Source organism: Flavitalea plasmicola (genome assembly GCF_030546645.1).
GTDB lineage: Bacteria > Bacteroidota > Bacteroidia > Chitinophagales > Chitinophagaceae > Puia.
Genome location: NZ_JAUOTO010000003.1, coordinates 230,686 through 346,028 on the forward strand (window position 1 = coordinate 230,686; position 115,343 = coordinate 346,028).

Annotated in this window: 90 protein-coding genes and 1 tRNA gene (2 of these 91 only partly in view); 44 read left to right on the top strand and 47 right to left on the bottom strand. The window is 50.4% G+C overall.

What is annotated here, in order from left to right:
- Nucleotides 1–671, top strand: partial view of an MBL fold metallo-hydrolase gene (locus Q4E93_RS10965; protein WP_303585118.1) — the 3' portion only. It extends 121 nt beyond the left edge of the window; only the last 671 of its 792 coding nucleotides appear in the window; its start codon lies off the left edge, out of view; it ends in the stop codon at nucleotides 669–671.
- 244 nt (nucleotides 672–915) lie between these two features.
- On the opposite strand, the gene Q4E93_RS10970 is transcribed toward Q4E93_RS10965, so the two are convergent.
- The 4 genes from Q4E93_RS10970 to Q4E93_RS10985 all read right to left on the bottom strand — a co-directional run bounded on the left by Q4E93_RS10970 (nucleotide 916) and on the right by Q4E93_RS10985 (nucleotide 7,052).
- Nucleotides 916–1,692 carry a murein L,D-transpeptidase catalytic domain family protein gene (locus tag Q4E93_RS10970; RefSeq protein WP_303585120.1) on the bottom strand — a complete coding sequence of 259 codons (777 nt, stop codon included), beginning with the start codon at nucleotides 1,690–1,692 and terminating at the stop codon, nucleotides 916–918.
- A 127-nt stretch (nucleotides 1,693–1,819) separates the two neighbouring features.
- A complete protein-coding gene (locus tag Q4E93_RS10975; RefSeq protein WP_303585122.1) occupies nucleotides 1,820–2,311 on the bottom strand; it encodes a DUF6496 domain-containing protein in 492 nt (163 codons plus the stop codon).
- A 164-nt stretch (nucleotides 2,312–2,475) separates the two neighbouring features.
- Complete coding sequence (locus Q4E93_RS10980) at nucleotides 2,476–5,703, bottom strand: AsmA family protein (RefSeq protein WP_303585124.1); 3,228 nt, start codon at nucleotides 5,701–5,703, stop codon at nucleotides 2,476–2,478.
- 266 nt (nucleotides 5,704–5,969) lie between these two features.
- A complete protein-coding gene (locus tag Q4E93_RS10985) occupies nucleotides 5,970–7,052 on the bottom strand; it encodes a DUF2652 domain-containing protein (protein ID WP_303585126.1) in 1,083 nt (360 codons plus the stop codon).
- A 63-nt stretch (nucleotides 7,053–7,115) separates the two neighbouring features.
- On the opposite strand from Q4E93_RS10985, the gene Q4E93_RS10990 reads away from it, so the two are divergent.
- The 3 genes from Q4E93_RS10990 to Q4E93_RS11000 all read left to right on the top strand — a co-directional run bounded on the left by Q4E93_RS10990 (nucleotide 7,116) and on the right by Q4E93_RS11000 (nucleotide 10,203).
- Nucleotides 7,116–8,228 (top strand): glycerate kinase family protein, encoded by a 1,113-nt coding sequence (locus Q4E93_RS10990; RefSeq protein ID WP_303585128.1) that lies wholly within the window; start codon nucleotides 7,116–7,118, stop codon nucleotides 8,226–8,228.
- 111 nt (nucleotides 8,229–8,339) lie between these two features.
- Nucleotides 8,340–8,822, top strand: coding sequence for a VOC family protein (locus tag Q4E93_RS10995; protein WP_303585129.1), 483 nt, complete (start codon nucleotides 8,340–8,342; stop codon nucleotides 8,820–8,822).
- Nucleotides 8,823–8,880: 58 nt separating this feature from the next.
- On the top strand, nucleotides 8,881–10,203 hold the full coding sequence (locus Q4E93_RS11000) for an alpha/beta hydrolase family protein (RefSeq protein WP_303585130.1): 1,323 nt from the start codon (nucleotides 8,881–8,883) through the stop codon (nucleotides 10,201–10,203).
- Here Q4E93_RS11000 and Q4E93_RS11005 read toward each other — a convergent pair.
- A complete protein-coding gene (locus Q4E93_RS11005) occupies nucleotides 10,169–10,963 on the bottom strand; it encodes a 3-keto-disaccharide hydrolase (RefSeq protein WP_303585131.1) in 795 nt (264 codons plus the stop codon). The two genes, Q4E93_RS11000 and Q4E93_RS11005, sit on opposite strands and share 35 nt — an antisense overlap.
- A 10-nt stretch (nucleotides 10,964–10,973) precedes the next feature.
- On the bottom strand, nucleotides 10,974–11,858 hold the full coding sequence (locus Q4E93_RS11010; protein WP_303585133.1) for a YwqG family protein: 885 nt from the start codon (nucleotides 11,856–11,858) through the stop codon (nucleotides 10,974–10,976).
- 63 nt (nucleotides 11,859–11,921) lie between these two features.
- Here Q4E93_RS11010 and Q4E93_RS11015 point away from each other — a divergent pair, with 63 nt between their 5' ends.
- Both Q4E93_RS11015 and Q4E93_RS11020 read left to right on the top strand, forming a co-directional pair.
- Nucleotides 11,922–12,164, top strand: a complete 243-nt coding sequence (locus tag Q4E93_RS11015) for a hypothetical protein (protein ID WP_303585135.1) — start codon at nucleotides 11,922–11,924, stop codon at nucleotides 12,162–12,164.
- Between the two features lie 30 nt (nucleotides 12,165–12,194).
- Nucleotides 12,195–13,280: an SGNH/GDSL hydrolase family protein gene (locus Q4E93_RS11020; protein ID WP_303585137.1), complete on the top strand. Its 1,086-nt coding sequence runs from the start codon at nucleotides 12,195–12,197 to the stop codon at nucleotides 13,278–13,280.
- Between the two features lie 11 nt (nucleotides 13,281–13,291).
- On the opposite strand, the gene Q4E93_RS11025 is transcribed toward Q4E93_RS11020, so the two are convergent.
- Nucleotides 13,292–14,008: a 3-keto-disaccharide hydrolase gene (locus tag Q4E93_RS11025; RefSeq protein ID WP_303585138.1), complete on the bottom strand. Its 717-nt coding sequence runs from the start codon at nucleotides 14,006–14,008 to the stop codon at nucleotides 13,292–13,294.
- Nucleotides 14,009–14,076: 68 nt separating this feature from the next.
- Here Q4E93_RS11025 and Q4E93_RS11030 point away from each other — a divergent pair, with 68 nt between their 5' ends.
- Both Q4E93_RS11030 and Q4E93_RS11035 read left to right on the top strand, forming a co-directional pair.
- Nucleotides 14,077–14,889, top strand: a complete 813-nt coding sequence (locus Q4E93_RS11030) for a carbon-nitrogen hydrolase family protein (RefSeq protein ID WP_303585140.1) — start codon at nucleotides 14,077–14,079, stop codon at nucleotides 14,887–14,889.
- A gap of 77 nt (nucleotides 14,890–14,966) precedes the next feature.
- On the top strand, nucleotides 14,967–17,408 hold the full coding sequence (locus Q4E93_RS11035; RefSeq protein WP_303585141.1) for an ABC transporter permease: 2,442 nt from the start codon (nucleotides 14,967–14,969) through the stop codon (nucleotides 17,406–17,408).
- 14 nt (nucleotides 17,409–17,422) lie between these two features.
- Here Q4E93_RS11035 and Q4E93_RS11040 read toward each other — a convergent pair whose 3' ends face one another.
- Both Q4E93_RS11040 and Q4E93_RS11045 read right to left on the bottom strand, forming a co-directional pair.
- Nucleotides 17,423–18,967: a PAS domain-containing sensor histidine kinase gene (locus tag Q4E93_RS11040; protein WP_303585143.1), complete on the bottom strand. Its 1,545-nt coding sequence runs from the start codon at nucleotides 18,965–18,967 to the stop codon at nucleotides 17,423–17,425.
- Between the two features lie 11 nt (nucleotides 18,968–18,978).
- Nucleotides 18,979–19,602, bottom strand: a complete 624-nt coding sequence (locus tag Q4E93_RS11045) for a response regulator transcription factor (RefSeq protein ID WP_303585144.1) — start codon at nucleotides 19,600–19,602, stop codon at nucleotides 18,979–18,981.
- 216 nt (nucleotides 19,603–19,818) lie between these two features.
- On the opposite strand from Q4E93_RS11045, the gene Q4E93_RS11050 reads away from it, so the two are divergent.
- The 7 genes from Q4E93_RS11050 (at nucleotide 19,819) to Q4E93_RS11080 (ending at nucleotide 31,498) form a co-directional block, all read left to right on the top strand.
- Nucleotides 19,819–20,415 (top strand): RNA polymerase sigma-70 factor, encoded by a 597-nt coding sequence (locus tag Q4E93_RS11050; protein ID WP_303585145.1) that lies wholly within the window; start codon nucleotides 19,819–19,821, stop codon nucleotides 20,413–20,415.
- A 36-nt stretch (nucleotides 20,416–20,451) separates the two neighbouring features.
- A complete protein-coding gene (locus Q4E93_RS11055; protein WP_303585146.1) occupies nucleotides 20,452–21,495 on the top strand; it encodes a FecR family protein in 1,044 nt (347 codons plus the stop codon).
- A 238-nt stretch (nucleotides 21,496–21,733) separates the two neighbouring features.
- Complete coding sequence (locus Q4E93_RS11060; protein ID WP_303585147.1) at nucleotides 21,734–25,189, top strand: TonB-dependent receptor; 3,456 nt, start codon at nucleotides 21,734–21,736, stop codon at nucleotides 25,187–25,189.
- Nucleotides 25,190–25,206: 17 nt separating this feature from the next.
- A complete protein-coding gene (locus Q4E93_RS11065) occupies nucleotides 25,207–26,889 on the top strand; it encodes a RagB/SusD family nutrient uptake outer membrane protein (protein ID WP_303585148.1) in 1,683 nt (560 codons plus the stop codon).
- 2 nt (nucleotides 26,890–26,891) lie between these two features.
- A complete protein-coding gene (locus Q4E93_RS11070; protein ID WP_303585149.1) occupies nucleotides 26,892–28,226 on the top strand; it encodes a DUF3863 domain-containing protein in 1,335 nt (444 codons plus the stop codon).
- Nucleotides 28,223–29,644, top strand: a complete 1,422-nt coding sequence (locus Q4E93_RS11075) for a DUF3863 domain-containing protein (protein ID WP_303585151.1) — start codon at nucleotides 28,223–28,225, stop codon at nucleotides 29,642–29,644. The genes Q4E93_RS11070 and Q4E93_RS11075 overlap by 4 nt, the downstream gene beginning before the upstream one ends.
- Nucleotides 29,645–29,683: 39 nt before the next feature.
- A complete protein-coding gene (locus tag Q4E93_RS11080; RefSeq protein ID WP_303585153.1) occupies nucleotides 29,684–31,498 on the top strand; it encodes a glycoside hydrolase family 2 protein in 1,815 nt (604 codons plus the stop codon).
- 8 nt (nucleotides 31,499–31,506) lie between these two features.
- Here the strand turns inward: Q4E93_RS11080 and Q4E93_RS11085 are convergent, their stop codons facing one another.
- Nucleotides 31,507–33,381, bottom strand: coding sequence for a sigma 54-interacting response regulator (locus Q4E93_RS11085; protein WP_303585155.1), 1,875 nt, complete (start codon nucleotides 33,379–33,381; stop codon nucleotides 31,507–31,509).
- A gap of 36 nt (nucleotides 33,382–33,417) precedes the next feature.
- Entirely contained in the window at nucleotides 33,418–35,661 is a 2,244-nt protein-coding gene (locus tag Q4E93_RS11090; protein WP_303585157.1) for a tetratricopeptide repeat-containing sensor histidine kinase, read from the bottom strand.
- Nucleotides 35,662–35,913: 252 nt separating this feature from the next.
- Between Q4E93_RS11090 and Q4E93_RS11095 the strand changes: the two genes are divergently transcribed.
- From Q4E93_RS11095 to Q4E93_RS11105, 3 genes are all read left to right on the top strand, one after another.
- Complete coding sequence (locus tag Q4E93_RS11095) at nucleotides 35,914–36,699, top strand: alpha/beta hydrolase (protein ID WP_303585159.1); 786 nt, start codon at nucleotides 35,914–35,916, stop codon at nucleotides 36,697–36,699.
- Nucleotides 36,700–36,766: 67 nt separating this feature from the next.
- Complete coding sequence (locus Q4E93_RS11100; RefSeq protein ID WP_303585162.1) at nucleotides 36,767–37,750, top strand: alpha/beta fold hydrolase; 984 nt, start codon at nucleotides 36,767–36,769, stop codon at nucleotides 37,748–37,750.
- Nucleotides 37,751–37,774: 24 nt separating this feature from the next.
- The gene (locus Q4E93_RS11105; RefSeq protein WP_303585164.1) at nucleotides 37,775–38,542 is read left to right on the top strand and encodes an alpha/beta hydrolase; all 768 of its coding nucleotides are present in this window, start codon (nucleotides 37,775–37,777) and stop codon (nucleotides 38,540–38,542) included.
- A 9-nt stretch (nucleotides 38,543–38,551) separates the two neighbouring features.
- Here Q4E93_RS11105 and Q4E93_RS11110 read toward each other — a convergent pair whose 3' ends face one another.
- The 4 genes from Q4E93_RS11110 to Q4E93_RS11125 form a co-directional block, all read right to left on the bottom strand.
- The gene (locus tag Q4E93_RS11110) at nucleotides 38,552–39,238 is read right to left on the bottom strand and encodes a LysE family transporter (protein ID WP_303585166.1); all 687 of its coding nucleotides are present in this window, start codon (nucleotides 39,236–39,238) and stop codon (nucleotides 38,552–38,554) included.
- Nucleotides 39,235–41,001, bottom strand: coding sequence for an NRDE family protein (locus Q4E93_RS11115; RefSeq protein WP_303585168.1), 1,767 nt, complete (start codon nucleotides 40,999–41,001; stop codon nucleotides 39,235–39,237). Before Q4E93_RS11115 ends, Q4E93_RS11110 begins: the two co-directional genes overlap by 4 nt.
- Nucleotides 40,989–41,489: a hypothetical protein gene (locus Q4E93_RS11120; RefSeq protein WP_303585169.1), complete on the bottom strand. Its 501-nt coding sequence runs from the start codon at nucleotides 41,487–41,489 to the stop codon at nucleotides 40,989–40,991. The genes Q4E93_RS11115 and Q4E93_RS11120 overlap by 13 nt, the downstream gene beginning before the upstream one ends.
- Nucleotides 41,490–41,668: 179 nt before the next feature.
- Nucleotides 41,669–42,367, bottom strand: coding sequence for an alpha/beta fold hydrolase (locus Q4E93_RS11125; protein WP_303585171.1), 699 nt, complete (start codon nucleotides 42,365–42,367; stop codon nucleotides 41,669–41,671).
- 173 nt (nucleotides 42,368–42,540) lie between these two features.
- On the opposite strand from Q4E93_RS11125, the gene Q4E93_RS11130 reads away from it, so the two are divergent.
- Complete coding sequence (locus Q4E93_RS11130) at nucleotides 42,541–42,777, top strand: peroxiredoxin family protein (protein ID WP_303585173.1); 237 nt, start codon at nucleotides 42,541–42,543, stop codon at nucleotides 42,775–42,777.
- Between the two features lie 130 nt (nucleotides 42,778–42,907).
- Nucleotides 42,908–45,760, top strand: a complete 2,853-nt coding sequence (gene galA / locus Q4E93_RS11135; RefSeq protein WP_303585175.1) for a beta-galactosidase GalA — start codon at nucleotides 42,908–42,910, stop codon at nucleotides 45,758–45,760.
- Between the two features lie 438 nt (nucleotides 45,761–46,198).
- On the opposite strand, the gene Q4E93_RS11140 is transcribed toward galA, so the two are convergent.
- The 4 genes from Q4E93_RS11140 to Q4E93_RS11155 all read right to left on the bottom strand — a co-directional run bounded on the left by Q4E93_RS11140 (nucleotide 46,199) and on the right by Q4E93_RS11155 (nucleotide 49,904).
- Nucleotides 46,199–47,368 carry a TIGR03118 family protein gene (locus tag Q4E93_RS11140; protein WP_303585176.1) on the bottom strand — a complete coding sequence of 390 codons (1,170 nt, stop codon included), beginning with the start codon at nucleotides 47,366–47,368 and terminating at the stop codon, nucleotides 46,199–46,201.
- Nucleotides 47,369–47,598: 230 nt separating this feature from the next.
- The gene (locus Q4E93_RS11145) at nucleotides 47,599–47,877 is read right to left on the bottom strand and encodes a hypothetical protein (protein ID WP_303585177.1); all 279 of its coding nucleotides are present in this window, start codon (nucleotides 47,875–47,877) and stop codon (nucleotides 47,599–47,601) included.
- Nucleotides 47,878–47,923: 46 nt separating this feature from the next.
- The gene (locus tag Q4E93_RS11150; protein ID WP_303585179.1) at nucleotides 47,924–48,355 is read right to left on the bottom strand and encodes a cupin domain-containing protein; all 432 of its coding nucleotides are present in this window, start codon (nucleotides 48,353–48,355) and stop codon (nucleotides 47,924–47,926) included.
- Nucleotides 48,356–48,446: 91 nt separating this feature from the next.
- The gene (locus Q4E93_RS11155; protein ID WP_303585181.1) at nucleotides 48,447–49,904 is read right to left on the bottom strand and encodes a hypothetical protein; all 1,458 of its coding nucleotides are present in this window, start codon (nucleotides 49,902–49,904) and stop codon (nucleotides 48,447–48,449) included.
- A 388-nt stretch (nucleotides 49,905–50,292) separates the two neighbouring features.
- Here Q4E93_RS11155 and Q4E93_RS11160 point away from each other — a divergent pair, with 388 nt between their 5' ends.
- A complete protein-coding gene (locus Q4E93_RS11160; protein ID WP_303585183.1) occupies nucleotides 50,293–51,081 on the top strand; it encodes an alpha/beta hydrolase in 789 nt (262 codons plus the stop codon).
- Between the two features lie 124 nt (nucleotides 51,082–51,205).
- On the opposite strand, the gene Q4E93_RS11165 is transcribed toward Q4E93_RS11160, so the two are convergent.
- Nucleotides 51,206–51,976 (bottom strand): SDR family oxidoreductase, encoded by a 771-nt coding sequence (locus Q4E93_RS11165; protein ID WP_303585184.1) that lies wholly within the window; start codon nucleotides 51,974–51,976, stop codon nucleotides 51,206–51,208.
- Nucleotides 51,977–52,321: 345 nt separating this feature from the next.
- Here Q4E93_RS11165 and Q4E93_RS11170 point away from each other — a divergent pair, with 345 nt between their 5' ends.
- The 5 genes from Q4E93_RS11170 to Q4E93_RS11190 all read left to right on the top strand — a co-directional run bounded on the left by Q4E93_RS11170 (nucleotide 52,322) and on the right by Q4E93_RS11190 (nucleotide 59,975).
- Nucleotides 52,322–53,281, top strand: coding sequence for an MBL fold metallo-hydrolase (locus Q4E93_RS11170; protein WP_303585186.1), 960 nt, complete (start codon nucleotides 52,322–52,324; stop codon nucleotides 53,279–53,281).
- 167 nt (nucleotides 53,282–53,448) lie between these two features.
- Complete coding sequence (locus tag Q4E93_RS11175) at nucleotides 53,449–56,217, top strand: sigma 54-interacting transcriptional regulator (RefSeq protein ID WP_303585188.1); 2,769 nt, start codon at nucleotides 53,449–53,451, stop codon at nucleotides 56,215–56,217.
- A 98-nt stretch (nucleotides 56,218–56,315) separates the two neighbouring features.
- Nucleotides 56,316–57,698, top strand: coding sequence for a sigma-54-dependent transcriptional regulator (locus Q4E93_RS11180; protein ID WP_303585190.1), 1,383 nt, complete (start codon nucleotides 56,316–56,318; stop codon nucleotides 57,696–57,698).
- Nucleotides 57,699–57,868: 170 nt separating this feature from the next.
- Nucleotides 57,869–58,891, top strand: coding sequence for an alpha/beta hydrolase (locus Q4E93_RS11185; protein WP_303585192.1), 1,023 nt, complete (start codon nucleotides 57,869–57,871; stop codon nucleotides 58,889–58,891).
- A 49-nt stretch (nucleotides 58,892–58,940) separates the two neighbouring features.
- Nucleotides 58,941–59,975 (top strand): alpha/beta hydrolase, encoded by a 1,035-nt coding sequence (locus tag Q4E93_RS11190; RefSeq protein WP_303585194.1) that lies wholly within the window; start codon nucleotides 58,941–58,943, stop codon nucleotides 59,973–59,975.
- A gap of 89 nt (nucleotides 59,976–60,064) precedes the next feature.
- Here Q4E93_RS11190 and Q4E93_RS11195 read toward each other — a convergent pair whose 3' ends face one another.
- Together Q4E93_RS11195 and Q4E93_RS11200 are read right to left on the bottom strand one after the other, a co-directional pair.
- Nucleotides 60,065–62,359: a sensor histidine kinase gene (locus Q4E93_RS11195; protein ID WP_303585195.1), complete on the bottom strand. Its 2,295-nt coding sequence runs from the start codon at nucleotides 62,357–62,359 to the stop codon at nucleotides 60,065–60,067.
- 10 nt (nucleotides 62,360–62,369) lie between these two features.
- Nucleotides 62,370–62,930 (bottom strand): hypothetical protein, encoded by a 561-nt coding sequence (locus tag Q4E93_RS11200; protein ID WP_303585197.1) that lies wholly within the window; start codon nucleotides 62,928–62,930, stop codon nucleotides 62,370–62,372.
- Between the two features lie 304 nt (nucleotides 62,931–63,234).
- On the opposite strand from Q4E93_RS11200, the gene Q4E93_RS11205 reads away from it, so the two are divergent.
- Nucleotides 63,235–64,146 (top strand): helix-turn-helix domain-containing protein, encoded by a 912-nt coding sequence (locus Q4E93_RS11205; protein WP_303585199.1) that lies wholly within the window; start codon nucleotides 63,235–63,237, stop codon nucleotides 64,144–64,146.
- 643 nt (nucleotides 64,147–64,789) lie between these two features.
- Here the strand turns inward: Q4E93_RS11205 and Q4E93_RS11210 are convergent.
- The 3 genes from Q4E93_RS11210 to Q4E93_RS11220 all read right to left on the bottom strand — a co-directional run bounded on the left by Q4E93_RS11210 (nucleotide 64,790) and on the right by Q4E93_RS11220 (nucleotide 66,640).
- A tRNA-Arg gene (locus Q4E93_RS11210) sits at nucleotides 64,790–64,863 on the bottom strand.
- Between the two features lie 109 nt (nucleotides 64,864–64,972).
- The gene (locus tag Q4E93_RS11215) at nucleotides 64,973–65,746 is read right to left on the bottom strand and encodes an SDR family NAD(P)-dependent oxidoreductase (protein ID WP_303585200.1); all 774 of its coding nucleotides are present in this window, start codon (nucleotides 65,744–65,746) and stop codon (nucleotides 64,973–64,975) included.
- Between the two features lie 78 nt (nucleotides 65,747–65,824).
- Complete coding sequence (locus Q4E93_RS11220; protein WP_303585202.1) at nucleotides 65,825–66,640, bottom strand: phytanoyl-CoA dioxygenase family protein; 816 nt, start codon at nucleotides 66,638–66,640, stop codon at nucleotides 65,825–65,827.
- A 293-nt stretch (nucleotides 66,641–66,933) separates the two neighbouring features.
- Between Q4E93_RS11220 and Q4E93_RS11225 the strand changes: the two genes are divergently transcribed.
- Nucleotides 66,934–68,049: a BamA/TamA family outer membrane protein gene (locus Q4E93_RS11225; RefSeq protein WP_303585204.1), complete on the top strand. Its 1,116-nt coding sequence runs from the start codon at nucleotides 66,934–66,936 to the stop codon at nucleotides 68,047–68,049.
- A gap of 13 nt (nucleotides 68,050–68,062) precedes the next feature.
- Here the strand turns inward: Q4E93_RS11225 and Q4E93_RS11230 are convergent, their stop codons facing one another.
- The 3 genes from Q4E93_RS11230 to Q4E93_RS11240 form a co-directional block, all read right to left on the bottom strand.
- On the bottom strand, nucleotides 68,063–68,713 hold the full coding sequence (locus Q4E93_RS11230) for a phosphatase PAP2-related protein (RefSeq protein ID WP_303585206.1): 651 nt from the start codon (nucleotides 68,711–68,713) through the stop codon (nucleotides 68,063–68,065).
- Nucleotides 68,714–68,777: 64 nt separating this feature from the next.
- Nucleotides 68,778–70,685: a glucosamine-6-phosphate deaminase gene (gene nagB / locus Q4E93_RS11235; RefSeq protein ID WP_303585208.1), complete on the bottom strand. Its 1,908-nt coding sequence runs from the start codon at nucleotides 70,683–70,685 to the stop codon at nucleotides 68,778–68,780.
- Nucleotides 70,686–70,850: 165 nt separating this feature from the next.
- Entirely contained in the window at nucleotides 70,851–71,489 is a 639-nt protein-coding gene (locus Q4E93_RS11240; protein ID WP_303585210.1) for an RNA polymerase sigma factor, read from the bottom strand.
- A gap of 140 nt (nucleotides 71,490–71,629) precedes the next feature.
- Between Q4E93_RS11240 and Q4E93_RS11245 the strand changes: the two genes are divergently transcribed.
- The 4 genes from Q4E93_RS11245 to Q4E93_RS11260 all read left to right on the top strand — a co-directional run bounded on the left by Q4E93_RS11245 (nucleotide 71,630) and on the right by Q4E93_RS11260 (nucleotide 78,867).
- Entirely contained in the window at nucleotides 71,630–72,661 is a 1,032-nt protein-coding gene (locus Q4E93_RS11245) for a FecR family protein (RefSeq protein ID WP_303585212.1), read from the top strand.
- 42 nt (nucleotides 72,662–72,703) lie between these two features.
- On the top strand, nucleotides 72,704–76,231 hold the full coding sequence (locus tag Q4E93_RS11250; protein ID WP_303585214.1) for a SusC/RagA family TonB-linked outer membrane protein: 3,528 nt from the start codon (nucleotides 72,704–72,706) through the stop codon (nucleotides 76,229–76,231).
- Between the two features lies 1 nt (nucleotide 76,232).
- Complete coding sequence (locus tag Q4E93_RS11255; RefSeq protein WP_303585216.1) at nucleotides 76,233–77,801, top strand: SusD/RagB family nutrient-binding outer membrane lipoprotein; 1,569 nt, start codon at nucleotides 76,233–76,235, stop codon at nucleotides 77,799–77,801.
- An 82-nt stretch (nucleotides 77,802–77,883) separates the two neighbouring features.
- Nucleotides 77,884–78,867 (top strand): FecR family protein, encoded by a 984-nt coding sequence (locus tag Q4E93_RS11260; protein ID WP_303585218.1) that lies wholly within the window; start codon nucleotides 77,884–77,886, stop codon nucleotides 78,865–78,867.
- 74 nt (nucleotides 78,868–78,941) lie between these two features.
- On the opposite strand, the gene Q4E93_RS11265 is transcribed toward Q4E93_RS11260, so the two are convergent.
- The 4 genes from Q4E93_RS11265 to Q4E93_RS11280 form a co-directional block, all read right to left on the bottom strand.
- Nucleotides 78,942–81,917, bottom strand: coding sequence for a family 20 glycosylhydrolase (locus tag Q4E93_RS11265; RefSeq protein ID WP_303585220.1), 2,976 nt, complete (start codon nucleotides 81,915–81,917; stop codon nucleotides 78,942–78,944).
- 120 nt (nucleotides 81,918–82,037) lie between these two features.
- Nucleotides 82,038–82,424: a hypothetical protein gene (locus Q4E93_RS11270; protein WP_303585222.1), complete on the bottom strand. Its 387-nt coding sequence runs from the start codon at nucleotides 82,422–82,424 to the stop codon at nucleotides 82,038–82,040.
- Between the two features lie 185 nt (nucleotides 82,425–82,609).
- A complete protein-coding gene (locus Q4E93_RS11275) occupies nucleotides 82,610–84,418 on the bottom strand; it encodes a CocE/NonD family hydrolase (RefSeq protein WP_303585224.1) in 1,809 nt (602 codons plus the stop codon).
- Between the two features lie 5 nt (nucleotides 84,419–84,423).
- A complete protein-coding gene (locus Q4E93_RS11280) occupies nucleotides 84,424–86,313 on the bottom strand; it encodes a CocE/NonD family hydrolase (protein WP_303585226.1) in 1,890 nt (629 codons plus the stop codon).
- A 36-nt stretch (nucleotides 86,314–86,349) separates the two neighbouring features.
- Between Q4E93_RS11280 and Q4E93_RS11285 the strand changes: the two genes are divergently transcribed.
- The 3 genes from Q4E93_RS11285 to Q4E93_RS11295 are packed head-to-tail and all read left to right on the top strand — an operon-like array spanning nucleotide 86,350 to nucleotide 88,655.
- A complete protein-coding gene (locus Q4E93_RS11285) occupies nucleotides 86,350–86,847 on the top strand; it encodes a nuclear transport factor 2 family protein (RefSeq protein WP_303585227.1) in 498 nt (165 codons plus the stop codon).
- Nucleotides 86,848–86,859: 12 nt separating this feature from the next.
- Nucleotides 86,860–87,897: an isoaspartyl peptidase/L-asparaginase family protein gene (locus Q4E93_RS11290; RefSeq protein ID WP_303585228.1), complete on the top strand. Its 1,038-nt coding sequence runs from the start codon at nucleotides 86,860–86,862 to the stop codon at nucleotides 87,895–87,897.
- A gap of 14 nt (nucleotides 87,898–87,911) precedes the next feature.
- Nucleotides 87,912–88,655, top strand: coding sequence for a copper homeostasis protein CutC (locus tag Q4E93_RS11295; RefSeq protein WP_303585229.1), 744 nt, complete (start codon nucleotides 87,912–87,914; stop codon nucleotides 88,653–88,655).
- Between the two features lie 5 nt (nucleotides 88,656–88,660).
- On the opposite strand, the gene pyk is transcribed toward Q4E93_RS11295, so the two are convergent.
- Nucleotides 88,661–90,154: a pyruvate kinase gene (pyk, locus tag Q4E93_RS11300; RefSeq protein WP_303585231.1), complete on the bottom strand. Its 1,494-nt coding sequence runs from the start codon at nucleotides 90,152–90,154 to the stop codon at nucleotides 88,661–88,663.
- Nucleotides 90,155–90,177: 23 nt separating this feature from the next.
- A complete protein-coding gene (pfkA, locus tag Q4E93_RS11305) occupies nucleotides 90,178–91,161 on the bottom strand; it encodes a 6-phosphofructokinase (protein ID WP_303585232.1) in 984 nt (327 codons plus the stop codon).
- A 167-nt stretch (nucleotides 91,162–91,328) separates the two neighbouring features.
- On the opposite strand from pfkA, the gene Q4E93_RS11310 reads away from it, so the two are divergent.
- The gene (locus Q4E93_RS11310) at nucleotides 91,329–92,246 is read left to right on the top strand and encodes a DUF72 domain-containing protein (RefSeq protein WP_303585233.1); all 918 of its coding nucleotides are present in this window, start codon (nucleotides 91,329–91,331) and stop codon (nucleotides 92,244–92,246) included.
- A 1-nt stretch (nucleotide 92,247) separates the two neighbouring features.
- On the opposite strand, the gene ctlX is transcribed toward Q4E93_RS11310, so the two are convergent.
- Together ctlX and Q4E93_RS11320 are read right to left on the bottom strand one after the other, a co-directional pair.
- Nucleotides 92,248–93,165 carry a citrulline utilization hydrolase CtlX gene (gene ctlX, locus Q4E93_RS11315; RefSeq protein ID WP_303585235.1) on the bottom strand — a complete coding sequence of 306 codons (918 nt, stop codon included), beginning with the start codon at nucleotides 93,163–93,165 and terminating at the stop codon, nucleotides 92,248–92,250.
- Nucleotides 93,166–93,188: 23 nt separating this feature from the next.
- Complete coding sequence (locus Q4E93_RS11320; RefSeq protein ID WP_303585237.1) at nucleotides 93,189–94,643, bottom strand: arginine deiminase family protein; 1,455 nt, start codon at nucleotides 94,641–94,643, stop codon at nucleotides 93,189–93,191.
- A 153-nt stretch (nucleotides 94,644–94,796) separates the two neighbouring features.
- On the opposite strand from Q4E93_RS11320, the gene Q4E93_RS11325 reads away from it, so the two are divergent.
- The 4 genes from Q4E93_RS11325 (at nucleotide 94,797) to Q4E93_RS11340 (ending at nucleotide 99,004) form a co-directional block, all read left to right on the top strand.
- On the top strand, nucleotides 94,797–95,321 hold the full coding sequence (locus Q4E93_RS11325; protein WP_303585239.1) for a hypothetical protein: 525 nt from the start codon (nucleotides 94,797–94,799) through the stop codon (nucleotides 95,319–95,321).
- Between the two features lie 113 nt (nucleotides 95,322–95,434).
- Nucleotides 95,435–96,589, top strand: a complete 1,155-nt coding sequence (locus tag Q4E93_RS11330; protein ID WP_303585240.1) for an acyl-CoA dehydrogenase — start codon at nucleotides 95,435–95,437, stop codon at nucleotides 96,587–96,589.
- Between the two features lie 26 nt (nucleotides 96,590–96,615).
- The gene (locus Q4E93_RS11335) at nucleotides 96,616–97,290 is read left to right on the top strand and encodes a YggS family pyridoxal phosphate-dependent enzyme (RefSeq protein WP_303585241.1); all 675 of its coding nucleotides are present in this window, start codon (nucleotides 96,616–96,618) and stop codon (nucleotides 97,288–97,290) included.
- 37 nt (nucleotides 97,291–97,327) lie between these two features.
- The gene (locus Q4E93_RS11340) at nucleotides 97,328–99,004 is read left to right on the top strand and encodes a glutamine--tRNA ligase/YqeY domain fusion protein (protein WP_303585242.1); all 1,677 of its coding nucleotides are present in this window, start codon (nucleotides 97,328–97,330) and stop codon (nucleotides 99,002–99,004) included.
- Between the two features lie 32 nt (nucleotides 99,005–99,036).
- Here the strand turns inward: Q4E93_RS11340 and Q4E93_RS11345 are convergent, their stop codons facing one another.
- Complete coding sequence (locus tag Q4E93_RS11345) at nucleotides 99,037–99,408, bottom strand: hypothetical protein (protein ID WP_303585243.1); 372 nt, start codon at nucleotides 99,406–99,408, stop codon at nucleotides 99,037–99,039.
- A 279-nt stretch (nucleotides 99,409–99,687) separates the two neighbouring features.
- On the opposite strand from Q4E93_RS11345, the gene Q4E93_RS11350 reads away from it, so the two are divergent.
- Nucleotides 99,688–100,212, top strand: coding sequence for a hypothetical protein (locus tag Q4E93_RS11350; RefSeq protein WP_303585244.1), 525 nt, complete (start codon nucleotides 99,688–99,690; stop codon nucleotides 100,210–100,212).
- Nucleotide 100,213: 1 nt separating this feature from the next.
- Here Q4E93_RS11350 and Q4E93_RS11355 read toward each other — a convergent pair whose 3' ends face one another.
- Nucleotides 100,214–101,038, bottom strand: a complete 825-nt coding sequence (locus Q4E93_RS11355; RefSeq protein WP_303585246.1) for an energy transducer TonB — start codon at nucleotides 101,036–101,038, stop codon at nucleotides 100,214–100,216.
- A 238-nt stretch (nucleotides 101,039–101,276) separates the two neighbouring features.
- On the opposite strand from Q4E93_RS11355, the gene Q4E93_RS11360 reads away from it, so the two are divergent.
- Nucleotides 101,277–102,371: a hypothetical protein gene (locus Q4E93_RS11360; protein WP_303585248.1), complete on the top strand. Its 1,095-nt coding sequence runs from the start codon at nucleotides 101,277–101,279 to the stop codon at nucleotides 102,369–102,371.
- A 14-nt stretch (nucleotides 102,372–102,385) separates the two neighbouring features.
- Here Q4E93_RS11360 and Q4E93_RS11365 read toward each other — a convergent pair whose 3' ends face one another.
- From Q4E93_RS11365 to Q4E93_RS11400, 8 genes are all read right to left on the bottom strand, one after another.
- Complete coding sequence (locus tag Q4E93_RS11365; protein ID WP_303585250.1) at nucleotides 102,386–103,951, bottom strand: acyl-CoA mutase large subunit family protein; 1,566 nt, start codon at nucleotides 103,949–103,951, stop codon at nucleotides 102,386–102,388.
- Between the two features lie 37 nt (nucleotides 103,952–103,988).
- A complete protein-coding gene (locus Q4E93_RS11370) occupies nucleotides 103,989–104,513 on the bottom strand; it encodes a DUF7935 family protein (RefSeq protein WP_303585252.1) in 525 nt (174 codons plus the stop codon).
- 73 nt (nucleotides 104,514–104,586) lie between these two features.
- Nucleotides 104,587–105,504 (bottom strand): DUF2279 domain-containing protein, encoded by a 918-nt coding sequence (locus Q4E93_RS11375; RefSeq protein WP_303585254.1) that lies wholly within the window; start codon nucleotides 105,502–105,504, stop codon nucleotides 104,587–104,589.
- Nucleotides 105,505–105,554: 50 nt separating this feature from the next.
- Complete coding sequence (locus Q4E93_RS11380; protein WP_303585257.1) at nucleotides 105,555–108,707, bottom strand: efflux RND transporter permease subunit; 3,153 nt, start codon at nucleotides 108,705–108,707, stop codon at nucleotides 105,555–105,557.
- A 24-nt stretch (nucleotides 108,708–108,731) separates the two neighbouring features.
- Nucleotides 108,732–109,844 carry an efflux RND transporter periplasmic adaptor subunit gene (locus Q4E93_RS11385; protein ID WP_303585259.1) on the bottom strand — a complete coding sequence of 371 codons (1,113 nt, stop codon included), beginning with the start codon at nucleotides 109,842–109,844 and terminating at the stop codon, nucleotides 108,732–108,734.
- A gap of 24 nt (nucleotides 109,845–109,868) precedes the next feature.
- Nucleotides 109,869–111,143, bottom strand: a complete 1,275-nt coding sequence (locus tag Q4E93_RS11390) for a TolC family protein (protein WP_303585260.1) — start codon at nucleotides 111,141–111,143, stop codon at nucleotides 109,869–109,871.
- A gap of 132 nt (nucleotides 111,144–111,275) precedes the next feature.
- Nucleotides 111,276–111,977 carry a response regulator transcription factor gene (locus Q4E93_RS11395; RefSeq protein WP_303585262.1) on the bottom strand — a complete coding sequence of 234 codons (702 nt, stop codon included), beginning with the start codon at nucleotides 111,975–111,977 and terminating at the stop codon, nucleotides 111,276–111,278.
- A gap of 6 nt (nucleotides 111,978–111,983) precedes the next feature.
- Nucleotides 111,984–113,255 carry a sensor histidine kinase gene (locus Q4E93_RS11400; RefSeq protein WP_303585264.1) on the bottom strand — a complete coding sequence of 424 codons (1,272 nt, stop codon included), beginning with the start codon at nucleotides 113,253–113,255 and terminating at the stop codon, nucleotides 111,984–111,986.
- 228 nt (nucleotides 113,256–113,483) lie between these two features.
- On the opposite strand from Q4E93_RS11400, the gene Q4E93_RS11405 reads away from it, so the two are divergent.
- Both Q4E93_RS11405 and Q4E93_RS11410 read left to right on the top strand, forming a co-directional pair.
- Entirely contained in the window at nucleotides 113,484–113,774 is a 291-nt protein-coding gene (locus tag Q4E93_RS11405; RefSeq protein WP_303585266.1) for a hypothetical protein, read from the top strand.
- Nucleotides 113,775–113,805: 31 nt separating this feature from the next.
- Nucleotides 113,806–113,946: a hypothetical protein gene (locus Q4E93_RS11410; protein ID WP_303585268.1), complete on the top strand. Its 141-nt coding sequence runs from the start codon at nucleotides 113,806–113,808 to the stop codon at nucleotides 113,944–113,946.
- Nucleotides 113,947–114,002: 56 nt separating this feature from the next.
- On the opposite strand, the gene secDF is transcribed toward Q4E93_RS11410, so the two are convergent.
- Nucleotides 114,003–115,343, bottom strand: the 3' end of a protein-coding gene (gene secDF / locus Q4E93_RS11415; RefSeq protein WP_303585269.1) for a protein translocase subunit SecDF. It continues 1,737 nt past the right edge of the window; only the last 1,341 of its 3,078 coding nucleotides appear in the window; its start codon lies beyond the right edge, outside the window — the gene reads right to left on this strand; the stop codon is at nucleotides 114,003–114,005.

The window sequence follows — 115,343 nt, forward strand, 5'->3', positions numbered from 1 at the left end:
CCACACCGGAAGAATTGACGTCGAGATACAGCGTCCGAACCAACCAGCTGCGGCAAAACGTCTATGAGCTGGAGATCGCCCCCTCTTTTGCCATCGCACAGCGGGCATTCCTTATCCTTTCCCCTCAAGGAAATGTTCTTTGGGATTGCATCCCGCTGCTCAATGAGCCTATCGTCGAATTTATAAAAGCGCGTGGCGGCTTGCGTGCCATTGCCTTCTCGCACCCCCATTATTACAGCAATATGCATGATTGGGCCGCAACATTTGACTGCCCTGTCTACATTCATCGCAGCGATGAGCAATGGATCTTTGGCAAGGGCGACCGCGTGGAGCTTTGGGATGGGACCGAAAATCCTCTATGGGATGGGATGCGGCTCATCAATGTCGGCGGCCATTTCCCGGGCAGCAGCATTTTGCACGTTCCTTCTCTCTCTGAAGAAGGGGCCGTGTTTTGCGGAGATACACTGGTGATTTCCCCCAATAAGAAGCATATAGCTGTTATGTACAGCTACCCCAACAGGATGCCGCTGCCGCACGGAGAAGTACAACGGATCAAAAAGCAGGTGGAGGCCATCCCTTTCGATATGCTGTTTAGCTTTATGCGGGATTTGAATCTCACGGAAGATGTCAAAGAAATTTTCGATAGGTCAATGGAGAGGTACCTGCAATAAGCCGGACTATATATTAACAAATACTTTAGAAGCGGGAGAGTACTTTAGGGAAAAATAAAAATGGGATATTTCTGGGCCTTTTTCACTGGCAGTTTTGGTAATAGTGCTTATTTCAATATGGACCTTCCTTGTACGCAAGAGCCTGATTGATTTGCTATGCCTTTTGTACGGAGAGAGTGCCCCGGACCAGAGGAACAGCCAGCGATCACAAACAGCGTAACAAGGGAGATATAAAGAAATGACCTCATGAAGCCAGCCGTGATCTATGCAGATACCTGATATCCGGGCTATAGATAAAGAGACAGCTTCCCCCACGGATAATATCGATAAGGGATTTGTCCAGGTCTTCAGGGATAGCAGGGCACCCTTCGCTCCGGCCCAGGTAACCCCACTGGCGAATGTGGTCTTCACTTACATAATCTGCCGGGTGCATAATGATGCTCCGGTGAAGGGCATTGTCATTCCATCCTTTTTCCTTCCCTTCCAGCCTGAGAGAATACCCATGCTGCCCGATGAAAGGTTCCCCCGTGAGATAAAATCCCAGGCTGCTCATATAACTGTTTGGGCGATTGGAAAAACGGGTAGCGAGTAATTTACCGGAGTTGCGACCATGCGCGACGAGGGAATTGAATATCAGCGTCTCATTGTACATGTCCAATACAAAAAGCCGCTTTTGGGTGGACGGCTTCGAGAAATCGATGATGGAAAGAACCCCCGGATTGCGAACCTCGCCCGACAGGACCAGGCTCAAAAAGCCTGCAATCCCTTTATGAAAAGCTTCCATGCTCAGTCCAAGGCTGTCTAGCTGCAGGCTGTTATAAAGTATGTTCAGCCGGGATGAATCGGCGTACGAAAAATTTGGAATAGCAGCCTTGGCAGTCTTGCTGTGAACACTGGATATTTCAGGAGTGGGAGACGGGGCAGGAGCAAGGGGTAAAAAACTGAGGAAAAAGAAAGCGGCCAGGGACAGGCACAACACATTCACAAACTTCACGGTCCGGCGCGACGGGCTTTTCACCATTGGATAAATTTTAGATTCCCCAATTTACCCCCAATTAAGAAAAAAATAGGGTGATGGCCCAACGCCTTAAAGAAATTTTAACATTTGTAAGCGTCCCATAAGCCGCCTTGTAGCCGAAATGACCTATTTACCGGCTGGCCCTTGTCCTCGCAGCCTTTTTTGCTGCTGACGAACGCCCGCCCGGTCCCTTGGTCGCCGCGGCCTTTTTGGCAGATGCGCTCCTGTCAGCGGCGCTGCGCTTGCTGGCGGCGGATCTTGCCTGCCGGGACAACGCCCTGGGGGATGCCGCCTCCGTCCCTTCTTTTTGCAAGGCTTTTACTCTGGCCTGGCTGCGCGACTTTGAAACGGGCGCATGGCTCTTCCCTTTTTCTGTATCCCTTTTGGCATTTGCGCGGGTCTTCTCCGAAACAGTGCCTTTCTTAGGCTGCTTCAGGTCGACGCCTGCACGGCGTGCTTCGGACAGACCGATGGCAATCGCCTGTTTGGTATTGCGGGCTCCATGTTTTCCTTCGCGGATATTATCGATCTCCTTGCGTACAAATTCACCTGCCTGGGTGCTGGCGGACTTGCCTTGCTGCTTGTCGCGTTTAGCGCGATCCATGGTTGCTTTGTCTGGCATAAAATAATGATTTTACAGACACAATGCAATTGATATGCCATGCATGGTTGGCAGTGTCTCCTGCCAGGAAACTATGGCTTTTGCTCATCCCTGAAAGTATGCAAGCAGCAGGTTGCAAGCGTATGCCGTCCGATGCGTTATGTTACTATTAAGAATTAAATGGGTTAAGCCTTTTTCGCCTTGCCCAGCCCCACCTTGTAATCATCCGGCGTACCGGATATCTTCAGGTTCATAAACCGTACCCGCTTGTCCTTATCGCGATATTCTATGGCATCCACCTGGTCAGGGTCCACCTCTTCCCGCTTCCTGCCGAAGAGCATGCGAAAGCCGACCTGTGTCACCATTTTCAGGGGGATGCGAACATAATACTCCATATGGGTATCCAGCGACTGGGTGCCGGAGATCTCCATAAAGCCAAGAGAGGAATTGATATTCATGGAAGGGATGGTAAGTGCGCCATCCTTGAAAGTGAGCTTGTCGCGTAAGGTATCAAAGCGCACCATGTTCAGATTTTTATCCGAAAAATAGCTTGACATGGCCTTGATGGGTGTAAAATTGACCAGCATACCGTCGGTAATAGCGACGTCCATCTCCGCCTGACAATGGTCCATCAGGGGCGTCAGGTCGGGATGCACTTGTATATAAGTTTTGATGTCCCCGCTGAGATGGCCCTTTATGTTCTTGTTGATCACATAATCCTGTCCAAGATAATCCAGCTTCAGCATCATCTTTTCTATGTTCACGTCCTGCACCTTGATCTTGCTCCGCAAATAGATCTTATCCGCGTTGCTGCCATTGAAATGGGCGCGGGCATTGATCTTGCCTTCCGCGATGTCCATGCCTAAGGTGTCGAGATACAACTGCTGATTGGTCTGCATCCGGATATTGGTAAAGAAGTTCTTTATCCAGAGACGGCGATATTTTATCTTTCCGATGTTCGCCGATGCATTGAAGTTGATAAAGGGTATCTGGAATACATTGAAGGCGCTGGCATGCACGGACGTCTTTGCCACTACATTGGCCGCCGGCATCTCCGAAAGATCAGGCGCCGGCTCTTCAGCCGTCAGACGATAGCTCATCAGCTGGTCCACGTCCAGCATACGCGCGGAGAATTGCAGGTAATTCTCTTTTTTCATCCTCATGGTGTCCTTACCGGTGTACAATCGCATGCTGATGTCGAAATCGCTGTTACCGACCTTGCCCTTCAACGTATCGATCTTTATAAAGTTGTCGGTGCCGATCTTCACATTGCCGTTGACGCTGTCCAGCCGGAATGCGTGATTTTTCAGCTCTCCTGAAATATTGGCGATCCTGATATTGGCAAATCGAAAAACAGAATCATATTTCAGGTCTATTTTGCTTCGAAGCCAGAGGTTGGAAGCTACTTCGTCATGGTAGTCCTTGGGTACGTATTGCCGGCTCTTGCGTCCCAGCAGATCATGCATGGCCAGGTGCTGGGATTTCAGGTCGAATGCCACCTGCGTTCTTCCCTTCATCACTTTGTTGAACCACAAAGCATAATTGTTTACGCGACCGCTGAAACGAATGTCGCTGCTGTCTATCTTGCCGGCGAAATTCTTGAGACGCAGGGTCGTATCTTCGATGGTCAGCTCCGCGCCGAAATCATGAAAGACATGGGGGTATCGTTTGAAGGCAGCGTTCAGGTTCTGGACACTGAATTTACCTCTTGGAAGAGGTTTTGGATGCAATAGCTCGTTTACCGAAGTTTCCAGCGCCAGGCTGATGTTGAAACCGTAGATCTCTTCTCTTGCTTTTTTGTTCTGATTAGTATCGGCATTCAGCAGCTCCCGCAGGATGATCTTATTGCTATGGGCATTGAAAGCCACCTGCACCGGCTTTTGCTGGCGATGGAAGATAGCCGGCAGATCGCTGATCCATCCGTCCATATGGAAGTCAGAATTGCCGACCTTGAAGATCAGGGAATCCAGGTTTAAAAAGCCGTCTTTCATGGCAGCATGCGCATTCACATGCTCGATATTAAAAGGATAGGAGGGGACCCGGAATGTAAGGTTACGCACTGTCAGCTCGCTCTGTATACCCTGCGTCAGCTTATCCACGGATTGCTCTGGCAGGCTGAGGTCCACCAGCTCTTTAAAATCCATCTTCAGGCTGATATGCCCCGTTAATCGCTGCAGATCCTTTATCCCTAAGAACGCTCCGATAAATCCAAGCTCCAGTTCCGCGTTCACCCGCATGGAGATCTTGGGGTCGGAGAAATCGCGTAGGACAAAATTGCCTTTAAAGATCCCTTCACCGGGCCGGGCCGTCATATCCAGCAGCCGCAACTCTGAGGTTTTCAGGCTCCTGCCGGCTCCATTGGTATAGTACCCTTTAAAGCCGAGGGAGTCCAGTTTTTTGTTGGCGTGCGTATTGTTCAGCCACGCATTGCGGCAGGAGAAGGAAAGTTCGATCAATGGTTGCTGACCGCCTTTCAACTTGCCTTTAATTTTTCCGTCGAACGCCAGGTGCCCGTCATAACGGAAATGCTTCAGCTCTTTAACCACTTCCGGCGGGGCGAAAGAGAATAATTGCGCAAAATCGGGCTTGTCTCCCGTCACGCGGATATCCACCAGGTTGTCGTGTAAAAAGTCCGCCGACCCGGTGATATTGAAAAGGGCATCTTCCAGTTTCAGATTGCAGACTCCCAGCCTTAGTACTTGCCCCGGTTTTTCATAGGTCAGCTGCACATTCGTCTCCAGATGGTTGTGCCGGAACAAGGCAGTGTCCCCGGGACGGGTATAATCCACCATCATGCCCCCCTGAAGCTCAGCGATCACCTTCATACTATCATCCTGTAAGGAAGAGCGTATTTTATCTATATGCGTGGCGATCTGCTGCCCACTCCTCTTGTCCAGATAGGAGATGATGATGTTCTTCAGGACTATTTTTTTTATGGCAAGATCCAGTGCCGCGGGAGCGGAAGTATTGGCGACTCTCGTCGTATCCTTCGTCATCCGGCTGGCCTCTACGATATTCAGCTTGCCGGCTGTGTCCTGCACCAGGTCCAGATGACCATTCTTCAATGCAATCACCTTCACATGATACTGCTGTTTGAGGATATCTGAGAGACTAAAGCCAGCAAACATGCGCTCTGCCTCGTAAATAGGCTTATCCGACGCAAGTTTGCCGGGATAGAATTTAACGTTCTTCAGCCCGATGGAGATATAAGGAAAATTCTGGAAAGCGGTGATCTCGCTGCCGTCCACCACCAATCTTCCCGGCAGCTGTTTGTTCAGCTCTTTCACAGCTATTCCCACCAGACGCTGTTGCTGGGAATAGAGGATCGCAACGGCAGTGATCACCAGTACGAGGAGAATGACAATCGGCAAAAGAATAAACCGAAGCAGGACCCGTCGGATTTTAACGCTCATAGGAACCTTTTTTTTCGACCTGTTTGCCGGCATCATTTCGCCTGGTAAGGCCTGGTTTTAAAACGGGTTTATCGATTAATATAGTGTGGACGCCATGGGTTAATTTTATTTAAAATACCAGCTATACGTACGGTATTAAGTATGAGGTACGTATGCAGCAACGGGCCCGGGTCAATATAGGCACCGAAAAACAGCGATGCACCGGTGATATTGAAAATGCTTGACAACACCGGCAGGACCCTGGACAGACTAAGAAGGGAATATTTTCATTCTTCAACATCGTAGGCGTAGCTGGGGATCTCCGCCACTACTTTGTCAAGGTTTAGCAGCGATCGTTCATACGCCGCTTCCATTTTCTTCTCTTTTGTCAGGCGGAACAGGAAGTTGGCCACCGGATCTTTCTTCACGTGGTAGCTCAGCGTAAGCCGGGTCTTGTCATCGCTTATCCTTTCCATAAGGAAGTAAGTGGTGGCGGTCTTCTTCTCATTCGTCTCGCTAAACTCGATCCTGTCTTTCTGATAGGCATAGCTGCTGGTGAAGATCAGTGCCAGTCCGCTGTCTAATAAAAAGCGTGAACGCATGCCCACCCGGGGAAGGAAGTGGTTGATCTCTTCCACTTTTTTCACTCCTTCCTGCCAACGGGCGCGATAGTGGTAGTCCCCCACCGCATGGAACAGGGTAATGATATCCGTAGAATACTCCCTGGAAAATGACAACATCTTCACTTTATCCTGGATGCATAGCTGAGGGGAGGGGTCAGGCTGGATCTCATTTTTCAGCTGACTTAGCTGGGTATAATAAAATGGGATCTCGCCATTTTCCGTTTGCTTGGCGCTGCTGCCCCATTGCATCCATTGTTTAAAGCCGACGGGTGGCTGCTGCGCCGCGCTATTGGTCAGTAGCCAGTATTCATGCTGCTCGATATCGTTCTTCAACAGCTGGTGGGCGACGATAATGTCCTTGCCAATGAGCTTGTTGAAGTTTTTTACATTGTAGCCCGTGAATTCGCCATAATGGGTGATGACCTTTAAAGTCAGGTCGATAGCGGATATGCAGGCTTTGCACTGACAGAACCTTGTCTGGTCATAAGCCATCAGCTGCTTATGAAATTCACAGAACATACGTTCTACCTGTTTATACAAAACTTCCAGGTCAGGAATGTCCCCGAATTTGTAGAAAAGGATGGCATCTCCCTCGATCTCGGAGATCTCAAGCCCTATCTGATTGGTATTGATCAATGTTTCCAGCAATTCCTGGATGATCATCCGGCTGTGTTCGATCTCCGTTGAATGGACAAAGCGTGTGAAGCCGCTGATGTCAGGTATAAAAAGCAGCCCTTGGTTGGCCATTTTTCTTTTAAAGTTAAGACTTTCTCCTGGAAGAAGTATCTTGCTTCCCTGTTGCGATCAATTATGAAAGTCATCATCGCCCCGGATAAATTTAAAGGAAGCCTTACCAGCTTTGAGGCCTGTGAAGCCATTGTCGCCGGCATAGCAGCCTTCGATAAGACCATTAGCTGCCTATCCTTTCCGATGGCCGACGGAGGGGACGGCTTTGCCGCGGTGATGAAACATTATCTCCAGACGGATACGATGCACTCTTATACTGAAGATCCCCTGGGGAGACCGGTCGCCGCCTCCTATGAGCTGAAGAATGGGGTCGCCATCATCGAAATGGCTGCCGCCAGCGGGCTTGTGTTGTTGAAGGAAAAAGAAAGGAATGCTTTGAAGACCTCCACCAAAGGGACCGGGCTCATGATAAATGATGCCATACACGCCGGCGCAAAAAAGATCATCCTCGGCCTGGGGGGCAGCGCTACCAATGACGCAGGAACGGGTATACTGGAGGCATTGGGCTTTCTGTTCCTGGATAAAGGCGGTCACGCGGTGAATACCTGCGGTGAAAACCTCGTTCACATCGACAAGATCATTCCTCCGACGCGATTGCCAACGGTACAATTCGAGATTGCCTGTGATGTGCAGAACACCCTTTACGGTGAGCAGGGCGCCGCCTTCGTATATGCTCCCCAGAAAGGCGCTTTGCCCGAAGAGGTCCGGCGACTGGACGATGGTCTCCGTCATTTTTCCGGCCTGCTGCAAAAAGACATCGCTTCCGTCCCTGGAACCGGCGCCGCCGGCGGCATCGCGGCAGGACTGATGGGGTTCTTCGATGTCCGGCTGCAAAAAGGCGTCGAGCTGGTGATGGATACTTCAGGGATCAGAGACGCCATTGGGGAAGGCAACCTCGTCATCACGGGCGAAGGAAAGATCGATAAACAATCATCGTATGGGAAAGTCGTGGGAGAAATAGCCTTGCTGGCCGGAGATCATCATATCCCTGCCATTGCTTTTTGCGGCATCACGGAAGTTGACGACGCGGGTCTCCTGAAATTGCAGGCAGTCCGGGCCATCACTCCGGCTGATATGAGTCCGGCAATGGCAATGGCGAATGCGGCGATCCTACTCCAAAAAGAAGTAAAGGCGTATTTCGTTAAGGAAAGCGAGCCCCTGGACCCAAGTTTGTAAGCGGATATATCTGTCACAATCTCCCCCTGACAATGTCGTGTTCCACGCCCTTCGGAATGTCGTAGGGGCTGTAATTTGCATGATATAACTAATAACCTAAAAAACATTGTTATGGCAACCGTTCAGAGGATCACACCCAGCTTCTGGTTTGACTGGCAGGCAGAAGCAGCAGCAAAATTTTATACATCCATTTTTCCCAATTCCAGCATCGGCAGGACCAGCCGTTATGGAAAAGAAGGTTTTGAGGTCCATCAAATGCCGGAGGGCACCGTGCTGACGATAGACTTTACGCTGGACGGACAGAAATTCTCCGCGCTTAATGGAGGCCCCCTGTTCAACTTCAATGAATCTATTTCATTTATCGTGAGCTGCAAGGACCAGGAAGAATTGGACTATTACTGGGATAAGCTAAAGGAAGGAGGGGATGAAAAATCGCAGCAATGCGGCTGGTTAAAAGATAAGTTCGGCGTATCCTGGCAGATCGTACCGTCCATTTTGGCTCAGCTGATGGATGATCCTGCAAGATCAGGCCGTGTGATGACGGCGCTATTGAAAATGAAGAAACTGGATATTAAAGCGTTGCAGGAGGCGTAAACAATTATATTCCGGCTTACATTTGGGAATGATAAAAAGCTGGCTCATATTACTGGTCTTGACAACCCGTATCTGCGCATATGCCAACGGCCCATTCCCTCCCGGCAAGCTCATAGAAAAAGTCGTCTGCAAAAACGACTCATCCCAATCCTATGCCCTCTATGTGCCAGTAAAAGCCGGCAATGGCCCATCGCCCATTATCTACTTCTTCGACCCTCATGGAGACGGAACCCTGCCCCTGAAAAAATACAGATCTCTCGCTGATGCCTACGGTTACATTCTTGCCGGGAGCAACAACTCGAAAAATGGCAACGACTGGGCAAGCACGGAGAACATATGGCGCCATCTTTCAGACGACTCGAAGAGCAGGCTGAAGATCAACGAAGCCCGTATATATACCTGTGGTTTCTCAGGCGGGGCCAAAGTGGCCAGTTTTATCGCGCTGCAACATCCGGGAGTAAAAGGAGTGATCGCCGGTGGCGCAGGGCTTCCCGACGGTACACCTCCTGGCGATTATAATTTCAGCTTTACGGCGATAGCGGGGGAAGGAGATATGAACCTGACGGATCTTGTAGCCATCGATGGCAGCCTGGCCGGAACACGCACGCGGCATCGTATCATTATTTTCGACGGTATACATGAATGGGCGCCCGGGAACATCATGAACCTGGCCTTCGCGGGCCTGCAATTCGATGCTATAAGACAAGGGGCCATTCCGAAGGACAATGCATTGATCACCAGCTATGTGGCAGACAGTAAGAAACGGCTGACCGTATACGTCCAGTCTCATCGCTTCATAAAGGCGATGCAGGAGTGTCAGCTTTCTATCAGCCTGCTGGACGGGCTCAGTCCTGAAACCAACTGGTTCCAGACACGGGCAGCGTCCCTTGCGAATGATCCGCAGTATCAACAGCAGTTACGGTCCCGGCAATCTCAGTTTGCCCGGGAACAGAACATCAAGGAGGAATACATGCAGCATTTTCAACAGCAGGACATGCCTTACTGGACCACCGCCATACACGACCTGCAAATAAAGGCCGCCGCAAAAACGCCTGAAAGAGGAATGTATCAGCGGCTGCAGGCTTATCTTTCTTTGGCATTCTATTCCCTCAGCAATCGCCTGATCGGCAACAATGAAAATGATGGAGCCCGGTATTTTACAGAACTGTATAAAACCGCGGATCCAACCAATAGTGAAGCCTGGTATTTTTCTGCTGTTCTGCATATCCGGGAGAAGAACGCGCAGGCGGCCGAACATGATCTCCAAATGGCGGTCCAATGCGGGTTCAATGATAAAAGCCGCCTGGTCCGGCAGCCGGAATTTAAGACGCTCGACCTGTCCAGGGTCACTGCAGCAATTCAACAGGCAGCTGCCCGATAGACTGTATTCTTATTCCTTTGTAAAAAATCTCGGCGCCTTCCGACTGTAGCTGTATCTTACCTTCCGTGAGGGGGAGCACCTCGCCCTTTTCCACCTGGCCATTGTGGTACAGGATCATCATCACCTTGCCATTGACCACATGTATGCTGGTGTCGCCATGACAATATAGGTCCAGCGTGTTCCATTCTCCCGAAGGCCTTTCCGCATCGCCGCCTTTGACGCAATGCCGACCTATATTGTTATCATTCCTGAAAGCGTATAGTTGCCCAGCAGGGTTGTATACATATTGGCTGTCCGATCTTTTCAGCGCAGGGATCCCTGCCGTACCCCCGGCGCATCCCCAATAATCGCCGCAATTCCCTTCCTCCACCTGGAATTCCTGGCTGCGCATCCAGGCGCCTGCATCCGCGCCATAGGGACCGACGGAATGATATAACAAGCCGCTGTCCTTTTTCTTATTTTTTTTCTTACCCCAGGTGAGCGTTCCCCATTTGAACATCAGCTGTAAATGATAGTTCCCGAATTCCTTTTGGGTGGAAATGGCCCCTGTCATTTCGCCGGAGACACGGATAACATTTTCATTTCCATCGCGGACAATAGTGAAGACCTTTTTAGGATCATGATTTAGTCCTCCCTTGCCACTGCTGTCCGGCCTGAGATAAGAATCCCATCCCCTGAGGTCTTTACCGTTGTATAACGGGGCCCATTTGTCCTGCCGGGTAAAAAAGCCGGCGAGCAGCAGCAGAAAGAAATATTTCATAATTGAATGTTTAGCCGCAATCCCAATTGTACAGCACGCGGGAGAAATCTTTTTTCGCCAGGTCTTCCGGAGCGATGAAGAAGTTTCCTACGCCTGCATCCCCCCACATGATCTCCGCATCGGTGTCCATCTGGAATAATAATATATAATCCTTCACCGGCCCTTCGTCATCACGGGGGTCCCACTGGGTGAAATAAGCATATCCACCTATCTTATGGCCGCTGCCCTGAAAGGCCTTCCACATTTCTTCCTCCAGCTCATCGGCGATGGCAGAATGCTCCTCCTTGATCGTCATAAAAAAAGCCTCATGCCGTCCGAAACGTATATCCGCCACGCCCACATAATCATCCAGCTGCTGGAAGGACAGCGTATGGGGCGTATATAACGGAACATTATAGCTGTCGGTGTCTCCGAGCGCCAGGAAATCAAAATTCGTTTCGTGTTCATGCACTTCCTCTTCTTCGAAGAACAGCACTCTGAAATTTTTCTGGGACTGCCCGTCATTAAAATCCAGCCCGTATGCGTCTCCGCCGGATATATAGAACTGCAGATAGCCGCTGGCGGGGAAGCCCGCCAAGGGAGGCAGGTCGGAACAGCGGATCTGGGCCAGTGGGTAGAGAAACTTCCCTTCCGCATCTGTAGGATAGGGAAATCCCTTTGGAAGGGCAGGGTAGTAGCCAAAAGAACTCTGCAGCAGGGAAAGACTGGTTGCAGGCGTTGCCTCAATTTTAATATAGGGCAGCCTGGTCCTTTCGATGTCCATCCAATGTGCCGCCAATGCCCTCGAAAGCTGGAGTCCCGGCATCACTTCTATTTTTTCCAACAACCTGTGATCCTCATCTGAAGGTTTTTTATTATACTCATTATCGCCAAAAAGATTGCGCACTACACCCATGAGATGGAAATTTATTTTATCTAAGATACGGCTTGTTTGATAATAGCCTATTTTCACAGGACAATGGAAGATATATTTCTCATCCCGGTGAATTACAATAACGCCGAAAGGCAGTTTGAGGCCACGCTGCAGGTCCTCGGTTACATCCACCGTTTTCACGTCGATGTAGATGGAATGGATGTCATCTTCGAGCGGGATGAAGAAGGCAATTACCGGGCGATCATACCACCGGAAACGCCAGGCAAACTTCCTTCAACGGAGCTGTTGCAGCGTATAGCGGAAGCGATCGCGCAAATTTTGGCCTAGTTTGACAGCGCCTGCCTTATATTTGTCCTCATGCAAAACAGACAATGCTGCCTGCTTCTCCTGCTGGTTATAACTATCGCTTGCCGAAGCCATGCGCAGGACTCTACTGTCCGCTTTAATGACCCGCGTATCCACTACATGGGAAGAGTAGCCATGACGGATAGCGCAGCACAGCTTTCCTGGACGGCTACATCCGCCTCCATTCAATTCAACGGTACAGGAATAAAGGCGCTGCTAAAGGACGAACGGGGCGATAATTATTACACTATTGTGGTGGATGGCAAGCCGGCAGGCGTCTTGCACCCTGACAGCCTGAAAGCAGCGTATACGCTGGTGTCAGGAATGCAGCCGGGCACTCATACCCTGGAGCTATTCAAGCGTACTGAATGGGCGATGGGAAAGACCTGGCTCTATGCGCTGCTGCCGGATGAGCAAACGACCCTGCTATCCGCCCCTCCTGCAAAAAAACGAAAGATAGAATTCTTTGGCAACTCCATTACCTGTGGGTATGCGGTGGAAGATACCACCGGAAAGGATAGAGGGACGGCACCGTATGAGAACGCCTATATCAGCTATGCGGCCATCACCGCCAGGCATTTTGGCGCTGAATTCAACTGCACCGCCAAGAGCGGCATTGGGATCACCATCAGCTGGTTTCCTTTGATCATGCCTGAAATGTATGACCGGTTGGACCCCGCAGATTCCACCAGCAAATGGGACTTTTCCCGATTCAGGCCCGATGTTGTCGTGATCAACCTGTTCCAGAATGATTCCTGGCTGGTTAATATGCCGGACCACGAGCAGTTTAAGGCAAAATTTGGAACAACAGCTCCCGGTGCGGACTTTATCGTCGCGTCCTATCAGAAATTTGTGCAGCAGGTGAGGAGTAAGTATCCCAGGGCATATATCATCTGCATGCTGGGAAATATGGATGCCACTAAAGAAGGCGCTCCCTGGCCAGGTTATATACAGAAAGCAGTCAGCCTTTTAAAGGATAAAAAAATGTTTACGCTCTTTATTCCCTATAAAGGCACATCCGGACATCCCAGCGCCAAAGAGCAGGAAATGCTGGCCGATGGCCTGATCCGGTTTATCGACGGGCATATCCGGTGGTAAATAATTTCGGTTTACAGTGATCGGATCTTGATATTCCGCCACTCGCTTGAGCCAGGATGCTGCTGTAAGGCGATCTTGCCCCTGGCGACCTTTGCAAAGTCGCTGAACATCGCATTCCTGAATTTACTACCCGCGACCATTTTGTTCCATTCTTCGCTGCCTATCTGGCCTTCATATGTTTTTATTCCATTAAGCCAGAAGGTAAGATGGCCCTTGTCCTGTAAGATCTTCACCTGGTTCCATTCCCCAACAGGATTGGGCCTGGATACTGTAGAGTCTCCTGCCATATCGTAAAGGCAGCCCGCCAGGTGATTTTGCTTTTTATTGTCAGAGGCATCCTTGTTGTCCAACACCTGCATTTCCGGGCCCGTTAAATAAGTTGCGCTGTATTTAGGATCTTCCTGTATATCGAAAATGATACCGCTGTTGCTGCCCTTCGCCACTTTCCATTGCAGCTGCAGCTCAAAGTTCTCGAATGTCTCATTCGTTACAATATCTCCACCCCCGCTGTTGGGCTGGGAAGGATCGAATACCAGCGCTTCGTCCTTCACCTGCCATTTTGCTCCTACCGTATCTCTTAGATAGGTATGCCAACCTTTGGTCGTTTTGCCGTCAAACAATAATTTCCAGCCTTCTTTTTTTTCTTTCTTTGTAAGCGTATTCGGTTTTTGAGCAATTGCGACACAGGCTGACAGAAGAAATGCGGCGAAGATCAATGTCTTTTTCATTCATGTTGGTTTGCGGTGCCTAAGGTAATGAAATATGTTTTTAGCATAAAACATTCTTAACTTGAGGCATGAAGATAGCTGTAGCCTCCCCTCCATTTCCGGGGTCTGTGAATGACGGCCTTTACTGGCTGGAGAAGCTGGTGAAAGAAGCTTCAGCGCAACAGGCCGATATCATTTGCTTTCCCGAGTCCTACCTGCCGGGCTACCCGGGCATGGGATATACGCCGGAAGACCGAACGGAAGAAAACTTACGGTCGGCGCTGGACAAAGTATGCCGGATCGCGGCTGAAAATTCCATAGCGATCATTATCCCCATGGACTGGCATCATGCTGACGGATTGTTAAATGTAGCCCACGTTGTATCGGGGACGGGAGAGATATTAGGTTACCAAACCAAAAATCAGCTTGACCCTACTGAAGATCATTTTTGGACGGCGGGTACAACGCGTCATATTTTCGAGGTGAAAGGCGTGAAGTTCGGCATCACCATTTGCCACGAAGGGTTCCGCTATCCCGAATCCGTAAGATGGGCAGCTCAACATGATGCCAGGATCGTTTTTCATCCGCATTTTGTCGGCAGCAATACCGAAGGACTATCGTTGACGGAGTGGGGTAGTAAGGAAAATCCTTATTATGAGAAAGCAATGATGATGAGAGCTTTGGAAAATACCATTTTCTTTGCCAGCTCAAATTATGCTTCACGTTATCCCGATTCGGCCAGCTCGATCATTGCACCGGATGGAACCTGCATTGCCCATGTAGCGTATGGAGAACCAGGGATCGCTGTCGCAGACATCGATATTGCGCTTGCCACCGGCCTGTTGGCAAAGCGGTTTAAAAATGAGCTGTACGGAGTTCCCAGTAAATCCTCTATTTCTTAAGACAGGTGTAACCTCTCCGGCGTCCGCCTCGTCTGAATGCTTTCTGGCTGGAAAACCTTTCCTAACCTCAAACTATTATGATGATCTTCAATTACCTGAAAGTAGGGCTTCGGAATATCCTGAAATACAAAGGATTCTCATTCATCAACGTATTTGGGTTGGCCGCGGCGATGTCAGTATGCATGCTGATCATGTTGATGCTGGCCGACCAGCGCAGCTACGACCAGTTCCATATAAACAAAAAAAATATTTATCGCATCCTTTGTGACGCCCCGGAATTTAGACATCCCTATGCTACGAGCCCATTCCCCCTGGCCCGCAAGCTAAAAAATGAAAGCCCTGCTGTCAGGGAAGCCACCAGCCTGGTGATGGGAGTAGGGGGGGATGCGCTGTATAATGGACGAACCGTGGAAATGCGCGGGTATTTTGCCGACACTTCTTTCTTCGATGTGTTTAGCTTCGAGCTTGGTAAGGGCAGCCTGGACGCCGCGCTTCGTGCCCCCAATTCCATGGTACTGTCCGCAGAGGCGGCCCATCGCCTGTTCAATGATGAGGATCCTATCGGCCGGACGGTGGAATTCTCCGACCGGGGACTGTCTGTTTTTTCCGGCGGAGGCGAATCGTCCGTCCCAGTGAAATGGGGCATCTATACCATTACGGGTGTCCTCGCAGACAAAGCATACAAGTCTCATTTGAAATTTGATGTCCTTGTTTCCTTATCCTCCATGCCTGCTTTGATCAACAGCAAGAAGATGGAAGACCTTGGCGCCAACTGGAAAAACTTCTTTCGATGCTATACTTATGCGCTGCTCGCACCCGGGAAGACGGAGTCCGATCTGAACGTTTCTCTTCACCGGATCGTCTCGACTACTTACGCCGGTTTCCCGGACCTTAAACAGTTCAGCATGACGGGACAAAGGCTCACCAGCATCTCGCCCGGCATTTTGCTGGGTAATGAACCTAATATCGTTTTACCGAGGATCGTGTATTATTTTCTCTCGGTCCTTGCTTTTGTGATCATGCTGTCGGCCTGTCTGAACTATACAAACCTGTCGATCGCCAGGGCGCTGACCCGGGCAAAGGAGATCGGCGTACGCAAGGTCAATGGGGCTACCAGGAAGAATATCGTCTTACAGTTCCTCAGCGAATCGATCCTCATGGCGCTGTCCGCCCTGATCATGGCTGTTCTCTTTCTTTTGCTCATCAGGGCGGCTTTTTTAAACCTTTGGGTCAACCAGTCCCTGCATTTCAGCCTGGACGGCGGGTTTTGGGTCTATCTTGGCTTTGCAGGATTTGCCCTGCTGATCGGACTGGTGTCAGGCATCTATCCCGCTTTTTATCTCTCCGGTTTTCAGCCATTGAAGGCGCTCAGGAATTTTGCAAGCCTGCGCCCCGGAAAATTGGGCATGCGAAAAATATTAAGTATCGTCCAGTTCTCCGTCTCGCTGATCTTTATCATCAGCTCCATCCTCATTTTTAACCAATCCATGCATTTTTTGAAATTCGACTATGAATTCAATTCCAAGAACATTGTGAACATCGATCTGCAGGGAAATGAGTACCATGTTGTGTCCGGAGAGCTGGCTGCCGTGGCCGGCGTCGAAAAGATCTCTGCCTGTGATTATGTCCCTGTGACCGGAAGATCCGAAGGCACAAGTGTTAAGCAGGCGGAGAGCAGGGATGACTTTAAAAAAGTCACCGTCCTTCAAACGGATGAAAATTTCGTAGACAACCTTCAGCTGCGGCTCATAGCCGGCAGAAACCTTCCCGCCGGGGGACCCGCCGGCAGATACGTACTGGTCAACGAAGCTGCCACCCGTGCACTCGGATATAAATACCCAGGTGAGATCATCGGCCACGTGTTGGTATCGAAATGGAATGATACGATCCCGCTTGTGGTCACGGGCGTGCTGAAGGATTTTCATATGAATCTGGATCACGACCAGATCGAGCCCCTGCTGATCCAGAATCAAACTGCCCTCTTTAAATATGCCAACGTCCGCATTGCCTCCCGGGACCTGCGAGGCACCCTGGCAGCGCTGGAAAGAAAATGGAAGTTGATCGATCCCATACATCCGTTGCGGTATCAATTCTTCGACGATCAGCTGGCCGCCACCTCGCAAGGTTTCTTCGACGTCGTGTCCATTCTGGGCTTTCTGGCTTTTCTTGCGGTCACTATCGCCTGCCTTGGATTGTTGGGAATGGCTACCTATACGACAGAACGTCGTCTCAAAGAGGTCGGCGTTCGTAAAGTGCTGGGAGCCTCCCACCGGGGCATCGTGCTGCTGCTCTCCGCCTCATTCATCCGGGTCCTGATCTGGTCAGTCCTGATCGCGGCGCCTCTCAGCTATATGCTCAACACGCTTTGGTTGAGGAAGTTTCCCAACCGGGTTGAATTCGGTATAGGTACCATTGGGCTTGGGACGCTGGTATTGCTGGCGCTGGGGCTGCTCACCATCGGGTCCCAAACGCTTCGCGCGGCGAAACAGGATCCTGCGAAAGTGCTGAGAACGGAGTGAGCTTCGGTCTTCATTTATATCGGCGTGATCGGAAAAGTAAGGATCAGTTTGCAACCATTACCTGGTGCTGTAATGAAGCTGGCCTTCCCCCTAAAAAGCTCGGCCCGGCTGATAATGTTGCTTATGCCTATGCCAGCGTTCTTCTTTTTTTTCGTGATGTCAAATCCTATCCCATTATCTAAGATGGAAAGAACGAAGCCTGCCTTCGTTTCTGACATAGTGATCTGTATTTCAGATGCGCCGGCATGCTTCAATATATTATTCAGTTGCTCCTGGACTATTCTATAGGTGTTCAATTTGAATTTGCTGCTCATTGTCTTTTCCATAGAGGGTTTCAATATACAGCGTATCCTCACCGGATAGATCTTCATTGTGTCGCGGGCGATATGTTCGATTTCCGCGCAAAGCCTGAAATCCTTGTCCGTCATCAATCCTTTTGTCAATTTCCTGATCTCCTCTATAGCCGTGAACATGTACTCGGAAGAATGTATTAAATAGATCTCCCCGTTCTTTATATCCTTCCTTGCCATATCGAGATATAACATGGATGCTGCCAATATCTGATTAACATTATCATGGAGCTCCTTCCCGATGTCAGATCTTTCCGTTTCCCTGGCTTCTACTACGGCTTCTGTTAATTCGTTCTTCTTTACCCTGAGCTCCCATTCCAGAATTTCCTCCAGTTTTTGCGTCTTACTTATATCATGTATCACCCCGATCATCCTTATGGCATTTCCATCGCTGTTCCTTATGATAATGCTCCGGATAATGACATTGGATATTCTACCATCCGGGCACATGAATTGAAAGCTGTCTTCCCAGGTCTTTTTTTCGGATTCGAAGACCTTACGAATCTTTTTTTGCATCATTTCCCTTTCTTCCTTTTGAAAGAAGGCCATCCATTCTTCGAAACTGACTTTCGCCTCGGGCAATTTATGGCCGAAAACGTTCTCATAGCTTCTTCCGAAGGAGATCTGCCTGGCGGCGATATCCCAATCCCAGGTTACGTCGTATGTTGTTTTACCTATCGATCTTATCCAGTCATTATTTTCTGCCTGGGTGGTATCGGATTTTGATTGGGCGATGACTATATTACTTGCTATCGATCGCTCATTTGCAACATCGATCTTTTTTTGTATCGATAGTCTTCCCCTCCGATCGACGATGCTGGTGATGGAATTCCTGATGCCTTTGGCATCTTTAAATACCACGGAGGTGATCTCACAGGGCCACAATTTGCCGCCCTTTCTTATTATCGACAGGTCGGCTTTGGCACTCCCTTCCTGTGTTCTTTGGCGGAGCATCAGTTTATAGCTCTCTTCCGAGAACTGGAAAATGTCCTTCCTTTTCCTGGTTAGTAATTCCTTTTTGGAATAGCCCAGCAATCTACAGGCAGCTCTATTCGCCCTGATGATCCTGCCGTCTGCCACGAGTGAAATGATATTTGCCTGCAACGAATTTTCAAACGCCTTCTGCAGAAGGGGATCCGGGATAAAGGTAGTTTCCCGGTTGGTTAGAGCGGACTTTTTTTTCTTTGCTGTTTCCCGAGATGCGCGCATGATAAATAAGTTTAATGCCAGAGCTCAACCGCGTGCGAGTTGACATATTGGATCAGGGAGATTGTCGTTTTTTGCTTCATCTTTTTGAGTATATCATGCCGGTGGACTTCAACTGTTCTTGTAGATATTCCTAATTCAGCAGCGATCTCTTTAGATGACCTTCCCGCACTTAACAGACCCAGGACCTGCAATTGCCTTTCGGAAAGAGAATTTAAGCCAGACTCCTTGTCTTGGGCCATTTGCTCTGAAAGGTTTTTTTTTGCTTCCTGGCAAATATATATGGTCCCTTTATTCACTTCTTTGATCGCATCCAGCATTTCCAGGCGAGGGGAGGTCTTGGTCACATAGCCTTTTGCTCCCAATCGAAGTAGCTTCTTTACGTAAGCGGGTTCGGAATGCATAGATACAATTATGATCTTAGATGCAGGGGATAGCTTGCGGATCATTTTCAATACATCCATTCCATTCATTGGCGCCATATTGATATCCAGTAAGACGATGTTGGGGCGTGTATTTTTCGCCAATTCAATGGCAAGCTGTCCGTCTCCGCATTCTGCTACTATTTCAAGATTTCCCTCTGTTGCCAGCAAAGAATGCCAGGTTTCGCGGATCAGGATGTGATCATCGATGATCATGATCGAAATGTTTTTCATCGGCTTAGTTTAGATATGAAATGAATATGACTGTCAGAGCGACGGGTGGAAGGCGGGTTCCTATTGGCGAAAGAGTAAGCCAATAGTTCCTTAAGGTAGGTTTTTTTTCTTGATTTTCCTTGTTTAGTTGCGATTGCATCAACGAACGCTTGTCCGGTTGGCGGTAATAGCCCGTCGGCTTTCGCTCCAAAAAAATAAATGACTGTAGAAAAATGTTATTATTTTGCGATTTCAAAGACAAAGACCTGCGTGATGCGAAATGACGATTGCCCTGGCAGCTCAAAGGATATGTTGGAACAGCTTTTCAATGAGCTGTTCCGTGAATATGAGCATCCGCTTTATCTTTTTGCCTTCAGGATGCTGAAATCCGATATGGCGGCCAAGGACGTCATCCAGGATGTTTTTCTGAAACTATGGATGATACGGGACAGGATCTCGGAAATAAAAAGCATCTCTTCCTTTCTATACAGGCTCACCGAAAATAAGGTCATCGATCATCTGCGCGCAGCCGCCGCTGACCAGAAGAGAAAACAGGCTTTGTGGCAGCGCATGCATCAAAGTAGTGAACCTCATGCAGGGGTCGGTGTTGAAGATGCTGAATATCATACTATTATACATCAAGCCATCGAGCAGCTCCCTCCTCAGCGAAGGGCCGTCTATCTCCTGAGCCATGCAGCGGACAAGCCCCGTAAAGAAATAGCCTCCCTGTTGCATATCTCCCCCAATACGGTGAAGAACCACCTGGCGAAAGCAGTAGAGAATATTGTAGCCTATCTGAAAAATAATACCGACTAGAGTAGTACATTTTTTCCCGGCATACGTCATAGGAGCATGTTGCGCATTTACGACCTGCTGGAAAAGTTTGCTTCCGGAGCCTGTTCTGAGGAGGAATTCGAAGAGCTGATGCGGCTCATGCAGGCCAACGAGAACGATGAAGCCATCCGCGAGTCGATGCGGAAGTATTTCAGCACATTGGATTCAGAAGTTATTTCAGAAGTCCATGTCGACGAACAAGGCGATATGCTTCAAGGAGGCGAACCTTTTCCCGAACGCGCCAGGAGGCCTGTGTTGTTCAAAAGAATGCTTGTTGCCGCCTGCATCCTATTGCTGGTCTGCGGAGCCTGGTTTTTTTATAGTCCCAAGCCTATACAGCGTGTGGCAGAAGCAAAGACCGTCAGCAGGATCTACACTCCGGCGGGGTCCAAGACAAGCATTGTGCTCCCTGACGGCACCGAGGTATGGCTGAATTCTTTCTCCACCCTTACTTATACTAACGCTGAATTCAACAGCGGCAAACGCGAAGTATCCCTGGTGGGGGAGGCCATGTTCAAGGTAAAGCACGATTCCCTTCATCCTTTCCTGGTTCATACAAAGAATTTCGATGTGACAGACCTGGGGACGGTGTTCAATGTCCAGGCATACCCGGAAGATAAGCATGGGCAGGCTTCCCTGATCAGCGGCTCAATCGAGGTGATCACAAAGGGCAGTCATTCTAAGAAGATCTTATTGGTCCCTAATCAACGGATCATCATTCAGAATGACAGCAGAGGCGGCGTAGCGGTAGCTAAACCCGGCAAGGTGGTGGTGGATGAGCCGACCATTAAACGTATCGTTTTCAATCCCCAGATGAGCATGGCGCCTGATACCGCATGGGTCGTGAATAAACTGCTGTTCACGGACGAATCTTTTTATGATCTGGCGTTGCAGATGCAACGGCGCTATAATGTCTCCATATCCTTTGGGAACGAAAAAGCTAAATCCTACAAGTTCACCGGCAGATTCGAAGAAGAGAATATCGATGATGCGTTGAGGGAGCTACAAGCCATTGCACCTTTTACCTATAAGAGATCCAATAGCGCAATCCACATCGAGTAATCCTGATCACGCCAAAACCAAAACTAATGACATAACGCAATCAAAATCACTCCGAAATTTTAAGGAAAAGACGGGAAATGCTGCACATTCCCCGTCACCATTCAATTGTAAGAACCTTCACTCAGATGATAGGGAGGGAAGGGCTTTTTATAACAATTAAACTTCATGTAAATGTATGGAAAAAAAACTATTTCCACTTTACGCTAGCCGTATTATGCCCCAAAAAATGCTTCTTGTTATGAAACTAACCATAGTTTTATTATTGGCTGGTTGCCTTCAGGTATCGGCTAAAGCATATTCCCAGGACGATGTAAAGCTTAGCCTGGATCTCACCAACATAAAGCTCAGAAGGGCTTTTGAGATCATTGAAAAAAAATCTTCATACAGGTTCCTGTATAACTCGAACACGATCAGCGATCATATCCGTATCGACCTCCATGAGAAGAACACCCTGCTTTCGGAGATACTGGATAAGATCATCCGCGGCAATGGCCTGATCTATAAGATCATCAATAATAAGGTGATCGCTGTTACCTCGGCAAATGAGATGATGCAGGCCATCCATGTAAAAGGCGATGTCACAGACAGTACGGGCCATCCGATGCAGGGTGTCACCATTACTGTAAAAGGCCTCAAACGCGCCACACAAACAGACGCGCAGGGTCATTTCGAGATCGACGTCCAGGACAATGCGGTCCTGGAGATCAGCAGCATCGGCTATCAACCCCAGGAAGTGCATGTGCCGGGCGGCGAGCCAATCCATATTGTTCTCAGGGAGGCCTCCAGCGGTCTGAACCAGGTGGTAGTCGTAGGGTATGGCACCCGGCTAAAAGAGGCGGACCTGACAGGCGCCGTCTCCCGGATCGGAGGGGACAAACTGGAGTCGCGCCCCGTCACGGGAACATTGGATGCCTTACAGGGCATGGTCCCTGGTATGGGGATCACCCGTCAGAGCGGTCAGCCGGGCCAGCAGGGCTTTGCACTTTCCATCCGGGGATCGTCCTCCATCAACGGGAACGTCCCGCTGGTGCTGATCGACGGTATCCCCAGTGATCTGAACCTCATCAATCCGCAGGATATCCAGGATATCACCGTGCTGAAAGATGCTACCGCTGCGATATACGGAGCGCGTGCGGCCGACGGCGTCATTCTTGTAACCACTAAAAGGGGCAAGCGTAACAGCAAGCCGAATATCACCTATGGCTTCAACCTGGCCGTGAAGAAAATGGGCCTGCGGAAGAAAGCCACCACGACGGATCATTTCGTCAGGATGTTCAACGAGGCCAATAAAAATGATGGCGAGCCGCAAACGTTCTCGGACTCCACGCTGTTGAAGATTGCCGCTAATGATCCCGGCGTAGGGCCTGGCGAGAACCGGAGCGTGGAATCCTATCCCATGTTCTATCAAAACCATGATTGGTATGGCCGGCTCTTCAAGACGGCGCTGCGCCCGACGCACAACCTGAGCATTTCCGGCGGCAGCGAGAACTCCTCCTACCTGATCTCTTTCGGCGACACAAGGGATAATGGGAACATCTCGGAGGGAACCAACGGTTCCGTTCGGGACAACCTCCGTATTGCCCTGCAAAGTAACATCGCGAAGAACCTGAGGTTGGAGCTGAACACGGCGTATGACTATTTAAATACCAAGCAGCCTTCCCAGTTGAGCGATGCCATCAGCAATGGCCTGAAGATGTTCTCCTATCTGCCTGAGAAGAACCCCGCAGGCAACTATTATGGTTACCAGGGATATGAGAACCCGGTCCAGGAGCTGAAAATGGGCGGGAACGAGACGATCACACAATCCAGATGGAGCAATAACGTGAAACTGGACTTTGAACCCATCAAGGGCCTGATATGGACGGGACAGGTAGGTATCAACCTGGAGCGGTTCGATGATGACGCCTACTTCGCCACCAATACAGAGCACAATTGGGATAACACACCCAATTCGCTCGTCCGTAACAATCCGAACAAGGCGAAATTCAGAAACTATAGCTCCGTCTACAAGAATTTCAGCACCTATATCAACTATAGCAAGACATTCGGTGAGCATGAGATCAAGGCAATGGTCGGCGCTTCCCGGGAGAAATTCACCCGGAATGCAAAATACATCCAGGGCGCCGATTTTTTCAGCAATGTGATCTTCTCGCCGCCCCTGTCTGACCCCTCGAATTTGCGCGCAGTGAGTGATCCTGCCGATCCCAGCGATTGGAACAACGACCCCTGGGCGCTGCTGTCCTATTTTGGTCGCGCCAGCTATTCCTTTGCCGGGAAATACTATATCGAGGGTACTTTGCGTAAAGATGGCAGCTCGAAGTTCTCTCCCGAGAAACGCTGGAGCGAGGCTTATCCCAGCGTCTCTGCGGCATGGAAGATCTCCGAAGAGCCTTTCTTCAAGAACGTCGTCAGCGACAATCTCGTCAATCTTTTCAAGGTCAGGGCTTCTTGGGGCAAGACGGGTAACCAGGACCTTCCCACACTGGGGCTATTCGACTATATCCAGCTGATCAATATTGGCGGTCAGTATCCCATCGACGGATCATCCCCCTCGAGACAGGCTTCTCTCAATGGGATCGCCTCTCCCGAGCGTACCTGGGAGACCATCGAGACAAAGAACCTCGGAATTGACCTCTCCCTGCTGAAATCCAGGCTAGCGCTCTCTTTCGATATCTACAGGAAGACCAATAATAACATGCTGGTCAGCATTACCTATCCCTCCACGCTGGGAGCGGCTGCTCCAACGTCGAATGCAGGAACCCTGAAGGGCAAGGGATGGGAATTCAATGGCTCGTGGAATGATAAGATCGGGAATGTACGCTATAATGTGGGCGTTATCCTGAACTACAACAGCAATATCGTCACAGATCTGAAAGGGCAGGACAACTATAATCTTGGTCTGACACAGGCCAGGCAAGGCTTCCCACTGAACTCCTATTTTGGGTTCAAGGGTTCTGTCATCAGGAACCAGGCTGATCTGACCAAATACGCTTTGCTGTATGGTGGTAAAGGCATCGTACCTTCCGCACAGCCGAATGGCTATGGCGGTCTGGGCATCGGCGATGTGATGTACCAGGACATCGACGGCGACGGGCAGATCACCACCTATGGTGATAAATCGAAAGGACTCAGCGGTGATGCTGTGTATCTCGGTTCACAGATCCCCAAGTTCACCTATAGCATGACAGGCGGACTGAAGTGGAAGGGTTTTGACTTCGGCTTTATCCTGCAGGGTACAGGCAACAAATATGTCTGGAGAGGCAATGGCAATTTCGGCGTACCGTTCTCGCATTTCTGGTTCCAGCCGCTGGATTATTTCTACGGCAAGGAGTATACGGCAGAAAATCAGAGCGCCCGGTACCCAAGGCTGTCCAATAACGGAACGGTCAAGGGCAATAACTATCAGTTCTCTTCCTTGTGGCTGGAAAATACGCGCTACCTCCGGATGAAAAATATCACCGTCGGATATACATTCAACGACCTCCGGATCAGCAACCTGAAGCTCCGTGGCGTCAGGGTCTACCTGAGTGGACAGGATCTGTTCGAATTCGCGAAAGGAACCTGGAACGGCATGTATGACCCCGAGGAGACGCGTGTGCCGAAAATAACGGACGATGCCACGAACACCGACTTTTACGAGAACAATTATCCCATGTATCGTACTTTTTCTTTTGGTGTGAATGTTAACTTCTAAATCTGGTAGTGATGAAAATGATTAAAATAACAAGCATAATAATAGCAGTAGCCATCCTGGCTCCGGGTTGTAAAAAATTTCTCGATCTTCAACCGCAATCCGAGATCACGGACCCTACTTTCTGGCAGACGGCCAATGATTTCCGGCTGGCGGCCAACTGGTTCTATGAGAATACGCTGGATGACCCCCATTATGACGGTACGAATAACAATGACAATATGTCGGACATTGCGATCGGTACCGAGATCAATACAGTGAGCTCAGGGACCTATGTGGCCCCGGAACAGGATGGCTACTGGGACGACAGCTATAAAGCGATCCGGAACGCGAACAAGCTGATCCAGGAAGGGGCGGGGTCGTCTATCGGCAACGATATCAAGCCGTTTTTGGGCGAAGGCTATTTCTATCGCGCCTACAATTATTTCAGGCTTTTCAGGATGTTCGGCGGTGTACCCATCATCAACGACGTATTGCAGCCGACAGATGCCGCGGTTTATAGCGGGAGGGCTGCCCGTGAGGTGGTGCTGGATTCTATCCTCAACGATCTGAACAATGCCATCGCTAACCTGCCTGTGAAGAGCAGTGCGGAGAAAGGCCGTATCTGTAAAGAGGCGGCGCAGGCTTTCAAGGCCCGGGTATGCCTGTTCGAAGGTACATGGAGAAAGTTCCATGCGACGGGCAGTAGCGATGCCTTGCTGGATATGGCCATTACGGAGTCGAACAACGTCATTACGAGCCCGGCGTATTCATTGTATAAAGGTAAGGGGGATGCAAGCTACCGTTACCTGTTCATCGACCAGACGAGCCAGGACAATCCCGAGTCGATCATAGCAAAAAAATACCGTACCAATATCAATGTAAATGGATGGGCGTACGGTGTTTCCTGGGGCAACCTGAACCCTACGAAGGCGGCGGCTGACATGTATCTCTGCAATGATGGATTGCCGATCGACAAGTCTCCTCTGTTCAAAGGTTATGACTCCTGCAGGAGCGAGTTTCGCAACCGTGATCCCCGGATGACGCAGTCCCTGATCCTGCCTGCCATCAAGATCATCAGGCCGCAGTACGACGCGTACAGGCCTCAGTGGCCTGGGGTGGATAACAACCGCAATGTGAATTCCGGTTATATGCTGTACAAGTTCATCTCCGAGATGCCTACGCCCGGTGACGGCGGCGGCGCATTTGACTGGAACGTGCTGCGATATGCGGAAGTGCTGCTGATCTATGCCGAGGCGCGATATGAACGGAATGGTTCTATTTCCGACGGTGATCTGGATGTTTCGATCAACGTACTGAGAGACCGGGTAAATATGCCGCATCTGACGAATGCCCTGGTCGCCGGCAATGGGCTCGATATGAGAAATGAGATCCGTCGGGAAAGGTCTGTCGAGCTTGCCTTCGAAGGGTTCCGTTGGGATGATCTCCGCCGATGGGCGACGGCGGAAACCTTGCTGCCGAAGTCCGTATTGAGCATCAAGGTCACGGGCACGGAATGGGCGAAACAGGTCATTACCCTGGACGGGGCCAGCTATAACAGCTATTTTTACAATGCACCCGCCAGCCAGCTGGAGAACGGGTACAAGCTGCTGCAGCCGGGTGCGCAGAGAACATTCGATGTCAATAAGAACTATCTGCTGCCCATACCCACCAAGCAGGTGGCGCTCAATCCTGATAAACTTAAACAAAACCCGGGCTGGTGATTATGAAAACTTCTTTTCTGACTTGCTGTTTTACCTTGTTTTTTTTCGCGGGATATCTTACCGCGCAGACGCGGGCTGGTGAAGGACTCCCGCTGATGGGAAATCGATTTTTAACCCTGAATACGGTGATCCGTGTAAACCAGATCGAAGTATCGCGAGACAGGAATGTCGGGGAAGATGAACGTAACAACCATACGCCTCAACGGGTGATCAATTTCAGAAAAGCTATTGCCAAAGGGCTCCCGGGTGCGAAGATCACCTGGGCCCTTAGCTGGCTGGCCCTGCACGATACTTCTGCCAATTACACTCAGATCAGGAAGATTGTGGCGGGTTATCATTATCAATATGGCGACGAGGTTACTTTTATCCCTGGCGCCTATTTTGCCAACGCTTATAATTCCACGGAACAGGTGAACAAAGATCTGCATGAGGGTCTGGCCAGGGTGTCGGAGATGGTGGGTAACCATTATCGTCCCTTGAGCGTCCTTGCCGGGTTCCTGTCATCGAAGAATATGGAATACCTGGCAAAAGAGGAGGGGATACATGTCTGCCAGGCGAATATATGGAGTCAGTATTCCATCGACAACCAGGACGGCGATGGTTCCGTGTGCTATCCGTTCTATCCGTCAACGGAACATTTTTGCAAGCCAGCCCAGGGAAAGGAAGATTTCATAGATTGTGTGAACCTGGACGGATGGACAGTGGATTTCCTCGCCGGGAGACGTGCCGGTTTTGCGGAAGGATTCAATAGCCGGATGGGCGTTGGCCCCATCGAAACGTTGGGAAAATACGGGCTGCAGGTCGGCCTGGAGGAAATGATGCATTCCACTGCTATACACTTTGATAATGGATACAGGCTGAACGGCTTTGCCTGGGTCACTAATTGCTGGGAGCTGACTTTGCCTTACGACGTCAATGATATGACGCTGTGGTTGCAGGCGATCAAAAAACGCTGGCCCGGTGTTCGGTGCATCACGCAGGGAGAATTCGGACGGATCTGGCGCAGGCATTATAAGCAGAATAACTTCAATTATCGGTTTGACGAAGTCGGCTCCGGTATTGGGGGGTCGGACAAGGATAAGCGGCTGCGGTGGTATATGAATAAGGATTTCCGGCTGGCTGTTTTAAGTGGGGTAGATGGGGCGAATGAAAAGGTCATCGACTTTACCCGCTATGACCTGCCTGCCAAAGAGCCGGTGTCGGGCAGCACCCGGAACTGGAGCTTAATGGGTGAGATCAATCAAAAGGGCGTCCGGCCGCAGGACAAGCCTGTTCCAGTGAAGGAACTGCCGGCTGAAGGTCAGGCGCTCATCAGGAAACACAAGATCAATTTATGAGACGACGTTCTTTTATAAAGAATACCGCATTGTCGGGCGCGGGATTGTTAGCCGGCGACGGGTTGCTGAATGCAATGCCTGCAGCTTTTCTGACGCCGGGACCTGCACCGTTGTCCCTGATCGGGGGACGATTTGTTACATTATGCATCATGATCCGGACCACACCCTGGGAGGTGTCGCGGGATGTGAAATTGCATCCGCGCGATGAGGCCAACTGGCATACATTGCAAGGCGTGCGCGCCATGCGGGAGGCATTTGCTACAAACAATCCCGACGGACGGCTGACCTGGGGCTTTACTTTGAATGCGCTGGAAGACAAGCGGAAAAACTTCGCCGAAATAAGGGATTATGCGGCCGCCTGCCAGGCAAAATATGGAGACGAGGTGACAGTGTTCCCCGGTTATTTCCCCGCCATGTATCTTCCACGGGAAAGGATCAATAAAGAGCTGTCGGAAGCGATCCGGATCATTTCCGGGTTTGTCGGTAAAGGCTATCGTCCTCAATCCATCATTGGCGGATTCCTGCCCGCGGAGAGCCTGCAATACCTGGCGGAGAAAGAAGATATTCATGTGGCGCAGGCTGTCATCTGGAGCCAGCATAACATCGATGGGGGAGGAGCGGACGGCTCGCCTTCCTATCCTTATTATCCATCGACTGAGCATTTTTGCAAGCCCGGCCAGGGTAAAAAAGACCTCATAGATTGTGTAAATCTCGATGGCTGGACCCTGGATTTCATCTGTGCGCGACAAAGCGGCTCCAACGAGCACGAGATCACGGGATATAACAGCCGGCGTGGCGTAGGGCCCATCGAAACGTATAAAGGATGGGGCCTTGAACTGGGTAATATGGAAGTGATGCATACCCAGTCGATCCATTTTGACAAGGGATTCGAGCTGAATAAATTCGGTTGGGTCACCAATATATGGGAAGCGCAGCTGGTGTATGAGTTTGGGATGGATTTTATCTGCAACGCGCTGAGGATGTGGGTCACGGACACGATGAAACGATGGCCCGATACCCATTTCGTTAGCTTTGGCGAGTTCGGGAATATCTGGCGCGCGCATTATAAGACCAATGACGAGTGGAATTACCGGTTTGTGGAAAGGGGATGCGGGCTGGGCGATTCGTACAACAATCTGGAGATAAGGTGGTTCCAGAACAAGGAGTTCAGACTTGCCCTATTGCGTGATTGGCATAAGGATACGCCTGAGAAGGTGATAGATTTTACGAGGTACGATCTCTCTGCGCATGAGCCGGCGGGAGCGAGCCCCCAAAAGCCGATCAAGGACTGGAGCTTGATCAATCGGATCAATCAAAAAGGATTACGGCCGCAGGACAAGCCCGTTCTGCTACGGGAATTGCAGGATGATGAGCGACAGCTGATATTCAAATATTATCCTGAGCTGAATAAATCCTGATTATTTCAGTAAGTTTAGGCTCCTTTTCAATTGGTAATCATGAATGAACGTCAACGTAAAACGGTACTATCCCTACTATTCCTCACGATCAATTGTTCTTGTTTGCTGGCCCAGGAGGCTGTCCTTCCTACCCCGTGGACGAAATCGGCGCTGGCTGCCAACGTCCCTTTACCCGAATATCCAAGGCCTCAGTTACAACGCAGCGACTGGATGTGCCTGAATGGCAAATGGGATTATCAGGGAGGAAAAGAAGTTGCGGGCGCGCTCGATCCGGTAAATCCGATTGCTTTTAAAAGCGGCGCTGAACAAATACTTGTTCCATATTGTCCGGAATCAGTGTTATCCGGCATCCGCCGTACACAGGAGATCAATATGTGGTACCGCCGACGTTTTATAATCCCTGCCGGCTGGAAAAACAAGCAGGTCATTATTCACTTTGAAGCCGTGGCTCATCACGCCACTTTATTTGTGAACGGACATAAAGCAGGTGCCCATGCCGGGAGCTATGATGCATTCAGCTTTGACATCACCCAGTACTTAATAAATGGGGAGAATACATTGGTAGTGGCAGCTCGAGATCTGAACGATGGCCGCGTACCTTCAGGAAAGAGCGGCCCCCGGGGTGACTATACCTATTGTTCCGGCATATGGCAAACTGTGTGGCTGGAGCCTGTTAACAAAAATCATATCGAGAATATCCGTTTGCTGCCTGATCTGGCAAACAGCCGATTGAGAATACTGGTAACATCGCCGGGGCCAGGAAAGGTCAATGCGAATGCTTTTGATGGAGACAAGGTAGTTTCGGGAGCGGAATCATCCAGCGGCACTTACTTTTACCTCCCCATTAAAACGCCGAAACCCTGGTCGCCGGATGATCCCTTTTTATATGATCTGACGATCAGATTGCAAGATGCCAATGGAAGTGTCACCGATGAAGTAAAAAGCTATTTCGGCATGCGCGATATTAAATTAGGCAGGGTTAACGGAGTTACCAGGCCTTTGATCAATGGCAAATTCATCCTGCAGCTTGGTCTGCTAGACCAGGGTTATTGGCCGGACGGGATCCTGACGGCCCCGACAGAGGAGGCGCTGAAATTTGATCTGCAATTTACCAAGAACGCCGGGTACAATCTCATCAGGAAGCATATGAAAACAGAGCCTCAGCGGTTTTATTATTGGGCTGATAAATTGGGATTATTAGTTTGGCAGGATATGCCGGCCATATGGTATCAGGATGAGGATACCGCCAGAACAAGGACGGAATACAGGAAAGAGCTAAAAGAACTGATCGACGGACATTATAACGCGCCATCCATTATCACCTGGGTGCCTTTTAATGAAAATTGGGGTGCTTTTGATGTTAAAAATATCACAGACTGGGTCAAGCAATACGATCCGTCGAGACTTGTTAACGGCAATTCAGGGTTTAATAACAATCCTCCCTACCAAAAAGCATACGGTGACCCTGGAAACGGGGACTATGTGGACACACATATTTATGTGGGACCGGTTGGTGCTTCCGTGCCGGAAGAGCGCCGTGCGGCATCATTAGGCGAATTTGGCGGCGTGGGCCTGTTTGTGCGGGATCATATGTGGCCCATAGAAAACAACGCCTATGACTATGAGCCAACCAAAGCAAGGCTAACAGACAGGTACGTTTTTTTACTGGACCAGGTGGAACAGCTGATGAGATACAAGGGGCTGAGCGTGGCCATTTATACCCAAACAACCGACGTGGAGCATGAAATAAATGGAGTGCTCACCTATGACAGAGTTATTGAAAAAATGGAAATGGAAAGGGTTAGAGCTGTCAATGAAGCCGTCATTAAGGCAAGTTATAACCTGATGCCTTAATTGCGATATTATTGAATATATTCCTTTTTTATTCCAAGTTTTTTCATTTTTGATTTCAAAGTTGAAGGATTGATATTCAGTATTTCGGCAGCGGCGCCCGGCCCCCATATTCTTCCATTACATTTCTTCAATACCGAGATGATATGATCCCTCTCATTTTCTGCGATAGATTTCATGGAAGTGCCTTCAAGGACAGAAACTCCATCTTTTTTTTCAACTGTTGGCAGCAGTATTTCTTCGATAACCATCCCTTTGGTAAGCAACACACTTCTTTCAATTAAATGTTCGAGTTCACGAATGTTGCCGGGCCAGTTGTAAGCCATCATTTTCGTGAGAACACTTTCTGATATTCCACTAATCTTCTTTCCGGCTTTATGGTTGTAGTGATCCATAAAATGATAGGCCAGGGCAGGAATATCCTCCTTGCGGTCACGTAAGGCTGGCAGGGTTATCGGAAAAACATTCAAACGGTAGTACAGGTCCAGCCGAAAACGTCCGTCAGCAACTTCTTTTTCCAGGTTTTTATTAGTAGCCGCGATGATGCGGACATCAAGTTTTATGGTATTTCTTCCACCTATTCTTTCTATTTCTTTCTCCTGTAGCACCCTTAATAATTTCACTTGCAATTCAACTGGCATTTCTCCAACCTCATCCAAAAAGAGTGTTCCCGTGTCGGCTCTTTCAAATTTGCCAATTCTTTTATCCTGCGCTCCGGTGAAAGCGCCCTTTTCGTGGCCGAATAGTTCGGATTCAATCAATGTAGCAGGCAATGCTGCACAGTTCACTTTAATAAATGGTTTTCCTTTTCGGGATGACAGGTTATGTATGCAGTCAGCGATCTTTTCTTTGCCGGTGCCACTTTCTCCCAGTATAAGAACAGAAGTGTCTGAAGACGCCACCTGGGAGATATGATCAAATACATTTAACAAAAGATGGCTCTTACCAATGATCCCTTCAAATCCCTCTTCGGCAGTTGCGTGTTCAGCTGGTTTAGTTTCAGGATGGGAAGATCTGTTATTTGCACTCATTTCTCCCTGCAATATACTATCCATGCTGCGAATCAATGAAAATTGCAGTCGTTCGAATAAGTCAACTTGTTCTGCAGTATACGCTTCCGGCCTTCTGCTATATAAACCGAAACTAAAAGATCTGTCATTCAAAATGCTCGTTGGTATTTTAAAATATGATTTTAGCTGGAAAGTGTTGGTGAATAATGCTATTAAAGAGGGGGATTGCAGCGCAGTAAGCTCTTCTATTGACTTTCCTGTAATGATGGAGAGCTCATGCAGTCCGATCATTTGATATTCATCAAACCCGGTTCTCAAAAGACTTATGCCTTTAAAAAATCCAGGCCCTAAGTTGTCAAGCCCGGTGTCGAGGAAATCGAATGGAATCAATGTCTGAAGGGCTGAAGCTATTCTTAATAATTTTTGCGCCTGTGTTCCGGTGTCGCTTGTGATGTTTTTTAAGAGTTCATGAAAGTCAGCTTCTCTGCGGTACCTGCTTTCGACGCTATGTGCGTGTCGATATTTGGCAATTTCAAGTGCCACGAGCAAATCCTTCTCCCTGAAAGGTTTTACAAGAAAACCATAGGGTTGTGTTTGCTTTGCAGCATTCAAAACATCTTCATTTGAATTGGCTGACAGGTACACGAACGGAATATTATCAGCAACCAGCAGCCTTGCCAGGTCAATTCCCGTTTGTTTCCCCTTTAAGAAAATATCTACAAGAACAAAATCCGGCCTTTCGTTCTTTATCATGTCCTGGGCCTGGGGAACCGACCGTGCAATACCTGTGATACTGTATCCCGCCTGCTCAAGCAGCAGTCGCAAATAATCTGCTTCAACATACTGGTCCTCTACTATGAGAATTTGTTCTTTCATAATGTGTTGTTTGGTTGCGATGTGGTTAAGGCCTTGTTAACAAGTTCCACTATCACATATAAAATCAACCATGATTTCGGTGCCATCATGACTTTTTATTTGAAATTTCGCATCAATGTCGCCACTAAGCCCATGCATCAGCTTCATTCCCATAGAAGGCTGTTTTTTACTGTCGAATGCTGGGGGCAGGCCAACCCCATTGTCTTTGATAGAAAGCAGGAAATGATTTGGCAAGGTCCTTTTTAATGAAATATCAATGGCTCCTTCTTTTTTATCGGGAAAAGCGTGCTTAAGAGAGTTGGTAATGGCTTCATTCAATATTAGTCCAAGCGGAACGCAATGCGAAACATCTAATTTTACCGGATCAACCTGTAAATTGAATTGAATCTTATGACCAGTGTGAAAACTATCTTTCAGGCAATCTACCAATTCATGAATGTAGTCTGTCATATTGATGGCAGATAGATTGTCTGATTGATATAGTCGCTGATGAACCAAAGACATTGCCTGTATGCGTTGCTGGCTTTCAGTAACTGCCTGTATTGCCTCTTCACCTTGCAGGTATTCTGATTGTGTGCGCAGCAATGCCATTACTGTATGGAAATTATTTTTTACCCGGTGGTGGATTTCCCTGACTAGCCATTCTTTCTCCTCTACCAAATGTTGCAGTGAATTATTTTTCTTCTCAATTTGCTTTTGCTGAACATGCAGCTTTCTATTTGTTCGCTGTTTTAAAAGTGAATAATTGATAAGCAAACCAACTATAATAATAAGCAGAATGGCGACACCAAGGATCCAGCTCCTGGTGTTTTGCACTTGTGTTAACTCGGTTTGTTGAAGACGCCTCTCTTTCTCCAGTAGCCTGATGCTTTGCTCTTTTTTTTCTGTTTCATATTGTATGGTCAATTCTTCAATCTGCCTGCTTTTTCTCTCGTTAAAAATCGAATCATTTAGAAACTGATATTGTTGCAGGTCTTTGATAGCGGCGGATGAATTCCCCAACGCGGAGTCGGCAGTGAACAGCATTTGAAATAAATCTCTTTGATTTAACAAACGGCCGTATGAAATATATGCTAGCGCGGTATCCAGATAGATATGTGCTTTCTTAAATTGCCGGTGCTGCAAATAAAACCTTCCAATATCCATGTGGGTGATAGAGATGATCTCGTTTTCAGGGGGGGCATCCTTGTAATATGCGGCCACGGCCAAAAAATATTTTTCGGCTTCCGGGTACTGGTTCAGTCCATCAAAACAATATGCATAGTTTTGCGCAACGATTGCCTTTTCAAATGGCTCTTGAGGTGGATAGGCCGCAACCAGGCTATCAACCAAAGCAAGGGCGCTTCCACACTTCCGTAGTTTTATCAATTGGCGGATGAGAAAACCTGCAGTTCTGAGGATGAATACCCGGTTTACTCTTTGTTCCATCCTTTTTTCAAGAGTTTTTCGATACCATTGACTGCTTTCTTCGGCGCGCCCCAGTTCGTCGTAAACCAGGGCAAGCTCCCCATAATACGTATCGGTACGTACAATGTCTTTGTTGCGCTCCACATTTTCAACGCATTTTACTGCGTATAAAAGTGATTTTTCATAGGACCCGCGGTACCTGTTGATAGCAGAAAGAAGAAAATAGGCGTTGAAAAGCCTGGTACTCCCTTTCTGGTGAAGTAAGTCCAATGCCTGTAGCAATTCTTTTTCCGCCAAATTGGATCTCCCTGATTTAAATAGATAGTCAGCCAGATGTGTTCGGGCCTCTGCTTCTTTCTCGATGTTTCGGGCCTGTTTGTATAATGTAATCGCCTTATTAAAAAAAGTATCAATGCCGGCAAAGGAATTTAGTTGCTTATTCATTCTCTGGGCTAACCGCAGCCATGTGCCGGCTTCCTCCTGAACGTCGCCCATTGTATGATAAAGGGATGCTACCTCAGAAAATATTTTTTTGCCTTCAGCCGTATCACCTCTGGCAAGATAGGCTTCCCCCACAAGCGACATGCTTTCATACCTGAATTGTTTTAATTGAAGGGTATCGCTTAGCCTGATGGCATGATTAAAAATGTCAATGGCGGTGTCCCTCAAATACATCTTTTTATCGCCGAACATCATCTGTTTAAGGTAAGTCCTGCCCAATTCGTCCAGAATTGAGATGCGGTTGCTATCCTGCTTGCTTTCCTGCAGCAGCAGCAGCAATTGACCCCGAGGCCTGGGGGATAACTGTTGCCCCGAACCTGGCACAACAGTTATTATCAAAAAGAATAAATATGTAATGGACTTTAGCATCATATACTGGTAAGGAATACATAAAACCAAACCACTTTTCAGAGGGGTTCGCTTGATGCGTAAATTAGTTTCTTTACAACAGAAAAAAATGGATTCTTTAAAGTTAAAAATAATAAACCGTGATATTTCACGGTTTCGTTAATCCCATTGCGAAATATCACGGCCCGGTCGGGTATTTATTTAATAATGTATTGATATTTAGATGCTTATAAAAATGGCGTATTAATTGACACATGATTGCCATAAGCGGAACTTATGGGAAAAAGTCAGTCAAAGACAGTTGTGTTTATCACCGGCGCGTTTGTTCATCATAGTTGCTGGGATGAATGGAAGACCTATTTTGAAAGTAAGGGTTACCAAACAGTGGCGCCTCCGTGGCCGCATAAAAACGCTTCGGCCGAGACATTGCGTAATAGCCATCCCAACAACGAAATTGCATCCAACCGGCTGCCGGCATTAACTGATTACTATGATAATATTGTGAGGCAACTTCCTGAAAAGCCGATATTGATTGGGCATTCTATCGGCGGGCTGATCGTTCAACTCTTATTGCAAAGAGGATTGGGCTTTTCAGGGGTTGCCATTCACCCGGTACCGCCGCAGGGAATAATTACTTTCAAATTTTCTTTTTTGAAAGCAGGCTGGGGACCTCTTGGTTTTTTTACTTCGGTAAGAAAATCATTCCTTATGTCTTTCAGCCAATGGAAATATGCCTTTACAAATGGGATGGATTGCGATGCTCAAAAAGAAGCGTATTACAAATTTGCCATACCCGAGTCAAAGCTAATTGTAAGGGATACAATAACCAGCGCTGCTAAAGTACACTTCGAAAATCCTCATGCCCCGTTGCTATTGACTTCCGGCAGTGATGATCATACGATACCCCCCTCGTTGAATTACGCAAATTATAAAAAATATAAGAAAAGCAATTCGGTTACCGATTATAAAGAATTCAAAGGCAGGAATCATTTTGTCTTAGGCCAGCAAACCTGGAAAGAAGACGCCGATTATATATTGGACTGGATTCGCAACCTGCCGTAATGGTACCGCGGCTGTATTCTGGTCATTAACATTAAACTTCACCATAAATTTCAAAACAATTCTGATCATGAAAAAACTGATACTGGGACTTTTTGTTGCAAGCTTTTTACTGGCAGCCTGCAACAATGAACCAAAAGACGCAAGTCCGGCGGCAGAGACCAAGGCGGACTCAGCCCACAACGTTTCGACCACTCAGCCGGCATCCCCCCCGCCAAATTTTAAACATGCCAGTGCGAAAATAAACGGTATAGATGTTCACTATGTGATCGGCGGATCGGGCGAACCGCTTGTCTTATTGCATGGCTTTGGTCAGAACTGGTATATGTGGAACCGCCTGCTGCCTGAGTTCTCCAAACATTTTACGGTGATAGCCCCTGACCTTCCGGGTCTTGGAGAGTCAGGCAAGCCGGATAGCGGCTATGATAAAAAGACGCTGGCTGCCTACATACATGGGCTTGTAAAACAACTGGGATACGACCACATAAATCTGGCTGGCCATGATATTGGCCTGATGGTCGCCTATGCCTATGCAGCTCAATTTTCAGCCGAGGTAAAAAAACTGGCGTTGATGGATGCATTGCTTCCGGGCATTGAGCCGGTGTGGAGCCAGGTTAAATCCTCTGCCTGGTGGTTTGGTTTCTTTTCCTTTCCGGCATCCGGAGAATTGGTAGCCGGGAGAGAGCGTTTATTTCTTACCAACTTCTGGCCGGTGGTTGGCCGCGTAAAAGACCCGTTCACACCCGAAGAGGTCAATGAGTTCGTAAGGGCTTATTCAGTAAAAGGGGCCACAGCAGGTACTTTTCACTGGTTTGGCGCTTTTGAGCAGGATGCAAAGGATAACAAAACGTTTATGAAAAACAAATTGAAAATGCCTTTGCTGGCAATGGGAGGTGAGTATTTCGGCGCCGGTTTTTTGGTGGATCACTGCAAATTGGTTGCAGAGAATGTGAAAGGCTCCAATATCAAAGGTTCAGGACATTGGGTCGTACAAGAGAATACATCACAGGTGCAAAAAGATCTACTCGATTTTTTCCTGGACAAAAAAAATTAACATATACCTAATAAAATGAAGTTTATGAAAAAGCTTATTTATTCTTCTTTAATATTTTTTTCACTCTTAAATATTTCGGTTATGTCATACGCACAAACTGTGACGGGCATCAAAAATATCGTGATTGTTCACGGGGCTTTTGCCGACGGATCCGGCTGGCAAGGCGTATATGAAATACTTACAAAAAGAGGTTACCAGGTCACTATTGTCCAAAATCCTTTAACCTCCTTAAATGATGACGTTGCTGCTACCAACAGAATACTTGATAAACAGGATGGTCCAGTGGTGTTGGTTGGGCACTCCTGGGGCGGATCGGTAATAACGCAAGCGGGCGTTCATTCCAAAGTGGCAGCGCTGGTGTATGTAGCTGCTTTTGTCCCGGACGTAAACGAAACCACATTTGATCTTATCAAGACTGCCCCGCCTGCCCCGGAGAACGGTATTCTTCCGCCAGATGAAAAGGGATTTGTGTATTATGACAAACAAAAGTTTCATGCGGGTTTTGCTGCTGACCTTCCTAAAGAAAAAGCAGATTTTATGTTTGCTTCCCAGGGGCCTATTGCCGCTCAATCGTTTGTTACCCCATTGACCCAGGCAGCCTGGAAAACCAGGCCGTCTTATGCTATTGTCTCAGCTGAGGATAAAAGCATTAATCCTGATATTTTGCGATTCATGTACAAAAGAGCGGGTGCAAAAATTACGGAGTTGCATGGTAGTCATGCTATTTTTATTTCGAAGGCTAAAGAGGTGGCCGACATAATTGAAATTGCCGCAAAAGGCACAAAATCCTGAGACTTTCTTTCACCGCACCTTTTCATCACGCCGGCATGCCTTTAGCGCTTTTTGCATTTGAAAGAGCCCGGTTCCAAGAAGGGCGATCCCCACCAGCCAGTTAAAAATATTTTGATTCGCACGCAGGGAATAGATCAGCAAATGTCCTGCGGTCCCATAGACCATGAAGGCAAAGGAAGTACCGGCGCCAATGGCGATCACATAAGCATTGTAATCCCCCCTCGTGTCGGAGAGCAGTCCCTTTGCTTTCAGTACCGCCGTCCATCCCATCCAGAAGGGAAGGTGTAATGGATTGAGCAAGCTCAACACCAGGCCCGACACAAAAGGTGCGTGTCCTGCAAAGGGAACGACCATCGCCGCCTTTCGCATATGCCAGGCAGCTTCCAGGCTAATGAATGCAACCAGCAGTATGACGATTCCGGCCAGTACGCGGAACCATTTTACGAGATGGGTCATGCCCGCCAGGCGTTTTACAGTGACCAACGCTATACGGACCATGCTTACTTCTATGAGGATGGCTCCCAGGCCAAAAAGGATAGCTCCCCCGACATCGCCATTGATCACCAGATCGGTGACGCCCACATTAAGGGTGCCTACCGGTAAAGAACCGGTAAAGCTGATTAAAAAGGCATATGCAGACAGCCTGAAAGGCTTTCCGGCCGGTGGGGCGGCGGATAGATATGGGACATCGTTCATGTGATGAGCTTTTCGTAGCGGTTGTAATCTCTCAACATCTTCAGCCCTTCGAATGTACTCATCTGAGCAAGCCCCTTCTTCCGGGCGTTGGCCCGGCTGATGTCATATAACAATCGCCAGTGCCGGAAGATCTCTTTCCAGGCGAAGAATAGGGAATGCCGGGGATCATACATATGCGTTGGCTCACTGCCCGCACCATTTAGCTCGATGACGGAGAACTTTCGGCCTTCGCATAGTTCTTCCCAGCTTTCGAATTTAACATCCAGCCTGCCAAAGTAAAATCCCGGGATCTGGCGGCAAAGCTCGTCGATCCGCTCTTCCAGGGCAGGGGTGATCCTGTCACTCCAGTCCAGGAATTTTGCCCCCCGGCTGTGGTTCCCATAGGGCACCAGCAGGCGCTCCTCTCCAGGCGAAGGTATCTGCTGAAGAAAGTCGCCATAGACGGCCCGCAACGCCGGCAACTGCAACACATGACGGTCATTTTTTCGCAGCAGCGCCTCCACCGTCGATACCCCGTCACCTGTTATGGTCAGCATCTCTTTGCCTACGATGCCGGAAATACGCCCTTTAGGCTCTCCGGGATATCGATAATAGAAGATCCCGGCTTCCTGGGGATAATCGATATATTCCTGCAGCAGGAAATCCACTTTGCTCCGGGCGCTGTATACGTACAGGTCACATTCATCCCGGAGCAGGCTCACCTGCATGCCCCGCTGCCCGATGTCCGGCTTGGCGATGAGCGGAAAATCCAATCCCTGTTCCGCCAGGGTTCGGCGGATCCCGATCACGGGCCGGCGCTTGGGACAATAGACAGTTTTGGGATAGGAGCCTTCCGGCATCAGGTCGTAGATCTGTTGCTTGGACTCCATCAGGAACCCGGCGTTGGTGATAGAAGGGTTCGCCGTACTAAAGAAAAAGAAGCTTCTGGCCTTGCAGCTCAGCCAGGCCCAATAAAGAAACGCCGGCGCGTAAATGACGGCAAATGGCCAGTATTCCCAGGATGTCAGCCGGATGCGGGTCCGCCGCAGGAAACCCGCACGGCTTACTTTATTATTGGCGACGCTTATTCCCGCCTCATATCGCCTGTCGGTCTGCAGGTCTACATAATGGATGCTGCCCGCCCCAGCTCCGATGCGAATGGAAGTAATGCTGACGGTGGAGATCCTTCCCTGCGGGTCGATAACGAGTCCCGCCCCTGGCGCGCTCACCGCGACAGACCGGTGGAAGTCCAGGATGCTCTCCGTGTCGATGCGGGAAGCTGTTTCGTGCCATTGTCTGAACAGCTGCTGCCGGCATTTTGCGGCTTCCTCATCATATAAGGTGGCGGAAGACCAGATATGCGGGACATTATGACCTTGAAGGACAATATGCTTTCTCCGTCCGTCCCAACGGCATTCGAACAACTGTCCCCTTGTGAAAAGCACCAGTGTAAAGGGTTCGATCCCTTCCAATGCTTCGGCTCTGAAGGCTTGCACCGGGTCGGTTGCGCGGACGATCTCCAGGAAAACAATACCCCGGCTCCGCCGGTAGGCCATTGCCCGGTGATGTTTGACAAAAGCCCCATTCAGCAACACGCCAACATCCCCGCTGTTCTTCAGGGTAATCCAGCTGCCACCCGCCTCGCCATCTTTGGGAAAAAGCAGTTGGCTCCCGTCTGCATCAGCCTGGCAGGGGAAAACGGCGGGGGCACGTCCAGACCGTTCGTCCCGGTTGGAAGTCAGATAAATGCCGCCGGTGGTGGGTATAAAGGTTACTGTGCACATGTCTGTCGGAATTGTATGGTGGAAGCAGCAACGCCGAACTGCGCAGGCAATGTGATCTCGGCCACAGCGGCGATGCCGATCCGCAGCAGGGCCATGTGGTGCACCATGTGTTCGATGTTATAAAGCAATTCCCGGGAATAATTGGTGCGGATGGCAAAGGGCTCGGGATCCCCGGGCGTAAGATGAGCTATCAGTATCAGATCTTTGTCCGGCCGGTCCACCGCAAGTGCTGTCGCCGACAGCTGGCGGATGGCGTGCGACAGGCTTATTTCCAGCAGATGGCTCCGGCTGCGCCGGTCATAATTGACGGTGCCGCTGTCATATCCTTTATCCAGTTCCTGAAAGAATTCAAGGATGTGCCGGACATGCTGTCCGATGGTCGCCGTTGATAGCAGGTCGATAGGAGCAGTGTATTGATGGTCCGTGAGGGGCTCCAGTGCTTCCTGCAATTGCCGGAGTAGCTGCTGGATGGGGTATTTTAAATGCATAACAAGGTTTTTTGTTTATTTTTTTGCGTTTTCTAATTTTGCCACCTCCGGTAAAGACATTAATACGGCTTTGATCTCAGCGAAATGCGCCCAGGGGATAAAATGATTGGCGCCCCGAAGAATGGTGGCCGTAATTTTCCGGGCGTGAATGAGCTTGTTTTTCAAGAAATCGACATTACTCACCGGCACCAACGGATCCTTATCGCCATGCACGATCCAGACGGGACACGTGATCTTCTCCAATTCGGGCTCCATCTTTTTTGGTCGGATTTTAAATACCAGAGTTCTTCATTGGCGGGGCGCATGGCGCCGGGAACCCAGTAATTGAGGGGCGTTCTAAAGAGCAGGGGCCGCCATTTTTCCGGATCTTCCAGGTAGGGCGAAACCGAAGCTGCCAGCAACACCAGTCCCGAGAATACGCCCGGATAATCCATAGCCAGCCTGATCACCAGGGGACCTCCCATGGAATGTCCTACGGCATAAATGGGCTTCCCATTTTTTATTTGCTGTAAAGCCGGACCTATCAATCCGGATTGTCCTTCCAGATCCCTGGCCTTCCCAAAACTGCTGAAACCGAAGCCCGGTCGGTCTATGGATACCATCCGGAATTTCTCCAGCAGGTCTTTATCCTGCATGTACTGTTCAAATGCGTTCCAGCTGCCCGGCGAGCCGTGCACAAAAAGAAGGGTAGGACACGTGTCCTTCCCTGTTTGGACATAATGCATGGCATACCCTTCCACCCGGTAAGTATGGATGAATAGTGACACGCCCTTCTGCCCAAAGCTTCGCTGTGCAGCAGGATCCTCCGTCCTGAATTTCAGGGCAAACTGCGCGAAAACCAGCCAAGCTACCGGAATAATTAACAGCAGTGTTAACATCGTCCTACCTTTTGATTTTCGCTTGTTCATGATATCCTGCAAAATAAGTAACTCCCTTACACTCTATTTGTCGGGTACTTTACTTAACCCTTACAAATGATTGTCTTTTTTGAGCAATAAATTACGCGGCGGGAATGCCAGTATCTCTGAAGGATTTCAGAAGGAAATAGGTTTTGGTTGACTTCTGGGCCAGTTGGTGTGGTCCCTGCCGTGCTGGAAACCCGAACGTTGTGGCGATGTACATTAAGTACAAGGATAGGAATTTTACAGTTCTGAGTGTGTCGCTCGATCAGCCCGGAGGTAAAAAAGCCTGGCTGGATGAAGATCCACAAGATCACTTGGCTTGGACCCATGTCTCCGATCTTCAGTTCTGGAACAATGCGGTGGCGAAACTCTACGGGGCTAATTGATACTATTTTAGCAAAATGTAAACGGATAATTTCACACCTGATGTTTTTTTAGAAAGCTGGGTTTATAACATTTATTTTTAGCGGCATATTATAAACCCGGTTCCCAAAATTAGTACTTATTAAATTCTATATGAAAACATCAGGCTTTTTGCTGCTGATATTTATTTGTCCGTTAATTGTAGTCGCACAAACGACTGGCAGCAGGCAATACTCAAGAGCGCATATTTGTATAGACACCGGCTGGCGATTCGCCTATGGCCATCCGTTTGATGCCGCTAAAGATTTTAACAACGGCACGGGCTATTTCTCCTATTTTGCCAAAGCGGGCTATGGTGATGGTGCCGCCGCCGCTGATTTTGATGACAGGCCCTGGCGTAAGCTCGATTTACCCCATGACTGGGCGGCCGAACTTGGTTTTAGCGAAAAAGGTAGCTATAGCCATGGATTTAAAGCCCTGGGTCGAAACTTCCCGGATAATAGCGTGGGTTGGTACCGGAAAAAGCTTAATATACCACAGCAGGATTATGGGCGGCATATCAGCATTGCATTTGATGGTGTTTTCCGTAACTCTGCCGTTTGGGTAAATGGACATTACCTGGGGACCGAGCTAAGCGGCTATAACGGTTTTGAATATGATATTACCCAACTTTTAAACTACGGCGGCGATAATACCATTGCCGTAAGGGTAGATGCTACTATGGAAGAAGGCTGGTTTTATGAGGGGGCTGGCATTTACAGGCACGTGTGGCTCAATAAAACCTCGCCCCTGCATGTTGCAGCCAATGGTACATTTGTGAGCAGCAGTGTTGTTAATAATAAGACGCTGTTAACGATTAAGACCGATATAAGCAATTACGACACCGGGGCAGGTAATTTTGCCATTGTACAAAAAGTTTATGATCGTGAAGGTCATTTGCTGGCTACCCAACAAACGGATGGCCATTCTCTGCAACCTTTTGAATCGGGCGAATACAGCAGTCAACTGGAAGTATCTCACCCTACATTATGGTCGGTTGATACGCCTTACCTGCACCGGTTGGTTACTGCCATTTTGGTAAACAATGTGCCCGTTGATGAATATGTAACGCGTTTTGGCATACGTACCCTGCGTTTTGATGCCAACACCGGGTTTTACCTAAACGGTAAAAGGCTCGAAATAAAAGGCACCAATAATCACCAGGAGCACGCGGGCGTTGGAACAGCTATACCCGACGAACTGCAATACTATAGAATAGCCCGTTTAAAGGAAATGGGCAGCAACGCTTACCGCTGCTCGCATAATCCGCCCGCGCCCCAATTGCTGGATGCCTGCGACAGTTTGGGTATGCTGGTGATTGACGAAAATCGCCTCATGGGCATAGACGAGTACCACCTGGTTAATCTGAAAAAAATGATTGACCGCGACCGTAACCATCCAAGTGTGATCAGTTGGTCGGTAGGTAACGAGGAGTGGGGGATTGAAAACTCGGAAACCGGTGCACGTATTGCATCAACCATGCAGGCCTTTGTAAAAAGCCTGGACACCACACGGGCGGTGACCGCAGCCTTTAGCGGCGGCTGGGGGAAGGGCTTATCAGCTGTGATGGATGTTATAGGCTTTAACTACATAGCACAGGAAAACCCGGATGCGCAGCACCAGAAATATCCTGAACAAAAAGGCTGGGGGACCGAGGAAGGATCTACTTTTGCTACCCGTGGTGTTTATTTTAGTAACGATTCACTCCACTACAAATCGGCTTATGATGCCAAGCCCAGGCCCAATGCCTATAGCATTGAAGAGGGCTGGAATTACTATGCCAAACGGCCTTTTTTAGCGGGCATGTTCATCTGGACGGGCTTTGATTACCGTGGCGAGCCTACCCCCTATAGCTGGCCATCTATTGGATCCTATTTTGGGATGCTCGATCAGTGCGGATTTCCCAAGGACGATGCCTGGTACCTGCAGGCCTGGTGGGGCGGCAAGCCGGTGCTGCACCTTTTGCCGCACTGGAACTGGAAAGGCAAAGAGAACCAACCTATAAATGTATGGGCCTACAGCAACTGTGAAGAAGTGGAATTGTTTTTAAACGGCAAAGCCCAGGGCAAAAAAACAATGGTCAAAAACGGGCACCTGGAATGGACGGTTCCCTACACCCCCGGTACGTTAAAAGCCATCGGCTACACCGGCGGTAAGCAGGTATTAACTGAAACCATACAAACTACCGGTGCCCCGGAAGGCATCGCCCTTGAAGCCCATAAAAACGCCCTGAAAGCCGATGGAGAGGATATCGCTGTCATTAAAGTGTGCCTGGTGGATAGAAAGGGACTGCCCGTACCTGATGCCGGTAACGAAGTGGATTTTAGGCTGGAAGGCCCCGGCAGGATCATTGGAGTGGGCAACGGCAATCCCACCTCGCTTGAACCCGATAAATATATGGATACGATTGTAAATATGCCTGTTGAGGACTTGAAAGAGTTGCCTATACCGGACACTATCGCCAAAAGCGAAACAGCCGAAACCTTTGACGACAAGGGCTGGAAAAAGGCGTTTACAAATATTGAAGATACCAGCGTAAAAGCCTGGGTCTATCGCGGCAGCATTAATTTAACTGATGATCTAACGCGTTTGCCGCTCACCTTTTATTATAAAAGCATCGGCCGTAAGCAGTCGGTATATTTCAATGGTCATTTGTTGGCCGCCAATGTTGATTATCATAAAGACCAGGATGTGTTTAGCATCAGTAAGGCCTTTTTAAAGCCAGGGAAAAACAGCATTGTTATTGTTGCCTTGCCCACAAAAAAGATACATCCGTGGGATAACCTTAACAAGGACCCGGGCGTAATTCAGTTTAAAGCGCCCGCCACTGCCTGGAAAAGAAAGCTATTTAATGGCCTGGCTCAGGTCATTGTTCAATCGGACGGAAGCCATACAGGGAACATCACCTTAACTGCTACTTCAGCTGGTTTAAAGGGGAAAAGCCTTATTATTAACACCAGTAAATAGTAGCCGAGGGAGGTCTTGCCCTCATTTGAATGCCGCTGACTATAAATTTTGAGGGCGGAAGGCAATAAAATAAGCAATATCCTTAACGCCCAGTAAGTTTACCGATCAGATACCCAAACCCAGCTTGCCATTATTTGGCGGGGCTGGGTATTCTCTCCATCTTTGTTCTGTCAAAAGCAACGGACACGTACCCGAATCCAATATCCGAAAAATCCGACACCCCCACAGCTTTTCCAGCTGCCCTACACCCGGCCCGTTTGCCGACTTTATGAAAACACAGATCCAATTTTTCTCTGGAAAACCTCTGGCTAGCCCTGGAGGTTTTTTCCTTTTTTAAAGTCGCGCAATTTTCTGGCGTTGATCGCAGTGGCTTCCTATTTCACATTTCCGGGAAATCTTTGAGTGGTTCCCAAGAATTCATGCCTTCGGCGTGAACCATTAATGCTTAATGAGATACCCAAAAACACCGTCTGTTTCACTGGCAGGACCTGCTGAGAAGTACAGCCTGCCTGGATCGGTGGTGCCTGCAGGGGGGAAGGACAGCGACCACAGTCCTTCGATCACGATCGGCTGTTTGTGTGATTGAAGCTGACCGAGATAGTCTCCATTGGGGGTAAATACGTTGATGTGTCCATCTCCAAAATTGCCAACCAGGATCACTGGAGATTTGCGGTCGAGGGCGCCGTTCTGGCTAGCAGTGAGGTTACCGTAGCCGCCATGTCCTTCACCCCTATTATCTACATCTTTATCTTCAAGGAAGGAGGCCGGCGCCATTGTCACGCCCCAGGGAGCGTTCAGGGTGCCACGGCTTGCCAATCTCTTTACGAATTGTCCATCGGTCAGGAATATGCTTACAAAACCAAAACCTGCGCCGGCCACGGGATGCCCGTCCGATCCCAATTTGGCGTAGACGACGTAGATCGAATCACCGATGGCCTGGACGTTATAAGGAGAGTAGTCCTGTGGCAACGTGGGGTCCCGGAAGGCCAAACCGTCTGGCTTAAACGCCGTATCCCACGCGTCGATCCTCTTCAGTTCAAAATTAGCGCCATATACAAAATTACGTCCGTTAAAGGTGCCGATAGTCAAACCGGTATAGCTGCTGCTGGAGGGGTGATGGATAAATTTGGCATTGTTGCCGGAAGCCGCATTCCAGGCTGACAGTACGCCATCAAAGCCGGTGAAAGCGAACAGGGAAGCTCCACCGCCATTCGGCAGTTTGAAGCCTTTGCCCGCGGTGAAGACGACGCCGCAGGGAAATCCCTGCGCGGAATCCGCTATATTATTGGAGGAAGGGATATTCACGGCCTTTACTTTTACACCTTCCACGCTATAGAGCTCACTGACATGACCACCTACGGAGTTCACCCAGGCAGTGCCGCTCGAAGACCAGGCGACGCCAAAGCCATTGATGAGGGTAGGGTCCAGCGGCTGGACGGGATGATATTTTGCTTTGTTGGCTACAAGGTTGATCACATCGAAATCCCGCAGGGGCTTATCATCGACATGACCTTTTCGACAGCTAAAAGACAGTATTGCAGCCGTTGCCATTAACAGAGAGCTCGCACCAGATCTCCATCCTACAGCCGTTAATTTTTTCGTGTACATTAGGAAGTTTTAAATGTTGTTTGGTAATGCTTTCGCAAACCTACATTCTCTTCCGGCCCGTTCGGACCGGTAACTTCCTAGTGGTAAATCCTGACTTCCGAGTGGCGGCTCCCTTTTGGGCAAAACGGAATGTTTGACCATGCCCCAAAGAAAAAACCCGGCAAATTCAATACTTTGCTGGGTTCTAACTTCTTTTGATATGTCCTTTTGTGACATTGGGATACATTTCATTACTCATTGTAAGAGCCGTCCGACCCCAAATTCAGAAGTCCGCCCCGACCTTCTATATCAAGACTCGCATTCGGCATCACCGAGCCCACCGCGCTGCGACCCATGGCGGCCGCGGCTATCGCCGAGGATTTTCTCTTTCTTTTCGCTGGTTTGGGCGACGCGCCGGCCGCTGTCGATGCTGCAATCCCTCCTTGCTCAGAAGGCAGCGTTTCGGTTGAACCCACCACAGGCTCCAAATTTTCTGTACTCTTGGTTTCCTTTTCGATTTCGTTTATCATAAATTTAATTTTAGAGGATTAAATGTTGCTCCATTCGCAGCCTACCCTACGGCGCCACCACCTCCAGCAATGGCTTACCCTTCTCCACCACATAGGTGGCCAGTTCACTTGCCTTGCTCTTCCCGGTATTTTTAGCGGAATGAGGCGTTCCGCTGGGAATGAAAAGTACTTGCCCGGGGTGTAACGTGACGGCCGGCCGGCCTTCAACTTCGTATTCCAGCGATCCTTCGAGTACATAGATGATCTCTTCCCCAGGATGCCGGTGTTTGGCGGCGGTCGCTCCTGGCGCGAAATCGACCCGGACCTGCACGGTTTCCCAACCGGTGATGCTGAGATCGTGCCGCTGAAGATCGATGCGGGTGATGGGCTGGGTTGCAGCCGGCGCCTGTGCATAGGCAATGGCCGGAATAAGCGAAAGCGCGGTAGCGATTAGCCGTACGAAGGGATTGCTGCGTTGTTGTAGATGGATGGTTGGCATAGGTGAAAAATTTAAATGAAACATGATTAAATGCATGGCGGTCGTAAAAGTTCGAAAAAGAAAAATTTAAAAGAACAAGTCCCGGCAATATTCATAAAAACACCTGCGTCGAAAGGACAAAGGTTCCTTTGGAGTCTGCTTGCCGGTGATCAACGACGATCGGCCGGGTCTGATATTTAATTGAAATTCTGGCGTGATGACCGTCCAGGTAGATATTGCCGCCGGCACTCCACCAGGTAAATTTGGCACTCCCGTATCGGTCAAACTGCTGAAAACTGTATTCGGCAAAGGGTTGCAACCGGACAGCATCTGTCCTTAGCAGCGTTTTAGGCAGCAGCAGACCTGCCTGGGTGAACCAGGAGGATCCAGTGCCGATGATCGGCGCGAGATTGCCGAAACCTGCTTGCGAAACGGCGCCGGCATAGCCCTTGGCAGGACCTACATTCTCGTTAATGATCGAACCGTTCCTCAGATAGTTGGGGCCAAAATCATCGTGGTAGTAGACGGTGTAACCCGTAATAGCCCAATTTTTCCGTGCGCCGCCGAATGGGATATCCGCAAATAGATCGGTCGCCCAAATGGCAATATCATGTTTTATAAGGGGAGACGAACTCGTATTGTCGGCCTGGGTTGACGTCCCATCGGCCGAGTAGTAGTAGCCGGCCCCGATATTCAGGACTTTCCTGGTGCCTACATAGGTCCCGGTGGTATAAGGGACCAGACTATTCTCCTGTTCGAAGATATCCCAGGAGGCGTAGCCGGTAGTCGACAATTTGCCTTCGGCATTGTTGTCAACCGCATAGTTCATTTCGGGGGAGTTTGCCGGATAGGCAATGGGTGGATTAACGACCGTGAATGGCTTGTTGATGGCCCAGCGATACGGCACCGGACCGATCTTGCCTTTAATGTATACGCCAACCTGCCGACCTAACTGATCGGAATTGTCTATCAAGGGCCAGTTATAAAGCGGTGCATCGATTGCCAAAAAGTTGAAAGAACTAAGCGAACTCATTCTGCTAATCCCAACCCAATAATGCAAACCGGTCCCGATGTACAACGACACGAAATTCGGCTTCCTGGTGGTGAAGTCATTGTCCGGAACAACGGTGAATTCATTCCATAGCTCGTGAACATAGATTGAAGGCTTTTTACCCAGGGTTCCGGCAAAACCAGGTCCCCCATTGCCGGTATTTCCTCCGCCCGCCGCCCCGCCGCTCGAAAAGGTCTGGTTGTCCATACCTACGGTGGCCAGTATAAGATAGCGCGGACTAAGCTGTGTATAGACGGCAAACCGGAACTGCCGTACACTGAAATCGAACATATTTTTCCTGGGGATGCCATTCACCGCTGTCCCGGGGTTGAGGTCGGTATAGCGGGCCATAAAATCACTCCAGATCAGAAATCGGATGTATTTTTTTCCCGTGCTGTCCAGCTTGATGGACATGCCATCCTGATAAGTGGGTGAACCGCCCTGGCCGTAGATATTGGTGATGAGGGTTGTCATCAGGACCAATGTGCAAAAGGTAAATATTTTTTTTGAAAGAGCCATAAAAGTAGATTTAGCATCTGTTGATAATCGATGGCTATCAGAAAAGAATGCCAATTCTTAATTCAAACACAGTTAATGAATTACATAAAGGCTCGTGAAAGAGAACTGGTGATATTCCGTTACATAGGGCGGCCTAAGTGATATATCAATAATTCGTTCGTTCACTAACTGATGGGGCAGATTTCGCTCGCGATCTTTTGGATATCCCGCCGCATCCGTCAAAGTCTGCTATTAAGTCGGCACCTCGTAGCGGTGATATTTAGATAATCGTCCTGGCAAATCGCGGCATATCGTCGTTTTATGGAACGATGATCCAGCCGGATCAATTGGATATAAACAAATTAAAAGTTGGTATCCAATTGGAAGGAACGAAATAAAAATATTTAAAATGAAAGCAGTAAAATGTTTCCAAAGGTCGGCCACCAAAGTTATACTTTGCACGTTGGCCTGCAGCCTGTGCCTGTCCGTTACAACGCCGGCCCAGACAACTGTTGTTAAGAACGTCGTCATTGTTCATGGCGCGTTTGCCGATGCCTCCGGATGGCAGCAGGTATACGCGGAACTGACAAAGCATGGGTATGCAGTTACCCTTGTGCAAAACCCTTGTACCTCGCTGAAGGCCGATGTGGAGGCAACAAACGTCGCCCTGGACAAGATGAGCGGTCCGGTAATCCTGGTCGGTCATTCCTGGGGCGGTACCGTCATCACGGAGGCCGGCTTGCATGAAAGGGTGGCCGCGCTAGTGTACGTGAACGGCTTTCAACCGGAAGTTGGAGAAAATACGGTGAAGCTCGCGTCGAGCGCTCCGGCCAAGCCTGAAAATGGCCTGCTGCCGCCCGACGAGAAGGGTAACATCTTTTACGACGAAGCAAAATTTCACGCTGGCTTTTGCGCTGATGTCAGTCAGGAGACGGCTGATTTTATGTATGCCTCCTCCGGATACATCCCTGCGGCGGCCTTTGAGACGCCGGTTACACAGGCAGCGTGGAAAAGCAAGCCGACCTTTGGCATTTCGTCGAACGGCGACAAAAGTATTAATCCTATCATTACGCTCAGTGGATACAAAAGATCCCATAGCATCGTTACGCAAATAGACGGCAGCCACGTAGTTTTCATGACTCATCCCAAAGAAGTAGCCGCTGTTATCATGGAGGCGGCAAAGACGGTCAGCAAGTGATGCTTAACAAACGGATATTTCGTCCAGCCGCCAGCGCTGGGTAGCAAAAAAAAGGGCCGATCCAGTCGGCCCATTTAATTGATCCGTCTTTGGCGGACACTTACAGACAAGCAGCATGTAATTCCTATACTTGCGCCTGGCCGCCGTCCACGAAGATTTCGCTTCCGGTCATGTAGGTACTATCGTCCGATGCCAGGAAGACAGCTACCGCAGCAATCTCCTCCGGATCGCCAACCCGCGATAACGGCGACTGATCACAGAAGCTTTGCAACGCTTGTTGTTGAGCGCCGGTTGTATCGAGCAGATTCAGCAGGCCAGGCGTGGTGGTTGCACCGGGAGAAAGCACGTTTACCCGAAAGGTTGTTCCCTGAAGGTCCAGAGCCCAGCTCCGGGCGAAATTTCTGATCGCGGCCTTGGTGGCGCTGTAAACACTGAAGGCGGCGGTTCCCTTTGCCCCCGTCGACGAACCCGTCAGAATGATCGATGCGCCTGGCGCCAGCAGCGGAAGGGCTTTTTGAACGGTAAAAAGGGTTCCTTTCACATTGACGTTGAAGGTCCGCTCAAATCCTTCTTCTGTAATATGCCCCAGTGGCTCGAGGGTGCCCAGGCCGGCGTTGGCAAAGACGATGTCCAGGTGATTGTGGTTGGATCGAATGACGGAATAGATGCGGTCAAGATCCGACAGGTTGCTTATGTCCCCCCGGATAGCCGTCACGTTGTCGCCAATAGAGGCAACTGCTTCATCCAACTGTTCCTGGCGACGGCCGGTGATGTAAACATAGGCTCCTTCGGCGACGAATCGTTTAGCGCTGGCCAGGCCGATACCACTGTTGCCACCGGTTATTAGCGCAACTTTACCGTGTAGTCTACCTGCGGGTTTTAATACGTTCTTCATGATTGTTTGTGTTTTTGACTTATCACTCAGCATTAAACTATTGTACCAAGAGTCAAGTATTTGTATCGCAGGAATTTATGCTCAGTGGTCAATGGATGAAGGCACGGAATAGCGCAAGCCGCCGACCAGTTGTTGAAATCCCGACAATCAGGAAGATCGCCGGTGCATTCACCCCCTTTGACCTTACCTTTTCCCTCCCTGGTATTCATTGCTATTTCAACGCTGCCTTTAAAAATGGCGAAATGTCGATGAGTGCGGATAGCGATAATAAGCGCAAATGCCCGTGCCATAAGAAGTTAGCTGTTGGCATAAAATTGCGCTTGATCTCATCCTAAATCAACAATCATGTACACCAACAGCAACAATTTAAGCCGACGTAATTTTCTGGCAACCGCTGGCCTGCTGACTGCCGGCTCGCTTCTGTTTCGCACCCGCTTGTTCGGACAGGATCAAGGAGATGGGCCGGTTCAACAAATCAACAGGGCCGCTGCTACCGCGAAAATCAATGTTACCAAGCTGAGGGGTAATATTTACATGGTCGAAGGATCTGGCGGGAACATTGCCGTATTAAATGGTCCGGATGGAATGCTTCTGATAGACGCAGGCATAGACGTGTCAAAAGAACATGTGATGACAGCGCTAAAGTCCATCAGTAACCAACCCGTTAAAATGCTGATCAATAGTCATTGGCATTTCGACCACACCAGCGGTAATGTGTGGATGCACGAGGCCGGCGCCACGATTCTATCCCAGGATGTAACCCGGGATCATTTATCGACAAAGCTATACCAACCGGAATGGAATTACACCTTCCAGCCCTTACCAAAGGGTGGAATACCGACCATTGTTTACAAAGACGAATACAAAAAAGAATTCAACGGCGAGAAAATTCACGTGAAGACCTACAAACCGGCGCACACGGATGGCGACTCCTCGATCTACTTTCCCCACGCGGATATTTTGCATGTCGCCGATACCTTCTGGAATGCATACTATCCCTTTATCGACTATGCTACGGGCGGGAGCATAAATGGTATGGTTGCCGCCGCCGCCCATAACGTCGCACAAACCACCAACCACACGATCGTTATCCCTGGCCACGGGACCATCGGCAACCGGGATCAGCTGATCCAGTTCCATGATATGCTTGCCACCGTTCGGGAACGCGTTTTCCAACTGAAAAAGCAAGGCCGAACGCTGAAAGAAGTCGTAGCAGCCAAACCGACCGCGTCCTTTGATCCCAAATTCGGCAACTACGTCATAAAAGGGGACTTCTTTACCAGATTGGTCTATGCCGGCGTTTAAATGGCGGAAGCGCCCGATTCAATGGTTAGCGACATATCATTAATGGAGAAGGCGGGATTAGCGACATGTCGCTAATCTCCCGGCCTTTTATAAGCGTCGATAAGTGATATTCAATATTGTACGTGTCCGGCATTGGCTTTGCCATGTTATCGCTAAACAGAGGCTATATGTCGACGAACTCCAAAATGGCTGGCCTGAACGAACGCAAGAACAACGATCTCTCCGCTTTGATCAATGACTACGCTGACTATATGCAGGGCCTCGAACAGCGATTTAACGAGGCGATCAAACGATTAGCCACCGATGAGACCGCCCAACCCGACGAAGAAGAGAAGGCCATCCTCCTGGACCTGAGTACCGAAATAGCGGCGGCCAGGAACAGGGAGAGCCTGTTCGACACCGTTCATTCAAAACTGGCTGCGTTCTTTGATATCGAGGGCTTAACACTCATTTTCACCGGTTCTGAAGAGAGGATATTCGAGATCCATGCGTTTGAAAAAGTACGGACGGCGGGCCAGGTTCAGCTGGGTACCTATACGACAAAAGTACCTGACACCATCCTGGGCCATATTCTGCGGGATCTGACGATGGTTTCCGGGTCGCTTTGTTTCGAAACCGCGCTATACGCGTCGCGGTTTCCGGAAGTGGATTTTTTTAACACCTGGCTGTCAAAAGGCTGGCGAAACTTCGCGATCGTCTCTTTACAGGTGAGCGAAGAGGTATTAGGATATCTTCTTCTGCATATGTTCCCGCAGACGGTAAGTTCCCTGCGCACGAATCTGCTGAAAGGGGTGAGCGCCCAGTTGTCGGTCGGTCTCTCCAATATCAATAGGATAGAGGAGACGTTGCGCAGAAAAAGCGAAATGGAATTGTTGCTGGTTATCAACACAGGACTGGCCTCCGTCAGGGGAGCGGAGGAGCTGGCAGATTTTATCAGAAATACGTTCAAAAAACTGTTTGGATGCAGCCATACCATGATCGCGGTATGTAATGAAGATGGCCTTACGCTGGATGCCTTCCTTCTGGACGAAGATGCAAAGGCGAAGATCCGGGTTTCCCACCTGAGCTTTCGGGACTGTCCCAACAGGCCGGATGACGCGGTTTTGGGCCTGGCAAGATCCACCAATATGCCGTTGGTATTCGATCTTCATGAGCTTGCGGCACAGGACAATCCGCCATTGTATGTAACCATCAACGACGATTTGCAGCAAAAAGCGCTTTTGGTCATACGTCTGGCAAAGGCAGACGATGTGGTGGGATTTTGGTTCATCTATTTTAGGGACAAGCAGATCATCACCGCCGAAAAAATGACATTGATCCAAAGTCTTTCCCATCAGCTTTGCATATCCGTTGCCAATATCTCCGCCAACCTGGAGATAAAAAAAAGGGAAAGTGAAAAAGAACGGTTACTGAAATTCAGCAACGCGATCGCACCAGTCCGGGACAAAGTGACCCTTTCCCAAATCCTGAAAACGCAGCTATTCGAACTATTTGGGATTGAGAATTATGTCATTCATACATTCGATCCGGGAAAAAAGGCGGGTTTTCCGCTCTTGTTTAGTGACGACACCGGCGACGGCTCCGGGCAGGATACGGGTCTGGCGTCCCTGAAGGTCTTTCCGGATGGCCTGCTGGATGGCATTTCGCCGGCTGACGGTCCCGTAAGCTACACGGTCGGTGCCGACGGGGTCTCGCTGCTTGACGATCGTTTGGCTGAAAGGCCGGGAACCTCCCGCGTCGCCATGGTTATTTCCCTGGGTTCCGACGGCATTGCCGTCCTGAATTTCGTTCACCCGGACTTTCGGAAGATAAAGCAACAGGAAGCGCTAATGCGAAGCATTTGTTCGCAGATCTCGATCGCTGTCTCCAATATTATCGCAAATGAGACAGTAAACCAACAACTGGTAGAAATCCGTCGATACAAGCAGCAGCTGGAAGAGGAGACGATCTACCTAAAGGAAGAGATCAAAGTCAATCAGAACTATTCTGAGATCATTGGGGATAGCCAGGCGATACATAAGACCTTTCATTTGGTAGCACAGGTTGCACCATCTGACACGACCGTTTTGATCCTGGGAGAAACGGGAACCGGCAAAGAGTTGGTGGCACGTGCCATTCACAACAATTCGCCGAGAAAAAGCAAACTGATGGTTAAGGTCAATTGCGCAGCCCTGCCTGCCAACTTGATCGAGAGCGAATTGTTTGGTCACGAACGAGGCAGCTTCACCGGCGCTACCGATAAGAGGGTTGGAAAGTTTGAATTGGCCAATAATGGAACCCTGTTCCTGGATGAGATCGGTGAAATGCCCCTCGAATTACAAGTCAAACTTTTACGGGCGCTGCAGGAAAAGGAAATTGAACGGGTGGGCGGCAGGGGCACTATTAAGGTGGATGTTCGGATCATCGCGGCAACCAATCGAGACCTCGAGAAGGAGGTGGACGCCGGTCGCTTCCGTGGCGATCTTTATTACCGGCTGAATGTTTTCCCTATCGAATTAGCCGCCTTACGCGATCGAAAGGAAGATATCCCTGTATTGGCCGCGCATTTTATACAACTCTATTCCAAAAAGACCGGTCGTCAGATTACTACTTTAGGTAGCAGAGCGCTCCAGGAAATGATGCAGTACAGCTGGCCGGGCAACATTCGGGAACTGGAACATCTGGTGGAACGCAGCATTCTGTTGACAACAGGCCGTACGCTAAAACAAATTCATCTTCCGACCAACAAGGTGGTTCCGGCAGCAATCGATGGCTCCGCCGATGGCTCGTTAAAAACAATTGATGAAAACGAGCGCGATCATATTCTGAAAGTCCTGAAACATTGCCAGGGCAGAATTTCCGGGGCAGGAGGGGCGGCGGCCATTTTAGGGGTACCCCCAAGCACACTGAACTCAAGGATGAAGCGGCTGGGTATTAAAAGAGAACATTTCGCCTGATGGTCGATTGTGTTATTTTTCTTTGAACAACGTCGAAAATTTACTTATCTTATGACAGCCGATCACCGGTAACATTTATTTGGAGAAAACCATATGAAGTGAACACCAGAGTATTGATAGTTGAAGATGAATTCATCGAGGCCAATAATTTACAAGAAATTTTGGAAGTAGCCGGCTATATGGTAACCGGCATTGCCCGTTCGGTATCCACTGCGCTGAATCTTATCGATAAGCTGCGGCCGGACATCGTTATGCTGGATATACAATTACAGGGTAATCTGACGGGTATCGATCTGGCCGTGAAACTTCGCGGTATGAAAATCCCCTTTTTGTACTTGTCCGCTAACTCGAATAAATCCATACTTGACGCAGCCAAGGCAACCCAGCCTTATGGATTTCTGGTCAAGCCCTTTCGATCGAAAGACGTACTGGTAATGCTCGATGTCGCCTTGTACCTGCATAAACAAGCGGAGGAAGCGGTGAAACGAAAGGAGACGTTGGCAAGAAGCCCTTTGGCTGCCAGTGGGCAGCCGCTGAAGGAAATTATTGGCGGCAGCGCTGTCATGGCCGATGTCCTTAATAACGTGAGAATTGTTAGCCAGTCCGATACAGCTGTGCTGATCCTCGGTGAAAGCGGCACCGGCAAGGAGCTGATCGCTCAAGCGATCCACCGCCTTTCCAATCGCAAGGATAAAGCCCTGATCGTTGTCAACTGTGCAGCATTGCCCGGCAATTTAATCGAATCAGAGCTATTTGGTCATGAAAAAGGGTCTTTCACAGGGGCGTTTACCAGGAGGATCGGAAAGTTTGAACAAGCTGACGGCGGGACTATTTTCCTTGATGAAGTGGGAGAGTTGCCGCTCGATTTGCAGGTCAAGTTCCTGCGCGTCTTGCAGGAAAAAGAGATTGAAAGGGTGGGCGGTACTACCCGGATGGTGGATGTTCGCATCATTGCAGCTACGAATCGGAACCTTGAGGAAGAAATCAGTAAGAATCGGTTCCGGCTGGATTTGTATTACCGCTTAAATATCTTTCCTATCGTCCTTCCGCCTCTGCGCGAGCGGCAGAGCGACATATTGCCTCTCGCTCACTATTTTCTAAAGAAATACGCCAGCAAGCGGGGAAAGGAAATCACAGGATTTTCAGATGAGGTGATAAATATGTTACGCGCTTATAGCTGGCCGGGCAATGTGCGTGAGCTGGAAAATATAATTGAAAGGAGCGTGTTACTTGCCATGGGCTCGCTCATCACCAATTTGGCGCTGCCGAAAGACAAGGCGAAAGACGTCCCCTTAGTGGACGAAAACCGCGTGAAGACTATTGAAGAAAATGAGCGTGACCACATTGTCTCCATACTAATGAAATGTGGATGGAAAGTCTATGGCGAAGGTGGCGCAGCTGAACTGCTGGATATCAATGTTTCCACGCTAAACTCCAGGATGAAGAAATTGGGCATCGAGAAGAAGAACTACATGAAATAGCAGGTGTCGCCCTTTCGTTAGCGACATATGAACAATGGGGCGGCGGAAGATGACATATCGCTGGCCTTCATCTCCGGTCTGCGGTATAATAGTCTGACATACAATTAGTTAGATAATGGCATTCCATTAGTTATGTATTGTTGACTCATCGACAATTAATAACTACAATAATGCAAACACAAACCAACGACCGCAACGTCCTCGTGCCACCATTTGGCGAGGACCCAAAACTTTCCGTCGAGGTCCGGAAATTCCTAAAAGTATTGAACAAGCCAGGGGCGAAGCCGCTGGAAACATTGCCGCCGCTGCAGGCGCGAAAAGTGTTGGAAGAGGCTCAGGCGTCTGTTCCAATTGACATGACGGGCGTAGAAGAGTCCAGCCTTACAATCAAGTCGGGCGGGTTTGAGATACTACTAAACATTGTCCGGCCTGAAGGTATCCGTGAGGTGTTGCCCGTCTTTATTTTTATTCACGGCGGGGGCTGGGTGCTGGGGGACTACCCAACGCATAAGCGAATGGTACGTGACCTGGTCGTATACTCCGGCGTAGCGGGCGTTTTTGTCAACTATACGCGGACACCGGACGCGGCATATCCTCAGGCGATAAACGAGATCTATGCGGCCACAAAATGGGTCGGAGAAAATGGCCATAAGATAGGAGTAGATGGCAAGCGGCTGGCCGTGGTTGGCAATAGCGTCGGAGGAAATATGACGGCCGTTACTGCACTGAAGGCAAAGGTCAACGGTGGACCGGACATCAAGCTTCAGATAATGATGTGGCCGATCGTGGATGCCAACTTCGAAACCTATTCGTTTCACCGGTTCGGGCAAGACCGGTTCCTGACCACGCCTCTGATGAAGTGGATGTACGACATGTACATTGCCGATCCGGCCAAAAGAAATGACATTTACGCTTCGCCACTGCAGGCATCCGTCGACGAGCTGAGAGGGTTGCCTCCTGCGCTTATACAGGTGGCCGAAAATGACATACTCCGCGACGGGGGAGAGGCTTACGGAAGAAAGCTGGACCAAGCCGGGGTTCGTACAACCGTCATTCGATACAACGGCATGATCCACGATTTCGGTCTCCTGAATCCCCTGGCAACGATTCAACCCGTACGGTCCTTGTTTAAGCATGCGGCCGCGGAGCTGAAAGACTGCCTGCGGCCCGCTGGCCAATCGAACAAGCAATAGTTGAACTTCCCTAAAAAAATTTCTAATGCAAATTCAAAACGCAACAACAATGAAAAGGACAACCTATTTCGTCAGTATTTGCCTGTTGGTACTTACAGGCTGTTTGAACGCCCGGGGCCAGGTGAAAGACTATGCAACTGATGACCGGCTAAGCCCTGGTGTCAGGACCTTCCTCGCAACGCTGAACACCGGCGGCCCCGGACTGGAAACCCTGTCACCCGTACAGGCACGCCAGGTGCTCGTGGACATTCAAAAAACATATCCCGTCGATCTCTCAGGGGTAAGCATTTCGGAGAAGACGATCAAAGTCAACGGCCAGGACCTGGTCCTGAACATCGTCAGGCCGGCAGGCGCCAAGGGAGAGTTGCCTGTTTTTATCTATATCCATGGCGGCGGGTGGGTATTGGGCGACTTTCCGACGCACCGGCACATGGTGCGAAATCTCGCGGTACTGTCGGGATATGTGGGCGTTTTTGTCAACTATACCCGGACGCCGGATGCCGCTTATCCGACCCAGATCGACCAGATCTATGCAGCGACACAATGGGTCGCAACGCACGGCAGCGAAATTGGGGTTAACGGTAAGAAATTGGCCGTAGTAGGGAACAGTGTTGGCGGGAATATGACAGCCGTCACGGCGATCAAAGCCAAGGAGAACAACGGTCCGCGGATCAGCGTGCAGATCATGATGTGGCCGATCCTGGATCACAATTTTGAAACCGAATCGTACCGGGAATTCGGAGATCAACGATTCCTGTCTACCCCCGTGATGAAATGGATGTACAATATGTATATTCCCGACGACGCCAAACGTGACGATATTCATGCGTCGCCCTTGCACGCAACAACGGATCAGCTGAAGGGATTGCCGCCGGCCCTCATCCTGGTGGCGGAGAATGATATCCTGCGGGACGATGGTGAGGCGTATGGCCGAAAACTGGAACAAGCGGGTGTAACGGTTACCACTGTCAGGTACAATGGGGTGATCCACGATTGGGGGCTGTTGACGGGGTTGGCCAAGCTTCCGCAAACCGAGGCGTTGTTTGAGCAGGCTGCTCTCGAACTGAAAAAGTACCTGAAATAAGCCGTCGCCGTTGCCCGCATCCGACTGAAACCGTTTCGCCCGGGGCATGGCCAGCGCGAGCGGTTTTTTGGTTATTCCCATCGGCTTATTTAGACGGCAGTCAAAACCTCGTCAACGGGCAATACCCCGGCAAAAGGCTTGATAGGGCACTCGATGGTGATATGCAGTCCGTTGTTTGATTCCATCGTTAGCAGGCCGTTTAGATCTTCGGAAAGCCCATGGATCAGCTTCATGCCGAGGGAACGCTTTTTCCGGAGTTCCTCAACGTTTGCGATCCCGATGCCATTGTCCCTGATGCGGAGATATAGCTGGTCGTGGTGGCTTCGGAGGGTTATTTCGATAAGGGGATTTGAAATCCCCTGAAAGGCGTGTTTGATGGAGTTTGTAACGGCTTCGTTGATGATCAGCGCTAGCGGTATCGCCGCCGGCACATCGATTTGGACCGGCTGGATATTCAATTCAAAGTGTACTCGCGGCCCAAGGTCAAAACTGTCCTTCAGATACCCTGTGAATTGAGCAATATAGGATTTCAGATCGACCGTTTTCATGTCTTCCGTCTCATAAAGCTGCTGATGGATCAGGGACATGGCATAAATCCGGTGTTTACTGTCGTCTAAGGCTTTGAGCGCATCATTTTGCAAATGCAGGGATTGGGATTCCAGCAGGCACATGACGGTATGAAGATTGTTCTTCACCCGGTGATGGACTTCCTTTAGCAGCCATTCTTTTTCGGTTAACGCCCGATTGAGTTGATCCAACAGCTGTTGTTGCTTCTGGCTTTTTTCGGCGATTATTTCGCTAAGCTTCTTCTTGCCCAGGTACTGGCGGTAGACGATGGCTGCCGTGATAAGAAGGACGATCGCTGCCGCGATGACGACGTTTTTGACGAAATCGGCCCGCTCCTGGCGCGCACGGGCCAGCTGTTCTTTTTGCGCAAACGCCGCTATTTGCGCATCTTTTTTCTGCGTCTCGAATTGGATCATTAATTTTTCGACGTCGGCACGCCTCTTCGTGTTTTCGATACTGTCGTTCAGCGCGTGGTTTAGATTTAAATACTTTATGGCCGAAGTATAGTTTTTGGCAGCGGAGTCGACAAGGAAGAGCTCATAGGCTAAATGCCTCTTTTCGTAAACGGTCGTCGAATTGTCCTGCATGGCCTGTGCATCCAACAGGTAGGGACGTGCTTTTGCGTATTCCTTCCGTTCGAGATAAAAATAGCCGAGCTTGCCATAGTCCAAGCTGGATAGCCAGCCCGCTCGCTTAAGCATGGCAAAGGATTCAAGAAAGTATTGTTCAGCTTGTTTATACCGGCCCAGGGCCAGGTACGCCTTTGAATGAGCTTCGACGGTTTGATTTTTCTGGTCGAACGTGATCGGTGGTACGGTCCGGACTTGCGAAGTAAGGAAGGCAAGCGCTTTTTCAGCTTCTTTGTTTTTTATCATTCTATAGACGATCGCGTCGATAAACTGATGGATGCAATATCGACCAATGACCTTCTTGCTTTGCTCTAATCCCAAGCGTAAAGATTCGTCTTCTTTTCCATGCTCGGAAATTCTTCCGTAAAACACGTTCTCGATCCAATATAGGTCAGCAAGAGCGGTTTTGTCCGGACTTTGGTCGATCGCGGCCGTTGCCAGATGAATGTCGTTCAGGGCATCGGTAAATCGGCCCTGCATCCAATGGATATCGATGGAGACCAGGTAAGGATATTGAATCCCCGACATATTCAACCTTTTATAGTCCTGGATAACAGCCATGATCTCCTGCTCTCCCGACATCTCGTGCCCCTCCATATAATAGACGATTGCCAGATACTGCCGTATAAGAAGTTCGTTCTTTTGCAGCTTGAGCCTTTTGCTCAACACCTGCGCCTGCTCGCAATACGCCTTCCCTTTACCCAGGATATCCGCCAGCGGCCGCTGTGGACAAAATATGTACGTAAAGGCCAGGCCGACTTGCAAATTGTTCCGGATCGTGTCATTATGTATAAGGGGCAGCAGGTTTTCCGCGTTGAGAAGGCTATCTTCCAGTATATACGCGGAAGCTAACGTATAGAGGGACTCGTCCTCATTGGAAGGATCGTCCGATTGCCGGCTCAAGCGCAGCGCTTCCTGGCTGTATTGGACAGCAAGGGGAAAGTCCTGCGGCGTTTTGATGGGCTTATTATAATGAATGTTCGCCAGGTCCAGCAAAGCATGGACTTTTACACTCGTCTCACGACTGGTGTGAACTTGTTGGAGGAGGTTCGGTTCCTGATCCGCGGGCACCCGTGCAGGTGCGGGGTAATATTGCGCAAGGGCGGGCGGCCCCCAAAGGAGGATTGAGATCCAAAGAAGGAGGGTCGTCACTGACAACCAGCGCTTCGACAATTGTTTTCTTTTCATTAGACAGTGTTTATGAATAGGTGTTCATCAGGATGTTCCCCGCTGTCACCACGCCGATCATGATCAGCAATAGCAAGACGCCAACGAGTAAGATATTCCCAATTGACTTGCTCTGTTTAATGCCTGCTTGCTGGGCTAGTTCTCTTTGCCTCAGGAGGCGGATATCTTCATCCTTTTTTTCGGTGGCAAACTTGAGCTTAAGGGCGTCGAGTTGCTTGAGTTGATCCTTGCTGGTATAGGCATCATGGGCGGCTCGGAACCGGATCCGGTCTTGTAAAGCCAGTTGATAGTTGCCTTCCATCGAATCAAGCGAGAATAAAAGGGAATACCGGAGGGAATTTAAATAGGCGTCAGCGCCGGCTTGCTGACCGGCCGACTGAATGAGCCGGCGGGCATCGCCAAGGCATCCCTGTGAAATATAGGACTTCGCAAGCAAAAGATTACCCGATGCGTCATCCAGCGTTTGATTCGGTCGCGAGGACAAGACTTGTACTGTCAGGAGGATGGTTCCCAGCAGGAGCCCTCTACGCGAAAGGGCTTTGATCCGAGCCGCCTTGCCGCTAACGTACATTGAGCAGGTTTTGGTTTTGAAGACCGGGTCATTCCATAGTGTGGTAGACGCGGTGGGAGGCATAATAAATATAATACTTTTTCATGCAAGTGTGACAACCCTCTGTCAAAAGGACCATTCACTATCCTTTGTCAAAGATCTCATTATACTGGACATTTCTGATATTCAGGCGCTTTTTCCCTGGACAGCTGTACCCTTTAAACAATGTTCGGGTGATCCGCGATATTTCGTGAGCTGCAGCGGTAATGACTCATTCATAAGGAAATGTTTCCCAGCCCCGTACAGAGTGGCATACAAATGGAAAATGAGAGAGAAATATCAATATGTAACTATGCCGACAAGAACATTACCGACCGACCTGAAGTTCATAGAAAAGCAGATACCTTTTCAGATTTGCAGTTTAGCATGGTACTTTGAGAAAGGCGGTGGAAATCGCCAATTGCCTCACAAGCACGAACACTTCGAAGTCATTTGGATGCAACAAGGCTCTGGAACGGTGACCGTGGATCTGGAAAATCATTCTTTGTCCGATAATACGTTATTTTGCATTTTTCCCGGACAATTGCATTCGGTGGAATATGATATTACGGCATGCGGCTCCGTGATCTCAATTCCGGAGACCATTACTCAGAATTGTCGTGATCATGTGGATCTCCTGTGTAAGTCGACGGTATTCAATTTTCTGAAAAAAATACCAAAGATCAAGCTCAGTAAAATCTGCGCGGCAGAGGTTGATCACGTAGTTTCCTGTCTTCACGAAGAATTAAACGCGGGAAGTCCCCTCGCTAAAGAGATCATCCAAAGCTATACAAGTATTTTAATGATCTATCTTGCGCGCCAACTGGGAAATGCCCCGGTATTCCGAATCCCGGATCGAAAATGCCAGCTGGCACAGCATTTTATGCAGTTGGTTGATAAAAAATTTATTTCCTGCAAAATGGTTCGGGATTATGCGCTGGAACTTGGCGTCACACCAAATTATCTGAATCAAGCTGTAAGGGAAACAACAGGGTTCTCCGCTGGACACCTGGTGCGGCGACGGATAGCGCTGGAGGCGAAACGCCAGGCTGTGTTTTCCCAGTCGACGATGAAAGAGATAGCATATTATTTAGGATTTGAAGATATGGCTCATTTCAGCAAGTTTTTCAAAACGGTGGAAGGCCAGAACTTCACCCAATTTAGGAAGGCTGGGGTGAAGCAGGTGCAGGAGCAGTAGGGATGGCAAATACTTGCAGTTTCCAGACAAGCACAGACTAGAGAGGAGTAAGTAATTTTTTGGCGTTGCGCCAATTCAAATTGTTCCAGTGATTTCATGCTGATATTTCGGTAAAACGCGGGTTATGCATGTTTTCTTAGGAGAGGCCGGGGTGCGGCTGATCGCTACTTCTGTTTACGGCGTACTTGACGCCGTGCCCAGTGATTTTATGTTGACTGATTTAGTTAGCTGTCGAAACAAGAAAGACAGGAGATGAAGGGCATCGATACAGTCCTCCTTTCCGATGGGCATCAGCGAGCGCCGGATTTTTGCAGACCGGTCTTATCTTGAACGGCTTTTGCTGCTGATTTTCGCATAGCCGGTGGGCCTGCACTTCTATAAAAGCCTGAATTGGGCGAAACCTCGGCGAAACTTGCCTCGATGAGACTGTATGGATTTGACATTTTATAAATTGGTTTGAATCCTGTAAGGTCACCCCTAGAAAACTTCGAACCATTTCTTCCATACGCACACCATTCTTCTCATAATAACTGATAATAAAGTTTATTCAATGCCCTGGTTTTTTGCGCCGGTCCGCTCATGCGAATTTATTCGCATCGCGTCCCTTACGCAAAAAACCCTCGGCATTTGCCGAGGGTTTTTGTGACCCCGTCAGGATTCAAACCTGAAACCTTTTGATCCGTAGTCAAATGCTCTATTCAGTTGAGCTACGGGGCCTTTTCCCTGCGATTAACTCGTTAAGGGGCTGCAAATATAGTACAAAATCCGAACTGGAAAAAATACAAACCTACTTTTCTGCACCGACCCATCTCCCGGCCGGGCCGGCCTATTCATAGATCTTCATGGCCGTCCTTTCCACTATCCCCTTCGGCAGCAGCCACGCCATGAAAACGCCTACCTTATTGACCACACCTGCAATTACCTCCGCCTTGCCCGCCAGCATCGCTTTCACAGCGAGTGAAGCCACAGTTTCCGGCGACATATTAAACTTTTCCGCTGCCTTCATTCCTTTTTCCCCCAGCTGTGCCCGATTGGGGAAGTCCGTATCCGTAGCTCCCGGGCTGACGGCTGTCACCGACACCGTGCTTCCCCGAAGCTCCTGGTGCAGCCCCCTGCTGAAGGACAGCACAAAGGCCTTGGTGGCCGCATAGAGGCTCAACCGGGGCACTGCCTGATAAGCAGCTGAGCTGGCAACGTTCAGGATATAGCCCCGGGATTGGCGCCGCAGTTCCGGCAGGAAGAGGTGCGTCATCCCGACCAGGGTATCCATATTCAGGTGCATCATGTTCAGCAGCTGCTTCGAATTATATTTGTCAAACGAACCGCTGAGTCCATAGCCGGCATTGTTCACCAGGATCTTCACGCCATATCCTTTTCCCTTACACCATTCATACACCTGCTGGGGGGCATCCGCCATCGAAAGGTCCAGGGCCAGCCAGTCAGCCGTTACTTTATAGCGCGAGATGATCTCCCCGGCAGCCTGCACCAGCAGGTCGCCCGACCGCGCTACCAGGAGTACATTGAATCCTCTGCGGGCAAGCTCTTCCGCAATAGCCCTGCCGATGCCTTTGCTGGCACCTGTGATCAAAGCGTATTCCATATTATGTGTAATTAACAAGCTAAAAAAAAGAGGCCAACGCAAGTTGGCCCTTTTCTATGATAATTAATAATTTCTCTACTAGTTCTGGACTTTGGAAGCAAAGCGATGGTAGAAGGGGGTCTTGCTCTTCTCATCTTTCGGCATGTATTTGCCGGTGATGATCGGCACATACATCACACGGCGACGGCTGGCTTCTCCATATAAAGGAGACTGCTGCGCACGGTGCCAGATCCTGCCATCATGCACGGTGAGGTCTCCTGCATTCAGGTCAAAGCCGATCTCCCGGCGGTCGGGATTATTGTCGATGAAATACTTTTTGCCAAATAACAGCCGGAGAATTCCCTGCTTGTGTGTTCCCGGCAATACACGCAATCCGCCGTTCTCGAAGGGTGTATCGTCCAGGTGGATACCTACATTCAGCATGGGCATGATCTTCTGTCCCATGAACAAGTCCCTGGGACTGTCCGTATGCCAGCCCATCTGCGTAAAAGAGCTTTCCGGCATCCTGACGTAATGGTTCAGGATCAATCCATCCTTCTCATTCTCGCTGATGCGGCCTTCGTAGGGGGCCAGGAGACCGATGAGCGCCTTTATCCTGGGATCCTGCAATAATTCATGCAGGGGCTGACTGTAAAGGGAGAGAAAGCACATGCGCTGGATCATCTTATTGCCATCCTGGTCCTTACCGAACTTCAGGGGAATACCGTTTATCTTCTCGCGGCCTTCCTCCAGCCATTGCTTTTCTATACGATTGAGCTCAGAAATAAATAATTGAACAATCTCCGATTTAAGAAAATTCCTAAATATGATAACTCCATACTTATCGAAAAAGTTAAATTGCTCGTCTGTCAGCTTCTCTCCTAATATAAAATCGGGGCATTCAAATTTTTTCATAATATGCTAGCTTTAATTTAAGAAAGGGAAGGGTCCGTCCTTTCCGCTTCAGAAGCCTTTAAAATATTAGATGATTTTAATTTTAACAAATTGTGAAATCTTCATTAATCTCCAAATGTAAGAAAAATAGATTTTTCCGTGTTAATTTGCTGGTTTTTTATCGAATATCGTAAATAAATACTTTAATTACACTATAGTTGCGACGTCTGTTTAGGAAAACACCATATATCTTCTTGTTCTGCTCGTTATTTTTGCTGTCCTTAAACGTTCTAGCGCAAAAGGACAGTGCTGGCGTGATCCCTGTTGCACAGCTGCCGGACCACATCAAGCTGCCCGACCATATCAGGATCCCTGTCAAAGTTCCCGTACACCTGCCCGGCAGACAGGCTACTCCCGAAAGCCCCGCAAAAGTACGGCATATTCTAATACTCCCAATCATTGCCCGCTCTATTGAGACAGGATGGTCTTTTGGGGTCGTCAGCGCCTCTACCTTTCATCTGCAAGCCCATGACAGCGCGACCCGTACCTCAAACGCCCAGGCCGTGGCCCTTTATACAACCCGCGGACAATTTGTAGCGGCACTAAATGGTTCCATTTATTTCCCCGGGGAACGGTTTATTGTCAACGAGCAGCTTTCCTACAGCTCTTTCCCTGATAATTTCTGGGGATTGGGCAAGTCCACCCAGGATAGCAGCAAGGAATCCTATAAATTTAAGCAGTATTACGTATATCTCCATCCTCAACGCCGGGTGGGGAGCAACCTCTTTTTGGGCCTTGTATTTGAGCATCAACGCGTTTTCGACATAAATTATGATGCAGGAAAGCTTTTTGATAAGGAAAACATCGCCGGCCGGCTGGGATACCGCATCTCCGGCCTGGGCCTCAGCTTTACCTACGACACGCGTAACAATGCCTTTTCTCCCAGCAAAGGGACGATGATGCAATTCTGGTTCGATCACTTTCTGCCCTTCTTAGGCTCTGATTTTCAATATACTAACTATAATGTTGATATCCGCCGGTTCATCAGGGTCTATAAAGACCAAGTGCTGGCCCTGCAGGCTTTTGGTCAATTCACCGGGGGGGATGTGCCCTTACGGAGCCTGGCTGCCCTGGGTGGCGCCAACAGTATGAGAGGATATTATGCGGGCCGCTTTCGGGACAAGAACCAGGGCGTCCTGCAGGCTGAATACCGGGTACCTTTATTCGGACGCCTGGGCGCGGTAGGCTTTGCAGGCATAGGTAATGTAGGGCCTAAATTAGAAGATATTGATTTTAAATGCCTTAAATACTCCTATGGCGGAGGATTACGGATTGCGCTGAACAAATCCGAAAAGCTCAACCTTCGTCTTGATTATGGGCTGGGTAAACATTCCCAGGGCTTTTACCTGCAGCTGGGGGAAGCTTTTTAGCGCTTTCCCTTCATTACATCCTGTCTTCGGGCCGCACCACCGTCCTGCGCGCCATCCAGAAGGCCAGCCAGCCAAAAACAAAGGCGCCCAGGACATCCATCGTATAATGCACATGCTGCACTAACAATAAGTATCCTACCGCCACCGTACCAATTAGGGCGAGTCTCCTGTCCATTTTCCCAGGCAGACAGAGGAATATGAGAAAAACAGTGGAAGTATGACCCGAAAAGAAGAGGTCCCTGGTAACGAATTTCTCCCCATAGAAAAAATTGCTGATAGGGTCTACCAGCCCCACCAGTCCTACCGGAGGGTCCAGGGGCACCAGGGTGATCGCCAGGGTCCGCATCACAGACAGCAGGATATACGCCCATACGAACGTAAGGAACATGTAAGGATCCTGTGCCGCCCGTAAGATACCCAGCAGCGTAACAGCCCATATAACAACGAAAATGGCTATGGAGACATTATGGGGATGCAGCCATCCCAGCAAGGGGTCCGCCAGGAGGTATCCGCTTCTTTTTTCGATGGTCTGGAAAAAAAGAGGGAATAGCGACAGGATGACGATGACGAGGGCCAGCCCTCCGATCACTCTTTTCCGGTACCACGCAGATTGCCAGGCATCCTGCCATTCCTCTCTTAATTCAGCCAGTATTGTTATGGGCATATCAAATAGGAAAAAGCTAAATTACAACAAACGTTGTGATTTGTGATCTCTTCCCGCCAAAGCCCTAATAATGCCATCTGACAAAGGCTTCCATGGCTGCATACTTCGTCAGCCCCAGCTGCGCATACAGGCTGGCCGTATTGGCGTTCCTGTCTTCTGCGCGTTGCCAGAACTCACGACTATCGCTACCCTGGAAAGGCACCATATCTTTTTGGGACTGGTGAATAAAAATACCGAAACGTTTCTTCCTCACCTGGTCGGGACTCATGGGAATGGCCATTTCGATCTCGCTGATATCCCATTCCTGCCATGCGCCTTTGTACAACCACAGCCAGCAGTCCTTTAACCAGGCATCACCCGCAGCCTTCAGCCTGCGCATGGATTCGAAGACGACGTCCAGGCAAACCTTGTGCGTTCCATGCGGATCGGCCAGGTCGCCTGCACAATAGATCTGGTGGGGCTGCAGCTTGCGCAGCAAGTCCATCGTCAGCTGAATGTCTTCTTCGCCCATGGGCTTTTTTTCGATCGTGCCCGTTTCGTAGAACGGAAGGTTCATGAAATGGATATTCTCGTCCTTGATGCCGACATAGCGGCAGGTGGCCTTGGCTTCGCAACGGCGGATCAGGCCTTTGATCTGGCGGATCTCGGGTGTGTCGATCTCGCTGGCCTTCTTATGTTTCAGGAAATCCGTGGCCCTTTGCAGTATCTGAGAGGATGTCTTGCTGTCGATGCCGGAGAGCTCCTCGAAGCCGACGGCAAAATCCAGGAATCTTGTCACGAACTCATCCGTCACCGCAATATTGCCGGATGTTTGATAGGCAACGTGCACATCGTTCCCCTGGTCATGCAGCCGCATAAAAGTGCCTCCCATGGAAATAATATCGTCGTCAGGATGAGGGGAAAAAATGAGGCTGCGTTTGGGATAAGGATTGCTCCGCTCCGGACGGTTGGGATTATTGGCATCCGGTCTGCCGGCCGGCCAGCCGGTGATGCTATCCCTCAGCTGGTAGAACACTTGCAGGTTGATCTCATACGCATCTCCTTTTTCCACCAGCAGATCGCTGAGGCCATTGTCATTATAATCGCTGTCTGTGAGGCTTAAGACCGGTTTGTCCAGCTTAAGGGCCATATTGACGACAGCCTTGCGGATGATGGCCGGCGTCCATTCCAGCTCACCGGTCAGCCAGGGGGATTTAAATCTGGTCAGTTCGTTGGCAGCCATCTCATCCAGCACGAAGAGACAATCGTTGTGCTGCTGCAGGAGGGAGGCCGGTATCTGTTCGGTGACATGCCCTTCCGCAGCCTTCTGGATCACCGGGGCCTTGATCTGGCCCCAACCCATCAGGATGATCTTCTTAGCGCTAAGGATCGTACCGATGCCCATGGTGATGGCCAGGCGGGGCACTTTGGAGATATTTTGAAAATCATGGGAATTGGCTATCCGGGTGCTATTGTCCAGCGGTACTAATCGCGTCCGGGACAAAATGCTGGATCCCGGTTCATTAAACCCGATGTGGCCGTTGTTTCCAATGCCCAGGATCTGCAGGTCGATGCCGCCAGCCTTTTCGATCAGCTGCTCATATTCTATGCAATGTTTTTTGATGTCTTCCTTTTTCCATTCTCCATTGGGTATATGACAGTTCTTTGGGTCGATGTCCACCTTGCTGAATAGTTGCTCCTTCATGAAGCGGTTGTAGCTTTGCAGGGCATCATTGTCGATGGGGTAGTACTCATCGAGGTTGAAAGTGATCACATTCCTGAAGCTCAGGCCTTCCTCCTTGTGCAACCTTACCAACTCTGCATACAGGGATTTCGGGGAAGAGCCCGTCGCCAGGCCCAGCACGGTCTTCTCGCCTTTCGATTCTTTCTCGCGTATCAGGGCTGCTATTTCCTTTCCAATGTAACGGGAACCTTCGTTTAGCGTACCGAAAATTTTTACTGGGATTTTCTCGAAAGAGTCTACCATGCTCATAAATCAGATGTTTTTGATGCGGCCATTGACCAGTTGGCCGATGAATGTTTGAAGTGCACCGTGTATGGTTTATCCGAAAAAAGTAACCCATCCCCGGTGCACGTATGATGATGGGCCTTCGGCCTACGGACCCGTGGTCCGTTTTTGATGGCGCAAATTTAGCCTCTATTTCCCAAATGCCGCAAATTTGAAGCAATCGTTTGCGCCTTTTTGTATGCACATCTGTGCTCCTACCGGAGAAAATGTAATGCCGGCAGCCAGTAAAAAAAATAAAAAAAACGCTAATGGCCCTGCCAGCATATTCTTTAATGATTTGATCGCCTGGTAGAGAAGGTTGCGGGCCACCTGGTAATTGATATTCATGATCTCGCTGACCTCTTCATAGCTGAGGTTCTGGTAAAATTTGAGGTAAATGATCTCCTTCTGCCTGTGAGACAAGCGTTCCAACGCCTTGATCACCTCTTGCCGCCGCAGGGCGCTCTCCTGCTGATGGATCAGCAAGGTCTCATGGCTCAGCTCGAATGGCATATCTCCATTGTCGTGGATCGGCAGGACCTTCCCGCTTTTGCGAAATGCCTTCAAAAGCTTGTATTTTAGGCTTTTAAGCAAATATGCCTTTACGGACAAAACGGGCGCCTGGGATTTGGCCTGCCATAGCTCTATGAACAGCTCCTGGATGCAGTCTTCCAGTAATTCCGTATCTGTTGTGAATTTATTGCCAAACCGGTAGAGGGTCCCATAATATTCCCTGAAAAGAGCGGCAAAAGCGTCTTTATCTCCCTTGCGGAAAGATTCCCAAAGCATTATGTTCCGGTCTGCAGTATTCAAAAGGAAGTCATTCGTTGAATCAATGTAGTAAATTAAGCGATTCTCCCATATGGTAACAAAGATTTTTTATCTTTACGCGAAGAGCAACACCCCGACGACCTAGATTAGTAGTTTTTATGCCAGAAAATTATCGCGATCCGGAAGATTTGCTGTCAGACCCTTCATTTCTTTCCTGGTATTTTAAGACAGGTGAAGAAAATGACCGTACCTGGGAAGACTGGATGACGGGGCGCCCCGATCGGGATCTCCTCGTAAAAAAAGCAATAAGCCTGCTTGAAGCCACCCGCCTCCCCGAAATAGAACCCTCTCCGCAGCAGCTGCAAAAGGCCGAATCGGCATTGATGCAAAGAATAGAAGTACTTTCCGGCGACGAAGCGCAATCTTCTTCCGCCGTCGAAGTGCGCAAACCTTCTATCGTTGGCCGTTATCGCTGGATGACTGCTGCCGCTGTTCTGGTGCTGCTGGCTGCAGGGTTCCTCATCACGAAATATAGAGGCTATTCACATCCGGAGATAAGGACGCCCTATGGGCAGATCAACCGCCAACAGCTGCCTGACGGAACGGAAGTGACGATGAATGCCAACAGCCGCCTCAGCTACTCTCCCGGCTGGCACGATGGTGCGGACAGGGAAGTCTGGGTCGATGGGGAAGTATTTTTCCACGTCCGGAAAACACCTTTAAAAAGCAAGTTCATTGTTCATACGGAACATTTCGATATTATTGTCACCGGCACGCAATTCAATGTGTCGAACAGACATGGAGCAGACAATGTATTATTGCAGGAAGGCAGCGTGACCATTCGCACGAAAGACGGAAAAACGCTGGTGATGAAGCCAGGAGATTTTGTCGCTTTCGATCCTGCTGTGCTGGAAAAGAAAACAGGCTGTAAGGAGATGCTGCTGGCCTGGAAGGAGCAAAAGCTGATCCTGGACCATACATCCATTAGTCAGCTGGCTACGATCATTCGCGACCTGTACGGGACGCCTGTTGTTTTGGAGGGGGATTCCATTGCTGATCGAAAGATCTCCGGGATCCTGCCCAATAATAACCTGGATATCCTGCTGCAGGCCTTGGAGGCCACGGCAGAATACGATGTCGCCAGGGGTGACCATGGCATTATCATCCGGGCCCATGCTCAGAAGAACTGACATTAGATCATAGAACGAATTCAAAACTGCTTTAAGAGCTTCATGAGAAAATCAAGCCTTTACTCCTATTTGCTTGTCTTTTTTCTGAACGCAACATTGCGGGCATGGTCTCAGTCTACGCCGCCCATTATGCCCAGGGCCGACACCACCCGGCCTTCCTGTCCTAATCTCCGCCCATTGCTGGAAGTGCTGATAGAGCTGAACAAATCCAAAGGCGTATATTTTCTCTTCTCCCAGCAGCCGCTGGGAAAAGTGCTTGTACAGTCACCCACGCTTTCACCTAACATCCCTGTTGAAAAGGTCCTCAGCCAAATGCTGAAGAGCACCGGGCTGTATTTTAAAAAAGTGGATGACCGTACTTTCGTCATCCTCAGCAAAAAACCTTATGACAGCGCCGCCGGATATGACCCTTCTGCTGGCGTGCCGAATCTCAACCCCACAGATCAGCCGCCTGAAACCGATTCTGCCCTCCTCAGCATCAGCCATGCATCGGGCAGAGTTATAGCTGCTGATGGCAAGACATTGGCCGGGGTCAGCGTCACCATTAAACACTCCCATAAAGGCACCGTCACCGACCTGGAAGGCATGTTCAATATTCACGCAGGAAAGGGGGATACTTTGCTGTTCTCTTTCGTTGGGTATAAGGCCCGGCAGCTGCCAGCACCGGAAGCCGCCAGGGGATGGGTGATCATGACGCCTTCGGATCAACCTTTGACGGAAGTGCTGGTGACGGCGCTGGGTATAAAGAAACAGGAACGCTCTTTGGGCTTTTCAGCCACGGAGGTGGATGGTTCCCGTCTGGCCATGTCGAGAGACCCCAATCTGGGCAATGCATTGGTCGGACAGGTGGCAGGGCTGAGCGTAGCTATTAATGCAACAGGACCTTATGGCAGCAGCCGTGTGCTGATCCGGGGCAACGCTTCCCTCAGCGGCAACAACCAGCCCTTATATGTCATCGACGGCGTGCCATACGATAATACTACGCAAGGCTATTCCGGCACATACGGGGGCGCCGACCTGGGAGACGGCCTCTCCAATATCAATCCCGATGACATAGAATCCGTGCTCGTCCTTAAGGGCGTGGCAGCATCGGCCCTCTATGGATACAGGGGGGGCAACGGTGCGATCCTCATTACCACCAAATCAGGTTCAAAGACCAGGGGCATAGGTATCCAGGTCAACGATAACCTGACGGCCAATACCATCATCGACGAAAGAGAATACCAGTATGTATACGGCCAGGGCGTGTCGGGCGTCAAGCCCGCCAATAAACAAGTGGCGGAAGTTGCTCCGTACTATAGTTGGGGTGCCAGGCTGGATGGGTCGCAGGCCGTGAATTTTCTGGGTGATAAATATTCCTACCTGCCAGTGAAGGACAATTTCCATAAATTCTTCAAAACAGGCCTTACCAACCAAAGCTCCGTGGCGCTCACCGGCGCCAATAACAAGGGGCATTTCCGGCTGGGTATCTCCGATCTTTATCTCAATACGATCATCCCCAATTCCTCCATGCGGCAACAGGGACTGAACTTCAACTCCTCCTATTCCGTGACCAGCCGGCTGCAGATGGACCTCACGGCGGACTATGTGTTTGAGCATGTGAATAACCGGGCCTCTATTTCAGACAATGCGGGCAATATCATAGCCCCGCTGTTGTACCTGCCCACCTCCTTCGATGTCAGGTGGCTAAAGAACAGGACCAATGCCGATGGTACGGAAAAGCTGGCCGGCACCATCGACAATTACTTTGAGAATCCATATTATATAGCGTATGATTATATCAACAGGACGGACCGCAACCGCATCACGGGCGGACTGACCCTCAAATACAATTTATTGGATTGGCTGTATCTGCAGGGGCAGATCGCCCGGGACGGATATATCTTCAACGTCACCAACATCGTTCCTTCCGGTGTGCAATATACCCGCAGCGACGGCATCCACGGCGGTAATCTCACTCAATATGAGGTGAACTATCATGAGCTGAACAGCAGCTTCATGATCGGCATGCACAAAGGATCGGCATCCGCTTTCAGCATCTCCGCCAACCTGGGAGGCAATCAGCAGGACAACGTGACGGACATCAGCGGAGTAGGGGCTGTGCCTAACTCGCCCAACCGGCCGGCAGGGCCTTTCCAGGTCGCAGGAAATTATAATGCGAGCAATATCATCATCAAACCTTATAGCTCTTACTACAGGCACTACCGGGTGAACTCCCTTTACGGCAACGCGGACCTTGGATACAAAAATTATCTCTTTGTCAACCTGACGGCCCGCAACGATTGGTTCTCCACCCTCAACATCAATACAGACCATTACCTTTACCCCTCCATATCCGGGTCATTTGTTTTCTCCGAAGCCTGGCGTCTGCCCGCCTGGATCAGCCTGGGCAAAACGAGAGCCTCTTATGCCGCCTCCTCCAATGGTACGGAACCCTACCAGAACCGCCTTACCTATGGTCTGGCAAGCTATACCATCAACGGCCAGACCCTGGGATATATCGCCACCAGCAACCTGGTACCCCTGATCCCGAATGCTTCACTGCGTCCCGTCAGCATCGCGGAGAAGGAGCTCGGACTGATCATGCGTTTTCTTGGCAACCGGCTGGGTTTCGATTTCACCTTTTACAGCAAGCAGACGACCAATGATATCGTCCGTATAACTGTCAGTCCCACCTCTGGTTATTATGAATATATCGAGAACATCGGGAAGATCCGCAACAGGGGGATCGAACTCCTGTTGACAGGTGCGCCTCTTAAAAATGCCGCGTTCTCCTGGAATATCTCCTTTAACCTGGCCGTCAATAACAATAAAGTACTCGCCATCGGCGGCGCACAAAGCATCGTCATCAGCGGGGCTTATCCCCGCTGGGGCAGCGAGGTCAGCATCAGCAATGTAGTGGGATTGCCCTATGGACAGATCATGGGGTATGCATACAAGCGGGATGGGAAAGGCAATGTAATATACAGTGACGGAGCTTCCGGCGCTACTCCGGCAGGCGAGCCCGAACATACGGGCGTCGTCCCGCTGGGATCGACCGTTTACAGGCAGACAGGCGGCCTGACCAACGAGTTTCGTTATAAGGATCTGAGCCTTTCCGCGCTGGTGGACTTCAAATTCGGTGCAAAACTCTATTCCGGGACGAACCTGCTCCTTTACCAATATGGTCTTCAGAAAAAAACGCTGGAGGGTAGGGAAGGCGGGTACATCGGCAATGGGGTGACCGCCGATGGTCATCGTAATACCAGGGCCGTTCCTGCTCAACGGTTCTTTCAGGATATTTCAGCCGGCGGCACCAATCATATCGCGGAAGAATTTGTCTATGATGCAAGTTTCGTTAAGCTGAGGTCGATGGCGCTGTCCTATTATGTGCCTGCGTCCAGATTAAGGAAAGGATTTATAAAGGGCATGGGTTTTTCGTTGATTGGACGCAACCTCCTTACGTTGATGAAGCACACGCCGAATATCGATCCCGAATCCAGCATCAACAGTACCAACGGACAAGGCCTTGAGCTATCCGGCTATCCCCCGGTGAGAAGCTGGGGCTTCAATATAAACATGAAATTCTGAGATGCAGATAAAAAAATACCTATCCTTTCTATTGTTGACTGTCTGGCTGGTCGCCGGCGGATGTAAGAAGGATTTTATAGAGATCAACACCGACCCGGGCCAGATCACGGGGGACCAGATCAACTTCAATTATCTTTTCACCAGCGCCGAGCTGCTGACCTCTGGCAATACAGATGGCTATGGCTATGAGGACTGGCGTAACAACCTCATCTATTCAGGCTGCATGATCCAGCACCTGTCCTCTACCTTATCTTATTGGGACGGCGATAAATACCTGTATGATGCCGGGTATAATTCGGCATATTGGGAGAAGAACTATCCCAACAGCATCGCCAACATTGTCGAAACGATGCATCACATTGAAAGCGACTCCGCTCAATTCAACTTATACCAGATCTGCAGGATCTTCAAGGCCTTCATGTTCCAGCGGATGACGGATATGTATGGCGACTGCCCTTATTTCGAGGCCGGGCTGGGCTATATAGCAGGTGTCACGACACCCGTTTATGATCAGCAAAAGGACATCTACGCGCACCTGCTGAACGAATTGAAGGACGCTGCGGAAAAGCTGGACCCGTCCCGGGTAAATTCAGTAGGCGCCGCAGACCTCCTGTATAAAGGCGATCCGGCTGCCTGGAAAAAATTCGCCTATTCCGAGATGGTCCGCGTAGCCGTGCGCCTGAGCAAGATAAGTCCGGACACTGCCAGGAAATGGGTGCAGGTGGCGATACAGGGTGGTGTAATGAGCAGCAACGGCGACAATGCTGTCCTGCATCATGAGAATGTCACCGGTACCCCGGTGGTCAATGGCACGGGACTCATCCTGCTGGGCAATGACCCGGCAGGCTACCGCCTCAGCGCTACCTTCGTCGACTTCCTGCGTAATACGGGCGACCCGCGTCTGCCTTTTCTGGCCACTGTATGCGCTGATCCCCTGGCGCCCGCCGATAAAGGGGATACGGCGTCCTCCCATCAGCTGGGGCAACCCAATGGTTACGATCCTCCCAATAGCGAAGGAGTCCATGACCTTACGAAAGCGCCCAATTGGACCGGCAACCAAAATGATTATTCCGTGGTCAATCGCTATACCTTTTCCCGGCTGGAAGCGCCCACCTTTTTCCTCACCTTCGGAGAAACGGAGCTGCTGCTGGCCGAGGCTGCCTGGCGAGGATGGATAAACGATGACCCTGCTGAACATTATACCGCGGGTGTAAAGGCTGCCATGCTGCAACTGGGGAGCCAGGCTGGCGCCGGCCCTTCTGCCTCACTGATCAACGAATGGCTGGCAAGCCATCCCTATGATCCTTCCCTTGCACTCCAGCAGATCAACGAACAGTACTGGATAGCTGGTTTTATGGATGAGAATGAATGCTTTGCCAACTGGAGACGGAGTGGTTACCCGGTGCTCACTCCGGTGAATTACCCGGGCAATATCACGGGAGGAAAGATCCCCCGTCGCTTTACCTACCCCCAAAGCGAGGCCTCAACCAATTCTGAGCACTATAATGCCGCCGCCTCCCGCCTGACTGACGGTGACAGGATGACCTCCCGCGTCTGGTGGGATAAATAGGCCGCCGCAGGCAAAAAAAGTTAACAAACGGGCATTACAAGACGCTTTCCCAGGGTACAGGATAAGGAGGAAACTGTTTTCTATGTCTAAAAGCTATGCCGGGGTAGAGGATCTCTTATGTGACGAGACTTTTCTTTCCTGGTATTTTAAGACCGATGTCCGTGCCGTACGGCAGTGGGAGGAGCGTATCGCCGACAACCCTGGTGACAGCCCTCGTATCCGGCAAGCCGTAGCTTTCCTCGAATCGTTGCGCCTGGAAGAAGCACACCCCCTTTCCGACCAGATCACCAGGGCGGAAAAACGCCTCCTGGAAAAGATAAAAAAAGCGCAGACTCCCATGATCTCTTTACGAAGAGCAGGCAAATGGTGGATGGCTGCCGCGGGAGCCATCGCCCTGGCAATCGGTGTCTACAGCATCCGGCAGTACCACCGCCCGGAACTTCAAACTTCCTACGGAGAAGTAAAGAACAACCAATTACCCGACGGGTCCGAGATAGTCGTGAATGCAGATAGCCGTGTTTCATGGTCATCCGGATGGACCGACGGGAAGGACAGGGAGGTCTGGCTGGTGGGAGAAGCCTTTTTCCACGTAAGTAAAACGCCGCTGAAAAGCCGCTTCATCGTGCATGCCGGCCGTTTGGACGTCGTCGTGACGGGCACCCGCTTCAATGTGGTAAGCCGTAGGGATAAATCAAATGTTATGCTGCAGGAGGGGAGTGTGACCCTGGAAACAAAGGCAGGAAATGCATTGACAATGACGCCGGGCGATTTCGTGGAATATAACAACGACCAGCTGGTGAAAAGATCCGTGAAGCCGGACAGTGTCATCGCCTGGAAAGATCATAAGCTCTCATTTAATGACACGCCTCTCCGGGATGTGGTATCCATTATAAAAGAGCAGTACGGCGTCACGGTGCGGCTGGCTGGCAAGACCATAGGGAACAAAACCGTCTCAGGTATTATGCCGAACGACAACCTGGATGTCCTGCTGCAATCGCTGGAGGCCATCCCGGATTTTCAGGTCATCCGACAGGGCGCAGAGATTATCATTCAAGATCATCCATAAGCTTGTGTTCAGGATCATTCAAAACTAAGCAAGGTTTCTCAAGAGGGGCGGAGTACATACTCCGCCCCATTTTTTTAGCTAATTTTAAAAGCCACCGCATGCTGCCCTATCGCTTGATGTTGCAGTGCTGCGGGGATAAGAATGATCAGTTTTTTCCCTTCCTGTCTCCATTTCAGGAGCCCTTTATGGCCGAGGAGCGCCACCTTGCTTTTTGCCGGCACTTTCAATCCGTCGATGGTTACTTCCGCCGGTAGTGAAACATCCAGGTAAAATGCATAGGTGCTGGCGCCATCCTTCGACTGGGTGAGAAAGATATTATTCCCGGACGCAAAGGGGCTGCGGGGTTTGCTGTTATAGATCCCCTCTCCATTGACCTTCATCCAGGCGCCTATTTCCTGCAGGCGGCTGTATGCAGTATCGTCCCACTCCCCGTCAGGGGATGGCCCAACATTCAGCAGGAGATTGCCACCGCGTGATACGATCTTCACCAGCAGGTGGATCAGCTCGGTGGCTGACTTATAGTGGTCGTTGGGTACATAGCTCCAGGAGTTTCCCATGGTGAGACATGACTCCCAGGGATCCTGCATAGGGTGGGAGGGCACCTGCTGTTCAGGCGTGGTGTAATTTTCAAATTCTCCCGGTACGCTGCGGTCCACCACGATGAGACCGGGTTGATGCTGGCGTGCCATGCCCGCGATCCTTGCCATGTCAATGTCCTGGTCATAGGTGATACTCGGCTGCCATTCGACGGCCGGGGCCACCGTATTCAACGGCCTTACCCATCCGCCATCCAGCCAGAGAAGGTCCATCCTGCCATAGCCCGTCATCAGCTCTTCGATCTGGTTGTACGTATAGTCCTTAAAAGCCTGCCAGCGTTCCGGGTATTTGGCAGGATCGTAGTTCACATTCCTGTCTTTGGGCGGAAAATAGGGCCACCAATATTGCTGGCTGTTCCAGTCAGGTTTGGAAAAATAGGCTCCGATCATAAAATCCTCCTTGCGGAAAGCATCGAACACCTCCTTTGCCACGTTACTGCGCGGGTTGGCAGAGAAGGGTGTCTTCGGCGAGGTGATCTTGTAGTCCGTCTGTTTGGTGTCGAACATGCAGAAGCCATCATGGTGCTTGGTGGTGAAGACGACATATTTCATCCCCGCTGCTTTTGCGGCGGCAGCCCATTTCGCAGGATCAAAGTGGGTAGGGTTAAAAGTGGTTTGAAGGTTCCTGTACGCTTTCAGGTAATCGAAATAGTTGCCGCTGTATGGGCCACGGCGCTCTGTCCAACCCTCATCTTCCGGACAGATGCTCCAGCTTTCCACGATGCCCCACTGGCTGTAGGTGCCCCAATGCATCAGCAGACCGAATTTACTATCCTGCCACTGTGCCAGCTTTTTCCTGACGGAGGAGTCGGCCGGCGGCATGTAGGCCCTGTAATAATTGGCTTTCCACAGCTGATAGCGGATATATTGTGTTTGCAGTCGTCGCTCGAAATCGGGCCAGTTGCGTTTTTCCTTCGGGCTCCACAATACCTCGCTGAGTGCGCTCAGACGGGGAAAGATCATATATTCGATCTTCCTTTGATTGGTGACATATTCGGTCCAGAGATTGGCTTGCGCGCCTTTTACATGTTTTGCCTGCTCTGCCGTCAAACCAGGGGGCACCGGCTCATACTGGTAGACTTTTTCCACCGGCAGATAGCCTCCGATCGTGAGAGAGTCGTCGTTTTGCAGCTGTGAGTGGTCGAAGTATACAAAATCTCCCGGGGTCATGACGACATCATGATTATCCTTGGCAGCTTCGATACCCCCCTTCTCGCCCCGCCAGCTCATGACGGATGCATTGGGCGCCAATCCTCCTTCGAGGATCTCGTCCCAGCCGATGATCTGCTTGCCTTTGGAATTGATGTATTTCTCGATCCGTTGTACAAAATAGCTTTGCAACCCATTCTCGTCTTTCAGGCCATTCTCTTTTATGCGCCGCTGGCATTTGGGACATTGCTTCCAGCTGTCCTTGGGGCATTCGTCACCTCCGATGTGGATATAGGCGCCCGGGAAGAGAGGGATCACTTCATCCAGCACATCCTGTAAGAACTGGAAGACACTGTCATTGCCGGCACAGTAGACGTCCCTGAAGACACCCCAGGTTTGTTGAACGTGATAAGGCCCGCCCGTGCAGCCCAGGTAGGGATATGCCGTCAGCGCCGCGGATGAATGACCCGGCAATTCGATCTCCGGCAGGATGGTGATATACCGGTCCGCCGCATATTTCACGACTTCCTTTATCTGTTCCTGTGTATAAAATCCGCCGTGAGGGGTGCTGTCATTGCCTGTGCCGGGATGATGACCGATGATGGTCCCGCTGCGATAGCCGCCAACCTGTGTAAGAAGGGGATATTTTTTGATCTCGATGCGCCAGCCCTGGTCTTCCGTAAGGTGCCAGTGGAAATAGTTCATCTTATGTAAGGCGATGTAGTCGATGTACTTTTTCACCAGGTCCACCGGGAAGAAATGACGGCCCACATCCAGCATCAGGCCGCGGTAGGCGAACCGCGGATAGTCCTCGATGGTTACGGCCGGGATGGTAAGCCCGGACATCTTCGCAGTGCTGCGGACCGCGGGCCCTGTCGACAGCAGCACGTATGGCTTTACAGGCAGCAATTGCAGCAAGGTCTGTATCCCATAAAAAACACCGGTATGGGTGTCGCCCCTGATGACGATGGCACCGGACGCAACTTTCAGGGTATAACGGCCTTCGGGACCCGGTACGATGCCGGGATCCCTGTCAGGATGGTTATACAGCCGTATGTAGCCGGCAGCGGGCTGCCTGTCCTCTCCGACAACCCGGAGATGGAAGCCATAGATCTGTTCCAGGTAGGCATTGAAAAAATTGACAGATGGACCGTCAGAAGTGTCGGCGACGAGTACAGTACCCGTGTTGATGACAAAATTACCTTCCTGCCACTGTGTGCTTACTGGTTGGGGAATAATGTCCGGATGTTGAGCAAAAACGGGGATGCCTGTGTTTAAAACAACAAGGAAAAAGAGTGTTCTCATTACAGATGATTAGGTGAGTGAAAATGGCAGCAGCCGGTGAGAATAAGGCTATCCGGCGCCAATTTAGCTATTTTTTGCTTTAGCAAAAGCCAAAAATCATCTGTAAAAAGAAAATTATATTCAGTACCAGTCTGCTTCAAACCGGTGAAAATCCTGCTTTATCTCTATGTATATTTTTCGGAAAGTATCCATACGGCCTTCCAACCCTTCAGTGGATGATTCCCAGTTGGATGATTCGTTCATCTGGCGGAGCGAATGAAAAATATTCTCCACTTTATGGCGCGAGTCGGGAAGGTCATGACGCAGCTTGTCGATCACTTCCTTCTGGCAAATAAATAAGTTTTGAAAATGCTCTACTTCGGCGAGCAGGTCTTTGGGGAGACGTTTAGTGGAGAGTTGTTCAAGGTGTTGTTCAAAGTCGCGGATTTCTTCTTTGATGGAGGAGAGCTCGGCCTTCCATGACCGCAACTCCTCCCGAAACTGTTCGATGGAGATAGCTGATTCCATGAGAGATAATTTAGATGAGCAATTACGAGGCTAACCCAATTTAGCGAAAGGGCAGGAATGCAGCAAATTTGTTTTCCGCGTGGGGGACAGCTGCAAGCTACAAGCCTCAAGCTACAAGCCTGGATTTAATAAGGCACTTATATTTAACTAAGCCTACTTGTAGCTTGTAGCTTGCAGCTTGTAGCTCAATTAAGTGTCGGGAGCACCACATGCGAAAGGTGTGCCGGGTCATGATACACGCGGATAGTAGCTTTCCTGAAGTCCCCAGGCCCGCAGGTAGGGATATTGACAAAAGTTTGCGGGTTCATATCCACCAGGGGGAACCAGCTGCTCTGGATCTGGACCATCAGCCGATGGCCCTGCCTGAAGGTGTGTGCAATCTCATTGAGGTCAAAGACCACTTCGGTCACCTTGCCTGGCGTCAGGGGTTCCGGCTGCTCAAAGCTGTTTCTGAACTTACAACGGAATACGTCGCCCCTTACCAGTCGTTGATAGCCATCCGGCAGCACGTCGATGACCTTTACGACCAGGTCCGCATCCGTGCCTGTGGAGGAGAGAAAAATGTCCGCTTTGAGCCTTCCGGTAACGTTGAGGTCATGGGGTAGTGTATCCGAGCTGTAGGTAAGCACATCGGGCCGTTGGGCGGCAAATCGCTGGTCCGCGACAATGTATAGATTATCCCTTCCTCCTCTGACCCCTTCCACATAGGGGACGGGATGGGATGGGTCGCTGACATATTCGTCATATGCTGCCGCGTCGGGCGCAGCCTTGCCTTCCGGAGAGAGCTTTCCTTCCGCACGCAGGTGAAATTTCATTGGCCTTGCTTGTTTCGGCGGCCAGGTGTCATAATGTTTCCATTGATTGACGCCTGTCTCGAAGACCGTGGCCTCCGCCAGTGCAGGAGATACAGAATCTTTCAGGTAGTGATTGAAAAATGCTGTCTCCAACTGGTGATAATATTCGTTGACATTTTGCCCAAATTCCAGTATGCCATATCGATCCCAGACGCCTCCCGCCCAGCCACCATGCGTCCAGGGGCCCATGACGATGTAGTTGCTATTCTGCGGCGACTGCCGTTCGATCGCCTCATAGGTACGCAGGGCTCCGAACATGTCCTCCGCGTCAAACCATCCCCCTACCACCAACACAGCCGGCCGGATGTTCTTCAGGTGCGTCCGGATATTCCTTGCCCGCCAGTAATCATCGTAGGTGGAATGGAGGAGGTACTCATTCCATATTTTTCCCTGGTGGTTGAAATACGCCGGCTTATTGGTATTCTTCAGCGGCCCCAGGTGAAGGAAGAATTCATAGGCATCGGAAATATCCGCCCTGAAGATATTGCTTCCATAATCCTTCACGGGCCCGGGACGTTTGACGTCGAAAAAATTATCAAAATCGAAATTGTCCAACAGGAAGAAAGCGCCGTTGTGATTAGCATCGTCCCCTATGAATTCATCCGTCACAGGAGCCTGCGGTGAAACTGCTTTAATGGCCGGATGAGCATCGGGTAGCGCAGCGGATGCATAAAAGCCGGGATAGGAGATACCCCACATACCTACCCGGCCGTTGTTGTTGCGAATGTTCTTCAGCAGCCAATCCACCGTATCCCAGGTGTCCGAACTTTCATCCGTCTGTTTATCGCCTGCCTTTTTGCTTTCCTTATGCGGCGTCATCTCCTCAAAATTTCCCTCGCTCATATACCGCCCCCGTACATCCTGGTATACAAAGATGAAGGGCTCGCGCGAAAGCGCAGCATTGGGTCCCAGCCCGCCGCGATATGCGCTGTCCCCGTACGGACCGACGGAATAAGGCGTACGCTCCATCAGGAAGGGGAAAGGGCCGCCGCGGTCATCCTTTGGAATATAGATAGAGGTGAAAAGGCGCGTTCCATCCCGCATAGGAATGTATACTTCCCGCTTGGTATAGTTGTCTTTTACGTAGTTCTGGGCGCTGCCGGACAGCGGCAGCAGGAGCAATAAGATAAGGTAGCGCATAAATATTATTTTATCACAGGCAAAATGAGCTGGGACGGATGCTCGCTATCATGGAATACATGGATACTCTCTTTTTGGAAATCGCCGTCCCCGCAGGTATAGATATTGACAAATTTCTGGGGATTGCGATCCACCAGGGGGAACCAGGAGCTTTGCACCTGGACCATCAGCCGGTGGCCTTTTTTAAAGGTATGCGCAATATCCGGAATGGAGAAACGAACGGTCTCTATTTTCCCCGGCCTGAAGGCTACCGGCTTTTCGAAGCTTTCGCGGAACCGGCCCCGCATCACTTCTCCCCGCACCAGCATCTGATAACCGCCCATGGGAACAGTCTTCGGCGTTTCGCGACGGCCTGCCGGGGCTTCATTGCCATAGGTAAAATCATCCGGAAAGACATCTATCAGCTTCACGACAAAGTCAGCGTCCTCGCCGCTTAAACTGACCTTCAGATCGGCCGTCACGGGACCGCCCAATGTAAGGTCCTCGGTCAACACCGGGGTCTGATAGGTCAGCACATCGGGACGCCGGGAGGCAAAACGCTGATCATCTGTCATATATTCCCGTGTGCGATCGAAATGAACATCTTCCGTATAAGGGACGGGGTGGGCCGGATCGCTGATATATTCGTCGGCACTGCTGCCCGCCGAAGGTTTTACCCATGCCAATCCGCCGCCAGCCTGTAAATAAATTGGCTGGTCTTTTTCGTCGGCCGGCGGCCATTGGCTGAATTGCTTCCAGGTGTTCTCCCCGGTGAAGAAGATCGTGGCCGCAGCCAGCCGGGGATCGGCGCCCTTGCCTTTGAGGAAATAATTGAAGAAAGGTATCTCGATGTTATTCTCATACCAGAAGGATGTATTGCTGCCGAACTGCACGTTGCCCAGGTGGGTTCCATCGAGGGACGCCCACTGGCCGTGATACCAGGGACCCATGACCAGGTGACTATTCGTGGCAGGACTCTGCGCCTTCAGCGCTTTGTAAACATTCCAGGCGCCAAAGCAGTCTTCTGCGTCGAACAGGCCGCCCACTACCAGCATGGCCGGCTTGATATCGTACAACGCGACCCGTGCGTTTCGTGCCTGCCACCAGGCGTCCCGGTTGGGATGCTGGTACAGGTCCTTCCAAAAGGCAATGCTATCCCCTGTCAGCTGCATGATATGCTGCAGCGCGCCTGTTTGCAGGTACCACTGGTAATTGTCCTTCGAGTTGAAGTTGAAGTTGGAAGGAGCTATGGTCGTGGGCTGCGGCCGTGGTTTGCCGAAAGAGGAATAGAAGGCCCAGCCGTCCATCTGAAAAAAAGCGCCGTTGTGGTGAAAATCGTCTCCCATGAACCAATCCGTTACAGGCGCCTGGGGACTCACCGCTGCAAGGGCCGGGTGGGCGCTGGCAGCCGCCATGGTGGAATAAAAGCCGGGATAGGAGATGCCGAAAACACCCACCTTGCCATTATTGAAAGGAATATGCTTGACCATCCAGTCGATGGCGTCATACGTATCGCTGGCCTCGTCCACCTCCTTATCTGTTTTCTTGTCCTTATTAAAAGGGCGTACGTCCACGAACTGACCTTCGCTCATCCAGCGTCCACGGACATCCTGGGTGACCATAATATATCCCTCCCGGAGATAATAGCGGAGATAGCCTGTGAAGAAATTTTTCCATTTGTCCTCTCCGTACGGAGCGCAGGAATAAGGCGTGCGTGTAAGCAGGATCGGGTGCCTTTCTGTGGTATCCTTGGGAATGTAAAAGGTCGTGAACAGCTTAACGCCGTCCCGCATAGGAATGGATCGCTCCATTTTATAGTAGTTCCCGCGGATCCAGGCGCTGTCCTGGCTCGTACCCTGACCGAAAGCCATGCCGCTGGCTACAAAAAAAAGGAGCGAAAAAAGAAGTTTTCTCATGTCTGCGGTTAATTTTAGTTTTATGCCATCAAATTTATGAACCAGAACCAACAGTTAATAAAGAAATTCTACGACTGTTTTGGGAAAAGGGATTGGAAAGGCATGCTCGACTGCTACCATGAGGAGATATTCTTCTACGACCCTGTCTTTCAAAACCTCGAAGGCGCCGAAGTGCGGGCCATGTGGGAAATGCTGCTGCGTAATGCAACGGACCTGCAGGTGACTGCCGCCGATATCGTCGCGGCTGATGACTATGGTTCCTGTCATTGGGTGGCCACCTATACTTTCTCTGCAACGGGACGGCAGGTAGTCAACAAATGCAAGGCTTCTTTCACTTTCAGCGGGGGAAAGATCATCGAGCACCAGGACGAGTTCAGCTTCTGGAACTGGAGCCGGCAGGCATTGGGCTTGCCCGGCCTGCTGCTGGGGTGGTCATCCCTTATTCAAAGGAAAGTGAGACGACAGGCAAGACGAAGCCTGGATAAGTTCATCGCCACGCAGGACGCTGCAACGTCCATTTCATCACAGCAATAAATGTTTCCCAATATGTCCAATCGAAGGAAATTCTTACGATCCTCTTTTTTATCCTCATTTGGCCTCCTGCTGGGCCGGAAGCTACATGCAGGGGGGCCTTATCCCCGGCTCGCGGGCAATCCTGTCGTCATCTCCACCTGGGACACAGGGCTGGCTGCCAATGCGGGCGCCTGGAAGATCCTGGGCAGCAATGGCAGGGCGCTGGATGCCGTGGAGACGGGCGTACGCGTGACGGAAGACGAGATCAATTGCTGTGTGGGGCTGGGGGCCAACCCGGACCGGGACGGCTTCGTCACCCTGGACGCCTGTATCATGGATGAAAAAGGCAACTGCGGGAGCGTAGGATTCCTGGAACGGATCAAGCATCCCATCTCCGTGGCCAGAAGGGTAATGGAAAAGACGCCCCACGTCATGCTGGTAGGTTCCGGCGCCCAGCAATTTGCCGTGGCGGAAGGATTTCACCTGGAAGAGCAAAAGCTTTCCGATGATGCAAAAAAAGCTTATGAGCAATGGCTGAAAAAGTCGGAATACAAGCCTGTTATCAACATAGAAAACACCCGGTCGGGAGGGGCTGGTCATGGTCCTTCCGCACCCACCCGTCTGTCCAACGGCGACTGGAACCATGACACCATCGGCATGGTAGCCATGGACGCAGCCGGTGATCTCAGCGGCAGCTGTACCACCAGCGGCATGGGCTTTAAGATGAGAGGAAGATTGGGCGATTCCCCCATCATCGGCGCCGGCCTCTTCGTGGACAATGAAGTCGGCGCCTGCACCGCCACCGGGCAGGGCGAAGATGTCATCCGTATGTGCGGCTCCCACACGGTGGTAGAGCTCATGCGCCAGGGTATGTCCCCCGAACAGGCCTGCAAGGCGGCGGTGGAGCGGATCATCCGCATAAAAGGCGAAAAAGCCAAAGAGATCCAGGTGGCTTTCCTGGCCCTGAACAAGAAAGGGGAAACAGGCGCCTTCGCCATTCAGAAGGGATTTAGCTATGCTTTGAAAAATAATAAAGAAGAAAGGATGTACACTGCGAAGAGCTGGTACTGATAAAATAATCCACTATGTCGTTCAAACTGGAGATATGCAGCTTCGACCTTGCGTCGGCGCTGACCGCACAGGATGCTGGAGCACACAGGATCGAGCTTTGCGCAGGACCGGCCGAAGGAGGGACCACTCCCGGCCCCGGCGTGATCAGGGCTGCCAGGGAAAGATTGCACATTGATCTTTACCCCATCATCCGTCCGCGCGGCGGCGATTTTCTATATTCGGACGAAGAATACGACACGATGCTGAAAGAGGTAGCCTGGTGTAAAGACGTGGGATGCAACGGCGTCGTTATTGGCATACTGAAGGCCGATGGCACGATCGACAAAAAACGCGCTGCCCGCCTGGTAGACCTGGCCTATCCTTTGGGCGTTACCTTTCACCGGGCCTTCGACTGGGCCGCCAATCCTTTCGAGGCGATGGAGGACATCATCAGCATTGGATGCGAGCGTATCCTTACTTCCGGCCAGCGGCCTGCCGCAATTGAAGGAGCCACGATGATCAATGAACTGGTGAGACAGGCGGATGACCGGATTGTCATCATGCCGGGTTCAGGCGTACGATCGGAAAATATTCTGCAGCTGCTGGAAAAGACGGATGCAAACGAGTTCCACACTTCGGCAAGGACAAAGAAGTCCAGCCAGATGGAATTTATCAACGAAGCGATGAAGGAAGATCAGTCGGTCGTCGCGGCGGACGGACCGGAGATAGAAAAGATGATAGGGATACTGGCCGCCCGGGAGCGCCAGTATCCGGCATAAGGCATTTAGTTTATTTTCGTGATCTTAAGCATATTCGTAGGCAGGTGCTGCTCGATAGGCAGGCTGCCCGTGTTCACCACCACATCGCCTTTCTTGATAAAGGCCCTTTCCTTCAGGATGGTGTGCTGATCCTGGATGATGTCGTCGATACCTTCTTCTTCCGCATAGTGAAAGGCGCGCACACCCCAGCTGAGACTCAACTGATTGATGAGCGTTTTCTCTTTGGAGAAGATATACAACGGGGACTTCGGACGATAGCTGGATAATATGAATGCCGTATATCCACTTTGGGTCATACCTACCAGTGCGTCGGCATTGGCGTCCTTGGCCAGCTTACAGGCGTTGTAACAGATGGCGTCGCTGAGAAAGGAAGGGGAGTGGGGCTGCGGTACCAGATCCTCTTCCCTGTTATATGGATATTCTGTTCTTTCCACTTCCAGGATGATCTTGCGCATCGTCTCTACCACCAGCACGGGATGCTGACCCGTCGCCGTTTCGGCGCTGAGCATGACGGCATCGGCGCCTTCCAGCACGGCATTGGCTACGTCCGTGATCTCGCTGCGGTTGGGCTTTACGCGATCGATCATGCTTTCCATCATCTGTGTGGCCACGATGACCGGCTTGGCCCGGTGGATACATTTACGGATGATCTCGCGCTGCGCCATGGGAACTTTTTCCACCGGCAATTCCACGCCGAGGTCTCCCCGGGCAACCATCACGCCATCTGATTCCAGGACGATATTTCGCAGGTCTTCAAGGGCCGAGGGCATTTCTATCTTGGCGATGACCTTGGTGAGGCTATTCTTCTCCGCAAGCCGGCGTTTCAGGTCGATGATGTCCTCTACTTTCCGTACAAAGGACAATGCCACCCAATCACATTGCTGTGCGATGATGAAATCCAGGTCGACAATATCTTTTTCCGTCATTGCCGGAAGAGAGATCTTCGTGTCAGGGAGATTGACCCCTTTCTTGGGCAGCAGCGTTCCGCCATAGGTGACGGCTACCTTTACATCGCCGTCGGGAGAGACGCTGACCACCACCACTTCCAGCTTGCCGTCGTCGATCAATATCTTGTTGCCCACCTGGACGTCGTGATGGAGGTCAGGATAGGAAACATAGATCTTTTCTTTTGTTCCAACGACCTTTTCTCTCGAAGTAAAGGTCAGAATATCGCCGGGGACGATGGCAAGCCCTCCGTCCTTGATATCACCCACGCGAAGCTTGGGTCCCTGAAGGTCGGCAAGTATGGAGATATTATAAGGTTCGGCTACATTGATCTTCCGGATATGTTCGATGATCTTCGCTTTATCCTCATGGTTGCCATGAGAAAAGTTCAACCGGAAAACATTGACGCCGGCTTTCACCAGCTCCAGGAGCTTTTCATAAGTATCGCAGGCGGGGCCTACGGTAGCTACGATCTTTGTCTTGTGAAAAGTATGTTGAAGGCCTGCCTGCTTATCCATACCCTCATACAGGTATTTCGATAAATTCTTTGACATTGACGCGTGGTTTATTATTTTTTTTACGAAGCTAATATCTTAACGATCTTCAGCCAGTCTTCGCTGATCCTTTGTTTGGCTTTTACCGCTTTTTCGAGAGGGGTGTAGTGCATCCTGTTGTTGACGATGCCTACCATAACATTATGACGACCTTCCAACAGGCATTCTACGGCAGAATAGCCCATACGGCTGGCGATTAGACGATCCATACAGCTGGGGGCGCCGCCTCTTTGTATATGACCCAGTACGCAGACCCGGGTGTCGGCCGAGGGCAGACGCTCCTTGATCACTTTTGCGACTTCACCCGCGCCGCCAAAATTGTCCCCTTCGGCTACAACGATGAGGTTCACCAGCTTCTTACGGCGCTCTTTTTCCAGCAGGCCGCTTACCAGTTCCTCGATATCCGTCTTGCGTTCCGGGATGAGGATGTTTTCCGCTCCTGTGGCAATACCGCTGTGCAGGGCGATATAACCGGCATCTCTTCCCATGACCTCGATGATGAAAAGACGGTCATGGGCGTCGGCCGTATCCCTGATCTTGTCGATAGCTTCTACAGCCGTATTGACGGCCGTATCGAAACCGATGGTGAAATCAGTGCCTGCAATGTCCTTGTCGATCGTGCCCGGCAGACCGATGCAGGGAATATCGAATTCCGAGCTCAGCTTATGTGCGCCCCGGAAAGATCCATCGCCTCCGATGACCACCAGGCCATTGACACCCAGCTTCTTCAGGTTGGCATAGGCTTTCTTCCGGCCTTCGTGCTCAAAAAATTCTTTGCAGCGGGCGGTCTTAAGAATGGTGCCGCCCCTTTGTATGATGTTGGCTACGCTTCTCGAATGCATCGGCACGATATCGTTTTCGATCATCCCCGCATAGCCCCGCATGATGCCAAATACTTCCAATCCATTATAAATACCGGTACGAACAACGGCACGGATGGCTGCATTCATCCCCGGTGCATCGCCGCCGGAAGTGAGCACACCAATTTTTGTGACTTTGTTTTCCATCTAAAATTTGCTTCTGATGATTTCAATTTTAAAAAAACTTCAATTAATGGCAAGATTCATTGAAAAATTTCTACCTTAACTAAAAGAAGTCCCAAAAATAAGGATTTGATTTGATTCAACCACAACTAAACCGAATGATGTTGTTTTAGTTACGCAAAGCTCTATGTATGGAATTTGGAAAAGTGCAGAACCTGGAAGCGATAAATTTTTCCCTTCCTCCGGATGACGTAATGACCGGCGAACTTTTACAGCGGCTCAGGCCCGGCCCTTCTGCCGAATTGCAGATCTATGTCGGCGCCACCCGCTGGAGGATCAAGGAATGGGTTGGTACCCTTTATCCCAAAAAGACAAAAGAGAAGGATTTTCTTTCACAATACGTACGACAGTTCAATGCCATTGAGCTGAATGCCATGTGGTACAATCTGCAGCCAAAGGAGGTGATTGAAAAATGGGCGGCATTGGCGGGCAGGGATTTTCGCTATTGTCCAAAGTTCTCCAACACCATCAGCCACGAGCTGCAGCTGAAAGACGCCGGAAAGGATACGGATCTGTTCGTTGATCATATGCGGCATTTCGGTCCGGCCCTCGGGCCTTCTTTCCTGCAATTATCCGATGGCTTCGGCCCTGACAAGGCAGGGCTATTGCATCATTACCTGCGACAACTGCCCCCGGATTTCCGCACCTGCGTTGAGCTACGGCAGCAAGCCTGGTTTACGTCCGCTGCCGGAAAGGATACCTGGGACCTTTTTCGTCAATTGGGCATCGGTGCTGTCATCACCGATACTTCCGGCAGGAGGGATGTGATCCACATGCGGCTGACGGCGCCCTTTGCCTTTATCCGCTTTGTATCCAACAGCGGACATGCTACGGATCATTCCCGCATCGACGCCTGGGCCCACCGGATCAGCAGCTGGGTGAAAGGAGGGCTGAGGGAGGTATACTTTTTTGTACATGCCCATAATGAAGAGCATACGCCCGCATTGGCGGCATATGCCATTGAGCAATTCAATCAAAAATGCGGAACACGCCTGACGCCGCCAAAGACCCATCACGAAGACGAGGCAAAACCATTAACGCTCTTCTAAGTTATTGCGCCAGGCCGGGCAGATGTATCTCCGCCATCATGCAGCGGGCACTGCCGCCGCCATTGGTCTCGATGGTCATCAGGGAAGAATGGACGATACGGTTGTACGATCGCAGTTTTTCTACCTGTTCAGCAGTGAGCGATCCGAAAGCCTGGGAGGACATGACCAGCAGCTTTTCATCGTTGGCATTATGTACCTGCAGCATATTGCCGGCAAAATGGTTCATCTGGTCCAACGAGATAGGAATGATCTCTTTTCCCGTCCCGCGAATGGTGGCTTCCACATGCTCCCGCTGGAAGGATTCCGGTATGGAATCCAGGCAGATCACCACATAACGGTCGGCAACGCACATCATCACGTTCGTATGATAGATGGGGTTGTTGGAAGCATCCACCGCCACAAATACTTCCGGTTGATAGTCCATCTTTATACAGAAATCTTCCAGCACCTGCCTGTCTGTTCTGGGGGAGAGGCAGGCATAGGCAATGCGCCGTTCCCTGTCCAATACCATGCTACCAGTGCCCTCCAGGAAAAGCGCTTCCTTTTCATAACCGCTGAGGTCCACCGTCACATCTGCCCGGAATTTTTTTGCCAGCTGCTGCAATACCCCGGGCTTTCTTTCCAGCCGCCGGTTCTGCGCATACATGGGATAAAGACAGACAATGCCTTCCTCGTGGAAGGAAACCCAATTATTGGGGAAAATAGAATCCGGCGTATAAGGCTCAGGCGTATCATCGACCACCGTGACGTCCACCCCGTTGTCACGAAGCATTTGGACAAAATCTTCGAATTCAGCCAGGGCCTTATCCTGGGTGTGATGATCACTGGCGGCTGACTGAAAGGCATTGTTCACGGCCGTCTCGGCATTGAAGCTGAAATTCACCGGCCGTATCATCAGTATGTGGGAAGTCGTTTGCATAGAAGTAGTTTGCAAAAAAATGCTCAGATATCTTCTCTGTATAAAGGCATGCTCATGCAATGGAAGCCGCCCCGGGCCCTGGACAGCTCTGCGGAGGGCATCAGGATCAATGTGTCTTCCAGCTCGTCCGGGTCGGTGTCCCCGCTCTCCATTGCGGCGATCAGCTCGTGCGCGTGTATGACGGAAAAGCCATTGGCCCTGAAAGCCTCGACCGTCTTGTCATTCCTGTCATAGCCCAGCACGACCCCTTCTTTAAGCGCCAGCAGGTTGCAGGAGTCCGTCCATTGCTCGCGGGCATCGAAAGGGAATTCATTATTGCCGGAGTAAAGGAAACGGACCTTTTCGGTACACGCCAGGTCGTTCCTGCTGATGTCGGTGAGCAGGTCCTCCAGGTTGTCGAAATATTCAGGATTGCCCGGGTCCTTTTTCCGGAATTGTATGATCTTCATTTTGTCTTCCTTCTTGTTACTCTCCAGGATCCACTGCACTGTATCTTCATCCTCGTGCTTTATTGCCTTCCTGGAAAAATTGCCCAGCAGGATCCACACATTTCTTTTGATCTGGGTGAAAATGGTGTCGATGTGCATATAATCCCTTTTTTTCGGGATCTTGATGATGGTTATCTTCTTGACCACATTTTTTTCAAACAATACTTTGATGGCCTGGTGGGCGGCTTCCAGGGATGTGCGTTCGCTGACGCCGATCAGTAAATGATCTTTACTGACTACCATGACGTCCCCGCCTTCCAGCGTGACCTTTTTATCGTCGCCTTCGCGCGGCAGCAGGAAATGATGGTGTGTATCCGCCAGCTCGATGATCCTGTCCTGGTATTCCGCAAACAGCGGATGATTAAAGAAAATGTATTTTGCCAGCAAAGCTTCGCGGGTACGGGCCTTTTTGGCCGGTTTGTTCAGCAGCACGTAATTATTGATGACGATACCGATGTCGCGGGTGAAAATGAAATTGGGAATAGGGGCAAACAGCATGACATCATCCGTCATCGTCCCGCTGATGAAGGTCTTGGATAGCTGCACAGGCGACAGCCGCTGCAATTGTTTTTGCGTGTCATAGGAGCATGCTTCGATGGCGCAGACGGAAGCCACCAGCTTCAGCTTGATCTCATGATCCAACAGGATGTCAGAGAGCAGCCATTGCAGCTCCACCACCTTATCGCTGCGGAAAAACCGGTCATCGCCGGGCTTATAAAAGGCCCGTTTGTTCTCTTCGCGGTCTACCTCCGCCAATTTTCCTTTTATTTTTTCCGGATCCAGGAAATAGAGCAGGATCTTTGTGTAATAGTCATATTCTTTACGGCGAATGGTATCCAGGTGGACAATATCCTCAAAAAGCCAATCCTGTGCTTTGGAGGGGACGACTTTCCCCAGCCCGCTGTCGGGACTGTGCACCAGCAGACGCCGTAACCTGCCGATCTCGGACGACACGGACACTTGTAATTTAGGGGAATGATGCTTGGGCATAGGCAATTGTTTTTAACAGTCTTCAATATTCATAAGAGTAAATGCTTATGAATGGATTGGGACAGCATAGCGGCAAAGGTACGTATTTGGCGCCACCCGCCACCGTGTTTTGTCCGTTAAGCATTTTAAATGTAGGTTTGGGAAAAATACGGAATGACAAGAATCACCGAGGATGCGATCGATTCCATCAATCATCGGATCCAACATATGGATGAAGACCAGATCGGGAAGGTATGGGACGAGTTTGCCAAAGAGCAGCCGGCCCTGGTGGGGTATGTGCTGGGTGAGAGCAGAGAGCTGAAAGTGGCGGATGCCCGTGAAGATGTAGCTTATATCCTCACCATTATACTATTGAGTTTCCGCGAGCTGCAGCAGCATATTCCCGCCGTGACGGAGGAGGAGTTCGAAAAATCCTTCAACGCGGAGTTCGAGGAGATGGAAGAGGTCTTCCACGATGGATTTGACGAGACGGATGCCATGGAGATCATGGATTCGTTCTGCCAGCCGGAATTATTGCAGTTCGTCGCTGCCATTATTTACAACGAAGGCGATGACGAGAGCAGTAATTTCACGGAAGAAGAGGCAGGCTTGTTCATCGTTATTTTCAAGACCGTTATTGCGCTGCTCCACGAAAAGACAGGCCCCCAGGTCCGCTATATTGACCCCCGGAAACAGTAAGCGACCGGCAATTACCTTTCATCCCTGAAGCGCCCTCTTTTGTCCAAAAAAACTTACAACTGTTAGTTTACTAAACAACTTTCTTTTATTTTTGGCAAAAACTCCTTCATCGCATGCATTTTCAACTATCCGAAGAACATTTGATGATACAGAAGGCCGCCAGGGATTTTGCCCGCACCGAATGCCTGCCTGGCGTGATCGACAGGGATGAGCACCAGCGCTTTCCGAAAGAGCAGATATGCAAGCTGGCAGAGCTTGGTTTCATGGGCATGATGGTGGACCCGAAGTATGGCGGGGCGGGGATGGACACGATCAGCTATGTGCTGGCCATGGAAGAGATCAGCAAGATAGACGCCAGCGTCAGCGTGTGCATGAGCGTTAATAACAGTCTGGTGTGCTGGGGTTTGGAGAAGTACGGAACGGAAGCGCAAAAGCAGCGATACCTGGTTCCTTTGGCCCAGGGCCGCAAGGACGGAGCGCTCTATATCGGCGCTTTCCTGCTCAGCGAGCCCGAAGCGGGCAGTGACGCCACTTCACAGCGGACCATTGCCGAGGATATGGGTGACCATTATTTGCTCAATGGTACGAAGAACTGGATCACCAACGGCAGCTCCGCCTCCGTATACCTGGTCATGGCGCAGACGGACGTCGCCAAAGGCAGCCATGGCATCAACGCTTTCATCGTGGAAAAGAATACGCCCGGCGTGACGGTGGGACCAAAAGAAAATAAATTGGGTATCAGGGGCAGTGATACGCACAGCATCCAGTTCATGGATGTAAAAGTGCCGAAGGAGAACAGGATAGGGGAGGATGGGTTCGGTTTTAAGTTCGCCATGAGGACCCTCAGTGGAGGGCGCATCGGCATTGCTTCCCAGGCCCTGGGCATCGCCAGTGGAGCGTACGAGCTGGCACTGCAATATTCCAAAGAGAGAAAGGCTTTCGGGAAGGAGATCATGAACCACCAGATCATCCAGTTCAAGCTGGCGGATATGGCTACCCGTATCGAGGCTTCGCGCCTGCTTTGCCTTCGTGCGGCATGGGAAAAGGACAATCATCTCGATTTTACCCTCAGCGCCTCCATGGCAAAGGTCTATGCTTCCGAGACGGCCATGTGGACGGCCACGGAGGCCGTACAGGTGCACGGCGGGTATGGTTATGTGAAGGAATACCATGTGGAAAGGATGATGCGGGATGCCAAGATCACCCAGATCTATGAAGGCACCAGCGAAGTACAGCGCATTGTCATCAGCAGGAGCATATTAAAGTAAGTATATTAAAGTAGTAACTTCGCCGTATGATCGACAAGTCGGCGTATACATCCATCCTTGACGAGCTGGGACCCGGTGTGCAGCTTGTGGCGGTTTCCAAGACCAAGCCCGTAGAGGATATCATGGCCTTGTATGACCTGGGGCAAAGAGATTTCGGGGAGAATTATGTCCAGGAGCTGGTAGACAAGCAGGCACAGCTGCCGGCAGATATCCGCTGGCATTTTATAGGTCATCTCCAGTCCAATAAAGTGAAATATATCGCCGCTTTCGTTCATCTGATCCACGGTGTGGACAGCCTGCGCCTGCTGAAGGAGATCCATAAGCAAGCGGCCCGCCACCACCGGACCATCCCTTGTCTTCTCCAGGTGCATATCGCCCGGGAAGAGACCAAATTCGGGCTGGATGCCGCTGAGCTGGAAGAAGTACTGCAGGCTGTCAGAACGACACCGCAGGAGTTCACACACATCCGTATCCGGGGATTGATGGGCATGGCCTCCTTTACGGAGGACGAAAGCAAGCTCCAGGAGGAATTTAAGGGGTTGAAAGCGCTTTTCGACCGGCATTTCGGTGCTGCGCAGTCCTCGCCGAATCAGCTTTTCCTGCTTTCCATGGGCATGAGCGGCGATTACAGGATCGCCATCCGGGAGGGCAGCAACATGGTCCGTATCGGCAGCCTGCTATTCGGGAAAAGGACCGGCTGAGTTTGTCCACCTGCCCCGTAAATCGTAAATTCGCAGAATGAACGAGATCAAAAAAGAAGAGGAAAAATCCCTGAATTTCCTGGAGGAAATAGTGGAAGAGGACCTGGGTGCAGGCAGGTATAAGACCATTCTCACCCGTTTTCCCCCGGAGCCCAATGGCTATCTGCACATCGGTCATAGCAAGTCCATCTGCCTCAACTTTGGTCTGGCCCAAAAATATGGGGGTAAGACGAACCTCCGTTTTGACGATACGAACCCCGTGACCGAAGATGTGGAATATGTGGACAGCATCAAGGCCGACATCCGCTGGCTGGGATTTGAATGGGCCAATGAACTATATGCCTCCGATTATTTCGGACAACTATACCAGTTTGCCGTCAAGCTCATCGAAAAAGGCCTGGCCTATGTGGATGACAGCAGTAGCGAGCAGATCGCTCAGTTGAAAGGAACGCCCACGGAGCCGGGTAAGGACAGTCCCTATCGCAGCCGGAGCATCGCGGAGAACCTGCAGCTCTTTGCAGACATGCAAGCGGGGAAATACAAGGACGGAGAAAAGGTGCTGAGGGCAAAGATCGATATGAGCGCTCCCAACATGCATATGCGGGATCCCATCCTGTACAGGATCAAACATGCCCACCATCATCGTACAGGTGATGCCTGGTGCATCTATCCGATGTATGACTTTGCCCACGGACAGAGCGATTCCATCGAGCATATCACGCATTCCATCTGTACGTTGGAATTCGTGCCCCACAGGCCGTTGTACGACTGGTTCATCGACAAGCTCGAAATATTCCCTTCCCATCAATATGAGTTCGCCCGCCTCAATCTCAGCTACACGGTGATGAGCAAACGGAAGCTCCTGCAGCTGGTGAATGACAGGCATGTGACAGGATGGGACGATCCCCGTATGCCTACGATCGCCGGTCTGCGCCGCAGGGGGTACACTCCGGAAAGCATCCGCACCTTCGCAGAAAAGATAGGCGTGCAGAAAAGGGACAACCTTATCGAAGTGGGGCTGCTGGAGTTTTGCATCCGGGAGCACCTGAACAGGATCGCCCTGCGCCGCATGGTGGTCTTCGACCCCGTGAAGGTCGTACTGACGAATTATACGGAAGATGAAGAGATCCTGAAAAGCGAAAATAATCCCGAAGACCCGGAAACCACATATAGGGAGATCCCTTTCAGCCGGGAGCTGTACATCGAGCGGGAGGATTTCATGGAGGTTCCGCCAAAGAAGTTCTTCCGCCTGTCGCCAGGGCAGAAGGTAAGACTGAAAAGCGCCTATATCATCCAGTGCGATGAAGTGATCAAAGATGCGGCGGGGAATATCACCGAGCTGCGTTGCTCTTATCTTCCCGGCAGCAAAAGCGGCGGGGAGAACGCCAATATAAAAGTTCAGGCCACCATTCATTGGGTGAGCATACGGCATGCCGTCACCGCGGAAGTACGGCTTTATGATCGCCTGTTCAAAGTGGAGAACCCTGCCAGCGAAGAAGGCGATTTTAAGGATTATATCAATCCCGACTCCCTCCAGGTGCTGCCTGCGGCTTATGCAGAGCCGGCCCTCAGTCATGCAAAATTCGACGAACGTTACCAGTTCCTGCGTAAGGGGTATTTTACCCTTGATAAGGATAGCTCTGAAGACAAAATGATCTTCAACCGGACAGTGACGCTCCGGGACAACTGGGCCAAAGAACAAAAAAAAGGTTAATATAAAAAAAGAGCGCCGGAGGCGCTCTTTTTTTATCGATTTCTACGCTGAGGCCGGTTGTCTTCCATCCACTGCTGGTATTTCTTGTAAAGGTCATCTCCAAGCACGGCCTGGACCCGTTTGTTCCGTTCGTCATTCAACGGCTGCATTTTTGCCTGTCTGTCTTCCCTGCTGAGGGATTGGTCCATAAAGATCTCACGCATCTTTGGCTGGAACTCTTTCTGAATGGCAGTCAACGAGTCCACCTGTACAGAGGTGAGCTTGAGGTCTTCCTGCATTTTTTTCATCATGGCTTCCTGGCGCTGGCGCATGGCTGCCGTATCCCCCCGTTGAGCATAGGTCTGGGAAAAAGATAGCAGCCCGATGATCAGGACGACAGGGGCGATCATTTTTTTGAGGTTCATGATTATTCGATTTTAGGATGTATTGATAATCTTTGGACTCCAAATTTGTGCTAAAAACAGCCATCCCAAACCCAATTTATGCAGACGGCAAACCACGGGAAAAGCCATCGGTCAATGGTTCATTTTTAGGCGTGAACGCATTCCCCGTTTTGGCCCTATTATTGCTCCAAAGGCTCCATTCTCCCCCTGTTAACCTGTTCCGGCTACTGTAGGAAAAAAGTAATTCGATAATTCATAAGTAATTGCAGGACAATATGTAATCAGCTTTACTTTAAATTAATGAGCATGCATCTACTGGCCATCAGCCTGTTTGAGCTAGGACAATTTCTTCGGATTGTGCTTTGGGTGTTCCTGCCCATATTTGTGATCGTCCTGTTAATTACTACCTATATACATCACCGGAGGAAAAGGCAGGCGCCCCGGCTGGCCCTGGAGGCTGGCGAATTGCTCGTGCCCGTAGAAGCCATACCTGCGGAGCTGTTACAGCCGGAAGGGGACAACCTGTACAAAGGGCTGCTGTGGATAAAAGAAAAGTTTGAGGAATACAGGTTGCAGTCAGATGAGCGGATGAGTGTGCTTAAGGGACAGCTGGACCAGCGGGCAGCAACGATAGAAGCGTTGAAAGGGGAGCTGGCACAAGCGCAGGAGAAAATTGCCGACTTGTCGGGCAAGCTGGAGAACAATATGGAGCTGCTGATGAAAATTCATAAAGAGCTGGATACCTCCCTTGTCGCGAAGCCGGCTGTGGCTGCAATGCCCGAAGCCGCCAGTGGCGGCCCGGGGGAATTAGCAAAAGAAGGGTAGGTTATTCGCTATCGATCTTTACGGTGATAGGCTGTCTTTTGTAAGAATTGACCTTCGCTCCATTCTGAACGGCGGCCGTCCATTTGCCGCTTTTCTTAATGACCCGCTCGGCTTCGGCTCTCAGTTCCTGGGGCCCTTCCACTGCATGCACGTCGCTGACATTCCCTTCCTTATCAACCACGAACTGGACGATGACGGTGCCGCCTGCGTTGTTCGCGATGGCTTCTTCCGGCACGTGAAAATTTTTCGATACAAATCGCAGCCAGGCCGGCATGCCCGCAGGATAAAAGGATTCGATCTCTACTTTTGTCCAGATCTTCGTGTCTTCTTCATCGTGTTTGGGCGCTTCGATCACGGCGCCGGCGCCCGTGCCATTCGTGGGAGGGCCTGGCGTACCGTCGAAGTCGGCGCCTTTTTGATTGGCCGTGCCGATCTTCATTTTGTCCATGTCGTCATCAGGCGGCGGAACATCTTCCGGCTTCACCTGATCATTGGGGACCACCCGGGGAATCGTGTTCCTGATCATTGCCACCTGCGGGGGAGGGGTTTTAGGGACCACCGGAGGAATAATAACCTTTTCCTTCTCCTTCGGCGCATCGGTCAGGATGACGTCCGTTGGGTTGTCCAGTGGCTTAACGTTCGCATGCGATCTTCCCGCCAATGTATAACCGCCGATCAGTAACAGGCAGATCGACGCCATACCGGCCAACGCCCTCGTTAGTCTTTTGTTATACGTTTTGCGCAATTGATAGGCGCCATAATCCTTGTTGCGGCCATCGAACAAAATGTCGAGTATATCCGCCCGTGAGATTTGCTGTATTTCCATGATGATGTGTTTATATTGAGACACCCCCGTTCCACGATTCCACAGCGCTTCCCGTAATATTTATGTTTATGGAAAAATAGGCTGGCAGCATCATTCCCTTTCCCGGACTGGCCCTATTAAGGGAATGCTGGTCCTTTTTTGGGAATAGATATGGAAAAGAAGGAAATATATGCCGCTGATAGTGAGTAAAGTGTCAACTGGCAGGCCAATTGTCTATCCTTGGCAACAATCGATATGTATGAAAGCTATAAGTACCCTTATTATCACCTTATTCACATTTATCAGCATGCAAGCACAGAACGCCGGTAACTGGCCGCTCAATTCCAACCTGAACGGCAATGCCGGCAATCATCTTACCGTAAGCCCCCTTTCCCTTGGCTCTTCCATCACCAGCAGCTCCTTCAACAGTGGTAGCGAGTGGTATGGCGAAGGCGGCTGGACAGCGGCAAGTACGCCCGATGCAAACGGCTATGTACAATTTACGCTCACGGCGAATACAGGTCGTTACCTGGTGCTGAACACAGTGACCCTTATTCAACGCCGCAGCAATACTGGCACTCCCCAGGGCGCCGGTCCCAATAACTGGAGCTTGCGGAGCAGCCTGGACAATTATGCTGCGGATATTGCGACGGGCAGCATGACCTATAATTATGCCACTTACACCGTCACGCTTCCGGCTGCTTTTCAGTCCATTCCTTCCACTGTCACCTTCAGGCTGTATGGCTATAACACTACCATCAATTCCGGCGGCACCAGCCGCTTTGTCTTCGATAACATCAGCGTTCAGGGGCAGTCAAATGCCGGCGTATTGGCAGAACAGTCGATCAACCTTACTGCCCAAGTCAATGGTGAAAAGAACATCAGCTTACAGTGGAATACCGATGGCTTTTCCGAGCGCACGCAATTCGTCGTACAACGTTCCTTCAATGGGACGGATTTCACGCCCGTCTTCAGGACAGAGAGCGCCACTACCTATATCGACGCAAATCCTGTAAGCTCAGCCATTGTTTACTATCGCATAGCTGCGACTTTATCGGATGGAAGCGCCTATTATTCGGCAATAGCGCCTGTAAAGCTGGGCGCGACAGGACGGACAGCCATCAAGGGCGTGAGTGCGCAGGGGAATTCGGTAAAGACCTTTCTCCACCTGGAAGGGGCAGGCACTTACCAGGTCAACATCTGGTCGCAGGATGGTAAGCCGCTGGCGCGGCAGATAGTAAACGGCCAGGCCGGGGACATCCAGTCGGAAATTGCTTTCGATCATCCCCATGGCATTTATATCCTGACCCTTTCCAACGAAGGGCGGATCAGCAGCAGGGCGTTTGTATATTAGGCCGGTGAAAAAGCTCATTTATATTCTCCGAACACTTCCCGCAGCGTATCGGCGATCTCTCCCAGGGTACAGAAATGCTCTACCGCCTCGACGACGACAGGCATGATATTTTCGCCGGAAGCGGCTTTATCATTGAGGTCCTGCAGGATGGAATCACAGCGGGCGGGGTCTCTTCTTTTCCGGAGCGAGGCCAGCTTTTCCGTCTGGATCTGCCGGATAGAGTCGTCCACCCTGAATAAGGGGATCGAGTTTGTTTCCTGTACCTGGAATTTGTTGACGCCCACGATGATCTTTTCGCCCGTCTCCACCTGGCGCTGATAGGTATAGGCGCTTCGGGCGATCTCTTCCTGGATAAATCCCTGTTCTATGGCGCTGACGCTGCCACCCATTGCATCTATCTGGTTCATCAGCTGCCAGGCCTGTTCTTCCACCGCGTGGGTCAGGGACTCCACAAAGTAGCTGCCGGCCAGGGGGTCCGCCGTATCGGGGGCGCCGCTTTCGAAGGCAACGATCTGCTGTGTCCGGAGCGCTATTCTCGCCGCCTCTTCCGTCGGAAGACTGAGAGCCTCGTCATAACCGTTGGTATGCAGGGACTGCGTCCCGCCCAATACAGCTGCGAGCGTCTGCATCGTCACCCGGGAAATATTGTTCATGGGCTGCTGGGCCGTAAGCGTGCTGCCTCCCGTCTGCGTGTGGAACCGTAGTTTCAGGGCTCCCGGGTCCGTAGCCCCCAGCTCCTTCATGATGACGGCCCACATCTTACGGGCAGCCCGGAATTTGGCCACTTCCTCGAACAGGTTGTTATGCGCATTGAAAAAGAAGGACAGCCGCTTGCCAAAAACATTTATATCCAGTCCTTTCGCCATTGCCGCCTGCACATAGGCCTTCCCGTTGCTGAGTGTAAACGCTATCTCCTGTACGGCAGTGCTGCCGGCTTCACGGATATGGTAGCCCGATATGGAGATGGTATTCCACTTTGGCAGCTCGTGGCTGCACCATTCGAAAATATCCGTGATGATGCGCATGCTGGGCTTGGGGGGATAGATATAGGTGCCCCTGGCGGCATACTCTTTTAAAATGTCGTTTTGGATGGTGCCGGTGATCTTCCTCAGGTCCGCGCCCTGCTGTTTGGCCAGCGCCGTATAGAAAGCCAGCAGGATGTAACCCGTGGCGTTGATGGTCATGGAGGTGGAGACGTCTTCCAGTCGTATGCCCTTGAAGAGGGTGGCCATGTCCTCGATGGAATCGATGGCCACGCCCGTCTTGCCTACTTCACCCTCGGAGAGGGGATGATCGCTGTCGTAGCCTATCTGCGTCGGAAGGTCGAAGGCCACGCTCAACCCCATCACTCCCTGGCTCAGCAGGTAATGGTAACGTTCATTGCTTTCTTCCGCCGTGCTGAAGCCGGCATACTGCCGCATCGTCCAAAGCTTGCCCCGGTACATGTCGGGCTGGACGCCTCTTGTATAGGGGAATTCGCCTGGAAGTGCATCTTCGGGAACCATCCCGGCAAGATCCGCCGCCGAGTATACTTCATTTATTTCGATGCCGCTGTCGGTGTATATTTTTTTTCCAGGCATATGATAAGCTTAAAGGTACTACTAAGCGCCGGGCGTCTTACATCAGCTTCTTCGCTTCATAGCTGAGCGCATCCGAAACGATGTTCTGCAACGAGGCCTTCGGGCTCTGCACCAGCAGCTCCAGCAAATGCTTATTCAGCTCCAGTCCCGAGGCTTCTGGCGGTAAATAGGAGGCTACCTGGTTGATAATGAGTAGATTCTGCTCTTTGTAATTTCGGACTGCATCCCAGGCTTCCGCCGATACATAGATCTGCTGGGTGATATTGTGCTCAAATTCCTGCCGGATGCTGTGAATGAGCAGGCTTTGCATTTCCCGGGCACTGAGATCGGGTGTATTCACCCGTTGAATAAGATTAGGCAAAGCGATCCGGTCGGTGAGCAGGATCAAGCGTTCGTAAGCCTGCAATTGCAGCTGTCGGGTAGGGATGCTTTCATTTCCATTCTCAGGCCCCCGCTGCTGCGCCTGTTTAATCTCTCTGCGCTGCCTGAGGAACAGGTAAACCAATGCCCCGGCTACCAGGGTGGCAAAGGCGATGGCAATAATGAGCAGGTTCGAATCCATTCAGCAAATTTTAATTGTGAGCAAAAGTAACGAATGAAAGCGGGATCAGATTATACAAAGCCTCCATAAAACCCTAAAAATAAATCCAATGCCACTTCGAACCATCCTGTTGATTCCACTCGATGGCGGGCGCAGGCATCTTAAAGGTACGGTTCAGCTTCAGCAGGGTAGTGGACAGGGGCGATAAGCCGCTCACCCGGTAGAGATCGGTATCGAAGGCAAAATAGAATTGCCGGTAACGCTTAAATGACGGAATGGGCTGGCCGTTGATGGCTGCAGGATTCTTCACTCCACCGATCATCCCTTCAGCGCCATAGCCGGCCGACAGGTTCAGCCAGTTGGGGAAACCGCTGCTGGCAGGCAGGAAGGACCCTATGTTCACGGACAGCCAATAGGTCTGACCATTATAGTCCTTCAGCATGCGTTGCGGGAGGTTGCGGCCCAGCTCACCCGGAAGGTAATGTGCAAATAAAGTGTGATGATAGGAATATTTAAGGCTGATGCGTTGTTGTCCCCACATGAGCTGCTGGCTTTCGAAAAGCATGCAGCCGGCCAGGTTGGCCAGCATATCCCCTTTGGAGAACCCCCATTTGACGGAATGCCCGTCCATGATCTCGACCATGGTAAGGAATCCCAGCGCCGTCAAAGTGCCGGCAACCGCCGCTACGCCCGGTCGCACGCCACCCCACCGTAACAGGTCGGTCTGAATGGCGGCAACATTATACGCCGTAGTGGCATGGCCTACTTTGTCCATATTCAACCATTCATTGTTGTCGTTGAACAGATGGAATTTGCTGCGGGGGAATTTCTTATACCAGAGGTAATTGAGCCCGATAGTGACGGCTGTTCCAATGGCAGCCTCGGCAATGACCACTCCATTTACCCGGCCGGGGTTATAGGTGGGGGAAGCCTTGAAAAAATCCTGTGCTGCAACAGGACTGCTCATCAGCAGGAGGATAGCCAGTCCTAGGATACATGGTTTTCCAGACATGAAGCAAATATATGAACTTAAAGGCCGGGCGTCAGCCCGGCCTTTAAGTTTTATCCGTTGTGTTTGGTATCTACTTTCCTGTAGGACCAGAAGAATGCCAGCGGGAAGATCAGGAGCGAAAAGACGGTGGCGCAAAGCAATCCTCCTATCACTACCCTGGCCAGCGGCCTGGAGCTTTCCGAACCTATACCGGTGGAAACGGCGGCTGGCAGCAACCCGATGGTAGCCATCAGGGCCGTCATCAATACGGGACGGATCAGGTCGTTCACCCCCAGCTTGATGGAAGTATACAAGGGACTTTCCAGGCCTTTTATCCGTTCCAGATTGTGTTTAAATGCCGTGATGAGCAACACGCCTTCCAGGATACAGATCCCGAAAAGGGCAATGAACCCGATGCCTGCGGAAATGCTGAAATTCGTTCCTGTGATCAGTAAAGCGAGGATGCCGCCCACGACGGCACAGGGAACATTGAGGAACACCAGGCCGGCATCTTTCAGGTTGCCGAACATGACGAACAGCAACAGGAAGATCAGCAGCAGGCTGATGGGCACCACCTGGACCAGACGTTTGGATGCGCGTTGCTGATTCTCGAAATCTCCCTGCCATACCATGGTATAACCTTTCCTCAGTTTCACCGCGTCCCCCACCTTTTCCTGGGCTTCCGCGATGGTGCTGCCCATATCCCTTCCCCTTACAGAGAACTTGATGGCGGAATAGCGTTCATTGTCGTCCCGGAAGATCAGGCAAGGCCCTGTTTTTTGTGTGAGTCTGGCAATTTCACGGATGGGCACTTTGGAACCGCCTTGCGTGGGTACCAGCAAATTACCGATGTCCCCTTCCGTGGCCCGGAAGTTCTCGGGGAACCGTATGCGGATGTCGAACTTTCTCACCCCTTCGTATAGCTGGGTCACCGCCTTGCCCCCGATGGCCATCTCGACCACCGCATTGGCATCGGCTGCCGATACGCCGTATATGGCCATCCTGCTTTGGTCCAGGTCGATGTCCAGTTCCGGCTGCCCGATGTTCTTGATCACGCCGAGATCCTCGATGCCCCGGATATTTTTCAATATACCGTAGACTTTGTTGGATTGATCTTCCATATACTGGAGGGAGTCCCCGAAGATCTTTACACAGATGGAACCTTTCACGCCGGAAACGGCCTCTTCCACATTGTCCATGATGGGTTGCGAGAAGTTCAGCTCCGCGCCCGGCACTACGGACAATGCCTGTCGCATTTGCTCGATCAGCTCGTCCTTGGAGATCTTAGGATCCCATTCTTCCTGCGGATACAGCGATACGCCGAATTCATTGTTATAAAAGCCCGCGACATCCGTTCCGTCGTCGGGGCGTCCCGTCTGCGACATGACCCTTCTCACCTGCGGGAATTTCATCATGATCGCCCGCATCTGCGTCGCCCGCGTTACGGAGGAGTCCAGGGAGATACTGTAGGGTAGGGTGGCGCGCACCCAGATAGAGCCTTCATTCAGCTCTGGCAAAAACTCCGAACCGAGGAACTTAAAAGAATACAGCCCCGCTGCGATCACCACCATGGCAACCAGGATCGAGGATTTCTTATGCTTGAAGACGAACCGGAAGGACTGCATGATGGCCCCCTGCAGAAAATGAGTAAAAGGATTGTGCTTTTCCCGGACATTCTTCCGGAGCAGCACGTTCACCAAAACAGGCACCAGCGTCAATGTGAAGATCAGGGCTCCCAATAAGGCAAATCCCAGGGTATAGGCAAGCGGCGTGAACATTTTGCCCTCCACCTTCTGGAAAGAGAAAATAGGCAGCAGGGCGGTGATGATGATCAGCTTGGTAAAGAAGATGGCTTTTCCCAATTCGGCTCCTTTCTTCCGCAGCATGCCCATTTTAGCCAGCTTGTTGAACCTGTCCATCCCCACCTCTTTTGCCTTATGGTCCAACAGTACGAAGAGTCCTTCTACCATGACCACCGCTCCGTCGATGATGATCCCGAAGTCGATGGCGCCCAGGGACAGCAGGTTGGCCGACATATGCATCAGGTTGAGACAGATAAAGGCAAACAGCAGGGACAGCGGAATGATAATGGATACGATGAGCGTCGTACGCCAGTTGAACATGAACAGGGATACGATGAGGGTCACCAGCAGTATACCTTCTATCAGGTTGTGCAGCACAGTATGGGTGGCGTAATGGATGAGGTCTTCCCGGTTGTAAAAAGGCACAATATGGGTGTCTGAAGGCAGCACCCGTTCATTCAGCTTTTTTATTTTGGTCTTCAGGCCCTTGATCACCTCATCGGGATTCTCTCCCTTACGCATGAGGACGATCCCTTCGACGGCATCTGGATTGTTGCGCAGGGTCCTGTGCGCGGTGCTGTCGATGGCGTCAGATCTGCCCACCTCCCCAAGCCTGGGAAGATTGGAGATCTCCACATCCGCAATATCTTTTACCAGGATCGGGATGCCATTGATGTTCTCTACGATGATGTTCTTGATCTCGTTGATATCATTCAGGATGCCGATGCCCCGTACAACATAGGCCTGGGAGTTCTTATTGATGACATCCCCGCCGATGTTGATATTGTTCTTGCCCACGGCATTAGATATGTCCAGGGGCGTAATGCCCAGGTCGGCCAGCTTCTGGGGGTTGGCCCTGATCTCGTATGTCTTTACCATTCCCCCGAAGCTGACGATATCGGCGATACCCGGGACGGAGCGCAGCTCGCGATCGACCACCCAATCCTGTAAGGTCTTAAGTTCGCGGGGGTCCCGGAAGCTGCTTTCCAGTGTATAGCGAAATACTTCCCCTGTGGGACCCGTGGGCGGCTGCACCTGGGGGTTGATGTTTTCGGGCAGCTCGGCATTGGGCAGCAGGTTATTCACCTGGAGACGTGCATAGCTGTCAGGCACATCGTCGTCGAATATCAGCTTTACAACAGAGAGGCCGAAGATGCTCGTACTCCGGAGGCTGGTCTTTTTCTGCACCGGATTTAGTGTGATCTCTATGGGAATGGTCACGAATTTCTCCACCTCTTCGGCGCTTCTACCAGGCCACTGCGTAATAATGGTGATCTCCGTATTGGTGACATCCGGAAACGCCTCGATGGGCATTTTCTGAAAGGTGAAGAAACCGTATACGGCCAGCAGGACCGTGGCGAAAAAAATGAAATATTTATTCTTAAGCGAAAAAGCGAGAATGCCTTTTAATACTTTGTTCATCTGAATTGGTTTAAAGTACCCAAACTAGCTGTTCAGTTCCTGGTAGATCAATAGGGCCTGCGACCCGATGACTTTCTCGCCTTCCGAAAGACCTTCTGATATATAGGTCTTGTCCCCGATGGTGCCACTCACCTGTACGGCGCGGATGGTGATATCCGAAGGGCTCTTATACACCAGGACATAGTATTGGCTATGGTCAAAGATCAGCGCCGTACTGGGAACGGATAGCATCTGTTTGTTCTCCTTGTTGTTGAGCATCACGTTCGCGAACATCTCAGGCTTCAGCAGGTAGCCAGGGTTAGCAAGCACGATACGCACTTTCATGACCTTATTGGTTGGGTCCAGGACGTTCATGATCTTGTCTACCTTTCCCCTGAAGACCTTATCGGGATAGGAGAGGGTGGTTACATTGACGCTATCGCCTGGCTTGATCAGGGCGATGCTGGATTCGTAAACATTTGCGATCACCCAGATGTTCTTCAGGTCCGAAATGGTGAACAGGTTGCTGCTGTTGTCGGGACGGAGGGACATGTTATTGGTAGCCAGCTTTTCCACGACAAACCCGCTGATAGGGGTTTTCACCTGGTATTGACCGTTCCGGCTGCCTCCATTGAGCTGCAATACCTGCTGCGCTTTGTGCAGAGCGGCAGTGGCCTGGTCATAACCAGCCTGCGCAGCGATGGAGTCCCTGGCGGAAGCCAGCCCGCTCCTGTACATATCTTTTGTTGCCTCCAGGTTCTTCCTGGCGACGGCGACATTGGTCTCCGCCGTGATAAGGTCATTGCTGTAGCCGGCCATCTCGCCACTGCGGATGACGGCCAGGGTTTGTCCCTGCTGAACATAATCTCCCAGCATGACCTTTATATCTGTAATGTTCCCGCTCACCAGTGGATAGATCTTCGCCACATTATCTTCGTTGAAGGTAACCTTGCCCGTGAGGGTAATGGAGTTGACTACCCGGGAATTGACCACACTGTCCAGTTTGATGTTCCGTGCCAAAGAATCAGGCAGCACATATTTCCCTTTTTCGGCCGCAGGAGCCTCGGCGCCGCTGGTGCAGCCGGATAAAGCAAAAAACAATAAGGCGGAAGAAACGATGATAAAGGGTGCCGCATATTGTTTAAAGGTATAGTTCATCACAATTTTTTTTTGATTATCAGATCAGTTGAAGAAGTTGGTGCCAGTGTAATAATTTATATCCTCGAAAGCGCTGACCCTGTTGAATTGAATGGAATTCAGCTGCAGGGTGTTCTGTTTATAGGAATCGTAAAAGTCCAGGAAGTCCAGGATGCTGATATTGCGTTTCTGGTAGTTGACGACTACTTCGTGCAGCAGCCTGGAAAAATCTCCGTAGAATTTCGGATCGACGGTACGATAGAGCTTTTGCTGTGCGAATGCTTTCTGCAGCGCCGCCGATACATTCTCTTCAACGGTGGCCTGCGTGCTTTTTTCCACGGCCTGCGAGCTGGCGATCTGGGCCCTGGCGGACCTGATATTCCCCTGGTTGCGATTGAAGAACGGCAGGTCAATGGAAGCTCCGATGCCATAGTAGTTGGTCAGAAAGCTCCCCGCCTCGTCATATCCCAGTGACAGCGTCAGATCCGGTACGGCCAGCGCTTTCTGGTAATTGTAATTCAGCCGGTTGATATTGGTGTTGGCGCGTGCCATCTGAAGGTCTGTACGATTGTGATAGGCGGAGTCCACGAGGGTACTCAAGGGGTATTGACCCGGGTCCAGCTTATCCAGGAGGCTGGAATCTGTGACGGGGTTGAGGTAAATACCAGGCTTTGCCTGAAGCACGAGCCGGAGCTCACTTTGCAGGTCATTTATCTGACCGATCAGGTCGCTGTACTCGCTCTGGAAAGTGTATAGCTGGGCCCGGATCCGGATAACCTCCTTTTCGGAGATATAGCCTTTTCCGGCCTGCTCGTTAAAAGCATTCACTATCTGCTGCAGGGCCCTGATCTCTTCATTATAAATTCCAGCGGATTGCTCCAGGTAATAAATATGAAAGAAATCCGTCCTGAGCGTATATTTCAGGGTACGCATCAGGTCGAAGAACTGGAATTCCGTCAGTTGCGCACCCGCCTGCGCCAGCTTCACCTGTTTGTTGCGTTTGCCGGCCAGCTGGATCAGCTGGGAGAGATTCACCGTCGTCTCGTCATTCGTGCCAGTCGGAAAGAACTTATTCAACGTGCCGGAATACAAACCGTGGCTGATGCTGAAGTTCGGGTTGGGCCATAGACGGGCCTGGATGATCATTGCTTTGCTGGCATCGATGTTATACCGGCCCGCCAGCAGCTGAAAATTACTGTCCAGGAACATTTTTTCGGCTTCCGGCAAGGTCAGGCGGAGGGTATCCTGCCGGGGCTGCGCCCGAAGTAAAATACTTGAAAAAATAATACATAAGACCAAAAAGATCCGATTCTTAAACATAGGTTATGCTTAACGTTTTGAGGAGGCAAAACTATTTGTTATTCTTGTTAATCAGGGGTTAACCATCCCGGAATAGGCGTCTGGGGCAGTTAAATTTAAAAAGAATATATATAATAATGTCCGGGAAGACATTTAATCCTGCGGCGTATTGAATCGGAATCCCACACCATGGATCGTCTCCAGGTTTACGTCCGGATCGGCTTTGAAATATTTTCTGAGCTTGGTGATGAATACATCCATGCTTCTGCCTAAAAAGTAATCGTCCTTGCCCCAGACATTCAGCAGGACCTCCTCTCTTTTTAAGATCCTGTTGGAATGTTCGCAGAGGAATTTCAGCAGGTCTGCTTCTTTTTGCGTGAGATTGAATATTTCCTTGTCGATGGTGAGCTTCAGGTCGGTGTAGGAGAATTGCAGGTTGCCGATGGTGAAGAAAACTGTTTTGTCGGAGTGCATTTTCCGGGTCCTCCGGATGAAAACTTCCATCCGCATCAACAGCTCCTGGATACTAAAGGGCTTGATAATGTAATCGTCGGCGCCGCTGCGAAAACCTTTTATCTTGTCCTCTTCCATGGATTTGGCCGTGAGAAAAAGGATAGGTACCATATCGCTTTGCTGCCGGATCTTTTTGGCAACGGCAAAGCCGTCCTTATTGGGCATCATGACATCCAGCAGGCAGATGTTGAACTCATTCTTGTCGAATTTTTCGATGGCAGTTTGTCCATCAGGGCAGAGCACCACTTCATAACCCGCATCGACGAGATTATCCTTGATGACATATCCGAGCGAAAGATCGTCTTCGGCCAGGAGCACTTTTACTTTAGGGGTCTGTTGCATAATTCTTTAATTGAGAGGAATAAATAATCTGAATTCCGTACCAATACCCGGCAGGCTATTGACCCGGATCTTGCCATTGTGCGCGTCGATGATCCGTTTGACGAAGTTCAGTCCCAGTCCGAAACCTTTTACATTGTGAATATCACCTGTAGGTACGCGGTAAAATTTCTTAAAGATGCTTTTCAGGTATTTTTTTTCAATTCCGACGCCATTATCCTTTACGGAGATATAAAATTCGTCTTCCGCACTGCCCGTTTCCACCACGATACGGGGTTCGGGGGAGTATTTCAGGGCATTTTCCAGCAAATTGACGACCGCCAGCTCCAGGTGGGCCTTATCGGCATGGAGTACGCTGTTGCTTTCGTCTGTCTTCAGTTCGATCCTTGCTTTTTTCTCCTCTATCAGGGGTTGTACTTTGCTAAGGGCCTGCTCGATGAGCTGATGAGCGTCAATGTTCTCTTTTTGAAGAAGCAGGTTCTTCGATTCCGAGGAGGCCGCTTTCAACAGCTGCTCCACCTGGGTTTGCAGGTGCTCGGTTTGATTCTTGATGATCGCGGCATACCGTTCCAGCCGGTCGGGCTGCTGGAGGATATTTTCCTGGGCCAAAACCCCCGAAGCTATTTTCATGACGGCCAGCGGCGTTTTGAACTCATGGGTGAAGTTATTGACGAAATCCTTTTGCACTTCGGCCAGGAATTTCTGCCGGTAGAAATAGAAGAGACTGACCGCCAGTCCAATAAGCGCAATAAACAATATGGCGCTGCTGACGATCCAGAAATCCATCTGTTCCAGGATATATTCATGCCGGTGAGGGAAATAAAGCACGATATAGTCACCGTCGTTGGGCAGTACAGGCAGATCCTGCAACATCGCCTTGGAGGGGGGATACCTGGTGGCGGGGGTAGGCAGGAACTCCTCGTATACGAATTTCTTCTCTACATAGCTGTACGCACCCACCTTGCAATCGGTGAGAACGCCAAAAAGGGCAAACTCATCCTGGAGATAAAAGGTCAGGGAATCCTTAGGGGGAATGGTGTCCGCCTTTATGATGAAGTAATTGTTACCCGGATTTTTTATCAGTTGCTGAAGACTGATGCCGGGGGCGTCATTCATCTGCAGGTCCTCGAATAAACCGCGCACGCTCTTCACCACGTTGATGTGGAATTGGCGCTGTTCGTAGGAATAGACCATATTGAGCCAATAAAGCTGGACCGTTATGATGATCGCGGCCAGCAATGTGGCAGATAGGACGATCCATTTTAAGGTAGAGGAACGCATGGATGCAAAATTGCTATGGTTTATCTTTACTAATTTAGGAAAATGGTTAAGTACTAGTTAACAATGCCCAAAATATTTGCATCTTTTTAATATACAATTGATTGTTAATAACCGGTTAATGAGTAAAAATACGATTTAATTCCCGCGGATTTTTTTGGTGGCCGTGCAGCGTTTAAATAAATTCACATTGTATACGTTGAATTAGACATTAAAAACTCGCTAATTATTATGAAAAAGCTCTTATTGATTGCCAGCCTGCTCATGACCTTAACCGGCATGACCTTTGCACAGACCACTCCCAGGAAAGCCAAAGCGACCAAGCCTGCCGCTGCCGCAACGACGTCCACTACAGCCAAGCCTGCCGCCGGACCGACTAAGAAAGACGGTACTGCTGACATGCGTTATAAGGCCAATAAGGATGCGGCAAAGACAGCGCCTGCCACCACGCACTTGAAGAAGGATGGTACGCCTGACAAGCGGTTTAAGGAGAATAAGGCTCCCGCCGCCAAGAAGTCTTAATTAACCGCTTTAACCCAAAAATGAAAAACATATGATCAAAAAAATCCTTTTGTCTGTATTGGTGCTGGTTACGATGACAGGAGCGGCCATGGCCCAGACGCATAAGCCGGCCCATCACAAACACCACCATAAGGTGGTCAAACATCATCACAAGATGACGCACCACAAGTAGTAATAAAAAAGGCCGGTCGAAATGACCGGCCTTTTTTATATGTTTAATCCAAGCTCTTAAGACCTGGTCGTAGTGGCCGGTGCCGCCTTCGCTTTCTCTGCGGGCTCCTGCCCGGCGGCGCCCAGGGGCTTGCCTTTGGCAAAATCCACCAGGAAGGGTGCCGCTACGAAGATGGACGAGTACGTACCCGTGATCACCCCGATGAGCATGGCGAATGCGAACCCACGGGTCACTTCACCACCCACCAGGAACAGGATCAGGATGGTGAGAAACACGGTCAGCGAGGTCATGATCGTACGGCTAAGTGTATCGTTGATAGCTTTATTGATGATCGTGGCATTGCTCGCGCCCTTCATGAGGCGGCTGTCCTCCCGGATACGGTCGAATACGATCACGGTGTCATTCATCGAGAAGCCTACCACCGTGAGGACGGCCGCAATGAAATGCTGGTCCATCTCCAGGGGGAAGGGAACAACTTCATGAAGGAAAGAGAATACCGCCAGCGTGACGAATACGTCATGCAGCAGGGCGATGATCGTACCCAATGAATAGCGCCAGTCGCGGAAGCGGATAAAGATATACAGGAAGATGATGATGATGGCGAATATGACGGCCTTGACCGCGCCGGACTTCAGGTCATCGGAAATAGTAGGCAGAACGGTTTTGTTACTTTGTACATACTTGTTGGTTGCAAACTCCGAAGCCGTTACGCCCGGCAGGAGCGGTTTGAGACCCACATACATTTGGCCCAACACCGCTGAATCGATGGTATTACCCGTCTCCTGGATCCTGTAGTCAGTAGTGATCTCCAGTTGCTCGTTGCTGCCATAGGTCTTGATCTCCAGGGATGCGTCAGGCATTGCTTTTTTCAAGGCATCACGGGCTGCGACAGCCTCGACGGGTTTATGGAAATTGATCACATAGCTGCGGCCTCCTCTGAATTCGACCCCTTCCTTAAAACCATGGAAGAAGGAGCTGACTCCCAGTATGAGCACTACGACAGAGATGAAATACGCCACTTTCCTGTATTCGATGAATTTGAAAGAGGCATGCTTGAAGATGCGGCGGGAGAGCGGTGTAAAATATTTAAAATGGCGGTTCTTATTCGTATAGAAGTCCGTGATCAGCCTGGACACCAGGATGCCGCAGAACAGCGAAAGCAGGATACCCAGGATCTGGGTGGTGGCAAAGCCCAGCACTGGGCCCAATCCGAAATAGAAAAGGATAAGGGCCGTTAGCAGGGTAGTGACGTGGGCATCCAGCACGGGCGCCAGAGACCGTTTATATCCATCGCTTACCGCCAGCTGGTAGCTCTTGCCCCGGGTCAGCTCTTCCTTGATACGCTCGAATATAATAACGTTGGTGTCCACTGCCATACCGATGGTCAGCACCAGACC

Bases quoted from the DNA above. Each gene is read 5' to 3' on its own strand.
- Q4E93_RS11200 (WP_303585197.1), bottom strand. From the start codon at position 62,930: ATGTACGTTAGCGGCAAGGCGGCTCGGATCAAAGCCCTTTCGCGTAGA.
- Q4E93_RS11295 (WP_303585229.1), top strand. From the start codon at position 87,912: ATGTCGTTCAAACTGGAGATATGCAGCTTCGACCTTGCGTCGGCGCTG.
- Q4E93_RS11330 (WP_303585240.1), top strand. From the start codon at position 95,435: ATGCATTTTCAACTATCCGAAGAACATTTGATGATACAGAAGGCCGCC.
- Q4E93_RS11065 (WP_303585148.1), top strand. From the start codon at position 25,207: ATGATTAAAATAACAAGCATAATAATAGCAGTAGCCATCCTGGCTCCG.
- Q4E93_RS11265 (WP_303585220.1), bottom strand. From the start codon at position 81,917: ATGAGAACACTCTTTTTCCTTGTTGTTTTAAACACAGGCATCCCCGTT.
- Q4E93_RS10975 (WP_303585122.1), bottom strand. From the start codon at position 2,311: ATGCCAGACAAAGCAACCATGGATCGCGCTAAACGCGACAAGCAGCAA.
- Q4E93_RS11125 (WP_303585171.1), bottom strand. From the start codon at position 42,367: ATGTTAACACTGCTGTTAATTATTCCGGTAGCTTGGCTGGTTTTCGCG.
- Q4E93_RS11375 (WP_303585254.1), bottom strand. From the start codon at position 105,504: ATGTCTGGAAAACCATGTATCCTAGGACTGGCTATCCTCCTGCTGATG.
- Q4E93_RS11325 (WP_303585239.1), top strand. From the start codon at position 94,797: ATGACAAGAATCACCGAGGATGCGATCGATTCCATCAATCATCGGATC.
- Q4E93_RS11215 (WP_303585200.1), bottom strand. From the start codon at position 65,746: ATGGAATACGCTTTGATCACAGGTGCCAGCAAAGGCATCGGCAGGGCT.
- Q4E93_RS10985 (WP_303585126.1), bottom strand. From the start codon at position 7,052: ATGGCCAACCAAGGGCTGCTTTTTATACCTGACATCAGCGGCTTCACA.
- Q4E93_RS11080 (WP_303585153.1), top strand. From the start codon at position 29,684: ATGAATGAACGTCAACGTAAAACGGTACTATCCCTACTATTCCTCACG.
- Q4E93_RS11285 (WP_303585227.1), top strand. From the start codon at position 86,350: ATGAACCAGAACCAACAGTTAATAAAGAAATTCTACGACTGTTTTGGG.
- Q4E93_RS11070 (WP_303585149.1), top strand. From the start codon at position 26,892: ATGAAAACTTCTTTTCTGACTTGCTGTTTTACCTTGTTTTTTTTCGCG.
- Q4E93_RS11260 (WP_303585218.1), top strand. From the start codon at position 77,884: ATGTCTAAAAGCTATGCCGGGGTAGAGGATCTCTTATGTGACGAGACT.
- Q4E93_RS11170 (WP_303585186.1), top strand. From the start codon at position 52,322: ATGTACACCAACAGCAACAATTTAAGCCGACGTAATTTTCTGGCAACC.
- nagB (WP_303585208.1), bottom strand. From the start codon at position 70,685: ATGAGCATGGTAGACTCTTTCGAGAAAATCCCAGTAAAAATTTTCGGT.
- Q4E93_RS11320 (WP_303585237.1), bottom strand. From the start codon at position 94,643: ATGCCCAAGCATCATTCCCCTAAATTACAAGTGTCCGTGTCGTCCGAG.
- Q4E93_RS11060 (WP_303585147.1), top strand. From the start codon at position 21,734: ATGAAACTAACCATAGTTTTATTATTGGCTGGTTGCCTTCAGGTATCG.
- Q4E93_RS10980 (WP_303585124.1), bottom strand. From the start codon at position 5,703: ATGAGCGTTAAAATCCGACGGGTCCTGCTTCGGTTTATTCTTTTGCCG.
- Q4E93_RS11240 (WP_303585210.1), bottom strand. From the start codon at position 71,489: ATGCTTTGGGAATCTTTCCGCAAGGGAGATAAAGACGCTTTTGCCGCT.
- Q4E93_RS11370 (WP_303585252.1), bottom strand. From the start codon at position 104,513: ATGGATTCGAACCTGCTCATTATTGCCATCGCCTTTGCCACCCTGGTA.
- Q4E93_RS11140 (WP_303585176.1), bottom strand. From the start codon at position 47,368: ATGTACACGAAAAAATTAACGGCTGTAGGATGGAGATCTGGTGCGAGC.
- Q4E93_RS11230 (WP_303585206.1), bottom strand. From the start codon at position 68,713: ATGCCCATAACAATACTGGCTGAATTAAGAGAGGAATGGCAGGATGCC.
- Q4E93_RS11255 (WP_303585216.1), top strand. From the start codon at position 76,233: ATGCAGATAAAAAAATACCTATCCTTTCTATTGTTGACTGTCTGGCTG.
- Q4E93_RS11040 (WP_303585143.1), bottom strand. From the start codon at position 18,967: ATGCGCGCATCTCGGGAAACAGCAAAGAAAAAAAAGTCCGCTCTAACC.
- Q4E93_RS10995 (WP_303585129.1), top strand. From the start codon at position 8,340: ATGGCAACCGTTCAGAGGATCACACCCAGCTTCTGGTTTGACTGGCAG.
- Q4E93_RS11165 (WP_303585184.1), bottom strand. From the start codon at position 51,976: ATGAAGAACGTATTAAAACCCGCAGGTAGACTACACGGTAAAGTTGCG.
- Q4E93_RS11350 (WP_303585244.1), top strand. From the start codon at position 99,688: ATGAGCATGCATCTACTGGCCATCAGCCTGTTTGAGCTAGGACAATTT.
- Q4E93_RS11145 (WP_303585177.1), bottom strand. From the start codon at position 47,877: ATGATAAACGAAATCGAAAAGGAAACCAAGAGTACAGAAAATTTGGAG.
- Q4E93_RS11115 (WP_303585168.1), bottom strand. From the start codon at position 41,001: ATGTGCACAGTAACCTTTATACCCACCACCGGCGGCATTTATCTGACT.
- Q4E93_RS11395 (WP_303585262.1), bottom strand. From the start codon at position 111,977: ATGCAACAGACCCCTAAAGTAAAAGTGCTCCTGGCCGAAGACGATCTT.
- pfkA (WP_303585232.1), bottom strand. From the start codon at position 91,161: ATGGAAAACAAAGTCACAAAAATTGGTGTGCTCACTTCCGGCGGCGAT.
- galA (WP_303585175.1), top strand. From the start codon at position 42,908: ATGAAAACATCAGGCTTTTTGCTGCTGATATTTATTTGTCCGTTAATT.
- Q4E93_RS11335 (WP_303585241.1), top strand. From the start codon at position 96,616: ATGATCGACAAGTCGGCGTATACATCCATCCTTGACGAGCTGGGACCC.
- Q4E93_RS11390 (WP_303585260.1), bottom strand. From the start codon at position 111,143: ATGTTTAAGAATCGGATCTTTTTGGTCTTATGTATTATTTTTTCAAGT.
- Q4E93_RS11035 (WP_303585141.1), top strand. From the start codon at position 14,967: ATGATGATCTTCAATTACCTGAAAGTAGGGCTTCGGAATATCCTGAAA.
- Q4E93_RS11355 (WP_303585246.1), bottom strand. From the start codon at position 101,038: ATGGAAATACAGCAAATCTCACGGGCGGATATACTCGACATTTTGTTC.
- Q4E93_RS11270 (WP_303585222.1), bottom strand. From the start codon at position 82,424: ATGGAATCAGCTATCTCCATCGAACAGTTTCGGGAGGAGTTGCGGTCA.
- Q4E93_RS11010 (WP_303585133.1), bottom strand. From the start codon at position 11,858: ATGGGTGTAGTGCGCAATCTTTTTGGCGATAATGAGTATAATAAAAAA.
- Q4E93_RS11085 (WP_303585155.1), bottom strand. From the start codon at position 33,381: ATGAAAGAACAAATTCTCATAGTAGAGGACCAGTATGTTGAAGCAGAT.
- Q4E93_RS11290 (WP_303585228.1), top strand. From the start codon at position 86,860: ATGTCCAATCGAAGGAAATTCTTACGATCCTCTTTTTTATCCTCATTT.
- Q4E93_RS11100 (WP_303585162.1), top strand. From the start codon at position 36,767: ATGAAAAAACTGATACTGGGACTTTTTGTTGCAAGCTTTTTACTGGCA.
- Q4E93_RS11220 (WP_303585202.1), bottom strand. From the start codon at position 66,640: ATGAAAAAATTTGAATGCCCCGATTTTATATTAGGAGAGAAGCTGACA.
- Q4E93_RS11340 (WP_303585242.1), top strand. From the start codon at position 97,328: ATGAACGAGATCAAAAAAGAAGAGGAAAAATCCCTGAATTTCCTGGAG.
- Q4E93_RS11360 (WP_303585248.1), top strand. From the start codon at position 101,277: ATGAAAGCTATAAGTACCCTTATTATCACCTTATTCACATTTATCAGC.
- Q4E93_RS11120 (WP_303585169.1), bottom strand. From the start codon at position 41,489: ATGCATTTAAAATACCCCATCCAGCAGCTACTCCGGCAATTGCAGGAA.
- ctlX (WP_303585235.1), bottom strand. From the start codon at position 93,165: ATGCAAACGACTTCCCACATACTGATGATACGGCCGGTGAATTTCAGC.
- Q4E93_RS11020 (WP_303585137.1), top strand. From the start codon at position 12,195: ATGCAAAACAGACAATGCTGCCTGCTTCTCCTGCTGGTTATAACTATC.
- Q4E93_RS11190 (WP_303585194.1), top strand. From the start codon at position 58,941: ATGAAAAGGACAACCTATTTCGTCAGTATTTGCCTGTTGGTACTTACA.
- Q4E93_RS11405 (WP_303585266.1), top strand. From the start codon at position 113,484: ATGAAAAAGCTCTTATTGATTGCCAGCCTGCTCATGACCTTAACCGGC.
- Q4E93_RS11185 (WP_303585192.1), top strand. From the start codon at position 57,869: ATGCAAACACAAACCAACGACCGCAACGTCCTCGTGCCACCATTTGGC.
- Q4E93_RS11400 (WP_303585264.1), bottom strand. From the start codon at position 113,255: ATGCGTTCCTCTACCTTAAAATGGATCGTCCTATCTGCCACATTGCTG.
- Q4E93_RS11310 (WP_303585233.1), top strand. From the start codon at position 91,329: ATGGAATTTGGAAAAGTGCAGAACCTGGAAGCGATAAATTTTTCCCTT.
- Q4E93_RS11050 (WP_303585145.1), top strand. From the start codon at position 19,819: ATGACTGTAGAAAAATGTTATTATTTTGCGATTTCAAAGACAAAGACC.
- Q4E93_RS11175 (WP_303585188.1), top strand. From the start codon at position 53,449: ATGTCGACGAACTCCAAAATGGCTGGCCTGAACGAACGCAAGAACAAC.
- Q4E93_RS11110 (WP_303585166.1), bottom strand. From the start codon at position 39,238: ATGAACGATGTCCCATATCTATCCGCCGCCCCACCGGCCGGAAAGCCT.
- Q4E93_RS11160 (WP_303585183.1), top strand. From the start codon at position 50,293: ATGAAAGCAGTAAAATGTTTCCAAAGGTCGGCCACCAAAGTTATACTT.
- Q4E93_RS11025 (WP_303585138.1), bottom strand. From the start codon at position 14,008: ATGAAAAAGACATTGATCTTCGCCGCATTTCTTCTGTCAGCCTGTGTC.
- Q4E93_RS11195 (WP_303585195.1), bottom strand. From the start codon at position 62,359: ATGAAAAGAAAACAATTGTCGAAGCGCTGGTTGTCAGTGACGACCCTC.
- Q4E93_RS11015 (WP_303585135.1), top strand. From the start codon at position 11,922: ATGGAAGATATATTTCTCATCCCGGTGAATTACAATAACGCCGAAAGG.
- Q4E93_RS11075 (WP_303585151.1), top strand. From the start codon at position 28,223: ATGAGACGACGTTCTTTTATAAAGAATACCGCATTGTCGGGCGCGGGA.
- Q4E93_RS11410 (WP_303585268.1), top strand. From the start codon at position 113,806: ATGATCAAAAAAATCCTTTTGTCTGTATTGGTGCTGGTTACGATGACA.
- Q4E93_RS11150 (WP_303585179.1), bottom strand. From the start codon at position 48,355: ATGCCAACCATCCATCTACAACAACGCAGCAATCCCTTCGTACGGCTA.
- Q4E93_RS11385 (WP_303585259.1), bottom strand. From the start codon at position 109,844: ATGAACTATACCTTTAAACAATATGCGGCACCCTTTATCATCGTTTCT.
- Q4E93_RS10970 (WP_303585120.1), bottom strand. From the start codon at position 1,692: ATGGTGAAAAGCCCGTCGCGCCGGACCGTGAAGTTTGTGAATGTGTTG.
- Q4E93_RS11275 (WP_303585224.1), bottom strand. From the start codon at position 84,418: ATGCGCTACCTTATCTTATTGCTCCTGCTGCCGCTGTCCGGCAGCGCC.
- Q4E93_RS11345 (WP_303585243.1), bottom strand. From the start codon at position 99,408: ATGAACCTCAAAAAAATGATCGCCCCTGTCGTCCTGATCATCGGGCTG.
- Q4E93_RS11155 (WP_303585181.1), bottom strand. From the start codon at position 49,904: ATGGCTCTTTCAAAAAAAATATTTACCTTTTGCACATTGGTCCTGATG.
- Q4E93_RS11380 (WP_303585257.1), bottom strand. From the start codon at position 108,707: ATGAACAAAGTATTAAAAGGCATTCTCGCTTTTTCGCTTAAGAATAAA.
- Q4E93_RS11055 (WP_303585146.1), top strand. From the start codon at position 20,452: ATGTTGCGCATTTACGACCTGCTGGAAAAGTTTGCTTCCGGAGCCTGT.
- Q4E93_RS11045 (WP_303585144.1), bottom strand. From the start codon at position 19,602: ATGATCATCGATGATCACATCCTGATCCGCGAAACCTGGCATTCTTTG.
- Q4E93_RS11105 (WP_303585164.1), top strand. From the start codon at position 37,775: ATGAAAAAGCTTATTTATTCTTCTTTAATATTTTTTTCACTCTTAAAT.
- Q4E93_RS11090 (WP_303585157.1), bottom strand. From the start codon at position 35,661: ATGATGCTAAAGTCCATTACATATTTATTCTTTTTGATAATAACTGTT.
- Q4E93_RS11280 (WP_303585226.1), bottom strand. From the start codon at position 86,313: ATGAGAAAACTTCTTTTTTCGCTCCTTTTTTTTGTAGCCAGCGGCATG.
- Q4E93_RS11365 (WP_303585250.1), bottom strand. From the start codon at position 103,951: ATGCCTGGAAAAAAAATATACACCGACAGCGGCATCGAAATAAATGAA.
- Q4E93_RS10990 (WP_303585128.1), top strand. From the start codon at position 7,116: ATGAAAGTCATCATCGCCCCGGATAAATTTAAAGGAAGCCTTACCAGC.
- Q4E93_RS11250 (WP_303585214.1), top strand. From the start codon at position 72,704: ATGAGAAAATCAAGCCTTTACTCCTATTTGCTTGTCTTTTTTCTGAAC.
- Q4E93_RS11005 (WP_303585131.1), bottom strand. From the start codon at position 10,963: ATGAAATATTTCTTTCTGCTGCTGCTCGCCGGCTTTTTTACCCGGCAG.
- Q4E93_RS11205 (WP_303585199.1), top strand. From the start codon at position 63,235: ATGAGAGAGAAATATCAATATGTAACTATGCCGACAAGAACATTACCG.
- Q4E93_RS11095 (WP_303585159.1), top strand. From the start codon at position 35,914: ATGGGAAAAAGTCAGTCAAAGACAGTTGTGTTTATCACCGGCGCGTTT.
- pyk (WP_303585231.1), bottom strand. From the start codon at position 90,154: ATGTCAAAGAATTTATCGAAATACCTGTATGAGGGTATGGATAAGCAG.
- Q4E93_RS11030 (WP_303585140.1), top strand. From the start codon at position 14,077: ATGAAGATAGCTGTAGCCTCCCCTCCATTTCCGGGGTCTGTGAATGAC.
- Q4E93_RS11245 (WP_303585212.1), top strand. From the start codon at position 71,630: ATGCCAGAAAATTATCGCGATCCGGAAGATTTGCTGTCAGACCCTTCA.